General features: G+C 71.5%; 101 protein-coding genes, 1 tRNA gene and 1 pseudogene (1 of these 103 cut by a window edge). 41 read left to right on the top strand and 62 right to left on the bottom strand.

Annotated elements, in window-relative coordinates; translation table 11 throughout:
* Positions 1-210: 210 nt before the first annotated feature.
* The 5 genes from AB0I79_RS03030 to AB0I79_RS03010 all read right to left on the bottom strand — a co-directional run bounded on the left by AB0I79_RS03030 (position 211) and on the right by AB0I79_RS03010 (position 5,279).
* Positions 211-1,029 carry a segregation/condensation protein A gene (locus AB0I79_RS03030; protein WP_357866195.1) on the bottom strand — a complete coding sequence of 273 codons (819 nt, stop codon included), beginning with the start codon at positions 1,027-1,029 and terminating at the stop codon, positions 211-213.
* Positions 1,026-1,967 (bottom strand): ParA family protein, encoded by a 942-nt coding sequence (locus AB0I79_RS03025; RefSeq protein ID WP_225274173.1) that lies wholly within the window; start codon positions 1,965-1,967, stop codon positions 1,026-1,028. The genes AB0I79_RS03030 and AB0I79_RS03025 overlap by 4 nt, the downstream gene beginning before the upstream one ends.
* A 118-nt stretch (positions 1,968-2,085) precedes the next feature.
* Positions 2,086-2,991 (bottom strand): site-specific tyrosine recombinase XerD, encoded by a 906-nt coding sequence (locus tag AB0I79_RS03020; protein ID WP_253746716.1) that lies wholly within the window; start codon positions 2,989-2,991, stop codon positions 2,086-2,088.
* A 15-nt stretch (positions 2,992-3,006) separates the two neighbouring features.
* The gene (locus AB0I79_RS03015) at positions 3,007-3,618 is read right to left on the bottom strand and encodes an NUDIX hydrolase (protein ID WP_357866192.1); all 612 of its coding nucleotides are present in this window, start codon (positions 3,616-3,618) and stop codon (positions 3,007-3,009) included.
* Positions 3,615-5,279 carry a CTP synthase gene (locus tag AB0I79_RS03010; protein ID WP_357866191.1) on the bottom strand — a complete coding sequence of 555 codons (1,665 nt, stop codon included), beginning with the start codon at positions 5,277-5,279 and terminating at the stop codon, positions 3,615-3,617. The genes AB0I79_RS03015 and AB0I79_RS03010 overlap by 4 nt, the downstream gene beginning before the upstream one ends.
* Positions 5,280-5,389: 110 nt before the next feature.
* Between AB0I79_RS03010 and AB0I79_RS03005 the strand changes: the two genes are divergently transcribed.
* Genes AB0I79_RS03005 through AB0I79_RS02995 form a run of 3 tightly spaced genes read left to right on the top strand, consistent with a single transcriptional unit; the run spans position 5,390 to position 8,030 of the window.
* The gene (locus AB0I79_RS03005) at positions 5,390-6,034 is read left to right on the top strand and encodes a DapH/DapD/GlmU-related protein (protein ID WP_357866189.1); all 645 of its coding nucleotides are present in this window, start codon (positions 5,390-5,392) and stop codon (positions 6,032-6,034) included.
* 58 nt (positions 6,035-6,092) lie between these two features.
* Complete coding sequence (locus AB0I79_RS03000) at positions 6,093-7,220, top strand: nitronate monooxygenase family protein (RefSeq protein ID WP_357866187.1); 1,128 nt, start codon at positions 6,093-6,095, stop codon at positions 7,218-7,220.
* Positions 7,221-7,265: 45 nt separating this feature from the next.
* Entirely contained in the window at positions 7,266-8,030 is a 765-nt protein-coding gene (locus AB0I79_RS02995) for a GntR family transcriptional regulator (RefSeq protein ID WP_357866185.1), read from the top strand.
* A 29-nt stretch (positions 8,031-8,059) separates the two neighbouring features.
* On the opposite strand, the gene AB0I79_RS02990 is transcribed toward AB0I79_RS02995, so the two are convergent.
* Entirely contained in the window at positions 8,060-10,420 is a 2,361-nt protein-coding gene (locus AB0I79_RS02990; RefSeq protein ID WP_357866183.1) for an FAD-dependent oxidoreductase, read from the bottom strand.
* A 68-nt stretch (positions 10,421-10,488) separates the two neighbouring features.
* On the opposite strand from AB0I79_RS02990, the gene AB0I79_RS02985 reads away from it, so the two are divergent.
* Positions 10,489-11,397, top strand: coding sequence for a phosphotransferase (locus tag AB0I79_RS02985; protein ID WP_357866182.1), 909 nt, complete (start codon positions 10,489-10,491; stop codon positions 11,395-11,397).
* A 4-nt stretch (positions 11,398-11,401) separates the two neighbouring features.
* A complete protein-coding gene (locus AB0I79_RS02980; RefSeq protein ID WP_357866180.1) occupies positions 11,402-12,010 on the top strand; it encodes a DUF4126 domain-containing protein in 609 nt (202 codons plus the stop codon).
* A 246-nt stretch (positions 12,011-12,256) separates the two neighbouring features.
* Here the strand turns inward: AB0I79_RS02980 and AB0I79_RS02975 are convergent, their stop codons facing one another.
* Together AB0I79_RS02975 and AB0I79_RS02970 are read right to left on the bottom strand one after the other, a co-directional pair.
* Positions 12,257-13,054 (bottom strand): alpha/beta hydrolase, encoded by a 798-nt coding sequence (locus tag AB0I79_RS02975; RefSeq protein ID WP_357866178.1) that lies wholly within the window; start codon positions 13,052-13,054, stop codon positions 12,257-12,259.
* 1 nt (position 13,055) lies between these two features.
* Positions 13,056-13,865 carry a glucose 1-dehydrogenase gene (locus tag AB0I79_RS02970; protein ID WP_357866177.1) on the bottom strand — a complete coding sequence of 270 codons (810 nt, stop codon included), beginning with the start codon at positions 13,863-13,865 and terminating at the stop codon, positions 13,056-13,058.
* 119 nt (positions 13,866-13,984) lie between these two features.
* Here AB0I79_RS02970 and AB0I79_RS02965 point away from each other — a divergent pair, with 119 nt between their 5' ends.
* Both AB0I79_RS02965 and AB0I79_RS02960 read left to right on the top strand, forming a co-directional pair.
* Positions 13,985-14,590 carry a hypothetical protein gene (locus tag AB0I79_RS02965; RefSeq protein ID WP_357866175.1) on the top strand — a complete coding sequence of 202 codons (606 nt, stop codon included), beginning with the start codon at positions 13,985-13,987 and terminating at the stop codon, positions 14,588-14,590.
* Between the two features lie 460 nt (positions 14,591-15,050).
* Complete coding sequence (locus AB0I79_RS02960) at positions 15,051-15,923, top strand: RIO1 family regulatory kinase/ATPase (protein ID WP_357866174.1); 873 nt, start codon at positions 15,051-15,053, stop codon at positions 15,921-15,923.
* A gap of 125 nt (positions 15,924-16,048) precedes the next feature.
* Here AB0I79_RS02960 and AB0I79_RS02955 read toward each other — a convergent pair whose 3' ends face one another.
* Positions 16,049-16,594: a PadR family transcriptional regulator gene (locus AB0I79_RS02955; protein WP_357866172.1), complete on the bottom strand. Its 546-nt coding sequence runs from the start codon at positions 16,592-16,594 to the stop codon at positions 16,049-16,051.
* 59 nt (positions 16,595-16,653) lie between these two features.
* Here AB0I79_RS02955 and AB0I79_RS02950 point away from each other — a divergent pair, with 59 nt between their 5' ends.
* Complete coding sequence (locus tag AB0I79_RS02950; protein WP_357866171.1) at positions 16,654-17,415, top strand: alpha/beta fold hydrolase; 762 nt, start codon at positions 16,654-16,656, stop codon at positions 17,413-17,415.
* A gap of 259 nt (positions 17,416-17,674) precedes the next feature.
* Here AB0I79_RS02950 and AB0I79_RS02945 read toward each other — a convergent pair whose 3' ends face one another.
* The 5 genes from AB0I79_RS02945 to AB0I79_RS02925 are packed head-to-tail and all read right to left on the bottom strand — an operon-like array spanning position 17,675 to position 22,484.
* Complete coding sequence (locus tag AB0I79_RS02945; protein WP_357866169.1) at positions 17,675-18,268, bottom strand: PepSY domain-containing protein; 594 nt, start codon at positions 18,266-18,268, stop codon at positions 17,675-17,677.
* 58 nt (positions 18,269-18,326) lie between these two features.
* Positions 18,327-20,435 carry an excinuclease ABC subunit UvrB gene (gene uvrB, locus AB0I79_RS02940; protein WP_357866167.1) on the bottom strand — a complete coding sequence of 703 codons (2,109 nt, stop codon included), beginning with the start codon at positions 20,433-20,435 and terminating at the stop codon, positions 18,327-18,329.
* A 35-nt stretch (positions 20,436-20,470) separates the two neighbouring features.
* On the bottom strand, positions 20,471-20,704 hold the full coding sequence (locus AB0I79_RS02935; protein WP_185106606.1) for a helix-turn-helix transcriptional regulator: 234 nt from the start codon (positions 20,702-20,704) through the stop codon (positions 20,471-20,473).
* Between the two features lie 14 nt (positions 20,705-20,718).
* The gene (locus tag AB0I79_RS02930) at positions 20,719-21,573 is read right to left on the bottom strand and encodes an ABC transporter permease (RefSeq protein WP_357866165.1); all 855 of its coding nucleotides are present in this window, start codon (positions 21,571-21,573) and stop codon (positions 20,719-20,721) included.
* Positions 21,570-22,484 carry an ABC transporter ATP-binding protein gene (locus tag AB0I79_RS02925; RefSeq protein ID WP_357866163.1) on the bottom strand — a complete coding sequence of 305 codons (915 nt, stop codon included), beginning with the start codon at positions 22,482-22,484 and terminating at the stop codon, positions 21,570-21,572. Before AB0I79_RS02925 ends, AB0I79_RS02930 begins: the two co-directional genes overlap by 4 nt.
* A gap of 140 nt (positions 22,485-22,624) precedes the next feature.
* Here AB0I79_RS02925 and AB0I79_RS02920 point away from each other — a divergent pair, with 140 nt between their 5' ends.
* The 3 genes from AB0I79_RS02920 to AB0I79_RS02910 are packed head-to-tail and all read left to right on the top strand — an operon-like array spanning position 22,625 to position 26,264.
* A complete protein-coding gene (locus tag AB0I79_RS02920) occupies positions 22,625-24,238 on the top strand; it encodes an SPFH domain-containing protein (protein ID WP_357866161.1) in 1,614 nt (537 codons plus the stop codon).
* Position 24,239: 1 nt separating this feature from the next.
* Positions 24,240-25,481, top strand: coding sequence for an SPFH domain-containing protein (locus tag AB0I79_RS02915; RefSeq protein WP_357866159.1), 1,242 nt, complete (start codon positions 24,240-24,242; stop codon positions 25,479-25,481).
* A gap of 9 nt (positions 25,482-25,490) precedes the next feature.
* Positions 25,491-26,264, top strand: a complete 774-nt coding sequence (locus AB0I79_RS02910; protein WP_357866158.1) for a sporulation protein — start codon at positions 25,491-25,493, stop codon at positions 26,262-26,264.
* A 193-nt stretch (positions 26,265-26,457) separates the two neighbouring features.
* On the opposite strand, the gene AB0I79_RS02905 is transcribed toward AB0I79_RS02910, so the two are convergent.
* Positions 26,458-27,243, bottom strand: coding sequence for a class I SAM-dependent methyltransferase (locus AB0I79_RS02905; RefSeq protein WP_357866156.1), 786 nt, complete (start codon positions 27,241-27,243; stop codon positions 26,458-26,460).
* A 169-nt stretch (positions 27,244-27,412) separates the two neighbouring features.
* Here AB0I79_RS02905 and AB0I79_RS02900 point away from each other — a divergent pair, with 169 nt between their 5' ends.
* From AB0I79_RS02900 to AB0I79_RS02885, 4 genes are all read left to right on the top strand, one after another.
* Entirely contained in the window at positions 27,413-28,429 is a 1,017-nt protein-coding gene (locus AB0I79_RS02900) for a hypothetical protein (RefSeq protein ID WP_357866155.1), read from the top strand.
* Positions 28,426-29,043, top strand: a complete 618-nt coding sequence (locus AB0I79_RS02895) for a hypothetical protein (RefSeq protein ID WP_357866154.1) — start codon at positions 28,426-28,428, stop codon at positions 29,041-29,043. Before AB0I79_RS02900 ends, AB0I79_RS02895 begins: the two co-directional genes overlap by 4 nt.
* Positions 29,044-29,053: 10 nt before the next feature.
* Positions 29,054-29,854: an inositol monophosphatase gene (locus AB0I79_RS02890; protein ID WP_357866152.1), complete on the top strand. Its 801-nt coding sequence runs from the start codon at positions 29,054-29,056 to the stop codon at positions 29,852-29,854.
* Positions 29,855-29,962: 108 nt separating this feature from the next.
* Positions 29,963-30,205: a hypothetical protein gene (locus AB0I79_RS02885; protein WP_357866151.1), complete on the top strand. Its 243-nt coding sequence runs from the start codon at positions 29,963-29,965 to the stop codon at positions 30,203-30,205.
* Positions 30,206-30,213: 8 nt separating this feature from the next.
* On the opposite strand, the gene AB0I79_RS02880 is transcribed toward AB0I79_RS02885, so the two are convergent.
* Positions 30,214-31,386, bottom strand: a complete 1,173-nt coding sequence (locus AB0I79_RS02880) for an SLC13 family permease (RefSeq protein WP_357866150.1) — start codon at positions 31,384-31,386, stop codon at positions 30,214-30,216.
* A gap of 57 nt (positions 31,387-31,443) precedes the next feature.
* On the opposite strand from AB0I79_RS02880, the gene AB0I79_RS02875 reads away from it, so the two are divergent.
* Positions 31,444-37,005: a TIR domain-containing protein gene (locus AB0I79_RS02875; RefSeq protein WP_357866148.1), complete on the top strand. Its 5,562-nt coding sequence runs from the start codon at positions 31,444-31,446 to the stop codon at positions 37,003-37,005.
* Here AB0I79_RS02875 and AB0I79_RS02870 read toward each other — a convergent pair.
* Positions 37,002-38,414 (bottom strand): glycoside hydrolase family 43 protein, encoded by a 1,413-nt coding sequence (locus AB0I79_RS02870; protein ID WP_357866147.1) that lies wholly within the window; start codon positions 38,412-38,414, stop codon positions 37,002-37,004. The two genes, AB0I79_RS02875 and AB0I79_RS02870, sit on opposite strands and share 4 nt — an antisense overlap.
* A gap of 77 nt (positions 38,415-38,491) precedes the next feature.
* The gene (gene coaE, locus AB0I79_RS02865; RefSeq protein WP_357866145.1) at positions 38,492-39,094 is read right to left on the bottom strand and encodes a dephospho-CoA kinase; all 603 of its coding nucleotides are present in this window, start codon (positions 39,092-39,094) and stop codon (positions 38,492-38,494) included.
* Between the two features lie 44 nt (positions 39,095-39,138).
* Between coaE and AB0I79_RS02860 the strand changes: the two are divergent.
* Positions 39,139-39,270, top strand: a pseudogene (locus AB0I79_RS02860) (Clp protease N-terminal domain-containing protein); the annotation flags it as partial.
* A 445-nt stretch (positions 39,271-39,715) separates the two neighbouring features.
* Here AB0I79_RS02860 and AB0I79_RS02855 read toward each other — a convergent pair.
* The 6 genes from AB0I79_RS02855 to polA form a co-directional block, all read right to left on the bottom strand.
* Entirely contained in the window at positions 39,716-40,186 is a 471-nt protein-coding gene (locus tag AB0I79_RS02855; RefSeq protein WP_357867053.1) for a GNAT family N-acetyltransferase, read from the bottom strand.
* A 13-nt stretch (positions 40,187-40,199) separates the two neighbouring features.
* Positions 40,200-41,969 carry an alpha/beta hydrolase gene (locus AB0I79_RS02850; RefSeq protein ID WP_357867050.1) on the bottom strand — a complete coding sequence of 590 codons (1,770 nt, stop codon included), beginning with the start codon at positions 41,967-41,969 and terminating at the stop codon, positions 40,200-40,202.
* Positions 41,970-42,086: 117 nt separating this feature from the next.
* The gene (locus AB0I79_RS02845) at positions 42,087-43,220 is read right to left on the bottom strand and encodes an epoxide hydrolase family protein (RefSeq protein ID WP_357866143.1); all 1,134 of its coding nucleotides are present in this window, start codon (positions 43,218-43,220) and stop codon (positions 42,087-42,089) included.
* A gap of 151 nt (positions 43,221-43,371) precedes the next feature.
* Positions 43,372-44,853, bottom strand: a complete 1,482-nt coding sequence (gene rpsA, locus AB0I79_RS02840; RefSeq protein WP_253746805.1) for a 30S ribosomal protein S1 — start codon at positions 44,851-44,853, stop codon at positions 43,372-43,374.
* Between the two features lie 192 nt (positions 44,854-45,045).
* Complete coding sequence (locus AB0I79_RS02835) at positions 45,046-46,167, bottom strand: polysaccharide deacetylase family protein (protein WP_357866141.1); 1,122 nt, start codon at positions 46,165-46,167, stop codon at positions 45,046-45,048.
* Positions 46,168-46,261: 94 nt separating this feature from the next.
* Positions 46,262-48,952, bottom strand: a complete 2,691-nt coding sequence (gene polA / locus AB0I79_RS02830; protein WP_357866139.1) for a DNA polymerase I — start codon at positions 48,950-48,952, stop codon at positions 46,262-46,264.
* 131 nt (positions 48,953-49,083) lie between these two features.
* Here polA and AB0I79_RS02825 point away from each other — a divergent pair, with 131 nt between their 5' ends.
* The 6 genes from AB0I79_RS02825 to AB0I79_RS02800 all read left to right on the top strand — a co-directional run bounded on the left by AB0I79_RS02825 (position 49,084) and on the right by AB0I79_RS02800 (position 54,421).
* Positions 49,084-49,428: a hotdog fold thioesterase gene (locus AB0I79_RS02825; protein ID WP_253759558.1), complete on the top strand. Its 345-nt coding sequence runs from the start codon at positions 49,084-49,086 to the stop codon at positions 49,426-49,428.
* Between the two features lie 586 nt (positions 49,429-50,014).
* Positions 50,015-51,154, top strand: coding sequence for a branched-chain amino acid ABC transporter permease (locus AB0I79_RS02820; RefSeq protein ID WP_357866138.1), 1,140 nt, complete (start codon positions 50,015-50,017; stop codon positions 51,152-51,154).
* Positions 51,155-51,170: 16 nt separating this feature from the next.
* The gene (locus tag AB0I79_RS02815; RefSeq protein WP_357866136.1) at positions 51,171-52,172 is read left to right on the top strand and encodes a branched-chain amino acid ABC transporter permease; all 1,002 of its coding nucleotides are present in this window, start codon (positions 51,171-51,173) and stop codon (positions 52,170-52,172) included.
* The gene (locus tag AB0I79_RS02810; protein WP_357866134.1) at positions 52,159-53,163 is read left to right on the top strand and encodes an ABC transporter ATP-binding protein; all 1,005 of its coding nucleotides are present in this window, start codon (positions 52,159-52,161) and stop codon (positions 53,161-53,163) included. The genes AB0I79_RS02815 and AB0I79_RS02810 overlap by 14 nt, the downstream gene beginning before the upstream one ends.
* Positions 53,160-53,954, top strand: a complete 795-nt coding sequence (locus AB0I79_RS02805; protein WP_357866132.1) for an ABC transporter ATP-binding protein — start codon at positions 53,160-53,162, stop codon at positions 53,952-53,954. Before AB0I79_RS02810 ends, AB0I79_RS02805 begins: the two co-directional genes overlap by 4 nt.
* A gap of 62 nt (positions 53,955-54,016) precedes the next feature.
* The gene (locus tag AB0I79_RS02800) at positions 54,017-54,421 is read left to right on the top strand and encodes a hypothetical protein (protein ID WP_357866131.1); all 405 of its coding nucleotides are present in this window, start codon (positions 54,017-54,019) and stop codon (positions 54,419-54,421) included.
* A gap of 61 nt (positions 54,422-54,482) precedes the next feature.
* On the opposite strand, the gene AB0I79_RS02795 is transcribed toward AB0I79_RS02800, so the two are convergent.
* Positions 54,483-55,778, bottom strand: coding sequence for an ABC transporter substrate-binding protein (locus AB0I79_RS02795; RefSeq protein ID WP_357866130.1), 1,296 nt, complete (start codon positions 55,776-55,778; stop codon positions 54,483-54,485).
* Positions 55,779-55,966: 188 nt separating this feature from the next.
* Between AB0I79_RS02795 and AB0I79_RS02790 the strand changes: the two genes are divergently transcribed.
* Entirely contained in the window at positions 55,967-56,821 is an 855-nt protein-coding gene (locus AB0I79_RS02790; protein WP_357866129.1) for a hypothetical protein, read from the top strand.
* A gap of 56 nt (positions 56,822-56,877) precedes the next feature.
* Here AB0I79_RS02790 and AB0I79_RS02785 read toward each other — a convergent pair whose 3' ends face one another.
* From AB0I79_RS02785 to AB0I79_RS02775, 3 genes are all read right to left on the bottom strand, one after another.
* A complete protein-coding gene (locus AB0I79_RS02785; RefSeq protein WP_357866128.1) occupies positions 56,878-58,182 on the bottom strand; it encodes an ABC transporter substrate-binding protein in 1,305 nt (434 codons plus the stop codon).
* A gap of 230 nt (positions 58,183-58,412) precedes the next feature.
* Positions 58,413-59,702, bottom strand: coding sequence for an ABC transporter substrate-binding protein (locus tag AB0I79_RS02780; RefSeq protein ID WP_357866127.1), 1,290 nt, complete (start codon positions 59,700-59,702; stop codon positions 58,413-58,415).
* Between the two features lie 152 nt (positions 59,703-59,854).
* Positions 59,855-60,439: a response regulator gene (locus AB0I79_RS02775; RefSeq protein WP_357866126.1), complete on the bottom strand. Its 585-nt coding sequence runs from the start codon at positions 60,437-60,439 to the stop codon at positions 59,855-59,857.
* 90 nt (positions 60,440-60,529) lie between these two features.
* On the opposite strand from AB0I79_RS02775, the gene AB0I79_RS02770 reads away from it, so the two are divergent.
* The 3 genes from AB0I79_RS02770 (at position 60,530) to dapD (ending at position 62,547) form a co-directional block, all read left to right on the top strand.
* Positions 60,530-60,603 (top strand) — tRNA-Leu (locus tag AB0I79_RS02770).
* Between the two features lie 384 nt (positions 60,604-60,987).
* Positions 60,988-61,410: a pyridoxamine 5'-phosphate oxidase family protein gene (locus AB0I79_RS02765; protein ID WP_357866124.1), complete on the top strand. Its 423-nt coding sequence runs from the start codon at positions 60,988-60,990 to the stop codon at positions 61,408-61,410.
* Between the two features lie 171 nt (positions 61,411-61,581).
* Positions 61,582-62,547 carry a 2,3,4,5-tetrahydropyridine-2,6-dicarboxylate N-succinyltransferase gene (gene dapD, locus AB0I79_RS02760; RefSeq protein ID WP_357866122.1) on the top strand — a complete coding sequence of 322 codons (966 nt, stop codon included), beginning with the start codon at positions 61,582-61,584 and terminating at the stop codon, positions 62,545-62,547.
* 201 nt (positions 62,548-62,748) lie between these two features.
* On the opposite strand, the gene pyk is transcribed toward dapD, so the two are convergent.
* From pyk to AB0I79_RS02740, 4 genes are all read right to left on the bottom strand, one after another.
* Positions 62,749-64,179, bottom strand: coding sequence for a pyruvate kinase (pyk, locus tag AB0I79_RS02755; RefSeq protein WP_357866121.1), 1,431 nt, complete (start codon positions 64,177-64,179; stop codon positions 62,749-62,751).
* Positions 64,180-64,214: 35 nt separating this feature from the next.
* Positions 64,215-64,565, bottom strand: a complete 351-nt coding sequence (locus tag AB0I79_RS02750) for a DUF2784 domain-containing protein (RefSeq protein WP_357866119.1) — start codon at positions 64,563-64,565, stop codon at positions 64,215-64,217.
* Positions 64,562-66,223: a S8 family serine peptidase gene (locus AB0I79_RS02745; RefSeq protein WP_357866117.1), complete on the bottom strand. Its 1,662-nt coding sequence runs from the start codon at positions 66,221-66,223 to the stop codon at positions 64,562-64,564. The genes AB0I79_RS02750 and AB0I79_RS02745 overlap by 4 nt, the downstream gene beginning before the upstream one ends.
* 212 nt (positions 66,224-66,435) lie before the next feature.
* Positions 66,436-67,497, bottom strand: coding sequence for an aldo/keto reductase (locus AB0I79_RS02740; RefSeq protein ID WP_357866116.1), 1,062 nt, complete (start codon positions 67,495-67,497; stop codon positions 66,436-66,438).
* A 153-nt stretch (positions 67,498-67,650) separates the two neighbouring features.
* Between AB0I79_RS02740 and AB0I79_RS02735 the strand changes: the two genes are divergently transcribed.
* Positions 67,651-68,490 (top strand): helix-turn-helix transcriptional regulator, encoded by an 840-nt coding sequence (locus AB0I79_RS02735; RefSeq protein WP_357866114.1) that lies wholly within the window; start codon positions 67,651-67,653, stop codon positions 68,488-68,490.
* A gap of 196 nt (positions 68,491-68,686) precedes the next feature.
* Here the strand turns inward: AB0I79_RS02735 and AB0I79_RS02730 are convergent, their stop codons facing one another.
* Together AB0I79_RS02730 and gltB are read right to left on the bottom strand one after the other, a co-directional pair.
* Complete coding sequence (locus AB0I79_RS02730; protein WP_357866112.1) at positions 68,687-70,165, bottom strand: glutamate synthase subunit beta; 1,479 nt, start codon at positions 70,163-70,165, stop codon at positions 68,687-68,689.
* A 14-nt stretch (positions 70,166-70,179) separates the two neighbouring features.
* On the bottom strand, positions 70,180-74,685 hold the full coding sequence (gltB, locus tag AB0I79_RS02725) for a glutamate synthase large subunit (RefSeq protein WP_357866111.1): 4,506 nt from the start codon (positions 74,683-74,685) through the stop codon (positions 70,180-70,182).
* A gap of 259 nt (positions 74,686-74,944) precedes the next feature.
* On the opposite strand from gltB, the gene AB0I79_RS02720 reads away from it, so the two are divergent.
* Entirely contained in the window at positions 74,945-76,615 is a 1,671-nt protein-coding gene (locus tag AB0I79_RS02720; RefSeq protein ID WP_357866109.1) for a bis-aminopropyl spermidine synthase family protein, read from the top strand.
* 218 nt (positions 76,616-76,833) lie between these two features.
* On the opposite strand, the gene AB0I79_RS02715 is transcribed toward AB0I79_RS02720, so the two are convergent.
* From AB0I79_RS02715 to AB0I79_RS02690, 6 genes are all read right to left on the bottom strand, one after another.
* The gene (locus tag AB0I79_RS02715) at positions 76,834-77,613 is read right to left on the bottom strand and encodes a hypothetical protein (protein WP_357866107.1); all 780 of its coding nucleotides are present in this window, start codon (positions 77,611-77,613) and stop codon (positions 76,834-76,836) included.
* A complete protein-coding gene (locus AB0I79_RS02710) occupies positions 77,613-78,419 on the bottom strand; it encodes a hypothetical protein (protein WP_357866105.1) in 807 nt (268 codons plus the stop codon). Before AB0I79_RS02710 ends, AB0I79_RS02715 begins: the two co-directional genes overlap by 1 nt.
* A 1,223-nt stretch (positions 78,420-79,642) precedes the next feature.
* A complete protein-coding gene (locus tag AB0I79_RS02705; protein ID WP_357866104.1) occupies positions 79,643-80,347 on the bottom strand; it encodes a VIT1/CCC1 transporter family protein in 705 nt (234 codons plus the stop codon).
* Positions 80,344-81,600 (bottom strand): prolipoprotein diacylglyceryl transferase, encoded by a 1,257-nt coding sequence (gene lgt, locus AB0I79_RS02700; RefSeq protein WP_357866102.1) that lies wholly within the window; start codon positions 81,598-81,600, stop codon positions 80,344-80,346. The genes AB0I79_RS02705 and lgt overlap by 4 nt, the downstream gene beginning before the upstream one ends.
* A gap of 26 nt (positions 81,601-81,626) precedes the next feature.
* Positions 81,627-82,391: a thioredoxin domain-containing protein gene (locus tag AB0I79_RS02695; RefSeq protein ID WP_357866101.1), complete on the bottom strand. Its 765-nt coding sequence runs from the start codon at positions 82,389-82,391 to the stop codon at positions 81,627-81,629.
* Positions 82,391-82,867, bottom strand: coding sequence for a MauE/DoxX family redox-associated membrane protein (locus tag AB0I79_RS02690; protein WP_357866100.1), 477 nt, complete (start codon positions 82,865-82,867; stop codon positions 82,391-82,393). Before AB0I79_RS02690 ends, AB0I79_RS02695 begins: the two co-directional genes overlap by 1 nt.
* 194 nt (positions 82,868-83,061) lie before the next feature.
* Between AB0I79_RS02690 and AB0I79_RS02685 the strand changes: the two genes are divergently transcribed.
* Positions 83,062-83,667, top strand: coding sequence for a TetR/AcrR family transcriptional regulator (locus tag AB0I79_RS02685; protein ID WP_357866099.1), 606 nt, complete (start codon positions 83,062-83,064; stop codon positions 83,665-83,667).
* On the top strand, positions 83,664-84,311 hold the full coding sequence (locus AB0I79_RS02680) for a VC0807 family protein (protein ID WP_357866097.1): 648 nt from the start codon (positions 83,664-83,666) through the stop codon (positions 84,309-84,311). Before AB0I79_RS02685 ends, AB0I79_RS02680 begins: the two co-directional genes overlap by 4 nt.
* Here the strand turns inward: AB0I79_RS02680 and AB0I79_RS02675 are convergent.
* The 10 genes from AB0I79_RS02675 to AB0I79_RS02630 form a co-directional block, all read right to left on the bottom strand.
* Positions 84,298-88,197, bottom strand: coding sequence for an endo-alpha-N-acetylgalactosaminidase family protein (locus AB0I79_RS02675; protein ID WP_357866095.1), 3,900 nt, complete (start codon positions 88,195-88,197; stop codon positions 84,298-84,300). The two genes, AB0I79_RS02680 and AB0I79_RS02675, sit on opposite strands and share 14 nt — an antisense overlap.
* A 93-nt stretch (positions 88,198-88,290) precedes the next feature.
* Positions 88,291-89,085, bottom strand: coding sequence for a tryptophan synthase subunit alpha (gene trpA / locus AB0I79_RS02670; RefSeq protein ID WP_357866094.1), 795 nt, complete (start codon positions 89,083-89,085; stop codon positions 88,291-88,293).
* A gap of 125 nt (positions 89,086-89,210) precedes the next feature.
* The gene (trpB, locus tag AB0I79_RS02665; RefSeq protein ID WP_357867047.1) at positions 89,211-90,416 is read right to left on the bottom strand and encodes a tryptophan synthase subunit beta; all 1,206 of its coding nucleotides are present in this window, start codon (positions 90,414-90,416) and stop codon (positions 89,211-89,213) included.
* A gap of 38 nt (positions 90,417-90,454) precedes the next feature.
* Positions 90,455-91,294, bottom strand: coding sequence for an indole-3-glycerol phosphate synthase TrpC (trpC, locus tag AB0I79_RS02660; protein WP_357866092.1), 840 nt, complete (start codon positions 91,292-91,294; stop codon positions 90,455-90,457).
* A 131-nt stretch (positions 91,295-91,425) separates the two neighbouring features.
* On the bottom strand, positions 91,426-91,857 hold the full coding sequence (locus tag AB0I79_RS02655) for a DUF2752 domain-containing protein (protein WP_357866091.1): 432 nt from the start codon (positions 91,855-91,857) through the stop codon (positions 91,426-91,428).
* 47 nt (positions 91,858-91,904) lie between these two features.
* The gene (locus AB0I79_RS02650; protein WP_357866089.1) at positions 91,905-92,474 is read right to left on the bottom strand and encodes a CD225/dispanin family protein; all 570 of its coding nucleotides are present in this window, start codon (positions 92,472-92,474) and stop codon (positions 91,905-91,907) included.
* A gap of 158 nt (positions 92,475-92,632) precedes the next feature.
* A complete protein-coding gene (locus AB0I79_RS02645; protein ID WP_357866088.1) occupies positions 92,633-93,256 on the bottom strand; it encodes a DUF4190 domain-containing protein in 624 nt (207 codons plus the stop codon).
* A gap of 110 nt (positions 93,257-93,366) precedes the next feature.
* Positions 93,367-93,954, bottom strand: a complete 588-nt coding sequence (locus AB0I79_RS02640; protein ID WP_357866086.1) for a Trp biosynthesis-associated membrane protein — start codon at positions 93,952-93,954, stop codon at positions 93,367-93,369.
* A 7-nt stretch (positions 93,955-93,961) separates the two neighbouring features.
* On the bottom strand, positions 93,962-94,309 hold the full coding sequence (gene hisI / locus AB0I79_RS02635) for a phosphoribosyl-AMP cyclohydrolase (protein WP_357866084.1): 348 nt from the start codon (positions 94,307-94,309) through the stop codon (positions 93,962-93,964).
* A gap of 50 nt (positions 94,310-94,359) precedes the next feature.
* On the bottom strand, positions 94,360-94,695 hold the full coding sequence (locus tag AB0I79_RS02630) for an STAS domain-containing protein (protein ID WP_357866083.1): 336 nt from the start codon (positions 94,693-94,695) through the stop codon (positions 94,360-94,362).
* A 151-nt stretch (positions 94,696-94,846) separates the two neighbouring features.
* On the opposite strand from AB0I79_RS02630, the gene AB0I79_RS02625 reads away from it, so the two are divergent.
* Both AB0I79_RS02625 and AB0I79_RS02620 read left to right on the top strand, forming a co-directional pair.
* Positions 94,847-95,683: an MEDS domain-containing protein gene (locus tag AB0I79_RS02625; RefSeq protein WP_357866082.1), complete on the top strand. Its 837-nt coding sequence runs from the start codon at positions 94,847-94,849 to the stop codon at positions 95,681-95,683.
* Positions 95,676-96,065, top strand: a complete 390-nt coding sequence (locus AB0I79_RS02620) for an ATP-binding protein (protein WP_357866080.1) — start codon at positions 95,676-95,678, stop codon at positions 96,063-96,065. Before AB0I79_RS02625 ends, AB0I79_RS02620 begins: the two co-directional genes overlap by 8 nt.
* A gap of 18 nt (positions 96,066-96,083) precedes the next feature.
* Here the strand turns inward: AB0I79_RS02620 and AB0I79_RS02615 are convergent, their stop codons facing one another.
* Both AB0I79_RS02615 and AB0I79_RS02610 read right to left on the bottom strand, forming a co-directional pair.
* A complete protein-coding gene (locus AB0I79_RS02615; RefSeq protein ID WP_357867044.1) occupies positions 96,084-97,874 on the bottom strand; it encodes an ABC transporter ATP-binding protein in 1,791 nt (596 codons plus the stop codon).
* Between the two features lie 11 nt (positions 97,875-97,885).
* Positions 97,886-99,670, bottom strand: a complete 1,785-nt coding sequence (locus tag AB0I79_RS02610; RefSeq protein ID WP_357867042.1) for an ABC transporter ATP-binding protein — start codon at positions 99,668-99,670, stop codon at positions 97,886-97,888.
* A gap of 116 nt (positions 99,671-99,786) precedes the next feature.
* On the opposite strand from AB0I79_RS02610, the gene AB0I79_RS02605 reads away from it, so the two are divergent.
* From AB0I79_RS02605 to AB0I79_RS02595, 3 genes are all read left to right on the top strand, one after another.
* Complete coding sequence (locus AB0I79_RS02605) at positions 99,787-100,416, top strand: TIGR03085 family metal-binding protein (protein ID WP_357866078.1); 630 nt, start codon at positions 99,787-99,789, stop codon at positions 100,414-100,416.
* Positions 100,417-100,607: 191 nt separating this feature from the next.
* On the top strand, positions 100,608-100,769 hold the full coding sequence (locus AB0I79_RS02600; RefSeq protein ID WP_169789240.1) for a hypothetical protein: 162 nt from the start codon (positions 100,608-100,610) through the stop codon (positions 100,767-100,769).
* 61 nt (positions 100,770-100,830) lie between these two features.
* Positions 100,831-102,192: a glutamine synthetase family protein gene (locus tag AB0I79_RS02595; protein WP_357866076.1), complete on the top strand. Its 1,362-nt coding sequence runs from the start codon at positions 100,831-100,833 to the stop codon at positions 102,190-102,192.
* Positions 102,193-102,231: 39 nt separating this feature from the next.
* On the opposite strand, the gene hisF is transcribed toward AB0I79_RS02595, so the two are convergent.
* The 9 genes from hisF to hisD are packed head-to-tail and all read right to left on the bottom strand — an operon-like array spanning position 102,232 to position 108,230.
* Entirely contained in the window at positions 102,232-102,993 is a 762-nt protein-coding gene (gene hisF / locus AB0I79_RS02590; protein ID WP_357866074.1) for an imidazole glycerol phosphate synthase subunit HisF, read from the bottom strand.
* Positions 102,990-103,400: a Rid family hydrolase gene (locus AB0I79_RS02585; protein ID WP_357866072.1), complete on the bottom strand. Its 411-nt coding sequence runs from the start codon at positions 103,398-103,400 to the stop codon at positions 102,990-102,992. The genes hisF and AB0I79_RS02585 overlap by 4 nt, the downstream gene beginning before the upstream one ends.
* A gap of 21 nt (positions 103,401-103,421) precedes the next feature.
* Positions 103,422-104,144: a bifunctional 1-(5-phosphoribosyl)-5-((5-phosphoribosylamino)methylideneamino)imidazole-4-carboxamide isomerase/phosphoribosylanthranilate isomerase PriA gene (priA, locus tag AB0I79_RS02580; RefSeq protein WP_357866070.1), complete on the bottom strand. Its 723-nt coding sequence runs from the start codon at positions 104,142-104,144 to the stop codon at positions 103,422-103,424.
* Positions 104,145-104,474 (bottom strand): hypothetical protein, encoded by a 330-nt coding sequence (locus AB0I79_RS02575; RefSeq protein WP_357866069.1) that lies wholly within the window; start codon positions 104,472-104,474, stop codon positions 104,145-104,147.
* 7 nt (positions 104,475-104,481) lie between these two features.
* Positions 104,482-105,120 carry an imidazole glycerol phosphate synthase subunit HisH gene (hisH, locus tag AB0I79_RS02570; RefSeq protein ID WP_357866067.1) on the bottom strand — a complete coding sequence of 213 codons (639 nt, stop codon included), beginning with the start codon at positions 105,118-105,120 and terminating at the stop codon, positions 104,482-104,484.
* Entirely contained in the window at positions 105,114-105,269 is a 156-nt protein-coding gene (locus AB0I79_RS02565) for a hypothetical protein (RefSeq protein ID WP_357866066.1), read from the bottom strand. The genes hisH and AB0I79_RS02565 overlap by 7 nt, the downstream gene beginning before the upstream one ends.
* Positions 105,266-105,859, bottom strand: a complete 594-nt coding sequence (hisB, locus tag AB0I79_RS02560) for an imidazoleglycerol-phosphate dehydratase HisB (RefSeq protein ID WP_357866064.1) — start codon at positions 105,857-105,859, stop codon at positions 105,266-105,268. The genes AB0I79_RS02565 and hisB overlap by 4 nt, the downstream gene beginning before the upstream one ends.
* Positions 105,856-106,926, bottom strand: a complete 1,071-nt coding sequence (locus tag AB0I79_RS02555) for a histidinol-phosphate transaminase (RefSeq protein WP_357866062.1) — start codon at positions 106,924-106,926, stop codon at positions 105,856-105,858. Before AB0I79_RS02555 ends, hisB begins: the two co-directional genes overlap by 4 nt.
* Positions 106,923-108,230, bottom strand: a complete 1,308-nt coding sequence (gene hisD, locus AB0I79_RS02550; RefSeq protein WP_357866060.1) for a histidinol dehydrogenase — start codon at positions 108,228-108,230, stop codon at positions 106,923-106,925. The genes AB0I79_RS02555 and hisD overlap by 4 nt, the downstream gene beginning before the upstream one ends.
* A 502-nt stretch (positions 108,231-108,732) precedes the next feature.
* Here hisD and AB0I79_RS02545 point away from each other — a divergent pair.
* The 3 genes from AB0I79_RS02545 (at position 108,733) to AB0I79_RS02535 (ending at position 111,873) form a co-directional block, all read left to right on the top strand.
* A complete protein-coding gene (locus AB0I79_RS02545; protein WP_357866058.1) occupies positions 108,733-108,927 on the top strand; it encodes a hypothetical protein in 195 nt (64 codons plus the stop codon).
* Between the two features lie 48 nt (positions 108,928-108,975).
* The gene (gene ligD / locus AB0I79_RS02540; RefSeq protein WP_357866056.1) at positions 108,976-109,980 is read left to right on the top strand and encodes a non-homologous end-joining DNA ligase; all 1,005 of its coding nucleotides are present in this window, start codon (positions 108,976-108,978) and stop codon (positions 109,978-109,980) included.
* A 90-nt stretch (positions 109,981-110,070) separates the two neighbouring features.
* Positions 110,071-111,873 (top strand): hypothetical protein, encoded by a 1,803-nt coding sequence (locus AB0I79_RS02535; RefSeq protein ID WP_357866054.1) that lies wholly within the window; start codon positions 110,071-110,073, stop codon positions 111,871-111,873.
* Positions 111,874-111,905: 32 nt separating this feature from the next.
* On the opposite strand, the gene AB0I79_RS02530 is transcribed toward AB0I79_RS02535, so the two are convergent.
* Entirely contained in the window at positions 111,906-113,027 is a 1,122-nt protein-coding gene (locus AB0I79_RS02530; RefSeq protein WP_357866053.1) for an MFS transporter, read from the bottom strand.
* Positions 113,028-113,082: 55 nt separating this feature from the next.
* Between AB0I79_RS02530 and AB0I79_RS02525 the strand changes: the two genes are divergently transcribed.
* Both AB0I79_RS02525 and ybaK read left to right on the top strand, forming a co-directional pair.
* Positions 113,083-113,877, top strand: a complete 795-nt coding sequence (locus AB0I79_RS02525; RefSeq protein WP_357866051.1) for a helix-turn-helix transcriptional regulator — start codon at positions 113,083-113,085, stop codon at positions 113,875-113,877.
* 186 nt (positions 113,878-114,063) lie between these two features.
* Positions 114,064-114,161: the 5' portion of a Cys-tRNA(Pro) deacylase gene (gene ybaK / locus AB0I79_RS02520; RefSeq protein WP_357866050.1), read on the top strand. Its footprint extends 397 nt past the window's final position; the window shows 98 of its 495 coding nt (coding positions 1-98); it begins with the start codon at positions 114,064-114,066; its stop codon lies off the right edge, out of view.

Here is a 114,161-nt window from a genome sequence, read left to right as displayed (position 1 = left end):
GGCCACTGCGGCGCGGCGTCCGCTGGCACCGGGCTCTCCTGCGCAGCGTCCCGGTGGCCCGTCTCCGCCTCCGCCGGGGCCGGCGGTGCGGCGGCCTCGGCTTCCACCTCGGGCGCGCCCGGCTGGGCGAGGGAGCCCGGGAGGGTCATCCAGGCGGGCAGGGGCGGCTCCGAGTCCGGGGAGCGGCGGGGGTTGGGCAGCGGGTTGTCGTCAGTCATGGGATGGTTTCTCCGCGGATTCCTCGTAGTCGTCGCCCACCGCGACGTCCCCCTCGTCGGAGCCCGTCCACGTCACGTGCAGGTCGCCCAGCGGCTCGATCTGCTCGAACGTCACCGCCGACTCCCGGAAGAGCTCCAGCACGGCCAGGAACCGCGCGATGACCTCGATGGTGCCGTCGCAGTCGGCCACCAGCGCGCGGAAGGTGGCGCGCCGGAGCCGGCGCAGGTGCATGACGAGGATCGCCGCCTGTTCCTTGACGCTGGCCAGCGGCTGGTAGACGTGCCCCAGGTTGACGGTGGGCGGCAGCTTGGGGGTGAAGGCCTTGGCGGCGATGCGGGCGAGCTGCTCGGGCCCGATGCCGAGGATCAGCTCGGGCAGCAGGTTGGCGAACTGCTCCTCCATCGTCACGGTGCGGGGGAAGCGCAGCGCCTCCTCCGCCATCCGCCCGGCGAAGACCTTGGCCACCTCTTTGTACGCCTTGTACTGCAGCAGCCGCGCGAACAGCAGGTCCCTGGCCTCCAGCAGCGCCAGGTCCTCCTCGTCCTCCACCTCGCCGGTGGGCAGCAGGCGGGCCGCCTTGAGGTCGAGCAGGGTGGCCGCGACCAGCAGGAAGTGGCTGGTCTGGTCGAGGTCCCACTCGGGGCCGCGGGAGCGGATGTAGGCGATGAACTCGTCGGTGACCTTGGAGAGCGAGACCTCGGTGATGTCGAGCTTGTGCTTGGCGATGAGGCCGAGGAGCAGGTCGAACGGACCCTCGAAGACGTCCAGGTGGACCTGGAAGCCCTGGGGCGGCGGCTGCTCGGTGGTCACCTGGCCATTGTGGCAGGCGCCGGCCAGCGCGAGAGCACCTCGCGGGCCAGCTCACGGTAAGCGTTCGCGCCGAGGGACGACGGGTCGAAGGTGGTGATCGGCTCACCGGCCACCGTCGCGTCGGGGAAGCGCACCGTGCGGTTGATCACCGTGTGGAAGACCTTGTCGCCGAACGCCTCCACGACCCGGGCCAGCACCTCGCGCCCGTGCAGGGTGCGGGCGTCGTACATGGTGGCCAGCAGGCCCTCGATCTCGAGCTCCTCGTTGAGCCGCTCCTGGACCTTGGAGATGGTGTCCATGAGCAGGGCGACGCCGCGCAGGGCGAAGAACTCGCACTCCAGCGGCACCATCACGCCGTGGGCGCAGGTGAGGGCGTTGATCGTGAGCAGGCCGAGTGACGGCTGGCAGTCGATGAGGCACACGTCGTAGTGCGGCAGCAGCGGCTTGATGACGCGGCCGAGCACCTGCTCGCGGGCGACCTCGGTGACGAGCTGCACTTCCGCGGCGGACAGGTCGATGTTGCTGGGCAGCAGGTCGAGGCCCTCGACGCCGGTCTGCAGCAGCACCTCCTCCGCGGTGACGCCGCGCTCCATGAGCAGGTTGTAGACGGTCAGGTCGAGCTGGAGCGGGTTGATGCCCAGGCCGACGGACAGGGCGCCCTGCGGGTCGAAGTCGACCAGCAGCACCTTGAGGCCGTACTCGACGAGCGCGGCGCCCAGGTTGATGGTGGTGGTGGTCTTGCCGACGCCACCCTTCTGGTTGACCATCGCGACCACGCGCGCGGGGCCGTGCACCGCCGGCGGCACCGGCTCCGGGAACACCGGCCGGGGCCGCTGCGTCGGCCCGAGATTGACGCCGTTGGAAGGCGCGTTGGTCTTCGTGTCGCCCCAGGGGTTGTCGGGGGTCCCCGGGGTCGAACCCTTGGTCGTCACAGTCACCAGCTCGAACCTCCCTGACGATCCCGAACCGGACCGTCCGGACGGACACTATGGCGTCACCACTTAACGCGGCAAGGCGGCACGCCGTGGGCCGGCGCACGTCCCAAAAGACTATAGATCACTGCCGGGCACGCGGATGCGCTGCGGCGTAGACCTCGCGGAGTTTGTCGACCGTGACCAGGGTGTAGACCTGGGTGGTCGTCACAGAGGCATGGCCGAGCAACTCCTGTACCACCCTAACGTCCGCGCCGCCGTCTATCAGGTGGGTTGCGAAGGAATGCCGGAGTACGTGGGGGCTTATCCCGTCGAGTCCGGCGCGTTCGGCGGCGGCCTGGAGCACTTCCCAGGCTCCTTGCCTGGTCAGGCGGCCGCCGCGGGCGTTGAGGAAGACCGCGGGGGTGCCGCGCCCGTGGGCGAGCAGCCCGGGGCGGGCCCGTACGAGGTAGGCGTCCAGCGCCGACCGGGCGTATCTCCCCAGGGGCACGACGCGGGTGCGGCCGCCCTTGCCGTGCAGGCGCACCTGGTCGTCCTCCAGGTCGTCCACGGCCAGGCCGACGGCCTCGGAGATGCGGGCGCCGGTGCCGTACAGGACCTCCAGCAGGGCGCGGTTGCGCAGCGTGAGGGGTGCGCCGTCGGGGCCGGAGGCGGCGATGAGGCGCTCGACCTCGTCCACGCCGATGGCCTTGGGCAGCCGGCGGAGCTGGCGCGGCGGGCGTACCTGGTGGGCGGGGTCGTGCGCCGTGACGCCTTCGCGCAGGGCGAACCGGTGCAGCCCTCGCACGGCGGAGACGGCGCGGGCGGCGGAGCTGGCGACCAGGGCGGGGTGCTCCCCGTCGCCCTCGCGCAGCGCGGCGAGGAAGGCCAGCACGTCGGCCTCCCCCACCTCGCCGAGCTCCAGGCGCCCGCGCGCCTGGAGGTGCTCGAAGTATCGGCGCAGGTCACGACGGTAGGACGCGAGCGTGTTGGCGGCCAGGCCGCGCTCCACGGCCAGATGGGCGAGGTAGCTGGAGAGCACCGCCTCCACGAACTGGTCCTTCCGTCACGCCTCCGGTGCGTCGGCCGGGCGCAGCAGGGCATGCCCCTCGACCGAAGCCGCATATGCGGCGAGGATACCGGCCACGGTCGAGGAATTGTGGATCATTCCCATGAGCGCCTTCTCGACCGCGTCGGCCAGAGGGACCCATTCGACCGGCATGTCGATTTCCTCGTGCCGGTGTTCGAAGCCGTTCTCCTCGTCGGGGATCTTGCTCAGGCCGCGCGCGAGGAACACCCGTACGCGCTCGTCGGTCATGCCCGGCGAGGAGCGCAGGTCGACGAGCGTGTACCAGGTGTCGGCCCGGTAGCCGGCTTCCTCGGCGAGCTCGCGGGCGGCGGTGGTGACGAGCGGTTCGCCTGCCACGTCGCGGATCCCGGCGGGCAGCTCCCACATGAGGTGCCGCGTCGGGTGGCGGTACTGCCTGATCATCAGGACGCGGTCGTGCTCGTCGAGAGCGAGCACGGCGACGGCCCCCGGGTGGACGACGTAGTCGCGGTCGGCCACCTCGTCGCGGGGCATCTTGACGCTGTCGGTGACGACGTCGATCACGTGGCCCTTGAACCGGTGACGGGATTCGACGACGTCCCATGCCTCGGGCGTGTCTTCGACCCTCATGGGCCCACCTTGGCACCGACGCGGCTGTCCGCGTAGACGAGGGCGGCGTTGATGAGGCCCTTGAACATCGGGTTGGCCCGGGTGGGCCGGGAGCGGAACTCGGGGTGGGCCTGGGTGCCGATGAAGAAGGGGTGCACGTCGGTCGGCAGCTCGGTGTACTCGACCAGGCGGCCGTCGGGCGACAGGCCGGAGAAGACCAGGCCGACCTGCTCGAGCTGCTCGCGGTAGGCGTTGTTGACCTCGTAGCGGTGGCGGTGACGCTCGTCGGCCTTGGCCTTGCCGCCGTAGAGCTGCCTGGCCAGGGTGCCCTCGCCGAGCTTGGCGGTGTAGCTGCCCAGGCGCATGGTGCCGCCCATGTCGCGCTCGCCGGCGACGACGTCCTCCTGGTCGGCCATGGTGGAGATGACCGGGTGCTTGGTGTCGGGGTCGAACTCGGCGGAGTTGGCGTCCTCGATGCCGGCCATGTGGCGCGCGGCCTCGATGACCATGCCCTGCATGCCGAGGCAGATGCCGAGCAGCGGGATCTTGTTCTCGCGGGCGTGGCGGATGGCGCCGATCTTGCCCTCGATGCCGCGTACGCCGAAGCCGCCGGGGATGAGCACGCCGTCCACGCCGTCGAGCTCGCGCTCGGCGCCCTCGGGCGTCTCGCAGTCGTCGCTCTTGACCCAGCGGATGTTGACCCGGGCGTCGTTGGCGAACCCGCCGGCGCGCAGCGCCTCGGTGACCGACAGGTACGCGTCGGGCAGGTCGATGTACTTGCCGACGAGCGCGATCGTGACCTCCTTGGCCGGCCGGTGCACGCGGCGCAGGAGCTGCTCCCACTCCTTCCAGTCGACGTCGCGGAAGGGCAGGCCGAGGCGGCGCACGACGTACGCGTCGAGGCCCTCGGAGTGCAGCACCTTGGGGATGTCGTAGATGGAGGCGGCGTCCACGGCGGAGACGACGGCGTCCTCGTCGACGTCGCACATCAGGCTGATCTTGCGCTTGATCGCCGTCTGCACGGGCCGGTCGGAGCGCAGCACGATCGCGTCGGGCTGGATGCCGATGCTGCGCAGCGCCGACACGCTGTGCTGGGTGGGCTTGGTCTTCAGCTCGCCGGACGGGCCGATGTACGGCAGCAGCGACACGTGCAGGAAGAACACGTTGTCGCGCCCGACCTCGTGCCTGATCTGCCGCACGGCCTCCAGGAACGGCAGCGACTCGATGTCGCCGACCGTGCCGCCGACCTCGGTGATGACGACGTCCACGTCAGGGCCGGCCATTCCGCGGATCCGGTCCTTGATCTCGTTGGTGATGTGCGGGATGACCTGGACGGTGTCGCCCAGGTACTCGCCCCGCCGCTCCTTGGCGATGACGTTGGAGTAGACCTGGCCGGTGGTCACGTTGGCCGAGCCGTGCAGGTGGGTGTCGAGGAACCGTTCGTAGTGGCCGACGTCGAGGTCGGTCTCGGCACCGTCGTCGGTGACGAACACCTCGCCGTGCTGGAACGGGTTCATGGTGCCGGGGTCGACGTTGAGGTAAGGGTCGAGCTTCTGCATGGTGACCCTGAGACCGCGCCCTTTGAGCAGGCGACCGAGGCTGGATGCCGTGAGCCCCTTGCCGAGACTGGAGGCGACACCGCCGGTGACGAACAGATGCTTGGTTTGCGATGCGCTGCGCAAAGGGGCTCCCGTGGCTCGAGGTGTGGTCGAAGTGTCCACGGGCTCTCAGGATATCAAACAACGCCCCTCACATGCCCGAACGGCATGACCTAGCGGTAACTTTGGTGCCTATGTCAGTAGTTCGGCGGGCCTTGGGCGCGTTGATTCACCGTACCTACGCGGCGATCCGCCACGCCGGCGCGATCTCTGCCGAGAGTCCCGCCGGTTACCGGTTCCGCCGGCTCGGCGACGGGGTCAGCATCGCGTTCCCGCCCGGCGCGATCTTCGGCGAGCAGTGGATCGAGATCGGCGACCACACGCTCATCGGTGAACGGGTGTCGATCTCGTGCGGCATGGTCCCCGATCGGGATCTCGGCCCGGACGCGATCCTGCGGATCGGCGGGAGCTGCTCGATCGGCCGCGGCTCGCACATCGTCGCCCACCAGTCGGTCGAGATCGGCGACGACGTCTTCACCGGCCCGTACGTCTACATCACGGACCAGAACCACGTCTACGACGATCCCGACATCCCGATCGGGCGGCAGTGGCCGCGCAACAGCCCGGTCTCCATCGGCTCGGGCTCCTGGCTGGGCACCGGCGCGATCATCCTGCCGGGCACCACGCTGGGGCGGCACTGCGTGGTGGCGGGCGGCGCGGTGGTGCGCGGCGAGTTCCCCGACCACAGCGTGGTGGCGGGGGTGCCCGCCAGGCGCGTGCGCGGCTACACGCCGGAGCTGGGCTGGCACACGCCGATCACGCTGGACGTCATGCCCTGAGCCGCCACCTGGACGCCACCCCTGGACCGAACAAGGTTCTGACAGTTAGCGTCGTTCCATGCGGACCGCCATCTGTGAGCGTTTGGGCATCGAGTTCCCGCTGTTCGCCTTCAGCCACTGCCGCGACGTGGTGGCCGCCGTCACGAACGCGGGCGGTTTCGGGGTGCTGGGCGCGGTCGCGTACTCGCCCGAGCAGCTCGACACGGAGCTGACCTGGCTGGACGAACGGGTGGGCGGCCGCCCGTACGGCGTGGACGTGCTCGTCCCCGGCAAGATCGACGCCTCCGCGCTCGACCGCCGCACGCACCTGCTGGAGGCCGTCCCCGACCGCCACCGGGACTTCGTCACCCACCTCCTGGCCAAGTACGGCGTCAGCGCCCCCGGCCAGCCCATGACGGCGGTGGCCGACGAGTTCGGCAGGCGGGTGACGGCCGCCGGGGCGACGGGCCTGATCGACGTGGCGCTCAAGCACCGCATCGGGCTGATCGCCAGCGCCCTGGGGCCACCGCCGCCCGAGATGGTCTCCAGGGCCAGGGAGGCGGGGGTGCCGGTGGCCGCGCTGGTGGGCACGGTGGAGCACGCCCGCAGGCAGGTGGCCGCGGGCGCGGACCTCATCGTGGCGCAGGGCACGGAGGCGGGCGGGCACACCGGCGACGTCTCCACGATGGTGCTGGTGCCGCAGGTCGTGGACGCGGTCGCGCCGGTCCCGGTGCTGGCGGCGGGCGGGATCGCCTCAGGGAGGCAGATGGCGGCGGCCATGGCGCTCGGGGCCGAGGGCGTGTGGTGCGGCTCGGTGTGGCTGACGACCGAGGAGGCCGAGACGGCCCCGGCGGTCAAGGCCAAGTTCCTGGCGGCGTCGTCGCTGGACACGGTCCGGTCCCGGTCCCGTACGGGGAAGCCGGCCCGCCAGCTCAGGTCCGCCTGGACCGAGGAGTGGGACTCGGGCCAGGAGAGCCCGGGCGCTCTGGGGATGCCGCTGCAGATGCTGCTCGCCGAGGGCGCGATGGCGCGCATCGGGGCGGCGGCCGAGAAGGGCGAGCCGGGGGCGGTGGAGCTGGTCAACTACTTCGTGGGGCAGGTCGTGGGCCAGCTCGACCAGGTGAGACCGGCCAGGGACGTGGTCTACGACATGATCAGCGAGTTCGGCGAGGCGGTCGAGCGGCTGCGCCGCCTGTCTGCGGAGTGAGACACGGGCGTTTGCCCGTTCTTTGCCAGAAGGTAACCTGCGCCTGTGGTCGGGACTCCGCCTGAGCTGGAACGCGGCACCGGCGTCCCCGCGCACGTGCAGATCGAGCGCTGGCTCCTGGCCTCGATCGCCGCCGGAGAGCTGGCGCCGGGTGATCGGCTGCCCGGTGAGCGGGCGCTGGCCGGGCGGCTCGGCGTGAGCAGGATGACGCTGAGGCAGGCGCTGGCCTCGCTGGAGCGCGACGGCGTGCTGCTGCGCGTGCCGGGCAGGTCGGGCGGCGCGTTCGTCGCCGAGCCGCGCCCCGAGCCGCGCATCGACTGCGACCTGACCGGGCTGGCCGGGTTCACGGAGCAGATGCGCCGCGCCCACCTGCGGGCCGAGGCGCGGATCCTGCGGGCCGCGACGGTGCCCGCGCCCGCCGCCGCGGGCAGGGCGCTGGGCCTCTCGACCGGCTCGCCGGTGCACGAGGTGGCGCGGGTGCGCTCGGCGGGACGGTCGCCGGTGGCGCTGGAGCGCTCGTACTTCCCCGCTCTGCCCGGCCTGCTCGACCAGGACCTCACCGGCTCCCTGTACGCGCTGCTGGCCACCCGGTACGGCCTGGAGCCGCGCACCGCGGTCGAGCACCTCGACCCGGTGATCGCCCAGCCGGCCGAGGCCGCCGAACTGGGCATCGCGCCGGGCACGCCGCTGATGCTGATCGAGCGCACCGCCTACGCGGCGGGCGGCACGCCGGTGGAGTACGCGCTCGACCTGTTCCGCCCCGACCGCGTCCGCATCTCGGTACGCAGCGGCGTCACGGAGACCGCCTGAACCGCCGCCGCGTCACGACACCCCCAGTGTCACGGCACCAGCGGGCCCTTGACCACCACCCCCGGCACCCATCGCCCCTCGATCTCGACCTCGACCGGCGTCCCCGGCTCCGCCTCCAGGTAGGCGTAGGCGATCGACTCCCGCGCGGTGTACCCGTACCCGCCGGAGGTCACCCGGGCCTCGACCCGCCCGTCCACGCGCACCGGCTCGTTGCCGAGGGCGACGGCGCGCGGATCGCTCAGCGTCAGGCAGCGCAGCCGCCGCGCGGGCGCGGGATCGAGGGCGTCCCTGCCGAGGAAGTCCTTGTCGTTCTTGACGCAGAACCCCAGCCCCGCCTCGTACGGCGTCGTCTCGGGCCCGATGTCGGCCCCCCACACCCGGTACCCCTTCTCCAGCCGCAGGCTGTCGATGGCCCGGTACCCCCCGGCCACCAGCCCGTACGGCTCCCCCGCCCGCCACAGCGTCTGCCAGAGCCCGAGCCCGTACTCGCTGGAGCAGTACAGCTCCCACCCGTGCTCCCCCACGAACGTCACCCGCAGCGCCAGCACCGGCACGTCCCCCACGGTGAGCTCGCGCGCGGACATGAAGGGGAAGTCCAGCGGGTCGGGGGTCAGCCCGCCGAGCACGTCGCGGGCCCGCGGCCCCCACAGCGCGAAGCACGCGTACTGGCCGGTCACGTCCGCGATCCTGGCCTTCGACCCGGTGAGCGCCGCCTGCTTGCGCAGCCAGCCCATGTCGTGCGAGCCGAACGCGGTGCCGGTGACGACGAGGAACTCCTCCTCGCCGCGCCGGGTGACGGTGAAGTCGCACTCGATGCCGCCGCGCCGGTTGAGCGCCTGCGTGTACGTGACGGCGCCCACGTGCCGGGCGACCCGGTTGTCGCACACCCATTCCAGCAGTGCGGCGGCGTCGGGCCCGGTGACCTCGATCTTGGCGAACGAGCTCTCGTCGAACAGCCCGGCGGCCGTGCGCGTGGCCCGGTGCTCGGCTCCGATCGCGGACGACCACAGCCGCCCGGCCCACCCGTGGGGCCGCTCCTCCTCCTCGGGAAGGGCGTTGCCCGCGTAGTAGTTGACCCGTTCCCACCCGGACTTCTCACCGAAGACGGCCCCGTGGGCGGCGTGCCAGCCGTAGGCGGGCGAGACCCGCAGCGGCCGGCCCGCCGACCGCTCGTGACCGGGGTAGCGGATGTCGTAGTACGTCTCGTAGTTCTCGACCGCCCGCTTGATCGTGTACGACGGCGAGCGGTAGTGGCGGCCGAAGCGGCGCACGTCCATGTGCCACAGGTCCATGCCGGGCTCGCCCTCGACGATCCACTCGGCCATCACCTTGCCGATGCCGCCCGCGCCCGCGATGCCGTGCGCGCAGAAGCCGGCCGCGACGAAGAACCCGGCGACCTCGGTCTCGCCCAGGCAGAACTCGTTGTCGGGGGTGAACGCCTCGGGCCCGTTGATCAGCTTGCGGATGCCGACGTCGGCCATGGCGGGCACGCGGATCCGGGAGTTGTCCGAGATCTCCTCGAACCTCGCCCAGTCCTCCGGCAGGAGGCGGCCGTTGAAGTCGCCCGGCACCGCGTCGTAGGCGTTCCGGCCGGCCGTCCAGGGCGCGCACTGGCGCTCGTACCCGCCCATGACCAGGCCCTGGACCTCCTGGCGGTAGTAGATGAGCAGGTCGGGGTCGCGCAGCGTGGGCAGCCCGGTGTGGTCGTGGAAGGCGTCGCTGACGACGTACTGGTGCGACATGGGCACGATCGGGACCCGCACCCCGGCCATGCGGCCGATCTCGGCGGCGAACATGCCGCCGCAGTTGACCACGATCTCGCAGGCGATGTCGCCCTGGTCGGTGCGCACGCCCGTGACGCGGCCCCGATCGACGGTGATCCCGAGCACGCGGGTGCGGGTGCGCACGGTGACGCCGCCCTCGCGGGCCCGGGTGGCCAGGGCGTAGCAGAGCTGGGAGGGGTCGATCTGCCCGTCGGTCGGCAGGTAAGCCGCCCCGACCACGCCCTCCGGGTCCATGAGCGGGAACAGCTCCACGGCCTCGGCCACGGAGATCTCCTCCAGCGGCAGCCCGAACGTGCGCGCCCAGCCGATCTGGCGGCGGATCTCCGCCATCCGCTCGGGCGTGGAGGCGAGCTTGATGCCGCCGCACTCGGTCCAGCCGGCGTCGAGGGTGCGGTAGAGCTCGACGGAGTACTGGTTCATCCGGGTCAGCGTGGGGTCGGCGCGCAGTTGCCCGACGAGCCCGGCGGAGTGGAAGGTGGAGCCGCTGGTGAGCTCGTCCCGCTCCAGCAGGACGACGTCGCGTTCGCCGAGTTGGGTGAGGTGGTAGGCGACGGACGCGCCGCCCACCCCGCCACCGATGATCACGATGCGGGCCGAGTCGCTCATGGTCGCGAGGCTAACCGGCACGCCCTTAAAGGTCTAGACCGTTCGGGACAGCGGGGCTAGCATCGAGCATGGCCGCGCCCGAGGTCCTCGATCGCATCCCCCTGCTGTCCGGCGTGCCGCGCTCCGTGGAGGAGCTGCCCGGCGGGCTCACCAACCACAACTACAAGGTCACGACGCCGTCCGGCGCGTACGTGGTGCGCGTGTGGGCCAGCGACGGCGCGCTGCTGGCCATCGACAGGGATGCCGAGCACGCCAATTCGATCGCGGCGGCGCGTGCGGGGGTCGGCGCGCCGGTGCACGACTACCTGCCGGAACTCGGGGTGCTGGTGGTGGGGTTCCTGCCGGGCTGCCGCACGTTCACGGAGGCCGACCTGCACGATCCGGCGAACCTGCCGCGCGTGGCCGAGGCGTGCCGGCGGCTGCACGCCGGGCCGCGGTTCGTGCGCGACTTCGACATGTTCGAGGTGCAGCGGCGCTACCTGGAGATCGTCCGCGAGCGCGGCTTCCGGCTGCCGCCCCGCTATCTCGACTTCATGCCCGCCGTCGCCCAGATCCGGAAATGTCTCGCTGTCAGGGACGAGGGAACGGTTCCGTGCAACAACGACCTGCTGCCCGGCAACATCCTGGACGACGGCGAGCGCCTCTGGCTGATCGACTACGAGTACGCGGGCAACAACGACCCCTGCTTCGAGCTCGGCAACATCTGGAGCGAGTCCGCCCTGCCGCTCGGGCACCTGGAGCAGCTCGTCACCGCCTACTACGGCCGCCGCCTGCGCAACAAGATCGCCCGGGCGCGCCTGCTGGGCCTCATGTCCAAGTACGGCTGGACGTTGTGGGCCTCCATCCAGGACGGCGCCAACGAGACCATCGACTTCGACTTCTGGTCGTGGGGCATGGAGAAGTACGAGCGGGCGGTGGCCGAGTTCACCGATCCCGGCCTGACGGGCCTCATGGACGAGGCGGCGCGGGCAGACTAGGGGAATGCTGGCCGCTTTGACCGGTCTGGGGCTGTCCACGGCCGCCGGGCTGAACGCGTACATCCCGCTCCTGGTCGTGGGGGTGCTCGCGAACGTCACCGACGCCGTGCGGCTGCCCGACGGCTACTCCTGGCTGTCGAACTGGGGCGTGCTCGCCATCCTCGCGGTGCTGCTGGTGGCCGAGATGGTGCTCGACAAGGTGCCCGCCGTCGACAGCGTCAACGACGCCATCCAGACCGTGGTGCGCCCGGCCTCGGGCGGCGTGGTCTTCTCCGCCACGAGCGCCGCCGCCGAGCTGGAGAACTCGACCTGGATGACCGAGCGCCCCTGGGTGGGGTGGCTGCTGGGCATCGTGCTGGCGCTGGCCGTGCACGCGATCAAGGCCGCCGCCCGTCCGGTGATCAACGCGGGCACGGCGGGCGTCGGCGCGCCGGTCGTCAGCACGGTCGAGGACGCCGGGTCGTTCGGGATGAGCCTGGTCGCGGTGTTCCTGCCCGCGCTGGTGATCGTCGCGTTGCTGGCGTTCGCGGTGGGCGCGTGGTGGCTGCTGCGGCGGGTACGCCGCTTCCGCGCCCGCAGGAGGGCGGCCCGGGGTCATCACCCGCCAGGCTGACCCGGGATCCGCCCGCGGGCTGACGCGCCGGCGCGGCGGGGCCGCCTACGGTTGGGGCGAGGTAGCGAACAAGGGATGGAAACGTGTGGGCGGCAATCCGTGGCCCCCAACCCTGGCACGCTCACACGCGTGGGCGCCCGGCGGCACCTCTCGTGCCGCCGGGCCCTTCACCGCTTCTCACCGGCGCCGTGCCCAGCCCGTCACGGCGGCGTGACCGGGCCCCTCACAGGCGCCATGACCAGCCCCTCACAGGCGGCGTAACCAGCCCTCCAGCGCGTTGACGAAGTCGTCGGGCCGCTCCTCGTGCAGCCGGTGGCTCGTGCCCTCCCACGACAGCACCACCGACGCCGGGTCCTTGAGCAGCCCGGCCTCCCAGCTCGCCCGCCCGGCGTCGGCCCAGATCGACAGCACCGGGCACCGCCTGCGGGCCAGGTAGCCGTCGCTGGCCGGGCGCACCCCGATGGCGTCCGGGCCGGTGAACATGGCCTCGAACGCCTGGACGAGCACGTGCGGCGGCATGCCGTACAGCCTGCGCTTGTGCCAGCGCCTGATGACGGGCGGGGTGGCGGCGTTCGTGCACCACTCGTCGATGCGCTCGGCCGCCTCGTGGGGGCGCTCGCCCCGCAGGCCCGCGATCATCCTGGGGAAGCCGCGGGCGAGCTCGGCCGACATGCCGTAGCCCGGGTCGAGGGTGACCAGCGCCCGCACCCGCTCCGGGTGCTCGACGGCCAGGATGGAGACCACCTGCCCGCCCATCGAGTGCCCGACGGCGACCACCTGGGGGATGCCGAGGCGGTCGAGCAGGACGTTCAGGTCCTCGGCCATCGCGCGCGGCGTGTTGCCGCTCTCCGGGACCGAGGAGTAGCCGTGGCCGCGCAGGTCCACGGCGAGCACGCGGTGCGCGGGGGTGAGCGCGTCGATGTGCCACGACCACTGGTGCGAGTCGGCCCCCCAGCCGTGGACCAGCAGCAGCGGCGCCGGGCCGCCCGCGCCGTCGTCGGTGTAGAAGAGCCGGACACCCTCCCCGACCTCCGCGTACGGCACGCTATGCCTCCGGTGCCTTCGGCGCCTTCCACGGGGGCAGCAGCGAGCCCTCCCCCGCGGTCCAGCCGCCGTCGATGGCCAGCTCGGCGCCGGTGACGTACGAGGCGGCGTCGGACAGCAGGAACGCGATCGCCTCCGCCACCTCCTCCGGCTCGCCCCAGCGCCCGGCGGCGGCCAGCCCGAACGTGCCCTCCCCCGACACGGCCCCCAGCCCCTGCGTCATCGGGGTGACGATCATCCCGGGATGCACGGAGTTGACCCGGATCCGGTCCCGCCCGAACTCCAGCGCCGCGATCTTCGTCAGCCCGCGCACCCCCCACTTGGAGGCGCCGTACCCGCCGGTCATGGGCAGCGCGAACAGCCCCGCGACCGACGACAGGTTCACGATGGCGCCGCCGCCCTGCTCGCGCATGGGCCCGACCACGGCCTTCAGCCCCAGGAAGGTGCCGACCAGGTTCACCTGCAGGACGTTCTGGAACTCCTCCAGGGGCTGATGCTCGATCGGCAGCATGGTGGCGATGCCGGCGTTGTTCACCAGGCCGTCGACCCGCCCGTACGCCTCCAGGGTCTCGGTGACGACGGCCGCCCAGGCGTCCTGGCTGGTCACATCGTGCGCGATGAAGCGGGCGTCGAGCTCCTTGGCGGTCGCCGTGCCCTCCTCCACCAGCACGTCGGTGACCACGACCCGGGCCCCTGCCGCGACGCAGCGCCGGGCGGTGGCCGCCCCCATGCCACGGGCGCCGCCTGTGATGATCACAACCTTGCCGTCAAGCACCCTGAATGCCCTCTCTAGGGGTGGTTGGGGAGACATGTGCACTGAAACACACCGGTCAGGTCTGATCAAGAGCTTGCTTGCTCACCGTGGTGCCCGCGGGGCGCGCCTGAACCGCCGAGTCCGACTATCCTTCAAGACACCAACACCAACAGGAGGTGGCGAAGATCGGCGAGTTCCTTGTCATCGTGCTGGTGATCCTGGCGTTCCTCCTGCTGCTGGGCGGCGTCGGCATCTACCTCCTGGTCAAGCTGGGCAGGAAGGCGGCGGTCAAGGCCAAGCAGGCCACGGTCCGCCTCAGCACGCACGTCAACGCGATGGGCACGGGCGACGCCGCCGAGGTCGAGCGGCTCCGGCTCGACCTGCGCCGCGAGGTCTCCCTCACCCGGCAGGCCGTCGAGCACGCGCAGAGCCTGGGCTGGGGCCTGGGCGACCTGCCCCGCCTCCTGGCCGACCTGACGGCGCAGGCCGATGTGCACGACGGGCAGCTCGGCATGTACGCCCAGCAGCGCCGCGTGTCGCCGTACGTGGACCACGCCACCCTCGACCGGCTCAGGGAGCACCAGGCCAAGCTGACGGCGATGTGCGCCCGCATCCGCGCCGACCTCCTCGGCGACCAGGTGCAGCACACCGCCACCGGCATCGCGGACCTCACCTCCCGCACCGACCTGGAGATCGAGGCCCGCCGCCGCGCCCCCGACCCGCTGGACGAGATCGACGAGCTCTACCGGCGCTCGATGGAGGAGCGCAGGGACCGGCCCTGACGGTTACCGTAGGTAGCATCATGGATGCGACGCGCGACATGGGCGAAGAAGGTACTCCGACGCGGGCATCAAGCATTTCTGGCGGGTGGAACAGGAAGACGGCATGCCCGTCGTGTACACGCTCGAGCTCGAACCCGCGGTCAGGGCGTACGTCCCCACAGGCATCCCACCGCAAGCGGCTGCGGACGAACATCGGCTTCGACGTGGACGTCGATCTCGACCTGGACAGAGCCCTGCGCTGAACGCACGCGGGCGGTAAACGGGTTGCGCCCCTTCCCGCCGCATCGCCATACTCGACGATCGTATCGATCGCCGCCTGATCACCGCTGCACGAAGGGAGGATGAGACTGTGACGACGACTGTTCGCGTGCCGTTTTCCGCGTCCTCATTCCTTCCCACCGGGCGTCAGCCGACCTGATCGCGACCGGCCGGTGGGCCGCAGACCTGGAGTCATCCCACCGTGCCGAAGCACTCGCAACACCGCCGCCGTGGCAAGCACGCCCTCGACGCCGACGACCTCGAATGGCTGGAGTCCGCCCCCGAGACGTACGACGGCCCGCCGGAAGGCGACCGCTGGTCCACCTGGGACCAGAGCACGCCGACGGAGAAGGGCCCGCGGCCCTACCCTGACTGGCTCGTCACCGAGCTGGCCGCCGTCGACACCGAGCACGGCATCCTCAAGACGGGCAAGGAAGCCGACGTCCACCTGATCTCCCGCGGCGTGCCGGGCACCGACCGGGTCTGCCTGCTGGCGGCCAAGCGGTACCGATCCGCCGAGCATCGCCTCTTCCACCGCGACGCCGGCTACCTGGAGGGCCGCAGGACCCGCGACGACCGCATGAACCGCGCCATGGCCGGCCGCACGGCCTTCGGCAAGCAGGCCATCGCCGCGCAGTGGGCGGTGGCCGAGTTCTCGGCGCTGTGCCGGCTGTGGGAGCTGGGGGTGCCGGTGCCGTACCCGGTGCAGATCGTCGGGACGGAGATCCTGCAGGAGTTCGTCGGGACGCACGACGGGTACGCGGCGCCGCGGCTGGCGCAGGTGACCGAGGGGCTCGGCGAGCTGTGGGAGCAGCTCGTGGCGGCCATGGTCACGCTGGCCCGCGAAGGGCTCGCCCACGGGGACCTGTCGCCGTACAACCTGCTGGTCCACGAGGGCAGGCTGGTGGTCATCGACCTGCCGCAGATCGTGGACGTGATCGCGCATCCGGTGGGCCCGTCGTTCCTCGACCGCGACGCGCGCAACGTCGCCACCTGGTTCGCCGCCAAGGGCGTCGCCGCCGACCCGAACGCCCTGGCCACCCTGCTCCGCAAGGAGGCCGGGCTCCTCCCCTGACACGGGACCGCCTCGCCCACCCTGACGTGGCCCTTCACAACGGACGCGGGACCGCCGCCCGACAGGGCGAGGCGCCGTGTCGTCAGGCGCCGTGTCGCCAGGCGTCAGGCGTCAGGCGTCAGGCGTCAGGCGTCAGGCGGAGCTTGCGTGCTCTCGAGGGTTTCGATGGTGGCGTGCAGCCAGGCGAGCTCCGCCTGGCTGGTGGCGTGGGCGATGGTCAGCAGGCCCTGGCGGAAGGGGTCGGCGAACTCCTCGGCCGCCATCGGACGGTCCCCGTCGTAGAAGAAGCTCGTCGGCTCCTCCAGGAACGCCAGCCGCCTGCGCAGCACCGCCGCCTGCTCCTTGGGCTCGCCCAGGTGCCGGAGGAAGGCGAGCAGGGTGAACCACCGGTTCTCGTCGCTGATGTCGAGCTCACCCGGATCCCGCAGCCGGCGCTCCAGCTCCGTGCGACCCTCGGGCGTCAGGTACAGCATGCGCCGTGGCGCGGCGGCCACGCCCGGCTCGTCCTTCCTGACCAGCCAGCCGGCTGCGGCCATCCGCTTGATGGCTGGGTAGAGCGTGCCGTCGGCCACCGGGCGCACGTGCCCCATCAGCGCCGCCACCCTGCGGCGCAGGTCGTAACCGTGTAACGGCCGATCCCTGAGGAACCCGAGTATCGCCAGCTCCAACATGGCTATCAGCATACCTCGGCGCCGATATATATTGGCCCCGATACATGAGGAGATCCGTCATGCACGATGCCATCGTTCATCCCAGCGGCGCTCGCATGCGCTGGGTGGAGTTGCCCGGCGAGGAGCCGGCGCGTGTCTACGTCCACGGTCTCGGCGCCACCTCGGCCCCCTACTACGCGGAGGTGGCGGCGCACCCCCTCCTGCCCCGGCACCGGTCGCTCCTGATCGACCTGCTCGGGTTCGGCGTCAGCGACCGGCCGCGGGATTTCTCGTACACGCTGGAGGCCCACGCCGACGCCCTGGCGGAGGGGTTGCGCAAGGCCGGGGTGGCGGGGGCCTCGGTGGTCGCGCACAGCATGGGCGGGGCGGTGGCCACGATCCTGGCCGCGCGTCATCCCGAGCTGGTCGCCCGCCTGGTCCTGGTGGACGCCAACCTCGACCCCTATCCCCCCGCACCGGTCCCGCCGGGCGGCAGCGGCATCGCGGCCTTCGGCGAGGAGGAGTTCGTGGCGGGAGGGTGGAAGGAGGTGCGCGATCGGGTGGGACCGCACTGGTGGTCCACGATGCGCCTGGCCGACCTGCGCGGCCTGCACCGTACGGCGGTCAGCCTGGCCGAGATGCCCCCGCCCACCGTTCGGGAGCTGCTGGTGGAGCTGGCGATCCCCCGCGCCTTCCTGCACCCGGAGGGCGGCGAGCCGGCCGGGGCCGCGGAGCTGCGCGAGGCGGGCGTGCGGGTGCTGGAGGTTCCGGAGTCGGGGCACAACATCATGCTCGACAACCCCGAGGCCTTCGCCCGCACGCTCGCGACCCTGCTCCCCTGACCACCATCCGGACCGGCGGCCTCCGCCCCGGCGCACGAAGCCCACGGCCCGCCCCGCCGCGCGGAACGCGACCCGCCGGATGGGGTCCGCCCCGCCGTACGGAACGCATCCCGCCGGATGGGGTCCGCCCCGCCGCACGGAACGCCACCCACCGATGGGGCCCCCTCCGCACGGAGCGCAACCCGCCGATGGGGTTGAGGTCCCCTGGAAGGAGGAGCGGGACTGAGGGTGGTTCACCCGCACGGCGCCGCGGCGCGGGTCACGTGGTGGCGCTGTTGGTCCTGGTGACCGCGCCCGTGGCGGCGTCCACCGCCACCTCGTGCTTCGTCCCGTCCGGCGCGATCACGTCCGCCTCCCACACGGTCTTGCCCTGCTCCGTGTCCAGGTTCAGCTCCGTGACCCGCCCTTCCGGCACCGCCGCCGCGATCTTGTCGGCCGCCTGCGCGTAGTCGAGCTTGGCCGCCGACACCCGCGCGCGGTGCTTGGCCTTGTCGGCGTTGTCCTCCTGCTCGGTGGTGGGGCCGCTGACGACCTTGCCGGACTCCACGTCCAGCTGGTGCTCGGTCCCGTCCTCGCCGACGACCTGCACCTCCCACAGACGGCCGTTCTCCTCGGTCTCGATCGAGATGAGGGTGGAGCCCGGCACCGCGTCCAGCGCCGCCTGAGCGGCCTGCTTGAGGTCGCCCGCCCCGGGGGAGCCCGTGGGGCTCCCCTGAGGCGCGGTGGTGGCCGTGGGGGTGCCGATGGTCGGCGAGGACTGGACGGCCAGCCGCTCCGCCTCGCGCAGTACGGTGCCGCAGCCTCCCGCCAGCACCGACGCGCCGACCAGGGCCCCAATGATCGTCTTGTTCATACCATGGACGCTGCCCACCAACAGGTGAAGCATTCGCCCAGGTCAGAAGGCATACGACCTATTGAACCCCCGCCTCGCGCATGTCGCGCAGCTCGCGCTTGAGCTCCTTGATCTCGTCGCGCAGCCGGGCCGCCACCTCGAACTGGAGGTCGGCCGCCGACTGGTGCATCTGCTCGGTCAGCGACTCGATCAGCGACTCCATCTGGGCGCGCGGCATCTCACCGGCGATGGTCTTGGCGTGCTGGCCGGCCTGCCGGGCGGCGAACCCGGGCACGGGGGCCTTGCCGCGCGACTGCTGCCGGCCGCCGCCCATGAGCTGCTGGGTGTCGGCGTCCTCGCGCGACAGCGAGTCGAGGATGTCGGCGATCTTCTTGCGCAGCGGCTGCGGGTCGATGCCGTTGGCCTCGTTGTAGGCGATCTGCTTGGCCCGGCGCCGGTTGGTCTCGTCGATGGCCCGCTCCATCGACGGGGTGACCTTGTCGGCGTACATGTGCACCTGGCCCGAGACGTTACGGGCGGCGCGGCCGATGGTCTGGATCAGCGACGTCTCCGAGCGCAGGAAGCCCTCCTTGTCGGCGTCGAGGATGGACACCAGCGACACCTCGGGCAGGTCGAGGCCCTCGCGCAGCAGGTTGATGCCGACGAGCACGTCGAACTCGCCGGTGCGCAGCTCGCGCAGCAGCTCGATGCGGCGCAGCGTGTCGACCTCGCTGTGCAGGTAGCGGACCCGGATGCCGAGCTCCAGGAGGTAGTCGGTGAGGTCTTCGGACATCTTCTTGGTCAGCGTGGTGACCAGGACGCGCTCGTCGCGCTCGGCCCGCTCGCGGATCTCGTGGACCAGGTCGTCGATCTGGCCCTTGGTGGGCTTGACCACGATCTCGGGGTCGACCAGGCCGGTCGGGCGGATGACCTGCTCGACCACGTCGCCCTTGACCCGCCCCAGCTCGTACGGCCCCGGCGTGGCCGACAGGTAGACCGTCTGGCCGATCCGCTCCAGGAACTCCTCCCACTTCAGCGGCCGGTTGTCGAGCGCCGACGGCAGCCGGAAGCCGTGCTCGACCAGCGTGCGCTTGCGCGAGGCGTCGCCCTCGTACATGGCGCCGATCTGCGGCACGGTCTGGTGGGACTCGTCGAGGACCAGCAGGAAGTCTTCGGGGAAGTAGTCGAGCAGCGTGTTGGGCGCGCTGCCGGCCTCGCGGCCGTCCATGTGGCGCGAGTAGTTCTCGATGCCGGAGCAGGTGCCGACCTGGCGCATCATCTCGATGTCGTACGTCGTGCGCATGCGCAGCCGCTGCGCCTCCAGCAGCTTGCCCTGCCGCTCCAGCTCCGCCAGCCGCTCGGTCAGCTCCGCCTCGATGCCGGCCACGGCGGCGGCCATGCGCTGCTCGCCTGCGACGTAGTGGGAGGCGGGGAAGATGTAGAGCTCCTCGTCCTCGGTGATGACCTCGCCGGTGAGCGGGTGCATGGTCGAGAGCTTCTCGATCTCGTCGCCGAACATCTCGATGCGGACGGCGAGCTCCTCGTACTTCGGGATGATCTCGATCGTGTCGCCGCGCACCCGGAAGGTGCCCCTGGTGAAGGCCAGGTCGTTGCGGGTGTACTGCATGTCGACGAGGCGGCGCAGGAGTTGGTCGCGGTCGGTCTCCATGCCGACGCGCAGCCGGGCCATGCGGTCGACGTACTCCTGCGGCGTGCCCAGGCCGTAGATGCACGACACCGAGGCGACCACGATCGTGTCACGGCGGGTGAGCAGCGAGTTGGTGGCCGAGTGGCGCAGCCGCTCGACCTCGTCGTTGATCGAGGAGTCCTTCTCGATGTAGGTGTCGCTCTGCGGGACGTACGCCTCGGGCTGGTAGTAGTCGTAGTAGGAGACGAAGTACTCGACCGCGTTGTTGGGCAGCATCTCGCGCAGCTCGTTGGCGAACTGCGCGGCGAGCGTCTTGTTGGGCTGCATGACCAGGGCCGGCCGCTGCAGGCGCTCGATCAGCCAGGCGATCGTGGCCGTCTTGCCCGTGCCCGTGGCGCCCAGCAGGACGTTGTCCTTCTCCCCGGCCTTGACGCGGCGCTCCAGCTCGGCGATGGCCGTCGGCTGGTCGCCCGATGGAGTCATCTCGGTGACGACCTCGAAGGGCGCCACCTTCCGCTGCAAATCAGTGACCGGTCGCATGCTGCCACTGTAGGCGGCCCCACCGACAGAAAGGGTCAGGCCGTGCGCTCGCCTATCCGGGGGAAGGGCGTGGTGGAGAAGACCACCTCGACGGGCACCTCGAAGTACTCGGCGATGCGCAGCGCCAGGTAAAGGCTGGGGCTGTATTCGCCCCGTTCGAGATAGCCGATGGTCTGGTAGTGCACCCCCAGCGCGTCCGAGAGCTGCCTGCGGGTCACGTTCCGCTCTGCGCGCAGCAGCGCGATGCGGTTGTAGACGGTCTCACTCATCAGGCCGTAGTTTCTCAGGTCACGCGCTGCATCGCCCGGTGACGGCGCTCTTCCATCGCCGAGCCGGACTCGCGCCTGGCCATCCTGCGCAGGATCGGCGGTGCCAGCAGCAGCCCCGCCACGGCCCAGGCGAGCAGCACGAGCGTGGTCTCCACGGGCCGCCACGAGCCGCCGATCTCCGCGGCGGCGGCCGCGTCGGGCAGCAGCGCCGAGCGCATCCCCAGGCCGAGCCAGTAGAGCGGGAAGGCGTGGGCCAGGGTCTGGAGCCAGCCGGCCAGCGCCGCGATGGGATAGAAGATGCCCGAGATCGCGGTGAGCGCGCCGACGGTGAGCATCGACAGCCCGGCCGCGCTCTGCGGGCTCTTGGCCAGGGAGCCGATGACCGCTCCGATCGGCAGCGACGACAGCAGCCCCAGCAAGCCGATCCAGGCGAGGGTGAGCCAGTTGCCCAGGCCGATCCCGAGCAGCCCCGGCACGAAGAACAGCCCGGCGACGAGCATCACCACCACGGCGCCGACCGTGGTGATGGACAGCATCACGATCCGGCCGACGAGGTAGCCGACCATGCCCTGGGGCACGGCCTTGGCTCTGAGCAGCGTGCCGTCCTCCCGCTCGGCCGACAGCGCGCCCACCGCGCCCATGAGGGCGTTGAAGGGGATCAACAGGCCGGCCACGCCGGGCAGCGTGGCGGCCGCGAGCGAGATGTCCGTGCCGGGGACCGTCGCGTCGCGCTGGAAGTACATCGTGACGACCAGGGCCGCGGTGCTCACCACGGTGAAACCCATGTCCTGCGCGCTGGTGAGCTGCTGCTTGAACTCGATCCACCCGCGGGACACCCCGAGCCGGGCGGCGTGCAGCGTGGGGCTCACCCTTCCTCCTTCCTGACGATCGCCATGTAGGTGTCCTCCAGCGTGGCCCGGCGCACCTCCAGGTCGCCGATCTGGCCGCCGTACTGCTCGAACAGCTCGCGGACGAAGCCCGTGGCGTCCTGGGTGGCGTGCACGAAGTGCTCGCCGTCGCGGCTCCAGCGCACCTGGGCGTCGCGGGAGAGCTCGCGGGCCAGCCTGTCGGGGCTGCCGTCGGCGACGATCCGGCCGCCGGACAGGATGAGGATGCGGTCGGCGAGCTTCTCCGCCTCGTCGAGGTCGTGCGTGGTGAGCAGGATCGTGGTGTCGTCCAGGTCCGACAGGCGGTGCACGAGATCGTGGAAGTCGCGCCTGGCCTGCGGGTCGAACCCGGCGGTCGGCTCGTCGAGGAAGAGCACCTCGGGCCGGCCGACGATGCCGATGGCGACGTCGAGCCTGCGCCGCTGGCCGCCCGACAGCTGCCTGATCCGCTGCCCGGCCTGCTGGGTGAGCCCGACCGCCCCCATCAGCTCGGCGGTGTCGAACGGCGGCCGGTCCGGCCGCGCGTACGGCTCGTAGTAGCGGCTGAGGTGGTGCAGGAGCTGGTGCACCCGCCAGCGGCCGTGGTCGCGCCACGACTGGAGCACGACGCCGAGCCTGGCGCGCCAGCGCTCGTCGCCGCGGGCGGGCTCGGCCCCCAGCACCCGCACGTGACCCGCGGAAGGTTTCCTGAAGCCCTCCAGGATCTCGATCGTGGTGGTCTTGCCGGCGCCGTTGGGCCCGAGCAAGGCGATCACCTCGCCCGGGCTGACGGTGAAGGTGACGTCCCGCAGGACCTCCTTCTCGCCGTACGCCATCCGCAGCCCCGCGACCTCGATGGCGGCGGCGCTCCTGCCGAGGTCGAGGCCGCCTGCGAGCTCTTTCACCGCTCCCATCAATCCTCCACGTAGTAGCTCTACTACATCTATAGCACACCTACTACAGACTGCAATACACATATGACACCGCATTGCAAGCGAACAGTAAGTCACACCCGATACGGTCGGAATCGCCTGTAGCGGAAAAGGAAGGTTCGATGTCACGACCCAGAGAGGCACTGATCCAGGCAGGGCAGGGCGTAGCCCGCGCGGTGGCCCAAGGGGGTGACGTGAGGCAGGCCATGGGGCAGGCCGTCGGCCAGGTCGTCGACCAAGCGGGGCAGCTGGCCGGCCAGGCCCCGGGCTTCAGGCTGAACCCGCACGACTTCGCCGCCGCCCGCGACGGCGGCGCCTCCGTCGGCACCCTCATCGAGGCGAGGTCGGCGTCGCTCAACGAGGCCGGCGAGATCGTCAACCGCAGCTTCGCCGAGAACGGCATGCACGTCATCTCACCCGTGGTGATCCCCAAGGGCAGCACCGCCAAGGTGATCGTGCCGCTGGGCATCCTGGTGGCGCTCGGCCTCATCGGCGCCCTCGGCAACATCGTGCCGAACGCCGACGTGGTCTTCGGCCCCCATTACTGGGTCGTGCTGGTGCTGGCCGCCGTGTTCCTGTGGTGGCGGCGCAGCGTGGTGATGGTGCCCGAGGGCTGCAAGGCGCTCATCACCCAGTTCGGCAAGCTGGTGCACATCGCGGACCCGGGCCGGGTGACGCTGTTCAACCCGTGGAAGCGGGTCAGCTACATCGTCAACACCACCCGCGAGTACCCGTTCAACGCGCCGATCAGCGAGGCCCCCACCCAGCAGGGCGTCAAGGCCAGCGTGGACCTGTTCCTGCAGTTCAGGATCGAGAACCCGGCGGAGTTCATCTTCGTGCTCGGCTCGGTCAGCGGCTTCCAGTCCAAGCTCCAGAACGCCATCAGCGAGGTCACCCGCTCGCTGATCTACGCCCAGCGGGCCGAGGAGATCTACGACCTGGTCGGCGAGAGCACGCTCGGCATGCTGGAGAGCCTCAACCAGCAGTTCCTGCCCGCCGTGCGGCTCACCGACGTGAACATCACCCACGCCGAGCCGTCCAGCCAGGAATACCGCATGGACCTGGCCGCGCCCGAGATGGTCCGCGTCGCCAAGGAGGCCTACACCTACGAGTACGAGCTCCAGCTCCGCAAGGAGCAGAACGAGGGCGACCTGATCAAGGAGCTGGCGGGGCTGCAGGAGACGCTGAGCGCCATCCAGGCCGAGATCGCCGGCTACCAGGCCCGCATGGACACCGCGCTCGAACGCGCCACCCACCAGGCCACCGCGCAGGCGAGGCAGCGCCTGGTCGAGGCCGAGTCCACGGCCAACGCCAACGCCGCCCTCCTGGAGGCGCAGGCGCTGGACATCAGGGCGCTGTCCGCCGCCGAGGCGCCCGAGATCCTCGACTACCGCTTCCAGCAGGACCTGCTGGCCAAGCTGGAGTCCGTGGCCACCAGGCTGCCGCAGGTGGTGCAGGTGGGCGAGCAGACCGACATCGACTTCCTGGCCCTGGCCCAGCAGCTCGTGGGCGGCAAGGACGCGGTGCTGTTCTCCGCCGAGGACATGGCCGCCATCCGCGGCAGGCTCGACGAGATCGCCACCCGCGTGCGCGACCGCGAGGACGAGATCGCCTCGCTGCTCACGAAGGCCGCCGCCGACGTGGCCGAGCCGCCCCCGATCCCGGTCGTGACGCCGGAGCCCCCATCGGACCTGGCACGCACCGTCGAGCGCCCGCTGCCCGGGAAGGAGATCTGAGATGAGCCGCGAGTTCTCGAAGATCAAGGAATCGCTGGCCTCCTGGGGAGAGATCCGCCAGCTCCTGCGCGGTGGCGAGCAGGGCCAGCTCGTGCCCGTCGTCATCCCCAAGGACCGGCGCGGCTTCGCCTGGATGACGCTGGTGTTCCTGGCGATCTACTTCGCCGGCATGGCCGCGCTGACCGGCTTCAAGCTCGTCGGGGCGTTCGCCGCGCTGCTGTTCCTGCTGCTGGCGCTGCTGACGATGTGGCGCAAGGCCATCATCGAGATCGAGGAGGGCACCACCGGCGTGCGCAGCCGCTGGGGCGCCATCACCGGCACGCTGCCGCCGGGCCGCCACTACCTCTGGCTGCCGTGGGACCGGGTGGACGCGGTCGTCGACACCTCCACCGAGATCCCGTACTCGGCGCCGATCGTGGCCTGCCCCACCGCCGAGAACGTGCCCCTGAAGTCCATCGAGTTCTTCCTGAAGTTCAGGATCGTGGACCCCGTCGCGTTCGTCCGCACGATCGGCGCGGGCAACTTCGACCTGGTGCTGTCCAGCGCGGTGCAGGACGCGATCAGGCAGCGCAGCCGCAGGGTCAACACCGAGCGGGCCTACGACCTGCGCGGCTCCGACGTCGGCGACATGCAGGACGCGCTCAACCGCCAGCTCGGCCGCTACGGCGTGCGCATCACCGGCGCCAACATCCCCGACGTGCAGCTCCCCGACCAGTACCAGCAGCACCTGGCCACCCGCGAGAAGGTGGCCAAGGAGCTGTCGGCCTACGAGCGCGAGTGGGAGCTGACCCGCAAGCGCCGCATCGACACGCTCCTGATGGAGATCGAGCGCTCCAAGAAGACCCGTGACGCCCGCGTGGTCGAGGTCAAGGCCGCCCACAACACGGCGCGCAAGGACGTGGCGCGCATGCTGGAGGAGCAGGAGACCGAGGCGCAGCGGGTGACGTGGGAGATCGAGGCGCGCGGCAGGGCCGAGCTGACCGCCGCCGAGAACGAGGCCAAGGCGCTGCGCCGGCTGGCCGATTCGTACCGGGACAACCGGGCCGTGCTGCAGTACGAGCTGGCCCGCAGGCGCCTCGACGTGGGCGCCAAACTGGCGGAGAACGCACCCCAGCCGCTGGTCGTACGCACCCAGCAGGGGCAGGCGGACTCCGCGCTCTCCACCCTTCTCCTGGCCCAGTTGCTCCCCCGCATCTCGGGTACGGGAACAGGCCACATGAACGGCCACACACCTTCCGCTTAGGAGAACCCCATGGTGTTCCGCAAGTTGATGGCCGCGTTCGGCGCGGGCGTCGAGGTTGACACGGTGTTGACCAACACGGGAGTGCGCCCCGGCGAGCCGCTGCGCGGCGTCGTCCACTTCCGTGGCGGCAACTCCGACTACAAGGTCGAGGGCATCTACATCGACCTGACCGCCGTGGTCGAGGTCGAGCAGGGCGACAACGAGTACAAGACGTCCTACAGCTTCCTGCGCCAGCAGGTGGCCGGGACCTTCCAGCTCGCGGCGGGCGCGCAGCACCAGCAGTCGTTCGAGATCCCGATCCCGTGGGAGACGCCGATCAGCGCGATCGCCGGGCATCCGCTGCACGGCATGAAGCTGGGCGTCCAGACGGAGCTGGCGCTGGCGGGGGCGCTCGACAAGGGCGATCTCGACCCGTTGTTCGTCAGCCCGCTGCCGGCCCAGGAGCACGTGATCGGGGCGCTCGACCGGCTGGGCTTCCAGTTCAAGAAGGCCGACCTGGAGCGGGGCACGCTGTACGGCTCGACCATGCCGTTCTTCCAGGAGATCGAGTACTACGCGGGCGGCCAGTGGCGGCGCTACTTCAACGAGCTGGAGCTGACGTTCATCGCCGGGCCGCGGCAGATGGACGTCATCCTGGAGGCCGACAAGCGGGGCGGCTTCCTGACCTCCAGCCACGACGCGTACAACCGCTTCACGGTCCGCTACGACCAGTCGCCGCAGGAGGCGGACGCGGCCCTGCAGCGCGGCCTGGAGCAGATGGCCCGGCACCGCGGCTGGTTCTGATCCGGCGGATGGCGGGCGGCTCGGCGCCCGCCATCACCTGCCGGCCCGGCCCGCCAAGGTTCCGGCCGTGTCATGGAGATCACGGTTATGGTGGGCCGCCGCGCTGGCGCTGAGCGTGGCGGGCGGGGCCTACCCCACACCCACCGGCGCCGCCCGCCAGCGGAGGTCGAGGGCTGGGACGAGGTGATCGACCTCAAGCGGACGAAACGGCCAGCAGGTGGCCGCTGACGCCCAGCAGCGACGGCTCGCACTCCAGGCGGCGGGCGGCATCGAGCAGCAGCTCGCGCCGGTCGTCGTCGTCCAGCCAGTCGTCGACGTCGCCGTACAGCCAGAAGGCGCCCTCCAGGCCGTAACGGCGCGGCTCGGGCAGCCCCGCCTCGGTGAACTCCGTGAGGATCTCGTCGATGTCGTGGCCGTACCCGCGGAAGCCGCCCTCCTTGGACGAGATGAGCAGGCCCGTCTCCAGGGCCTCGTACTCGGCCGCCTGCCGCCCCTCCCGCAGGAGGTAACCGTGGTAGACGCTGTCGTGCAGGGCCGCGTACCGGGAGATCACGGCGGCGGCGACCAGCCCGCCGGGGCGGGCGGCGCGGCGGGCCTCCGACAGCGCCCGCAGCCGGTCGGCGCGCTCGGGCAGGTGGTAGAGCGGGCCGAGCAGCAGCACCGCGTCGGCCTGCCCGTCGGGCACCGGCAGCGCTCGGGCGTCACCCTGGCGGGCGATCACCCCTGGCAGCTTCGCGGCCTCCTCGACGTGCAGCGGCACCGGATCGACGAGCTCGACGTCGTAACCCTCGGCGGCCAGCCACTCGGCGTGCACGCCGGTGCCGCCGCCCACGTCGAGCACCCGCGCGGGCGCCGGCGGCAGAACGCGGCGCAGCACGTCGCGGGTGCGCCAGTACTCCAGGCGGCCCCGGCCCTGCCGCAGGCGCGTCAGCTCGCCCCCGCGCGCGTAGTACCCCATGACGGCGGGATCCATGATCATGCCATCCGATCCTAGAGTCGCCGGCGATCCGGACGCGAAGCAATATTGCGGGGCATCTTCCGCTAGCAGATCGTGTGCTGACAGTCGCATGACGCCGTCGTTACCATGACCTCGGGAACTGATTGATCGTCGGACGGCGGGGCGAGCGATGGCACGGTTCATGGCGGCGTTGAGGAGAACCGTCCCATGGGCGGCGCGTAACGCGGACGGCGCCATCGCCCTGAGCCTGGCGATCGTGGTCGGTGTGCTCGGCATCATGCCCGACAAGATCTTCGGGCCGCAGGGCGACGAGATCCAGCGTCAGCTCGTGACCGCCGCGACCCTGGTGATCCTGGCGCTGGTGGCCACCGCGCTGCTGCGCGACCGCGCCCGCCAGGCCCCCGTCGAGAAGACGATCACCTCGGGGGCGCTGGCCGAGCTGCCCGTGCGCCTGGCCCGCCTGGAGGAGATCGAGACCCTGGTCCACAGCACCCGCAAGGCACTCGACTCCCTGCAGCTCGTCAGGGTGCTGGGCAGCAGGCAGGAGATCGCCCACTCCCTCGCCGAGGCCCGCAGGGACACCACCCGGTGGAGCTTCAAGGGCGGCACGGGCACCTACCTGCGGGCGGTCACCCTGCCCGAGTGCGTCGCCGCCGCGCGCAGGGACAAGCGGCACCTCAGGGTCAGCGTCGAGATCATCGACCCGGCCAACGTGGAGGTGTGCGAGACCTACGCCCACTACCGCCGCTCGCTGTCGGACGCCCCCGACGGCACCGGCGAGACGTGGACGACCGACCGGGCCAGGAAGGAGTCGTACGCGACCATCCTGGCCGCCTTCTGGCACCGCCAGCGCTACGGGCTGCTCGACATCGAGGTGGGCCTGTCCTCGACGATGACCACGATCCGCTGGGACCTGTCCTCGACCCGGCTGATCATGACGGTCGAGGACCCGAACATGGCGATGACCGCGCTGGCCGAGACGTTCTACTACGAGAACTGCGACACCGAGCTGCGGCTGAGCCTGGAGCAGGCGCGGCGGGTGCCGCTGGAGATGTACAAGAAGGTGCCGCTCGGCGACGAACCGACCATCGAGGAGGTGCAGGAGCTGTTCGAGCGGATCGGGGTGCCCCTGCCCAAGTCCTACAACGGCCGCGACGTCGTCGACATCGCCCGCAAGGCCCTGCGCGCCGTGGACCCGTACTCATGAGCCTGAGCAGCGTGCACGAGGTCCTGCTGGCGGGGGAGGCCAGGTCGTGGGCGCTGGCGGAGCTGTCGCGGCCGGGCCTGACGGCCGTCCGCCACCCGCTCGGTTTCGTCTGCCTGCCGCTGGAGCGCGAGGGCGGCGAAGGGGTATGCCTGCATCTGTGGACCGACTCGCTCGCGCACGCCGAGAGCACCACCTCGCAGATCCACTGCCACAGCTGGGACCTGGTCAGCCACGTGCTCTACGGCCAGGTGCGCAACGTGCACGCCGTGGTCGACGACGCCGGTGAGGAGGCCACGCACCGCGTGTACGAGGTGGTCAGCGGCGCCGACGGCGACCGCATCTCGCCCACCTCCCGCACCGTGCGGCACACCACGGGCCTGGTGGAGGTCTTCGGCCCCGGCGACACCTACGCGCTGGCCGCCGACCGCTTCCACAGCAGCGTGGTGCCCGAGGGCGGCGAGGCGGCCACGATCGCGCTCGGCCGCGGCCGGCCCGGCAGCCACGACCTGTCGCTCGGCCCGCTGGCCGGCGGCCCCCACCACGTGTCCAGGCAGCCGCTGGACGCCGAGGAGAGGGCCCTGGCCATCCGCACGATCACCGCGCACCTGACCTGAGAGGGCCCCGATGGACCTGGATCACGCTCGTACGGTCGCCGTCGAAGCCGCCGAGGCCGCGGGAGCGCTGCTCCTGGAGGGCACGCGGGGCGCGCTCGGCACCCGGGCCAAGGGCGAGGCCGGCGACGTGGTCACCGATCTGGACCTGGCCTCGGAGAAGCTGCTGCTGGAGCGGATCCTGACGGCGTACCCGTCGCACACGGTGATCGCCGAGGAGTCGGGGCTGGTCGGGGCGGCGGGCGGCGAGTGGACGTGGCTGGTCGACCCGCTCGACGGCACCAACAACGTGGCCATCGGGCTGCCGACGTACGTGGTGGGCGTGGCGCTGTGCAGAGACGGGCTGCCGCTGCTGGGCGTGGTGCACGACCCGGTCTCCCGCCAGACGTGGTCGGCCCTGCGCGGGAAGGGGGCGGTCGCCTCCTCGGGCGTGCGCCTGGCGCCCCCGTACGCGCCGAGCCCGCACGGGCCGCTGCTGGCCTGGACCCAGGGGTACGGCATCGCCAGGGACGACCCCACCGTGCGGCGGCTGAAGACGGCGCTCGACCTCAACGCCCGCCGGGTGCTGCAGCTCTGGGCACCCCTGCTGGCCTGGGCGATGCTGGCGCGCGGCGACATCGACGGCATCGTGGGCTACCGGGCGGGGATGGTGGACCTGCCGGCGGGGGCGCTGCTGGCGCAGGAGGCGGGCATCGAGATCCGGGCGCTGGACGGTGGCCGCTACGAGGAGTGCGTGGACGCTCCCGGCGGCGAGCGCAGCTTCGTGGCCGCCCACCCGCGGGCCCTGCCGGGGCTGCTCTCGCTCCTCCAGTGAGGAAAAGTCCGCAGATGATGTGTGTCGTTCGTCGATGAGTTCCGCCGCCGTTCGACGTCTACTCAGAGGGTGCCGGGGAACGGCACCACCCGCGGAGAGGAACCCGACATGTTCACCACCACCGACCTGGCCCAGGTGCTCTTCGTCACCACCCTCCAGCCGTCCGACGAGCTGTCCCCGGTCCGGATCCGCGAGGCCGTGGACGAGCGGCTGTGCGCGTGCGGCGGCGACCCGTCCTGGTGCGCGGCGTTCGTGGCGCAGGAGGCCGGCGACCACCCCGAGGCGTACGTGCGCCGGATGCGCTGGGCCCTGGACGCGGTCGCCGGCGCCTACGCCCTGGCCGCCGCCTGACCGTCGCCTCAGCCGAAGGCGACCAGCGCCCAGACGGTCGCGGGCAGCCCCACGACGGCCAGGCCGGCCCCGGTGAGCAGGAAGCGGCGCATCGGGACCCGGACGTCGTGGCGGCGGCACGACTCGAACCACAGCAGCGTGGCCAGCGACGCCCACGGGGTGACGACGGGGCCGACGTTGGTGCCGGCCAGCAGGGCCAGCAGGCGGTCCTGGTCGGCGGCCGGGATGACGGTCTCGACGGCCTGGTAGGCGGGCAGGTTGTTGATCAGGTTGGACAGCCCGGCGCCCACGGCGGCGGTGCGGTAGGGGTCGCCCTCCGTACCGATCATCCAGGTCATCAGCGCGGACAGGCCGTGGATGCTGAGCGTGGGCACGACCAGGAACAGGCCGGTCACGAAGATGACGAGCTGCCAGGGGATCAGGCTCCACGTCAGGCGCTCGCGGGCGCGCAGCACGAACGCGGCCACCACGATCGCGGCCGCCGCCGTGGCGGCGATCGCGACGTGCGCCTCCACCAGCAGCAGGGCGATGAACAGCAGGCACGCCGCCGACGCGGCCCCGAACAGCACGCGGTCGGCCACCGGCTCCAGCACCGGCGGGGTGTATCGCAGGTCGCGCCGCTCACCGCGCCGCCAGTAGAACGCCCACAGGAACGCCATCGTCACCGCGATCGCGACGGCCTGCGGCGCCCACATGCGGGCGGCGAACTCGGTGGCGTCCAGGCCGATCTTCCGCATGCCGAGCAGGTTCGTGAGGTTGGAGACCGGCAGCAGCAGGCTGGCGGTGTTGGCCAGCCAGATCGTGGTCATGGCCAGGGGGAGGGCGGCGATGCGGGCCCGGGGGGCCAGGGCGAGCATGACGGGGGTGAGCAGGACCGCCGTCGTGTCCAAGTTCAGAAATATCGTGACAAATGACCCAAAAGCGACACAAAGAAAGAACAGGGCGGCGTAGTTGCCGCGCCCGAGCACCGCCATCCTGGCCGCGATGACGTCGAAGACCTGCGCCTCCTTGGTGAGCTCGGCCAGCACGATGATCGCCACCAGGAAGATCAGCAGCGGGCCGATCCCGCTCAGGCTGGTGACCGCGTCGGCCCAGGGCAGCAGCCCGGTCGCCACGAAGATCAGACCGAGGACCAGCAGCCCGACCCTGATCCAGTCGAGCACGCCAAGACGCCGCCACACCCGACGATGATCGCACACGGACTGCCGAACCCCGACCCGGCAGGGGATACTGAACGAATGGCACGCGACGGCAGGCCGACCGACATCTTCGTGAGCTACTCCCCCGCCGACACGGCATGGGCGACCTGGATCGCCTGGGAGCTCGAGGCCGCGGGCTACCGCACCATGATCCAGGCATGGGACTTCGTGCCCGGCACCAACTTCATCGACTTCATGGACCGCGGGGTCAGCGAGGCGAAACTCGTCGTGGCCGTGCTCTCGCGCAACTACCTGGGCTCCCGCTACGGCCGGATGGAGTGGCAGGCGGCACTGCGCGCCGACCCCGACAACCCCTCCAACAAGCTCGTCACGATCAGGCTGGAGGACGTCCCCCTGGAGGGGCTGCTGTCCACGATCACCTGGGTCGACCTGCTGGGCGTCACCGATCCGGGCCAGGCCAGGGCGCTGCTGCTCGGCCGGGTCAGGGAGGCGCTGGCGGGCCGGGCCAAGCCCGAGGCCGCACCCGCCTTCCCCGACGGCTCCGTCGTGCCCACGCCCCCGCCGCTTCCCAGCCTGCCGCCGCCCGCCGAGCGGGCCAGGGCCCGGCGCACCCCGGTCACGCCGCCCACGTTCCCCCCGGCGGCCGGCGAGAGCCGGGGCCGCGACTCGATCAGCGTGCTGCACATCGGCGGCCCCCGCTTCGGGCGGGCGCTGCCCGACCCCGGCGACCCCTTCACGCCCGAGGACATGCAGGCGCGCATCTGGGCCGACCTGACCGCCCTGTACGACCGGGGCATGCCCCGCCCCGACCTCATGGTCGTCAGCGGCGACCTGACCGAGTCCGGCAGCCTGGGGCAGTACGCGCAGGCGACCCGGTTCGTGACCGACCTGCGGCTGCTGCTCGGCCTGGAGCCGCACCGGCTGGTGCTGCTGCCCGGGCCGCGCGACGTCACCAAGGCCGCCGCCAGCGCGTACTTCATGACCTGCGAGGCCGACGACGTGAGCCCGCAGCCGCCCTACTGGCCCAAGTGGCGCCACTTCGCCACCCTGTTCGCCGAGCTGTACCAGGGGCTGGACGACCGTGTGTTCGACGGCGGGCAGCCGTGGACCCTCTTCGAGGTGCCTGATCTTCGGGTGGTCGTGGCGGGGCTGAACTCGACGATGGCGATGAGCCATCTGGAGCGCGACGCGTACGCGATGCTCGGGGAGGCGCAGGCGGCCTGGTTCGCGGAGCGGCTGCGGCCGTACGAGGAGCGCGGGTGGCTGCGCCTGGGCGCGATGGGGCACTCGCCGGCGGAGCTGACGGACGCGCCGGCGTTCGAGCGGCTGCTGGGGCACCGGCTCAACCTGCTCTTCCACGGCGGCACCGGGCAGCCGGCCGAGGGCCGCATCGCCGCGCCGCGCTCGGGGCGGCACCACCTCGTGGAGATCGGCCCCGACGGGCTGCGCACGTGGGTGCCCGACAAGGAGCGTCCCGAGCCGGTACGCGTCCGCTGGCGGGCCGCGCAGGCGACGTTCACCGGCGAGAGCCCGCCCGAGCAGCCGCCCGCCGCCAAGCCGGAGGAGCGCGTGCCGAGCCCCGTGGAGCTGCTGCTCGACCGGGTCACCGAGGTCTGCGAGGCCAGGCACGAGCGCGCGAAGATCCGCAGGTTCGCCACGCATCTGGTGGTCACCCAGGCCGAGGACGGCTTCGTCCGCCAGACCATGATCGGCGCACACGTGGGCGCGCTGGACGAGGAGGCGGTGGCCGGGTTCGTCCGGCTGGCGCACGCCGGCGGGCTGGCCGCCGAGCTGGTCTACCAGGGGCAGCCGGCGCCGCGCGCGCTGCGCGAGGACCTGATGCGGATGGGCGTACGGCTGCGCAGCTTCACCGAGTTCCAGGGGCTGCTCGACCTGAGCGGCTACGTCGCCGAGCAGACCGCCAGGCTGACCTCCGACCGGCGCTACCCGCCCGCCCTGTACGTCCCGCAGCGCTACCGCGAGCTCGACCGCCCCGGCAGCCAGATCCGGCACGGCCTGACCGACGAGCTGATGCGGCTGCTGGCCGCCGACCACGGCCGGTTCCTGCTGCTGCTGGGCGACTTCGGCCACGGCAAGACGTTCGCGCTGCGCGAGCTGGCCCGGCGCATCCCCGCCGAGCTGCCGCACCTGACGCCGATCCTCATCGAGCTGCGCGCCCTGGACAAGGCGCACTCCGTGGACGCGCTGGTGGCGGCGCACCTGGCAAGCCACGGCGAGGAGGTCATCGACCTCAAGGCGTTCCGCTACCTGCTGCGGCAGGGGCGGATCGTGCTGCTGTTCGACGGGTTCGACGAGCTGGTGACCCGGCTGACCTACGACCGGGCGGCCGACCACCTGGCCACGCTGCTGGCGGCGGCCGAGGACAAGGCGAAGATCGTGGTGGCCAGCCGCACCCAGCACTTCAAGTCGCACAGCCAGGTGCTCACCTCGCTCGGCGAGATGGTCGGGGTGCTGCCGCAGCGGCGGGTGCTCGGAGTCGAGGACTTCACTCCCGACCAGATCCGCTCCTATCTGGCCAACCGGTTCGGCGGCGGCGAGGAGGCCGGCGCCCGCATGTCGCTGATGGGGGAGATCGAGGACCTGCTGGCGCTGGCCCAGAACCCGCGCATGCTCAGCTTCATCGCCGACCTCGACGCCGACCGCCTGCGTACGGTCGCCGAGGCCCGCCACACCATCAGCCCCGCCCTGCTGTACGAGGAGATCCTCACCTCGTGGCTGGTCTTCGAGGAGCGGCGGGCCCGGGTCCCCGGCTCCCCCGCGGGCTTGAGCGTCGAGGACCTGTGGCAGGTGGTGACGGCGCTGGCGGTGCGGCTGTGGGAGTCCGGCGAGGCGCTGCTGGCCCTCGACGAGCTGACCGAGATCGGCGAGACGCTGACCGGCCTGGCCGACGGCCAGCTCACCGCCGCGCACGCCGCCTTCCGCATGGGCTCGGGCAGCCTGCTGGTGCGCACCGACGAGGGGATGTTCGGATTCATCCACGCCTCGGTCATGGAGTGGCTGGTCGCCCGGCGCATCGCCACGACGCTGGACCACCCGGCGCTGCTGGCGCGCCGGCCGCTGTCGGCGCTGACCGTGGAGTTCCTGTGCGACCTGGCCGACGTGCGCGCGTTGCGGGCGTGGGTGAACGACCCGCCGCCCGACGACGTGGCCAGGGCGAACGCGGTCAAGATCTCCGCCGGGCTGCGCACGCCCGCCAACGCCGACCTGCGCGGGGCCAACCTGAAGGGCGAGGACCTGTCGGCCAGGGACCTGCGCGAGGTCGACCTCACCGGCGCCGACCTGTCGGAGGCCACGCTCGCCGGTACGAACCTGTCCAGGGCCACGCTGCGCGACGCCAGGCTGATCGGCGCGCGGCTCGACGGCGCCCAGCTCACCGGGGCCGACCTGCGCGGCGCCGACCTGTCGGGGGCGCGGCTGGCGCAGGTGGACCTGAGCGACGCCGAGGTCGAGGGCGCCCGCTGGCACCGGGCCGCGCTGATCAACGTGACCGGCACGCTGCCGCGCCTGCCCGGCGCCGCCGTGGTGCCGGGACAGCCGGTCGAGGTGCAGTTCGCGCCGGCCGGCATCGGCGTCCCGTACGGCTACCACTTCCAGACCAGCCGCCTGCCCGAGCCGATCGCCTACAGCCCCGACGGGGTCACGATCGCGGTCGGCAACGAGGACGGCGGCGTGCTGATGTGCGTCGGCGGCGCGCCGGTGCGCACGCTCCAGGGCCACCGGGGCCGCGTGTACGCGGTGCAGTTCGCCGGCGACCTGCTGGCCACGGGCGCCGCCGACGGTGACGTGCTGCTGTGGGACGCGCTGAGCGGCGAGCTGCTGCGCAGGCTGGAGTGCCACCCCGGCGGCGTCTGGCCGCTGCGGCTGAGCCCCTCCGGCGACCTGGTGGCGGCGGGCGGCGGCGACGGCGTCGTCCGCGTGTGGGAGACGGCCACCGGGCGGCTCGCGCACGAGCTGGCGGGGCACCGGGCACCCGTCTACACCGCATCGTTCGGCGGCTCCGCGCTGGTGACCGGCGACTCGGCGGGCGTGGTGCGCGTCTGGGACCTCGGCTCCGGGCAGGTGAAGGAGACGCTCGGGGAGCACCGCGGCAGCGTCTACCGCGCCGTGCACAGCCCCGACGGGCGCCTGCTGGCCACCGGCGACGAGGCCGGCACGGTCAGGCTGTGGGACACCCGCACCTGGCGGCTCGCCCACGGGCTGGCCGGGCACCTGGGCAGCGTCTACTGCGTGGCGTTCTCACCCGACGGCTCGCTGCTGGCCACCGGCGACACGGCGGGCGGCGTACGCGTGTGGGAGACCTCGGGCGAGGCCCGCGGCGTGCACACCACGCATGCCGCGGCCGTCTACCAGGTCGCGTTCGGCCCCGACGGGCAGAGCCTGGCCAGCGGCGACGCCAACGGCGTGGTGCGGGTGCAGCGGCTCGGCGCGAGCCAGCGGGTGGAGCTGACGGGGCACCGCAGCTCGGTCTGGCCGTTCGCGTTCAGCCCCGACGGGCAGCAGCTCGCCACCAGCAGCAACGACGGCACCGTGCGCCTGTGGGACCCGGAGACCGGCCAGTGCCAGCGGGTGCTGCGCGGCCACGGGCGGCGGATCTCCTCCGTGCGCTTCAGCGCCGACGGCACGATGCTGGCGACCAGCGGCAACGACGGCGTCGTACGGCTGTGGGAGCCGCGCACCGGGCGGCGGCTGCGCGAATTCACCGGCACGGCCGACCGGCTGATCTCGGCCTCGTTCTCCCCCGCCGGGCCGGTGCTGGCCACCTCCAGCAACGACGGCGGCGTGCACTTCTGGAACGCCGCCACCGGCGACTACGAGCGCGAGCTGAACGCCGAGACCGACCACGTGTGGGCCGAGGCGTTCAGCCCCGACGGGAACCTGCTGGCCACCGCCAACGACGACGACAGCGTGCGGATCTGGTACCGCCCGACGGGGCGGCTGGCGGGCGAGCTGCTGGGCCACCGGGGGCGGGTGCGCTCGATCGCGTTCAGCCCCGACGGCGCGTACATGGCCACCGGCTGCGACGACCACGCGGTGCGCGTGTGGGAGGCGGGCTCCGGCCTCCGGCTGGCCAAGCTGGAGGGGCACAGCGACCGGGTCTACTCCGTCGCGTTCTCCCCCGACGGCCGGTTCCTGGCCAGCGCCGGCAACGACGGCAGGGCCCTGGTGTGGGAGCGCCGTCACGGCCGCCTCGTGCACACGCTCGACGCGCACGAGGGGCGGCTGTGGAGCCTGGCCTTCGACGCCTCCGGCGAGCGCCTGGCGACCGGCGGCGACGACACGCTGGTGCGCGTGTGGGAGGCCGCCACCGGGCGCCTGCTGCACACGCTGGCCGGGCACGCCCGCAGGATCTGGTCGGTGGCCTTCAGCCCCGCCGAGGACCTCCTGGCCAGCGCCGGCGACGACGGCCTGGTGATCCTCTGGGCGGGCGGCGAACGGCGGGCGACCCTGCTCGGGCTGCCCGAGGGGTGGGCGGCGCTGGCGCCCGACGGGCGCTACAAGGTGCAGGGCGAGCCCGGCGGGCAGTTCTGGCACGTGGTGGGCATGTCGCGGTTCGAGCTGGGCGAGCTGGATCCGTACCTGCCGGGGGTGCGGCAGGTACCGCTCGACTCGCCCTTCTAGAACACCTCGATCCGGTCCATGCTGATCACCGTGCTGCCCGAGGCGGGGTTGCGCTCGCCCGTCACCCGCACCCGCAGCGTGTGCTGCCCGCGCGGCAGGACGGGGCTCAGGTAGTTGAGCTGCTCGCCCACCCGGATGCCGCTGTAGTAGTCGACGCGCTGCTCGGGGCCGCCGTCGATGGAGACGGCGGCGATGCCGTTGCCGCGGTCGCGCACGCTGAGCAGGGCCACACGGCTGCCGGTGAAGGTGACCGTCGCGGTCGCCCCGGCCTGGCCGCTCCAGTGGTCGTTGCTCCAGAAGCACTGGTTGCCGCAGCCGGAGCCGGACTGCCACGTGCCCGCGTACGTGACCTGCGGGTCGAAGTCGTTGATCACCGAGGTGGCGGCGCCCGGGTCGCCGGACGGGAGTTGCTGGGTGGCGCCGGCGGCCAGGGGGCGGCCGAAGTTCGGGGTGCCGTCGGCGTTCCAGGTGAACCTCTGCACCCGGGTGGTGCGGAAGTCGTAGGTGTAGGTGCTGGTGTTCTTGCCGTGGTAGGCGATCCAGTCCTCCGTGCCGTCGGGCGAGCGGAAGAACGAGTGGTGCCCGGGGCCCCACACGCCGGTCGCGTCGTTGCGGGAGAACACCGGGCCCGGGTGCTGCCTCCAGTTCGCCGCCACCATCGGGTCGGCGCCGTTCGCGATGCTCTTCATCCAGAGCTGGTAGTCCGGCTTGCCGGTGTCGCAGGTGGAGTAGGTGAGGAACGTCCTGCCGTTCCGGTAGAGCGGGGTCGGGCCCTCGCGCACCTCGGTGCAGCCGCCGTCCGCCGGGATCGCGACCCGGCCGCCGGTGACCGTCCACGGGTTGCTCATCCTGGCGATGTAGAGCTGGGCGGGGCCGCCCAGGCCGCGGCCCGGGCCGCTCCAGACGAAATAGGACTGCCCGTTGTGGGTGATCGGCTCGCCGTCGATGGCGTACTCGCCGAAGTCGGCGATCTTGGCCTTGAACGTGTACGGGCCCATCGGGTCGTCGCCCGCCGACTCCAGGACGTACATGCGGTGGTTGGCGTCCACGCCGTCGGAGGCCGTGTAGTAGAGGTACCAGCGGGAGCCGACATGACGGAACGCGGGCGCCCACATCTGCTGGTTGCGGCCGGGGTCGCTGTCGCGCCAGACCACCTGCTCGGTGGCGGCCAGCAGGGTGGCGAGGCTGGGCGAGCGCCAGATGCCGATCCGGTCGCCCCGCGTGGTGGCCACGTAGTAGCTGCCGTTGTGGTGGATCAGGCTGGGGTCGGCGGACGGGTTCACCGGGTTGCGGAACGACTGCGTCGCCGCGCCCGCCTCTCCGGCCGGGCCGAGCACGGCCATGGAGACGGTCATGGCGACGGTCAGAGCGGTCAGAGCGGCCAGGGCGGCACGCCAGGGACGCGGCATCGGCGGTCCTTCCGGTGATCCTGCCGGGCGATCTTTCCGATCGTCATGGATACCGGTCAGGCCGTCAACCCGCCGGTTCAGCCGCGGGCGGCGCGCCCGAGCAGCTCCTGCCAGACCTCAGCCACCCGCGCGTCCAGCTCCTCCAGCGAGCCGTCGTTCGGGATCACGAAGTCGGCCGCCGCCAGCCGCTCCTCGCGGGTCGCCTGGGCGGCGATGCGCGCCTTGGCGTCGGCCTCCGGCATGCCGCGGTGCTCGGCCAGCCGCCTGATGCGCAGGTCGTCGGGGGCGTCGACGACGATGACGACGTCGTACATGGGGGCCAGGTTGTTCTCCACCAGCAGCGGCACGTCGTAGACCAGGATCGTGTCGTCGGCGGCGGCCCGCTGCAGCTCCGCCACCCGCTCCCCCACGAGCGGGTGCACGATCGCGTTCAGCGCCGCCAGCCTCTCGGAGTCGGCGAACACCACCGAGCCCAGCTTCTCCCTGTTGAGCGAGCCGTCCGGCCGGAGCACCTCCTCGCCGAACGTGGCCACCACCCGCGCCAGGCCGGGTGTCCCCGGCTCCACCACCTCACGCGCTATCCTGTCGGCGTCGATCACCATGGCGCCCGCGGCCGACAGCCGCCTGGCCACCTCGCTCTTGCCGGAGCCGATGCCGCCGGTCAGTCCGATCTTCAGCACCCCAGAAGCCTATCCAAGGCGCCTCGGCGGAGCATGATGAGAGCATGGTGAGCTGGATCGTACGGGCCGCCCACGAGCAGGCGGCGGCCGCCGGAGACGACTGGGTGGGGCCGGGGCACGTGGTGCTCGCCCTGCTGAGCGGCGACTCGCTCGCCGCGCGGGTGCTGAACGAGGCCGGGCTCGACCACGGGCACGCCCTGGAGCTCCTGCCCCGTCACGGGCGGCCCGGGCACCACCGGGGCGGCGGCTTCGCCAATCCGGCCTTCCACAAGCTGTCCGGCATCGCGACCGGCCTGGCCCTGGCCGAGGGCGAGCGCGTGCCGTCGCCGGAGCACTGGCTGATCGCGCTGGCCCACGACGCCGAGGTGGAGCGGGGGGCGACGCCGCTGCACCTGTTCGGGGTCTCGCCGCAGGAGGTGCTGGCGGCGCTGCGGCGCCACGGGGTGCGGGTGCCGCCGCTGGACGCGCCCGAGCACGTGCCATGGCGGGGCCGGCACCAGATCGTGGTGCCCGCGTCCGAGCTGCAGGCCGTGCTCGACCGGCTCAACGCCGGGCATCCGGCCGGCTCGGAGTGGCGGTGGGGATGGAACTGGGTGGACGACGACCTGGGCCGCGCCGTGATCATCGCGGAGGAGGGGATCGATCTGGCGTCCTACGCAGGTAGACCACCGTCAGATGATCGTCCATCCGCTCGCGGCTCGTCTCCCGGTAGCCCAGACGGCGGTAGAGCCGCAGGTTCCCCTCCGACAGGTGGCCCGTGAACAGGTCGAACGCCTCGGCCTCCGGCAGCTCCTCGTGCAGGGCGCGCAGCAGGGCCGTGCCCACGCCCTGACCCTGCCGGTCGGGGGCGACGACGAGGCGGCCTACCAGGCAGGTGGCGCCGGAGAGCCGGCCGCGCACGGCGCCGACGATCCGGGTGCCGTCGAGCGCCTTGAGCACGAGCGCGCCCTCGATGACCTTGCGCACCTGCTCCAGCGACTCGACGAGGGGCGGGATGTACGGGTCGCCGTAGAGCTGGGCCTCGCTGAGGTAGGCCGCGCGCTGCAGGGTGAGGATCTCGCCCGCGTCCGCGGGCTCCGCTCGTTCGATCACCACCTGCGGCAGCCTATCTCACGGCCGTCAGCTCTCCCGGGCAGCGCGTACGGGCCCGGGGCGGGGTGCCGTTGACGAGGAAGTCGTGCACGCGGGTGCGCAGGCAGGCGGCGCGCAGCTTGGCGGCGCCCTGCAGCAGGTACGCGCCGTGCCCGTCACCGTGCCGGAGCACCGCGGCCCCGGGGATCCGGCCGGCCGCCCGCGCGGCGCCGGAGGCGGGGCTCTCGATGTCCAGCCGCCCGATCCCGACCAGCACGGACGGGGGCTTGCGTGCCCCTACCCTCGCCGCGGAATCGCCGCCGGTCACGGAATCGCCGCCGGTCACGGAGTCGCCGCCGGTCACGGAATCGCCGCTGGTCACGGAGTCGCCGCCGGTCGCGGAGGGCGGCCAGCTCGGGCGGCCGGCGATGCCCAGGCAGCGGCCGACCTCGTACCTGCCGGTCAGCCAGCCGACCCGCGGCGCGATCGCCCGCAGGCGCGACTCCATCGCCAGGAACCGCCGGTAGCCGGGCACGGCGGGCATGAAGTCGTGGCAGTGCAGCGACCGCGTCACCATCGCCGGCGCCACGGGCTGCCCGGGGGCCGCCATCGCCGCCAGCGCGCTCGCGTCGCCGGCCTCGGCCGCCGACAGGGCGCGGGCCAGCTCGGGCCAGCGCTGCGGGACGAGGCCGGCGAGCACCGCGACCACGATCTCGCGGGCGTCCACCGCACGGCCCGGACCCGCCGGCGGTTGCCCGGCGTCCAGGACACGGCCAGGACCCGCGGACGGCCGGCCGGCGTCCGCCGCACGGCCGGCGCCGGTGGGCAGGGGTGCCCGTTCGAGCAGGCCGTCGAGCACCTCCACGGCGTCGTCTCCCCCGAGGGGGCAGCCCATCCGCCCCGCGCACCAGTCGCGGAAGGCGGTGAGCTGCCGCTCGGCCGCCCGCGCGTGCGCGATCAGCCGCCGCCCCACGCTGGGCTGGCCGTGGTCGGGCACTCCCTCCAGGTACATCCGCTCCACGCGCCGGGGGAACAACTCCAGGTACGCCTGCCCGTACACGGCCCCGTAGGCGTTGCCGAAGTAGCGCAGCCGCGGCTGCCCGAGCGCGGCGCGTACGGCGTCGAGGTCGTGAGCCACCTGCCAGGACGTGAGGCCCGCGTAGGCGGGCCCGGCGGCGATCCGGCAGCTCCGGTCGTAGGCGGCGTTGTCGCGGGCGTAGGCGCGCCATGCGGCCGCTCCAGGGGTGAGCTGGAGCCGGCGGGGGTCGGGCTGGGGCACGGAGCAGCGTACGGTGGCGGCGCTCCCCCGGTCTCCGATCCCGCGCGACTCGACGAACACCACGTCGAACCAGCGCGCCAGCTCGCTCACGGCGTCGGGCCGCGCCCGCACGCCCTGGATGGTGGACTCGGCGCCGGTGCTGACGACCAGCGGGCCGAGACTGCCGCGGGGGTCGCGGGCGGGCATCCTGGCCAGATCGATCTCCGTACGCGGCCCGCGCGGCCTGGCCCAGTCGACGGGCACGGACAGCTTCGCGCACTCCAGCCCGTCCCCGCACCCCCACCACACCGGCCCGGCGGGTGACGCGACTCCGGAGGCGGCAGCGGTGGCCGGGGGGGCCGGCGCTGAGGTGGCCGGCGCTGAGGTGGCCGGGACGAAGGCGGCCGGGACGAAGGCGGCCGGGACGAAGGCGCCCCCCGCCGGGGTGGCCGGGAGGGAGGTGGCACGCGCCGCCGGAGCGGCCGGGACGGAGGCGGAGACCGCCGTCGCCAGCACGGCCGCCGCCCGGATCATCCGCTGAACCATGCTCACTGCGTCACCCCTGGGAGAGTCGCGACCACCAGCGCCGCCGCTCAGTTTCCCAGCGCATGATCCCGCAGGTCAGGGCCTTGCAAAGACTCTTGGGTAAAATCTCCGGCCACCTCAGCGAACCATCCGGAAAAACTCCCGTATGCCCGCCACCAGCGTGTCGGGCGCCGCCATGCCGACCATGTGGCTGGGGCTCTGCGCCTGCCCCCAGTACACGATGTCGTTGCCGTGCTCGGCGACCCGCCGCATCACCTCGGGCCCGCCGTGCGTGACCCCGGTGGGCACGGCGCGCTGGGAGATCGGCAGCCCGGCGGCGCCCTCGTAGTACGTCCAGGAGGAGGAGCCGCCCGTCGCCGTGAACCAGTACAGGCTGGCGTTGGTGAGCACCAGGTCCCGCCCGACGGGCTCCTCCCCCGGCCCCCACCCGTCGAACTCCTTGAACCTCTCCACCAGGTACGCGAGCTGCGCCACCGGCGAGTCGGCGAACCCGTACGCGAGCGTCTGCGGCCTGGCCGCCAGGTACGGCCCGTACCCGCTGCCCCCGGTCATCCAGGCGGCCATCTCTTCCAGCTCGGCCAGTTCCTTCTCGCCGAGCCCGTCGAGCTCGCCCGGCTCGCCCGTGGGGATGCCGAGCCCGGCGGTGATGAGCGAGCCCACCACGTGCTCGCTGTCCAGCGCGGCCAGTTGCGGCGTGACGAGCGCCCCGGCGTCGTTGCCGTGCGCGCCGTACCGCTCGTACCCGAGCCCGCGCATGAGCTGCGCCCACGTCCGCGCCACCCGCTCGACGCTCCACGGCCGCTCGTCGGCGGGCTCGGGGAACGGCGAGAACGCGAACCCGGGCAGCGACGGGGCCACGACGTGGAAGGCGGGAGCCGGGTCGAGCCCGTGCCCGCGCGGGTCGGTGAGCGGGCCGATCACCTCCAGGTACTCGGCCACGGAGCTGGGCCAGCTGTGCGTCATGATCAGCGGCAGGGCGTCCGGCTCGGGCGAGCGCACGTGCAGGAAGTGGATCGGCTGCCCGTCGATGACGGTGGTGAACTGCGGGAAGGTGTTGAGCCGGGCCTCCTGGGCCCGCCAGTCGAACCCGTCGGCCCAGTACTCGGCCAGCTCGCGCAGGTACCGCACGGGCACGCCCCTGCTCCACCCGCCGGGCAGCTGCGCGGCCCACCTGGTCCGCCGCAGGCGTGCGCGCAGGTCGTCCAGGTCGGCCTGCGGGATGTCGACACGGAAAGGCTTGATCTCGTCCATGCCCCCGAACGTAGACCTCAATGCGGCAAGGATCGTTCCGCATTGTCCGGAGGAACGCTGCCGGGCATGCGAAAGGCCCCGCACGGCGAACCGTGCGGGGCCTTCCTGACTACCTGTGCCTCAGGCGGCCGAAGTCCTCAAGGAGAGGGCCTCAGCTCTGGCCGCCCGCGAGCTTCTCGCGCAGAGCCGCGAGCGCCTCGTCAGAGGCGAGCGCGCCGCTGGCGGGAGCCGACGAGGAGCTGCCGGCCTGGGCCGGCGTCTCGCCCTGGTAGGTCGAGGGAGCGGCCTCGCCGGCCTCCGCCTCGGCCTTGCGGGCCTCCTCGATCTGCTTCCGGTGGGCCTCGAAGCGCTGCTGGGCCTCGGCGTACTGCCGCTCCCACTCCTCACGCTGCTTGTCGAAGCCCTCGAGCCACTCACCCGTCTCGGGGTCGAAGCCCTCGGGGTAGATGTAGTTGCCCTGGTCGTCGTAGGTGGCCGCCATGCCGTAGAGGGTCGGGTCGAACTCGACCTCGGTGCCGACACCCTCGTTGGCCTGCTTCAGCGAGAGGCTGATGCGGCGACGGTCGAGGTCGATGTCGATGATCTTCACGAAGATCTCGTCGCCGACCTGGACGACCTGCTCCGGGATCTCCACGTGGCGCTCGGCCAGCTCGGAGATGTGGACCAGGCCCTCGATGCCCTCCTCGACCCGGACGAACGCGCCGAACGGCACCAGCTTGGTGACGCGGCCCGGCACGACCTGGCCGATCTGGTGGGTGCGGGCGAACTGCTGCCACGGGTCTTCCTGAGTGGCCTTGAGCGACAGGGAGACGCGCTCGCGCTCCATGTCGACGTCGAGGACCTCGACCGTGACCTCCTGGCCGACCTCGACCACCTCGGACGGGTGGTCGATGTGCTTCCAGGACAGCTCGGACACGTGGACCAGACCGTCGACGCCGCCGAGGTCCACGAACGCACCGAAGTTGACGATCGAGGAGACGACGCCCTTGCGGACCTGGCCCTTCTGGAGGGTGTTGAGGAACGTCTGGCGAACCTCGGACTGCGTCTGCTCGAGCCAGGCGCGGCGCGACAGGACCACGTTGTTGCGGTTCTTGTCGAGCTCGATGATCTTCGCCTCGAGCTCACGGCCGACGTACGGCTGCAGATCGCGGACACGGCGCATCTCGACCAGGGACGCGGGGAGGAAGCCCCGCAGGCCGATGTCGAGGATGAGACCACCCTTGACGACCTCGATGACGGTGCCGGTAACGATGCCGTCCTCGTCCTTGATCTTCTCGATCGTGCCCCAGGCGCGCTCGTACTGAGCCCGCTTCTTGGACAGGATCAGGCGCCCTTCCTTGTCCTCCTTCTGGAGAACCAGGGCTTCGACGTGCTCCCCGACCTCCACGACGTCAGCGGGATCGACATCGTGCTTGATCGAAAGCTCGCGCGAGGGAATGACACCCTCGGTCTTGTAGCCGATATCGAGAAGAACCTCGTCTCGATCGACCTTGACGACGGTGCCCTCGACGATGTCGCCGTCGTTGAAGTACTTGATGGTCTCGTCGATCGCCGCGAGGAAGGCTTCCTCGGACCCGATGTCGTTGACCGCTACCTGCGGGGTGCTCGAGGTGGCCTCAGTGCTGGACGTCATGTGTGGAATTGCTCCGAACGCGGACAGGATGTCGATGTGGCGGATGCGCGGCAGGCCCTCTTCCGCATCAAGCCGAGGAATTACGACATCGACGTGACCGAGCGCGAGCCCGCTCCGTCTGAGGCGCGCGCGAGCCCACAGCGCAGCGATCAGCATATGAGACCTTCGCCACTGGGTCAATCCGGGGAGACATCAGTAGGCAATGACCTGGAGCCCTCGCTTGGCGTCGATATTACCTCGGAGTGCCTCCGGTATGGAGATCCGCTCCGGGTCGCCGTCGCTCACATAGCGCTCGCCAGGGTGCTTGTCCAGCCATTCCAGCCAGTACTGCGAGCACCACTTGCGGCACTCGCCCTTCTTGCCGTTGCTCTGGATCCGCTGGATCGCCCCGCGGTCGAACTTTTTCGCGTAGGGCGAAAGCGACGGCTCGGCTCCGGCGAGGAACACGCCCGCGAAATCATACCTCGTGCCGTCCCATGATCCGCTACGCGCGGCCCTCTTGGTCCGGGGCATCGACCCGTACGGCAGGGCCATCGTCTGCGACGGCGGCGCGCCGAGCTTCTTGAGCAGGCGTTCGATCCTGACGATCTGCTCGCCGACCTTCTTGCGCTTGAGCATCCTCAGGTTGGGGTGGCCCCAGGTGTGGTTGGCCACCTCGTAGCCGTGATCGACCAGCCACCGCACGGCGGCCTGCTGCGAGGCCGTGTCGCGCAGCCCGAACGGCTCCCTGTTGACCCAGAACGTGGCCACGGGCCGGAAGCCGGGATGGCGGCCGGCCACCTCCTGGATCACCGCCACGGCGGTGCCGGGCAGCGGGCGGCCGTTCGCGTCGAGCCCGAAGTGGCTGGGGTGCCCGTCGTCGAACGTGAGCACGACGGGGTGCTTCCCGGCCGGCACCCGGATGTCCCCGGTGGCGAACTCCCTGGCGGTGATCGGCACGTAGCCCCGCTCGGCCAGCTTCTCCAGCTCCTTCCTGAGCTGGTCGGGCGTGCGGTCGAGCGAGGCGTGCCGCTTGGCCAGGATGCGGTGGTACATCAGGACCGGCACCAGCCCCGCCTCGTTGGCGCGCACCTGCCGGGCGAACTCGGGGGTGGCCACCACCCCGGGCGGCTGCCCGACCGGGCTGGCGGACGGAGCCGGGGACGCTGCCGGGGACGCTGCCGGGACGGGGCTCCGCCCGGCTTCGGCGACGGCCTTCGGCTTGGCCTGGGGCCGCGGCTCGCCGGGCAGGAGGCTCAGGCCGACGACGGCCACCGTGATCACGGCGATGTTCGCGATGCCGATGATCCGCGGAAGGGACCCTGGTATCCGCACGAAACCCCCGGCCGCTCGGTGAAGACGGTTTCCCCAGGTTAGTGGAGAATCCGGGGCACAAGCGGCGCTTCCGCGCCGCCTCGGCGGACCTCGGTCAGTGCCCCGCGTCCTCCCAGGTGCGGCCCACGCCCACGGAGACCTCCAGCGGCACCCGCAGGTGGTAGGCGGCGTTCATCTGGTCGCACACGAGCTGGGTGAGCCGCTCCAGCTCGCCCGGGGCCACCTCGAACACCAGCTCGTCGTGAACCTGCAGCAACATCCGCGAGGCCAGCCCCTCCTCGCGCAGCGCCTGGTGCACGTGGAGCATGGCGACCTTGATGATGTCGGCCGCCGAGCCCTGGATGGGGGCGTTGAGCGCCATCCGCTCGGCCATCTCGCGGCGCTGGCGGTTGTCGCTGGTGAGGTCGGGCAGGTAGCGGCGGCGGCCCATGATCGTCTCGGTGTAGCCGTCGGTGCGGGCCTGGGAGACGATGGCGTTCAGGAAGTCGCGCACGCCGCCGAACTCCTGGAAGTACTCCTCCTTCAGCGCCCGCGCCTCGGACACCGGGATGTTGAGCTGCCCGGACAGCCCGAAGTCGGACAGGCCGTAGGCCAGGCCGTAGTTCATCGCCTTGATACGGGCCCGCAGCTCGCCGTCGATCTGCTCGGGCGGCAGGTCGAAGACCCTGGCCGCGGTGGCCTGGTGGAAGTCGTGCCCCGACTCGAACGCCTCGATCAGCGACTCGTCGCCCGACAGGTGGGCCATGATGCGCAGCTCGATCTGGCTGTAGTCGGCGGTCAGCAGCGTCTCGTAGCCCTCGCCGACGGTGAAGCCCTGCCGGATGCGGCGGCCCTCGGCGGTGCGGATCGGGATGTTCTGCAGGTTGGGCTTCTCCGACGACAGCCGGCCGGTGGCGGCGATGATCTGGTTGAACGTGGTGTGGATGCGCCCGTCGTCGGAGATCTCCTTGATCAGGCCCTCCACCGTGGTGCGCAGCTTCTGCTGGTCGCGGTGGCGCAGCATGATCGTGGGCAGCTCGTGCTCGGTCTGGGTGGCGAGCCAGGCGAGCTGGTCGGCGTCGGTGCTGTAGCCGGTCTTGATCTTCTTGGTCTTGGGCAGGTTGAGCTTGGTGAACAGGATCTCCTGGAGCTGCTTGGGCGAGCCCAGGTTGAACTGCTCGCCAACCGAGCGGTGCGCCTCCTCGACGGCGTGCTTGACCGCGGCCCCGAACTCGGCCTCCAGGCCGGCGAAGTACTCGCTGTCGACGGCGATGCCCGCCCGCTCCAGCTCGGCCAGCACCGACAGCAGCGGCAGCTCCACGTCGGCCAGGAGCTGGGTGCCGCCGCGCCCGGCCAGGAAGGTCTCCAGGGCCTCGGCCAGCTCGCGCACTGCGTGGGCGCGCAGGGCGAGGTCCTTGGCCGGGGCGTCCTCGTCGTCGCCGAACAGCGCGGCCTGGCCGTTGGGCTCCTCCTCGGCCCGCAGGTCGCGGTGGAGGTAGCGCCTGGCCAGGTCTTCCAGGGCGAACGTGCGCTGGCCCGGCATGGCGAGGTAGGCGGCCAGCGCGGTGTCGCAGCTCAGGCCGCGCAGCTCCATGCCCTGCGCCCAGAGGGCCAGGATGGGCCCCTTGGCGTCGTGGACGGCCTTGGGCTTGGTGTCGTCGCCCAGCCAGGCCCTCAGGGCCGCCTCGTCGGCCTCGGTGAGCTTGACGGGGTCGATGTGGGCGGCGGTGCCGTCGGGCGAGGCGACGGCGATGGCGTCGATGCGGCCGGTGCCGCTGCCGTACGCGCCCTTGAAGGCGAGGCCGGCGCGGCCCTCGGGCAGCGCGGCCAGCCAGCCGGCGACCCGGTCGGGGCCGAGCAGCACGGTCTCGACCTCGAAGCCCTGCTCGGGCTCCTGCTCGCCGGTGCCGAGCACCTTGAACACCCGCTCGCGCAGCTCGCCGCGGATCTGCAGGGTGTCGAACAGCTTGTTGATCTCCTCGCGCTCCCAGGTGCCCTGCTGGAGGTCGCCGAGCTCCACCTCGAGCGGCACGTCGCGCAGCAGCTCGGTGAGCCGGCGGTTCATCAGGACCTGAGCGACGTGCTCGCGCAGCTTGTCGCCGACCTTGCCCTTGACCTCGTCGACCCGGTCGACGAGGGCGGTCAGGGAGCCGAACTCGCGCACCCACTTGGCGGCGGTCTTCTCCCCCACGCTGGGGATGCTCAGGAGGTTGTCGCTGGGGTCGCCGCGCAGGGCGGCGAAGTCCGGGTACTGGGCGGGGGTGAGGCCGTACTTCTCCTCCACCGCCTCCGGCGTGAACCGGGTCATGTCGCTGATGCCGCGCCGCGTCATCAGGACGGTGACGTGCTCGTTGACCAGCTGCAGCGCGTCGCGGTCGCCGGTGACGATCAGGACGTTCATGCCCTGCTCGGCGGCGCGGGTGGCCAGGGTGGCGATGAGGTCGTCGGCCTCGAAGCCCGCCTTGGACAGGCGCGGGATGCGCAGCGTGTCGAGCAGCTCGAAGATGAGCTGCATCTGACCGCGGAAGTCCTCCGGGGTCTCGCTCCTGTTGGCCTTGTACTCGGCGTACTCCTCGTGCCGGAACGTCGGCTCCGACCGGTCGAAGGCCACCGCGACGTGCGTGGGCTGCTCGTCGCGCAGGATGTTGGTCAGCATCGAGGTGAACCCGTAGACCGCCTCGGTGTGCTGACCGTCGGTGGTCATCAGGTTGGCGTCCTTGAGCGCGTAGAACGCGCGATAAGCCAGGGAATGCCCGTCAAGCAGCAGCAGGCACGGGCGGCTGGGGGTCACTTCACTCTTCGGCACGTACGCAGCCTAGTCTGCGTCTCCGACAGAAAACCCGAGCTCGGAAGAGTGGAGGCGGCACTTTGACGCAGACCAATCCCTTGGATGTCTCGATATTCGGCGACCTGCACGAGGGCACGCTCGCCGACAAGATGGGCATCCAGTTCCTGGAGGTCACGGCCGAGCGGGTCGTGGGCCGCATGCCGGTCGAGGGGAACACGCAGCCGTACGGGCTGCTGCACGGCGGGGCCTCGGCGGTGCTCGCCGAGACGCTGGGCTCGGTGGGGGCGGCCGTCCACGCCGGTCCCGAGCGCATCGCCGTGGGCATCGAGCTGAACGCCACCCATCACCGCTCGGCCACCTCCGGGTACGTCACGGGGGTCGCGACGCGGTTGCACGGCGGTCGCACCTTGGCGACGTACGACATCGAGATCACCGATGAGCAGGGCCGTCGCGTCTGCACCTCACGCCTCACCTGCATGCTGCGCGACCGGTAACACTCAGGTCACGGTGTTTCCTTTCGCCGACCCTTTGCGCATGGCCCCCGCGGGTCGCTACCGTGGTCGCAACAGAGCCCGCGGGGAGGCCCAGTAGAAAACGTGTTCGGCCCCACGTTCGCGAGGGTGCTCTCGCGGACGCCACGGGGATCCCTACATGGCCCCAAAGGCCGCCCCGCGGGCTCGACACGTCATACGCTGATCGTTATCGATTCGTTCCCCGCAGCGCCAGGCGTCTCGCCTCATTTAGGCCCTGACCAGGCTCGTTGATTCCTCACATCAGTGACACACACATGTCACTAATTGGTGACGAACGATACTGAACCGGGCGCTGCCGGAATAAGCTCCCGCCATTGCATCCCAGTTGTGCCTGCGATGCGCGCGTGTCGAGATGGAGGGGCACAACCCCGCCTTGACCTACTTTGAGGGAGCACCATTGCGCAGAGCCGTGATCGCGTTCACGGCCTTCCTGGGTGGACTCATCTTCCTGCTGGCCGGGCCCGCCCACGCGGGTCCCGCCGATTGCCAGGGACTGAGGGGAACACTCAAACTCCAAGGCCAGCCAGTGAACGGCGCCAAAATCGCTGTGACCACAGAGGGCGGACAACCCGTCAAGGAGGTCACGACAAACGCCGAAGGCACCTGGGACGTACAGGTCGACAAGCCAGGCAAGTACAAGGTCACGCTGGATGCCGCCAGCCTTCCGCAGAACGCCGAGGTGCGGGGTGGCAACAACGTCCGCACGCCGACGGTCTACGAGGGCAACTGCTCCACGGTCCTGTACGCGCTGCAGCCGAAGGGGGCCGCGAACCAGCAGCAGCAGGGCGGCGGTGAGACCAGCACCTTCTGGACGCAGGCGGCGCAGCTCACGTTCGAGGGCCTGAACCTCGGCCTGATCATCGCCCTGGCCGCGCTGGGCCTGTCGCTCATCTACGGCACCACCGGCCTGACCAACTTCGCCCACGGCGAGCTGGTCACGCTCGGCGCCATCCTCGCCTACGCCTTCAACATAGGCTTCGGGCTGCATCTCATCCCGGCGGCGCTGATCGCCGTCATCGTCGCCGGCGTCCTCGGCTACCTCCAGGACCGGCTGTTCTGGGGGCAGTTGCGCAGGCGCGGCACCGGCACGATCGCCATGATGATCATCTCGATCGGCGTGGCGCTCTTCCTCCGGTACGTGTTCCTGATCTTCTTCGGCGGCCAGACCGAGGCCTACGCCCAGTACACCGCCCAGCCCGGCATCGAGGTGGGCCCGATCACGGCCGCCCCCAAGAACTTCGTGGCCATGGGCATCGAGCTGGCGGTCCTGATCATCGTCGGCATCGCGCTGCTGCGCACCCGCACGGGCAAGGCGGCCCGCGCCGTGGCCGACAACCCGGCACTGGCGGCCTCGTCCGGCATCAACGTCGACCGGGTCATCAGGATCATCTGGACGTTCGGCGGCGCCATCGCCGCGCTGGCCGGCATCATGCTCGGGCTCTCCCAGAACCTGAAGTACACGATGGGCCAGGACGTCCTGCTGCTCATCTTCGCCGGCGTGACGCTCGGCGGGCTCGGCACCGCCTTCGGCGCCCTGGTGGGCTCGCTCGTGGTCGGCCTGTTCATCCAGGTCTCGACCCTGTGGGTGCCGCCGGAGCTGAAGAGCGTGGGCGCGCTCGCCGTACTCATCATCGTGCTCCTCGTCCGGCCGCAGGGCATTCTCGGCCGCCGCGAGCGGATCGGCTGATCGGGGGAGGATCAGAATGGACTGGATCACGATTTTCAGCACCACCATCAAGGCCGCTGTGGGGGTCGAGACGGTGCTGTACGCCATCGGCGCCATCGGCCTGAACGTGCACTTCGGCTACACCGGCCTGCTCAACTTCGGCCAGGCCGCGTTCATGGGCGTGGCGGGCTACGGGCTGGCCGTCACGGTCACCGTCATGGGCCTGCCGTTCTGGGTTGGCATCTTCGTCGGCCTGGTCGCCGCCGTCATCCTGGCGATCCTGCTGGGCATACCGACGCTGAAACTGCGCGCCGACTACCTGGCCATCGTCACCATCGCCGCGGCCGAGATCGTCCGCCTCATCTTCCGCTCGGTGCAGTTCAAGGGCGTCTTCGGCGGCTCCGACGGCCAGCGCGGCTTCTCCGACGGCTTCTACGCGCTCAACCCGTACCCCGAAGGGGAGTACGGCTTCAACCTCGGGCCCGTGCCGCTGCTCTTCGGCCACCGCACGATGTGGGTGCTGACGGTGGGCTGGGTGCTCATCGCCCTGTTCAGCTTCGTCGTGTACCTGCTGATGAAGAGCCCGTGGGGCCGCGTGCTCAAGGCCATCCGCGAGGACGAGGACGCGGTGCGCAGCCTGGGCAAGAGCGTGTTCTCGTACAAGATGCAGGCGCTCGTGCTGGGCGGCGTCATCGGCTGCTTCGGCGGTTTCATCTACGGTCTCGGCTACGCCTCGGTGCAGCCCGACGTGTTCGGCACCGAAACCACGTTCTACATGTACACGATGCTCATCCTCGGCGGTGCCGCACGCGTGCTCGGCCCCGTGATCGGCTCGATGATCTTCTGGGTGCTCCTGGTCCTGTTCTACAACGTGATGACCGAGGCGGTCGCCGCCGGGTACATCACGTTCCTGGACACCAACCAGGTCGGCGCCATGCGCTGGATCCTGGTCGGCCTCGGTCTGATCCTGTTGCTCATCTTCCGGCCGCAGGGCATTTTGGGTGACAAGAGGGAGATAGCGATCGATGCGCGACGCTAAGACGACTGTGACCGCCGGGGCCACCGACCGCAAGGCGGCGGCGCTGGCCGCGTTCAAGGACCTGGCCCGCGACCCCGGGGTGCCCAAGCCCGACCCGATCCTCGTGGTGGACAACGTGGTGCGCCGCTTCGGCGGCCTGACCGCCGTCGAGGTGAACCACGTCGAGGTCCAGCGCGGCTCCATCACCGCGCTGATCGGCCCCAACGGGGCGGGCAAGACCACGTTCTTCAACCAGCTCACCGGCTTCGACACGGCCGACTCCGGCACGTGGACGTTCAACGGCCGGGCCATGAACGGCGTGCCCGCGCACAAGGTGGCGCGTGCCGGCATGGTGCGCACGTTCCAGCTCACCAAGGCGCTCTCGCGGCTGACCGTGCTGGAGAACATGCGCCTGGGCGCCCAGCAGCAGAAGGGCGAGAACTTCTGGCGGGCCCTCGTGCCCCGCTTCTGGCGCGCCCAGGAGGAGGAGATCACCGAGCGGGCCGAGGAACTGCTGGCGCGCTTCAAGCTCGACGCCAAGCGCGACGACTTCGCCGGGTCGCTGTCCGGCGGCCAGCGCAAGCTGCTGGAGATGGCCCGCGCGCTCATGGTCCGGCCGGAGCTGGTCATGCTCGACGAGCCGATGGCCGGCGTGAACCCGGCGCTGACGCAGTCGCTGCTCGGCCACGTCAAGGACCTGCGCGAGCAGGGCATGACCGTGCTGTTCGTGGAGCACGACATGGACATGGTCCGCGACATCAGCGACTGGGTGATCGTCATGGCGCAGGGCGCGGTCATCGCCGAGGGCCCGCCCTCGACGATCATGTCCGACGAGCGCGTGATCGACGCCTACCTGGGCGCCCACCACGACGCCCCGCTGTCGGAGAGCGAGCTGGAGGCCCAGCTCCACGAGGCCGAGGCGGCGCTGGAGGCGGAGATCCACGAGACCGACGGCACCACCGGGGCGACGACCGCCCCCGAGCCCGAAACCGCAGAGGAGAGGCAGAAGTGAGCGCCGACGAAGCGCCCGTCCAGTCGAAGGCCGCCGTCACCGACCGCAGCGCCCACCTGGAGGGCGCCGAGGACGCGGTGCTGCGCTGCGACGAGCTGATCGCGGGTTACCTCCCGGGCGTCAACATCCTCAACGGCTCCGACCTGTACGTGAAGGACGGCGAGCTGATCGGCATCATCGGCCCCAACGGCGCCGGGAAGTCGACCCTGCTCAAGGCCATGTTCGGCCTGGTCACCATCCGCAGCGGCACGGTGCTGCTGAAGGGTGAGAACATCACGAACATGAAGGCGCACTCCCTGGTCGCCCGCGGCGTCGGCTACGTGCCGCAGACCAACAACGTCTTCCCCAGCCTCACCATCGAGGAGAACCTCGAGATGGGCGCCTTCCAGGTGCCGGGGAAGTTCAAGGAGCGCTTCGAGTTCGTGGCCGAGCTGTTCCCCGCGCTCAAGGAGCGGCGCAAGCAGCGCGCCGGCTCCCTGTCGGGCGGTGAGCGGCAGATGGTGGCGATGGCCAGGGCTCTCATGACCGAGCCCTCCGTGCTGCTGCTGGACGAGCCGTCGGCGGGCCTGTCGCCCAAGCTGCAGGACCTGGTCTTCATCCAGGCCCAGCAGATCAACAAGGCCGGCGTGACCGTGATCATGGTGGAGCAGAACGCGCGGCGCTGCCTGCAGATCTGCCACCGCGGTTACGTCCTCGACCAGGGCCGCAACGCCTACACCGGCACCGGCAAGCAGCTCGCCAACGACCCCAAGGTCATCGAGCTGTACCTCGGGACGCTGGCCAAGGCGTAACCGGGCACGAAAACGGAGAAGGGGCTCCCCGTGGGCCCCTTCTCCGTTTTTTAATGAGCGGTGTGAGACGTTCAGCGGCAGTCGCGCTCCTCCTGCCCGCCCTGCTCGCCGGCTGCCAGGAGGGCGCCTCCTCCGCGCGGAAGTACAGCACCGGCGGCGACCCCGCCGACAGCCCCTGCGACCGCGTGGTCTCCGCCATCGGGTACGCCGGCCTCATGCTGGAGCCGAAGGGCCAGGAGGAGCGGCAGATCTTCGAGGACGCCGTGATCGGCCGCCTCGCCGAGGCCCACGGCATCACGATGGAGTTCGGCGACCGGCTGCCCGGCTCGCTGCGGGCCGCCGCCGAGACCGTGAAGAGCACCACCGCGGCCCTGTCGAAGAGCGACGTGCCCAGGCAGCGGCAGGTGGCGCTGCTGAAGCAGTACCGCGCCGCCGCCGACCGCATCGTGGCGGGATGCGGAGGATAGCGGGAAGGGCCCGGCCGAGGCGGCCGGGCCCTTCTCCGTCATGCCTGGATCGTGTACGTGATCAGCCGGCGATGTTGCCGCTGCGGTACTCCAGCGCCTTCACCGGGTACTTGTTGTTCTCCTCGAACTGGTAGATGCCGATGGTGGCGACGGCCGGGTCACCGGCCTCGTTGAACTCGACCGGGCCGCTGACACCCTCGTAGTTGATGTCCGTGCCGGCCTTGAGCAGGTCGACGCACTCCTTGAAGCTCTTGCAGGCCGTGCCGCCCTTGCTGACCTCCATCAGCTTCGCGGCGATGTCGACGCCCGCGTCGCTCTTGGCGGCCTCGGCGGCCAGCGCGACCAGGTTCGCCGCGTCGTAGGACTCGGGGGCGTAGGTGAAGTCCTCGAGCTTCGGGTTGACGCCCATCAGCTTCTGCCGGAACTCCTCCGGAGCGGCGGCGCCGGGGTAGGTGCCCTTGACGCCGGTCAGCGTGCCCTTGGGCATCTTGGTGTAGTTGGTGTTCGACATGTTGCCGTCCACCATGTACCACTTGTACTTGCTGGCCGGCATGCCCTGCTTGACCAGCTCCTGGACGACCTTGGCGGTCTCCTCGAAGCCGATCAGGACGATGCCCTTGGGGTTCTTCGCCTTGATCTTGGCGACGTCGGCGGAGAAGTCGGCGGCCTTGGGGTCGTAGTCGACGCGCTCGACCACTTCGGCGCCGCCCTCGGTCACGGTCTTCTGGACCTGGTCGGCCAGGCCGGTGCCGTAGGAGTCCTGCATGGCCATGATGCCCACGGTGTCGTTGCCGTCGGCGATGATCAGGTCACCCAGCACGCGCCCCTGCAGCTTGTCCGGCGGCGCGGTGCGGAAGTACAGGCCCTTGTCCTCGATCGTGGTGAACTTGTCGGAGGTGTTGGCCGGGGAGAAGTGCACCACGCCGGCGCCCGTGATCTTGTCGATCACCGACTCCGACACCGACGAGGACGCCGCGCCGATGATGGCGTCGGCCTTCTGCGCCAGCAGCTTGTCCACCGACTGCGAGGCGATGTTGGTGGTGGTGTCGCCCGAGTCCGTGTCGAACTTGGCCACGGGCTTGCCGAGCACGCCGCCGGCCTCGTTGATCTCCTTGAGGGCGAGGTCGACGCCCGCGAACTCGGGCGGGCCGAGGAAAGCCAGCGAACCGGTCTGGGGCAGCAGCGTGCCGAGGGTCAGCGTGCCATCACCCTTCGCCGCGGGCGCGGATGAGGCAGGCGCGGCACTCTGGGAAGCCTGAGTGGCGGTGTCACCGCCGCCACCACCGCAGGCTGTCAGGGCGAGGCTGGTGGCAGCCACGACAGCCAGCGCCCGCCCCACGGGAGCAATGCGGATCATGAAGTGTCTCCTCCGATTCCAGGCCGGGATCCTCAGCACCGCCGAGCGTTCCCGATCGAATGCAGGAAACGTACAAAATTGCTGCACACTCCAACCAGATCCCCTGGAGAACTGTCGGCACTTGGATGCGGAGTCGTAATCACTCCTCAACTTACGAGAGCTGCGCACGGACGCTTAATGTGCGACAGGTGAAGCGCAAAACGCCTCTTCTCGTGACGATCGCGCTGGCCTCCGGTTGCGGCTCCCCGGGGCCGCCCTCTCCGCCGCCCGCCGGACCGCCGCCCGGGGTATCGGTCTCGCTGGCCCAATATCGCTCGGACGAACCGGTGCACGCGCTTCAAGTGGCCGTCCGAAATACCAGTGAAACGCCCGTTTATTTCGCTGATGTCCAGCTCGTCACGCCGTCCTTCAAGACGCTGCCGCCGCAGCAGGCCGACGCCGTCATCAGGAAGACCGAGCGCACGGACCTGCCCATCACCTACGGCGCCGCCAACTGCCTGCCCCAGGGCCTGCCCGAGGTGCAGCCCGCGACCGTCGTGGCGCACGTGCGAACCGGCTCCGAGCAGCCGCGCAAGGTGGTCTTCGCCGTGCCGCACCCCGACCCGCTCCTGGCCAGGCTGCTGCGCGACGAGTGCTCGGAGTTCCTCGTCAAGCAACGCGCGAGCATCGAGTTCGGCCCCACCTGGACGGAGTCCGGGCCGAAGTCCGATCGGGTCATGCGCGGGAGCCTGGTGGTCACGCGGCGCGGGCAGGGCGCCGTGACCCTCGCCGACGTCGGCGGCACCACCCACTACATCGTCAGCCCCGGCAGCAAGCCCCTGGGCACGCTGGCCGCCGGCGAACAGCGGCTGGAGGTGCCGCTCGAGCTCACCCCGGCCCGCTGCGACGGGCACGCCTTCGCCGAGGCCAAGAAGGCGTTCCTGTTCCCGGTGCGGGCGTCGGTGGACGGCGGCGAGGAACGCGTGGTGATCGTCATCCCGCCCAAGCCCCTCCAGGACCGCTTCCTCACCTACGCCCGGCGCGCCTGCGACCTCGGCTCCTGACCCGCCGGGCCACTCCCTCCCCACCCGGGGCGGGGAGGGAGCGGGCGGACGGGGGCCTAGCCCTCGATCTTGCCAGTACGGTACTCCAGCGCCTTGCCGGCGTACTTGTTGTCGTCGCCGTACTGGTAGACGCCGATGGTCGCCACCGACGGGTCACCGGCGGCGTCGAACTCGACGGGCCCGCTGACGCCGTCGTAGTCGATGTCCTTGCCGGCCTTCAGCAGGTCGACGCACTCCTTGAAGCTCTTGCACTTCTCGCCGCCGCCGCTCACCTCGGCCAGCTTGCCCGCGATGGACGTGCCGCTGTCGTCCTTGGCGGCCTCGGCGGCCAGCGCGATGAGGTTCGCCGCGTCGTAGGACTCCGCGGAGTAGGTGAAGTCGTCGAGCTTCGGGTCGAGCTTCTTCAGCTTCTCCCTGAACTCCTCCGGCGCCTCGGCGCCCGGGATGGTGCCCTTGACGCCCTTGAGCGTGCCCTTGGGCATCTTCAGGTAGTTGGTGTTCGACATGTTGCCGTCCACCATGTACCACTTCACCTTGTCGGCGGTCAGCCCCTGCTTGACCAGCTCGGCGACGACCTTGGCGCCCTCCTCGAACCCGATCAGCACGACCGCCTTCGGGTTCGCGGCCTTGATCTTGGCCACGTCGGCGGAGAACTCGGCCGCCTTCGGGTCGTAGTCCACCCGCTCCACGACGCTGGCGCCGGCGGCCTCGGCCGTCTTGGTGATCTGGTCGGCCAGGCCGGAGCCGTAGGAGTCCTGCATGGCCAGGATGCCCACGGTGTCGTTGCCGTCGGCCGCGATCAGGTCTCCCAGCACGCGGCCCTGCAGCTTGTCCGGCGGCGCCGTGCGGAAGTACAGGCCGTTGTCCTTGATCGTGGTGAACTTGTCGGAGGTGTTGGCCGGCGAGAACTGCACCACCCCCGCGCCCGTGATCTTGTCGATGATCGACTCCGACACCGACGACGACGCGGCGCCGATGATGGCGTCGGCCTTCTGCCCCAGCAGCTTGTCCACCGACTGCGAGGCGATGTTCGTGGTGGTGTCGCCGGAGTCGGTGTGCACCTTGGTGACCGGCTTGCCGAGCACGCCGCCGGCCTCGTTGATCTCCTTGACGGCCTGGTCCACCCCGGCGAACTCGGGCGGGCCGAGGAACGCCAGCGAACCGGTCTGCGGCAGGACCGTGCCGATGGTCAGCGTGCCGTCACCCTTCGCCGCCGGCGCCGAGGAGGCCTCCGTCGACGTCGCGGCGGACGGCGCGGTGGCGGCGGACTGCTCGCCCGTGTCGCCGCCGCAGGCCGTCAGAGCCAGGCTCGCCGCGGCCGCCACGGCCAGCAGGCGCCCCATCGGAGCAATGCGGTTCATAGAAGAAACTCCCCCTATCTCGGCGAAGAGACGATCACCTTCGCCGGGTTTTCCGAGCTCAGCATGCCTGTCCGGCGCGGGGATGGGGAGTTCTTACCCGACTTTTATACTGGATCGTAATGTCCTAAATACCCAGAGTTATGGTCTGTTTCAGGAGAGTTACGGACAGGTCCCTAAAGCAGAGCGCCCTGGCCCGGAATATCCGGACCAGGGCGAGAAAACCGCGCGGTTCAGCCCTCGATCTTCCCCCGGCGATATTCGATCGCCTTGGCGGCGTCGAACGTGTTGTCGGCCCTGTACCGGTAGACACCGATCGTCGCAACCGATGGGTCACCCACGTCGTTGAAGTCCACCGGCCCGCTGACGCCTTCGTAGTCGATGTCCGTGCCCGCCTTCAGCAGGTCGGCGCACTTCTTGAAGCCCGTGCACTTCGTGCCGCCCTTGCTCACCTCCACCAGCTTGCCCGCGATCGCCGGGCCCGTGTCCGCCTTGGCCGCCTCCGCGGCCAGCGCGATGAGCGTCACGGCGTCGTACGACTCCGCCGCGTAGGTGTACTCGGTCAGCTCCGGGTTCACCTTCAGCAGCCGCTTCTGGAACGCCTCGGGTGCCTCGGCCCCCGGCAGCGTGCCCTTCACCCCGTCCATGGTGCCCTTCGGGGTCTGGGCGAAGTTGGTGTTCGACATGTTGCCGTCCACCATGTACCACTTGTGCTTGTCGCTGGTCAGCCCCTGCTTGACCAGCTCCTGCACGACCTTCGACGTCTCCTCGAACCCGATCAGCACGATGCCCTTGGGGTTCGCGGCCTTGATCTTGGACACGTCGGCGGAGAAGTCGGCCGCCTTCGGGTCGTAGTCCACCCGCTCCACGATCGTCGCGCCGCCCTCCTGGGCCGTCCGCGTCACCTGGTCGGCCAGGCCGGAACCGTAGGAGTCCTGCATGGCCAGGATCCCGATGGTGTCGTTGCCATCGGCGACCACCAGATCACCCAGGACCCGCCCCTGCAGCTTGTCCGGCGGCGCGGTGCGGAAGTACAGGCCGTCGTCCTCGATCGTGGTGAACTTGTCGGAGGTGTTGGCCGGGGAGAACTGCACCACGCCCGCCCGCGTGATCTTGTCGATGATCGACTCCGACACCGACGACGACGCGGCGCCGACGATCGCGTCCACCTTCTGTGCCAGCAGCTTGTCCACCGACTGCGAGGCGATGTTCGTGGTCGTGTCCCCCGAGTCCGTGTCGGACTTGGCGACCGGCTTGCCGAGCACGCCGCCGGCCTCGTTGATCTCCTTGAGCGCCAGATCGACGCCCCCGAACATGGGCGGGCCCAGATAGGCCAGCGACCCCGTCTGCGGCAGAACGGTGCCGATGCTCAGCGTGCCGTCGCCCTGCGCCGCCGCCGAGGGCGGCTGCGCGGGAGCGGAGCCGGAGGTGACGGTGCCGGCGGTCGTGTCGCCGGGCGAGCACGCCGCCAGCGCCAGAACCGCCGCGGTGACGGCGAGCGGCGCGCGAAGAATGCGGATCATGGAGTGCGTCTCCGATCGAGATGAGCGGATCTTCCGTCCGACCATCAGTTACGCGCCGGGACGCCCCCCACGTAAGCGGCCGAAGCCGGTTGGATGCCCACTCGTGACCGCACCACAACCCGCCGGGCTAAATCACCTGATATAGGGCTTTTTCAGGATCGCTCCGCCGCGTCGTCGATAACGATCTGAGCAACCTCGCGCATGCTCAACCGCCGGTCCATCGACGCCTTCTGGATCCATCGGAACGCCTGCGGCTCCGTCCAGCCGTGCTGCGCCATGAGCTGCCCCTTGGCCCGCTCGACCAGCTTCCTGGTCTCCAGCCGCTCCGACAGGCTGGAGACCTCGGCCGCCAGCGCCACCATCTCCTCGTGCCTGCTGACCGCCATCTCGATCGCCGGCACCAGGTCGGCCTTGGTGAACGGCTTGACCAGGTAGGCCATCGCCCCCGCGTCCCTGGCCCGCTCGACCAGGTCGCGCTGGGAGAACGCGGTCAGGATGAGGCAGGGGGCGATCCGCTCGGACACGATGCGCTCGGCCGCCGAGATGCCGTCGAGCACCGGCATCTTCACGTCGAGGATGACCAGATCGGGCCTCAGCTCGGCGGCCAGCCGGATCGCCTGCTCGCCGTCACCGGCCTCCCCCACGACGACGTAGCCGTCCTCCTGGAGCATCTCCTTGAGGTCGAGGCGGATCAGGGCCTCGTCTTCCGCGATCACTACTCGCCGCTGCGTACTCACGAGCAGAAGAGTACAGACGTCCGGTAGATTAGATCCACGCCGGTGCGGCTCGGAGCGCTACGCTACGAGATCACAGCCCGGACATTCGCCGCCCCGGTAGACCAATCGGCAGAGTCGATGGCCTCAAAATCCATTCAGTGTGGGTTCGAATCCCACCCGGGGCACCGAGGTGACACCGACACGACCGCCCGGCTTCCGAGCCCGGCGGTTTTGTCGTACCCGGATGCGACACTCTCCGCATGCACGATAGCGCACTCCGTGGCCGATGGCCGAAAATGCTGACCGTAATTCCGGGTCGCCGTCATCAGGTCACGGGCCCGCCGTCGTCGAAGAAGCCGCCCGTCGGCCCGCCGGATCCCAGGGCGAGATGACGGCCGCTCCCTCCGAGGCCGCGCGGGTGATGGCGAACGGCAGGCCCTCGGTGACGCAGACGTCCGGAACGGCGGCGGAGGTGGCGGGCCGCGTACCCGATGCGGTGGCGACTTTTCGGGATCGCTCCCACCGGGAATAGCCGTCTCAAGATCGAGGAACACGGGGGGTGGGGCGGGATGCCGTTGAACGTGGCGGAGCGGGAGGCGTTCCTGGCGGAGTCGCACATCGCCAGCCTGGCGGTGGAGGCGGGCGACGGCCGGGCGCCGCTGGTCGTGCCGGTCTGGTACGACTACGACCCCGGCGGCGAGATCCGGTTCCTGACGGACGGCGACTCGCGCAAGGCCAGGCTGATCGCCAAGGCGGGCCGGTTCTCGATACTGGCGCAGCGGGTCAGCCCGACCTACCGCTACGTGTCGGTGGAGGGCCCGGTGGTGCGCTCGGGCCCGACGACCCTGGACGACCTCACCCGCATCTCCTCCCGCTACCTGCCACCGGACGCGGTGTCCGGCTACGTCCAGGGCTCGGACCTGCACGTGCTGGTGACCTTCAGGATGCGCCCGGAACACTGGCTCTCGGCCGACCTGGGCGCCCTGAGCTGACACCGGCGCCCCATGAGCACCGGGGCCGAGGCCGGCAGCCTTCCAAGGCCGGCAGCCTTCCAAGGCCGGCAGCCTTCCAAGGCCGGCAGCCTTCCAAGGCCAAGGCCGGCAGCGGCGGGAGCCTGGGGTGCCTGCGGGCCCGCGCACCTGGGAAACGGTATTTTTGGGGCCGTGACTGCTATCGATCCCACCTCGACCGGCGCGTTCGGCGTCGGCCTGGCCACCATCGCCGCCGACGGCACCGTACTCGACACCTGGTTCCCCGCCCCCGAGCTGGGCGAGGCGCCCCACTCGGGCACCCAGCGGCTCTCCGCCGACGAGGCCGGGGAGCTGGCCGAGCTGGCCGGCCCCGACGCGGCGCGGGGCGTGGAGGTGGTGGCCGTGCGCACCGGCATCGCCAAGCTCTCCGAGGCGCCCGTGGACGCGCACGACGTCTACCTGCGTCTCCACCTGCTCTCGTCCCGCCTGGTCCAGCCGCACGGCGTCAACCTGGACGGCATCTTCGGCCTGCTGGCCAACGTGGTGTGGACGAACTACGGCCCGTGCCCGGTGCCGGACTTCGAGCGCACGCGGCTGCGCCTGCGCGCCAGGGGCGCGGTGACGGTGTACGGGGTGGACAAGTTCCCCCGGATGGTCGACTACGTGCTGCCTTCCGGTGTCCGGATCGCCGACGCCGACCGGGTCCGGCTGGGCGCCCACCTGGCCGGCGGCACCACGGTCATGCACGAGGGCTTCGTGAACTTCAACGCCGGCACGCTCGGCAGCTCCATGATCGAGGGCCGGGTCTCGGCCGGCGTGGTCGTCGCCGACGGCTCCGACGTGGGCGGCGGCGCCTCCATCATGGGAACCCTGTCGGGCGGCGGCAAGCAGGTCATCTCGGTCGGCGAGCGCTGCCTGCTGGGCGCCAACTCGGGCCTGGGCATCTCGCTGGGCGACGACTGCGTGGTGGAGGCGGGCCTGTACGTCACGGCGGGCACGCGGGTCACGCTGCCGGACGGCACGGTCGTCAAGGCGGCCGAGCTGTCGGGCTCCAACGGCGTCCTGCTCCGGCGCAACTCCCAGTCGGGCGCGGTGGAGGCCCTTCCCCGCAAGGGCGGCGGCATCGAGCTCAACGCCGCCCTCCACGCCAACGACTGACCGCCCTGGCGAAACGCCGATGGGGCAGCGCCCGAACGCTGCCCCATCGCTGTTTCCGGCCGCGCTGCGCAGGGCCTCGTCGAGCCACCGCGCCTCAGCGGGCAAGCCTGGAGCCCCAGTGAAGGGTCGCAGGCCGTTACGTGGAAGGCCACCCGCCGGCGTACGGCGGGTGGCAGGCCACGGCGTTGCCGTGACCCACGGTCAGTGTGCGTGGGACACCGCGGAGCCGATCGTGTGGACGCGCAGGGCGTTGGTGGAGCCGGGGGTGCCGGGAGGCGAGCCGGCCACGATGACGACCTTGTCGCCCTTCTCCAGCCGCCCCAGCGACAGCAGCGAGGCCTCCACCTGCCGCACCATGTCATCCGTGTGGTGCACGAACGGCACGTGGAACGTCTCCACCCCCCACGTCAGCGAGAGCTGCCCGCGCACGTGCGGCGCGGAGGTGAAGGCGAGCAGCGGGATCGGCGAGCGGTAGCGGGCCAGCCGGCGCGCCGTCTCCCCCGACATCGTGAACGCCACCAGCGCCTTGGCCCCCACGATCGCCCCCACCTCGGCCGCGGCGCGGGCGATGGCACCGCCGGTGGTCTCCGGCATGCGCTCCAGCGTGTGGGTGGCGTGCAGGGAGGCCTTCTCCGCGGCGCAGGCGATGCGGTCCATCGTGGAGACGGCCTCGATCGGGTAGTTGCCGACCGAGGTCTCGCCCGACAGCATGACCGCGTCGGCGCCGTCCATGACCGCGTAGGCCACGTCGGAGGCCTCGGCGCGGGTGGGGCGCGGGGCGTTCATCATCGAGTCGAGCATCTGGGTGGCGACGATGACCGGGCGGGCCTTCTCGCGGCAGAGCTCGATGATCCGCCGCTGCACGATCGGGACCTGCTCCAGCGGCAGCTCGACGCCGAGGTCGCCGCGGGCGACCATGATGCCGTCGAAGGCCTCGACGATGTCGGGGAGGCGGTCGACGGCCTGCGGCTTCTCGATCTTGGCGAGCAGCGGGAGGCGGACGGCCTCCTGCTCCATGATGTTGCGCACCACGTCGGCGTCGGACGGGCGGCGGACGAAGGACAGGGCGATCATGTCGAAGCCGGTGCGCAGCGCCCAGCGCAGGTCGGCCTCGTCCTTGTCGGTGAGGGCCGGGGCGCTGACGTTGACGCCCGGGAGGTTGAGGCCCTTGTTGTCGGAGATCATGCCGCCGATGACGACGCGGGTGATGATGCGCTCGCCGTCGACGCGGGTGGCCTCGAGCACGAGGCGACCGTCGTCGACGAGGATCGTGTCACCGGGGCGGACGTCCTTGGGCAGCCCCTTGTAGGTGGTGGAGACCTGCTCGCGGTCGCCCGGCACGTCTTCGGTGGTGATGGTGAAGACGTCACCGAAGCCCAGCCTGACGGGGCCTTCCTCGAACGTGCCGACACGGATCTTGGGGCCCTGCAGGTCGGCGAGCACGCCTACACCGCGGCCGAGGTCGGCCGCCACCTCCTTGACCCGGTCGTAAACCTCTCTGTGCAGGTCATGATTGCCATGGCTGAGGTTGAACCGTGCCACGTCCATGCCCGCGGCGATCAGCTCGCGGAGGCGTTCTTTGGAGGATGTGGCGGGGCCTAGGGTGCAGACGATTTTCGCGCGACGAGTCACGAGTCCTACCTTAATTGGTACAGACCACTTGGCAGTCACTGACGACGGAGAACGTACCCGACGTAGGAGAACAGAACGAGAACGGCGACTCCAAGTCGCGCCAAGTTCGTGTACTCCTCCGGGTAGATCACGCCCTCGATGTAGTGGTCGATGAAGCCGCTGGTGGGTAACCCCTCCTGACCCGCGCTGTGGCGCGCCCAGTCCTCGGCGAGGGTGAGAGGGCACTCGACGCCGGTCACGACCGAGAGCACGCCCCAGGCGGCGACGGCGAGGTGCGCCCAGATCGTACGCCGCCAGCGCCACGCGAGGAACCCGCCCACGGCCATGTAGACGAGAAAGGCGAAGTGCACCACCATCGCGGCGTCCGCGAGGAGGCGATACATCATGGTTCGACGGTAGCCGCCTTCCAGGCGTCCACGATGCCGTGACCGTAGAATCCGTTGTCGGCCTGGGTGCCCTCGCACTCTTGCGTCTCGGTCTGCCCGAAGACCTTGTACACGTACTTGCGGGGCGTGGGGCAGGCCTTCTGCGCGGCGGTCTTGTACAGGAGCTGCTCGACCGTGGCCGGGGCCAGGTCGAGCCCGCCCTTGCCGGGCTTGCCGAAGCGGCTGACGAGGATCGCCGCGACGCCGGCGGCGTGCGGCGAGGCCATGGAGGTGCCTTCGAGGTACTGGTAGTAGGAGCAGGTGCCGCCGGTGCAGTCCTTGACGACGTCGGCGCCCTTGGGCTCGCCCTTGGCGTCGATGCGGCCGGCGGCGCGCAGCACGCGCTCGGGCGCGGCCGCCAGGATCGACCGGGTGGCCTGGGTGCCCTGCCCGTCGAGCACGTCGCCGCCGGGCGCCGACAGGTCCGTCTGCTCGTTGCCGTAGTCGCTGTAGACGGCCTTGCGGCCGGACGGGCCGAGGGCGGAGACGGAGATGACGCCGTTGGACTCGGCGGGCACGTTGATGCAGGAGTTGTCGACCTGCCGCTCCTTCTCGTCGCCCTTCGGGTAGCCGGGGCTCTGCTTGTCGACCTGGGGGCGGCCGAGGTCGGTGGAGCCGTTGCCGAGGGCGGAGACCAGCGTGACGCCGCGCTGGCGGGCGTAGTCGAGGGCGCGCTGCATGCCGGTGATGATGCCCTGCTGTTCGAGCTGCTGCTTCCTGGTGTCGGACTTGTTGCTCGCGCAGTTGAACAGCCAGGGGTCGACGAAGTAGCTCATGTTCACGACGTCCACGCCGATGTCGCCGGCGTAGGTGAGGGCGTCGAGGCTGGGCTTGAGGAAGAAGAAGCCGGAGTCCTGGCCGGCCCTGAGGTTCACGATCTGCACGCCAGGGGCGACGCCGGCGATGCCCAGGCCGTTCAGCGGGGAGGCGATGGTGCTGGCGACGTGGGTGCCGTGGCCGTCGTCGTCCACGTCCACGGCGTCCTTGCAGCCGGACGCCTCGCACGGGCCGTCGAGCGTCTCGCCGTACTCGTCCTTGGGCTTGTCGGTGACGAAGTTGCGGCTGAGCTCGCGGTTGAAGTTGGGGGCGATGTCGGGGTGCTTGCCGTCCACGCCGGTGTCGATGACGCCGACGAGCACCTGCCGGGTGCCGGGCGCCTTGGCGTGGGCGCGGTCGGCGCCGATCATGCGCATGTCCCACTGGCGGCCGGCGAGCGGCTCGCCCTTGGTCTTGGTGAACGCCTTCTCGTCGGGGAACGCGGCCCTGCGGGCGGCTGCCTCCGTGGCGGGGCGGGCGGCGGCCTCCGTGGCGGGGCGGGAGGTGGCGTAGCCGATGCGGCGGTCCGGGGAGACGCCGGCGATGGCCGGGTCCGCGCCCACGACCTCCTCGAACCCGGAGCCCGAGCCGGCGGCCATGAGGTAGCCGAGCCTGGTGTCGGCGGAGACCGTGGTGCCGCCGGCGCGTTCGACGGCGGCCTCGGCCTGGCGTTGCTTGCCGAAGTCGTAGAAGACGAGGAATTCGGCCTGCGGGGTGGCGGCCTCGCGGGACGAGGCCGGCGTGCAGGCGCCGAGCGCGACCACGGCGGCCAGCGCCGTCAAGCCCGAGGCGACCCGCCGCATTCTTCCCCCATCCGCCGACTTGCCGCAGAACCTGAATCTTCCCGACAGTAATCCCCTGATGCAACTTAGTGGTGAAATTTCGGTCGAATACGACGAAGCGGACCTCCATCGGAGGTCCGCTCCGTCCCTGGCCAGGGCCGCCGCGCCGGGCCCGCGCCGCTCCTGGCCCGCGTCCCGGTCAGGCCCTCGCAGTGGTGCGCCGGCCGCGCCGTTCAGCGGGCCGGATCGAGCGTGACGCCGCCCGAGATGACCCCGCGCGACATCGGCCGCCGCAGGAACTCGTGCGGGAAGCCCAGGTCCACCTCACTGGCCTCGGCGAGCGTGGCGATCTGCGCGCCGGTGAAGCGCACGTCGAGCGCGCCCAGGTTGTCCTCGAGCTGGGCGAGCGTCCGGGCGCCGACGATGGGCGCCGTCACGCCGGGCTCCAGCAGCGTCCAGGCCAGCGCCACCTGCGACGGCGTCGCGCCCAGCTCGTCCGCCACCCGCTTGACCACCTCGGCGATGCCGAGCGAGCGCTCGGTGAGGGAGCCGTTGGCCGCCGCCACGTTCTTGCGGGTGCCCGACGGGTCGGCGGAGATCTCGTGGGACAGGTCGGCCCGGGTGTACTTGCCGGTGAGCACGCCGCTGCCCAGCGGCGACCAGGGGATGACCCCGAGGCCCAGCTCGCGGCCCATGGGGATCAGGTCGCGCTCCCCCGTCCGCTCGATCAGGCTGTACTCGATCTGCAGGGCGATCAGCGGCGACCAGCCGCGCAGGTCGGCGATGGCCTGCATGCGCGACACCTGCCAGGCGGGCGTGTCGGAGATGCCGACGTAGAGCACCTTGCCCATCCTGACGAGGTCGTCCATGGCGCGCAGGATCTCCTCCACAGGGGTGGTGAAGTCCCAGGCGTGCAGGTAGAGCAGGTCGAGGTGGTCGGTGCCGAGGCGGCGCAGGCTGGCCTCGACGGTCTGGACCATGCTCTTGCGGTGGTTGCCGCCCGAGTTCGGGTCACCCTGGCGCCTGGCCATGCTGTACTTCGTGGCCAGCACGAGCTGCTCGCGCCGCCCGGCCGCGAACTCGCCGACCAGGGTCTCGGCGGTGCCGTTGGTGTACTGGCTGGCGGTGTCGATGAAGTTGCCGCCGCGCTCCACGTAGGCGTCGAAGATGCGGCGGGACTCCTCCTTGTCCGAGCCCCAGCCCCAGTCGGTCCCGAACGTCATCGTGCCCAGCGACAGCGGCGAGACCCGCAGCCCGGAACGGCCCAGCAAGCGGTAGGTGTCAAGAGTCGTCATGCGTCCAAGCGTGCTCGGGGCGCGAGCCATGGGTAAGGGAAGGCTCTTCCTGGGATCGGCCGTCCCAGGCAGCGCCCGCGACGGACGCGCGGCGGGTACGCGGCTCCGGGCAGTGCGCGGCCGGGACGGGCCCGCGGCCGTAAGATCGAGGCGATGAGCACCGTCGACCAGACCCGCGAGCTCGCGGCCTTCCTGCGGACGCGCCGCGAGCGGCTGCGCCCCGGCGACGTCGAGCTGCCGGCGCGCCGCGCCCACCGCCGCACGCCGGGGCTGCGCAGGGAAGAGGTCGCGGAGCTGGCCGGCGTCAGCGTCGACTACGTGATCCGGCTGGAGCAGGGGCGCGGGTTGCGGCCCTCACCCGAGGTGCTGGAGGCGCTGGCCGCGGCGCTGCGGCTGAGCGAGGACGAGCGGCTCTACCTGTTCGACCTGGCCCGGCAGCGGCCGACCAGCAGGCCCGAGCGCGAGGGCCCGGCCGGCGACGAGGCCGGGCCGCTGTCCCGGCTGGTCCTGGACCTGTCGCCGCTGCCGGCCATGGTGGTCAACCACCGCTTCGACATCATCGCGTGGAACCCGGAGATGGCCGGCCTGATGCTCGACTTCGGCAGCCTGCCGCCGAGGCAGCGCAACAGCCTGTGGTTGTGCATGCTGCACCCGGGCCTGGACCACTTCTTCCGCGACAGGGAGCGCGCGGTGCGCGAGGGCATCGCCGACCTGCGGGCCTCCTGGGCGGCCCATCCCGACGACAAGCGCCTGGCGGACCTGGTCGAGGAGCTGACCTCGGGCAACGAGGAGTTCGCCCGGTTGTGGGCGATGCGCGACGTGCGGGTCAACGCCAGGGGGCAGAAGCGGCTGCGGCACGCCACGGAAGGGCCGCTGACGGTCGAGTACGAGGTGCTGGCCCCGCTGCAGGCGCCCGGGCAGCGGCTGATCATCTACCGGGCCGCCGACCCGGACTCGCAGCGCGTGCTCGACGCCGTCGCGCGGGCCTGCTGACCCCCTCGGCCGGGCCGTGACCACGCGGACGGCCCAGGACGCGCACGTGACGGCGCCCGGCCCCGTGCGGGTTCAGCGGGCGTTTCCCTGGAGGCCCTCGGCCACGTGCGGCGGGTGGGGTGACGTCGGCTTGCCGTAAAGGACGGTGGCCGTGAAACGACAACGGCCCGGCTGTGGAAGCCGGGCCGTGCAGCCGTCAGACGAGCGGACGAGCAGTGGGCAGGATCGGGTACGGGAGCGCCGTGTCGCCGGTCAGGAAGCGGTCGACGCCGGAGGCGGCGGCGCGCCCCTCCGCGATCGCCCACACGATGAGCGACTGACCGCGCCCCATGTCGCCCGCCACGAAGACGCCGTCCACCTTGGACATGTACGTCTTGTCGCGCGCCACGTTCCCCCTGGCGTCGTAGAAGCCGTCGCCGCCGGCCTCGGCCAGGTCCTGCAGCAGCGCGCCCTTCTCCGGCCCGACGAAGCCCATGGACAGCGTGACCAGCTCGGCCGGGATCTCCCGCTCGGTGCCCGGGATCGGCTTGAAGCCGTTCTGCGGCCCCTCGACCTCGACCAGCCGCAGCGCCCGCACGTTGCCGTCGGCGTCGCCGACGAACTCGGTGGTGGAGACGGCGTACACGCGCTGCCCGCCGCCGTCCTCCAGCTCCTCGTGGGCGCTCTCCATCTTGAACAGGATGGGGAACGTCGGCCACGGCTGGCTGCCGGGGCGGCTGCGCGGCGGCTGCGGCATGATCTCGAGCTGGGTGACGGACGCGGCGCCCTGCCGGATCGCGGTGCCGATGCAGTCGGCACCGGTGTCGCCGCCGCCGATGACGACGACGTGCTTGCCCTCGGCCGAGATGGGCGAGACCGCGAAGTCGCCCTCCTGGACCTTGTTGGACAGCGGCAGGTACTCCATCGCCTGGTAGATGCCCTTGAGCTCGCGCCCGGCCACCGGCAGGTCGCGCCACTGGGTGGCGCCGCCGGACAGCACCACGGCGTCGAACTGCTCGCGCAGCTCGGCGGCCGTGATGTCGACGCCGACGTTCACGCCGGTGCGGAACTCGGTGCCTTCGGCCCGCATCTGCTCCAGGCGGCGCTCGATGTGCCGCTTCTCCATCTTGAACTCGGGGATGCCGTAGCGCAGCAGCCCGCCGGCGCGGTCGGCCCGCTCGAACACGACCACGTCGTGGCCGGCCCGGGTGAGCTGCTGGGCGGCGGCGAGCCCGGCGGGGCCCGAGCCGACGACCGCGACCTTCTTGCCGGTCTTGACGGCCGGCGGCTGCGGGGTCACCCAGCCCTCGGCGAACGCCCGGTCGATGATCTCGACCTCGACCCGCTTGATCGCCACGGGGTCGGAGTTGATGCCGAGCACGCACGCCGCCTCACACGGAGCCGGGCAGAGCCTGCCGGTGAACTCCGGGAAGTTGTTGGTGGCGTGCAGCCGCTCGATCGCCTCGCGCCAGTCGGTGCGGTAGACCAGGTCGTTCCACTCGGGGATGAGGTTCCCGAGCGGGCAGCCGTTGTGGCAGAACGGGATGCCGCAGTCCATGCAGCGGGCCGCCTGCTTGGTCAGCTTCTCCTGCGAGAAGTCCTGGTAGACCTCGCGCCAGTCGCTGATGCGGACGTCCACGGGGCGGCGCGCCGGCAGCTCCCGGTCGTGCGTGAGAAAACCCTTCGGGTCAGCCATTCGGTACGCCTCCCTTATCCCTTAACCGCGGCCGCCATGACGGCCTCGTCGATGTCCCTGCCTTCGATGCGGGCGGCCTCGGCGGCCTCCAGCACCCTCTTGTAGTCGGTCGGCATGATCTTGCCGAACCTGGCGAGCGCCTCGTCCCAGTCGGCCAGCAGCGCCTTGGCGACCGGCGAGCCGGTCTCCGCGAAGTGCTTCTCGACCGTCTCCTTGAGGAACTCGGTGTCCTGCTCGGTGAGCGCCTCGATGGCGACCATCTCGCGGTTGACCCGCTCGGGCTTGAGGTCCAGCAGGTACGCGATGCCGCCCGACATGCCGGCCGCGAAGTTGCGCCCGGTCTGGCCGAGCACCACGACCTTGCCGCCGGTCATGTACTCGCAGCCGTGGTCGCCCACGCCCTCCACGACCGCCGTGGCGCCGGAGTTGCGCACGCAGAACCGCTCGCCCACGACGCCGCGGACGAACACCTCGCCGGACGTGGCGCCGTACAGGGCGACGTTGCCGGCGATGATGTGGCCGTCGAGCGGGGCCTCGTCGTGCGGCCGGAGGGTGATCCGCCCGCCGGACAGGCCCTTGCCGAGGTAGTCGTTGGCGTCGCCGGCCAGCCGGAGCGTGACCCCGCGCGGCACGAACGCGCCGAACGAGTTGCCCGCCGAGCCGGTGAACGAGATGTCGATCGTGTTGTCGGGCAGGCCCTTGCCACCGTGCCGCTTGGTGACCTGGTAGCCGAGCATGGTGCCGACCGTGCGGTTCACGTTGCGGATGGGCAGCTCCAGCGTGACCGGGGTGCCGTCGTCGATGGCGCCCTCGGCGAGCTGGATGAGCGTGTTGTCCAGCGCGTGCTGCAGCCCGTGGTCCTGCTCGACCGTGCGGCGCAGCGGGGTGCCCGCGGGCAGCTCCGGCTGGTGCAGGATCGGCGACAGGTCCAGGCCGCTGGCCTTCCAGTGGTCCTCGGCCGCCGTCATGTCGAGCATCTCGGCGTGCCCGATCGCCTCGTCGAGCGAGCGGAAGCCCAGCTCGGCGAGGTACTCGCGGATCTCCTCGGCGATGAACTCGAAGAAGTTCACCACGAACTCGGGCTTGCCGGTGAAGCGCTTGCGCAGCTCGGGGTTCTGCGTGGCCACGCCCACCGGGCAGGTGTCGAGGTGGCAGACGCGCATCATGACGCAGCCGGAGACGACCAGCGGAGCGGTGGCGAAGCCGTACTCCTCGGCGCCCAGCAGCGCGGCGATGACGACGTCGCGGCCGGTCTTGAGCTGGCCGTCCACCTGGACGACGATGCGGTCGCGCAGGTCGTTCAGCAGCAGCGTCTGCTGGGTCTCGGCCAGGCCGAGCTCCCACGGGGCGCCCGCGTGCTTGAGCGACGTCAGCGGCGAGGCGCCGGTGCCGCCGTCATGCCCGGAGATGAGCACCACGTCGGCGTGCGCCTTCGACACGCCGGCGGCGACCGTGCCGACGCCGACCTCGGCGACCAGCTTCACGTGGACCCTGGCCTCCGGGTTGGAGTTCTTCAGGTCGTGGATGAGCTGGGCCAGGTCCTCGATCGAGTAGATGTCGTGGTGCGGCGGCGGCGAGATGAGGCCGACGCCGGGCGTGGAGTGCCTGGTCTTGGCGATCCACGGGTAGACCTTGTGGCCGGGGAGCTGGCCGCCCTCGCCGGGCTTGGCGCCTTGGGCCATCTTGATCTGCAGGTCGTCGGCGTTGACCAGGTACTCGGAGGTGACGCCGAACCGGCCGGAGGCCACCTGCTTGATCGCCGACCTGCGGGCCGGGTCGTACAGGCGCTCGGGGTCCTCGCCGCCCTCGCCGGTGTTGGACTTGCCGCCGAGCTGGTTCATCGCGATGGCGAGCGTCTCGTGCGCCTCCATCGAGATGGAGCCGTACGACATCGCGCCCGTGGAGAACCGCTTGACGATCTCCGAGACGGGCTCGACCTCCTCGATGGGGATCGGGTTGCCCTTGCGCAGCTTGAACAGGCCACGCAGGGTCATCAGCCGCTCCGCCTGGGAGTCCACGAGGTTCGTGTACTCCTTGAAGATCTCGTAGCGGCGGGTCCTGGTGGCGTGCTGCAGCTTGAAGACGGTCTCGGGGTTGAACAGGTGCGGCTCGCCCTCGCGCCGCCACTGGTACTCGCCGCCGACCTGGAGCCTGCGGTGGGCGTTCTCCACGCGCGGGTAGGCGTGGCGGTGGCGCTGCGCGACCTCCTCGGCCAGCACGTCGAAGCCAACGCCGCCGAGGCGGGAGGTGGTGCCGGTGAAGCAGGAGTCGATGACCTCCTGGCTCAGGCCGAGCGCCTCGAAGATCTGCGCGCCGGTGTAGGAGGCGACCGTGGACACGCCCATCTTGGACATGACCTTGATGACGCCCTTGCCGTACGCCTTGATCAGGTTGCGGACGGCCTTGTGCTTGTCCATCTGCAGCGCACCGGCGTCGACCAGGTCCTCGATCGTCTCGATCGCGAGGTACGGGTTGATCGCCGCGGCGCCGTAGCCGATCAGCAGCGCCATGTGGTGGCACTCGCGCGCCTCGCCGGTCTCGATGACCAGGCCGATCTTGGTGCGCGTCTTCTCCTGGATCAGGTGGTGGTGCACCGCGCCCGTCAGCAGCAGCGACGGGATCGGCGCGAGCGCGTCGGAGGAGCCGCGGTCGGACAGCACGATGATGCGCGCGCCGTCGGCGATCGCCTGGGACGCCTCGGCCCTGATCTCCTCCAGCCGCCGCAGCAGCGCCTGGCCGCCGCCGGCGACCTCGTACAGGCCGCTGATGACGTACGGGTGGAAGCCCGGCAGGTCGTGCTCGTCGTTGATGTGGATGATCTTGGCGAGCTCGTCGTTGTCGATCACCGGGTACGGCAGCACGAGCTGGCGGCAGGAGCTCGGCCCCGGGTCCAGCAGGTTGCCCTCGGGCCCGAGGGTGCTGGCCAGGGAGGTGACCAGCTCCTCGCGGATGGCGTCCAGCGGCGGGTTCGTGACCTGCGCGAACAGCTGCGTGAAGTAGTCGAACAGCAGGCGCGGCTTCTCGCTCAGCACGGCGACGGGCGTGTCGGTGCCCATGGAGCCGATCGGCTCGATGCCGGTCTTGGCCATCGGCGACAGGATGATGCGCAGCTCTTCCTCGGTGTAGCCGAAGGTCTGCTGCCGCTTGACGAGCGCCTCGTGGGTGGGGATCTCGCGCTGCCGCGCGGGCAGCTCCTCGAAGCGGACGAGACCGGCGTGCAGCCAGTCGGAGTACGGGAGCTCGGCGGCGAGCTCGGCCTTGATCTCGTCGTCCTCGATGATCTTGCCGCGGGCGGTGTCGATGAGGAACATGCGGCCCGGCTGCAGGCGGCCCTTGCGGACCACGTCCTCGGGCTTGATGTCCAGCACGCCGGCCTCGGAGGCCAGCACGACCAGGCCGTCGGCGGTCACCCAGAAGCGCCCGGGGCGCAGGCCGTTGCGGTCGAGCACGGCGCCGGCCAGGGTGCCGTCGGTGAACGTGATCGAGGCGGGGCCGTCCCAGGCCTCCATCATCGTGGAGTGGAACTCGTAGAAGGCCCGGCGCGCCGGGTCCATCTCGGTGTGGTTCTCCCACGCCTCGGGGATCATCATCAGGACGGCGTGCGGCAGGCTCCGGCCGCCGATGTGCAGCAGCTCCAGGGCCTCGTCGAAGCTGGCGGTGTCGCTGCCATCCGGGTCACAGATAGGGAAAAGTCGCGAAATATCGCCCGGAATGTGGGCGGAGGCCAGCATCGCCTCGCGGGCCCGCATCCAGTTGCGGTTGCCCTTGACCGTGTTGATCTCGCCGTTGTGGGCGATGTACCGGTACGGGTGGGCCAGCGGCCAGCTCGGGAACGTGTTGGTGGAGAAGCGCGAGTGCACCAGCGCGATCGCGGTCTCGTAACGCTCGTCGCTCAGGTCGGGGAAGAACGGCTCGACCTGGTCGGGCGTGAGCATGCCCTTGTAGACGACCGTCCGGGACGACAGCGAGGGGAAGTACACGTCGGCCTCGTGCTCGGCCCGCTTGCGCAGGCAGAACGCGAGCCGGTCCAGCTCCAGCCCCGTGCGCCCCTCGGGGTCGGACACGAAGAGCTGGGCGAAGTGCGGCATGACCGCCCGGGCGCTCGGCCCCGGCAGGTCCCGGTCGACCGGCGTCTCGCGCCAGCCGAGCACGGTCAGGCCCTCCTCGGCGGCGATCTCCTCGATCAGGCGCACGGCCGTGGCCCTGGCCTCGCCGTCGAACGGCAGGAAGGCGATGCCGGTGGCGTACGCACCGGCCTCGGGCAGCGTGAACGGCACGACCGCCCGGTAGAACCCATCGGGGATCTGCGTCAGGATCCCGGCTCCGTCGCCGGTGTCCGGCTCGCTACCCTTGGCCCCCCGATGATCAAGATTGCACAGCGCCGTCAGCGCCTTGACCACGATGCCGTGATCACGGCGCCCGGCGACGTCGGAAACCATGGCGACACCGCAGGCATCGTGCTCGTTGGCGGGGTGGTACAGGCCCTGGGGCTCGGGGAACCCGAGGTGGGCAGCAGGCATTGAATCCCTCCCGTCGTCTTCGTCTGTCTAGAACTGCTTCACAGGCGAGGGACGACGTTGGCCCTGCTGCATATCGTGGGTAGAGGTTACCTCACCCTGCCGGAATGGTGCCCGCCGCGTCCGCATTACGAACTTTCGCGCCCATCTCGACATCCGAACTCCCTATCCCAAACCCTGAGCCTGGCCGCCGAAATTCCCGGCCGATGCGGCGATTTCCGCCAGGGGGAGCGAGTGCCCGCGAGCCGATAGGGTTTGGGTCATGGAGCGTGACGGGGTCGAGCGCCTGCTCACCGAGGCCGGGGCCGACAGCAGGCGGCTGAGGCACGCCCTCGCCCTCGTGTGCGACGGCCAGTGGTGGACCCTGGCGGATCTGGTCAGGGATACGGCCACGTCCCGGCGCACGGTCGAGGCCCTGCTGCGCGAGCTGGTGCTAGAGCGCGACGGCGACCGCTTCCGCGTCCCGCTCGCCGACACGCCCGCCTACCAGGATCTCATCGCCGTCGCCCCGCCCCCCGAGGACCCGGTGGCCCACCTGCTGCCGCACTACGCCCCCGCCCTCGACCGGCTCACCACCCTCATCGCCAAGGCCCCGCGCGCCCGCCACGTGCTCGACCACGTCTCGGCCACGCCGGAGACGGTGCTGCGCCGGGCGCTGCTGCTGGGGGCCCGCTTCTGGCTGCCGGGTGCGCGCCTGCTCTGCGTGGGCGACCACGACCTGACCTCGCTGGCGGTCAAGCTCGTGCATCCCCAAACGGACGTGACCGTGGTCGACGTCGACGAGCGCATCCTGGCCTACATCGACGAGCAGCGGCTGGGCGTCCGCACCCGCTGGGCCGACCTGCGCCTCGGCCTTCCCCCGTCGGCCAGGGACCACGACCTGGCCCTCACCGACCCGCCGTACACGCCGGAGGGCACGGGCCTGTTCGTGGCGCGCGCCGTCGAAGGGCTGAAGGACGGGGGGCGGGTGCTGCTGGCGTACGGGGCCAGCGAGCGCACGCCGCTGCTGGCCTTCAAGGTGCAGCAGGAACTGTCGGAGCTCAACCTCACGTACGAAGCGATCTACCCCGACTTCAACCGATATTTCGGGGCAGAAGCCATCGGCTCCGCCGCCGACCTGTACATCCTCCGCCCCACCACCAAGACCCGCCCGGCCGTCCAGTCCCGCCTGAGCCGCCAGGCCACCGCCATCTACACCCAGGGCCCGCAGGCCGTGGAGAGCGCCGCGAGGCCCCAGCCGGGGGATTCCCGGGGTGAGGCCGCCACGGCACCGCCTGAGACCGCGAAGGCCCAGGTCAAGGGTGCGGAGGCGGTGTCAGCGTCCTCGGCGGCTCAGGCGCGCGTCACGGACGCGGACGCGGCCCTCTCCGCGCTGGCCGGGTTCGAGGCCGAGCTTCTGGTGGGCGACTGGCCCAAGTCCCTGACCCAGCCTCGGGTCAAGCTCTCGACCTGGCTCGCCAAACCGTACGCCGCCGCGCCCGCCCGGGTGGCCGTGGCCGTCCCGGCCGGCCTGGAGTCCGCACTCCCCCGCCTCCTGCTGGCCTGCCGCGCGGCTCAGGTCCGTGTCGTGGGCCCGGGGCTCGCGCCGCGCCTGCCCGCGGCGCTGGCGCCCGTGTACGCGCTCGACGCGGCCGGCGAGGGCGTACTGGACGTCGTACGCCTGCCGCAGCCCGAGGGCGACGCCGACACGGTGCTGCGCCGGATCATGGACAACGGGCACGCCAAACTGGCCAACACGTGGCGCGAGGCCCTCATCGCGCTGGCCAGGGCGCAGGGCACGACGCTGACCAAGAACGAGGCCCGCGCCCTGATCCGGGAGGCGGCCGACTGGTCCGACGACCTGACCCCGCTGGAGGCCCCCCTCCACCGCCTGTCCGCCCTCCGGGACGCGGTCGCCACCACGGTCAATGCCTTGACCGGCACCACCTCCTGAGGCAAGCACTTCACACCAGCCACCGGCGTCACCTCACCCGCCCGTGGATCACCATGGCCCCATGAGGCCCAAGAGCATCATGTGCACCGATGCGGCTCCGTGGCTCTATGAGGCACAAGAGCACCACTGAGTCGGGCCACCCAACGCTCCGGTGCGAGGAGTCCACGGCCGGATCACGCCGCACGTACCGCCGGGCCGGGGCGGGCTCAGACGGCGGCTCAGATGGCGGCGATGATGCGGCCCTGGACCACGCGGCCGAGGCCGTCGAGGGCGACGAGAGCCGTGACCAGCTCCTGTGCGGGGGCCGTGACCACGTCCTGGGCGGGGGCCGTGCCGCCGACCCAGCTCACCGTCACGTAGTGCCCCATCGCGCGAGCCTGCGCCCGGCTGCCGGCGGCCTCGAACGCGATGTCCTGCCGTACGAACCCGTCCTTGCGCAGCGCCGCCACCAGCGCGTCGGCGGCGCGCCCGTCGCCGAGGTTGAAGATGACGAACTGGCCCGCCATGGCCCCGCCCTGGTACGTGGCCTGGAGCGCCTGCGTGCACCCGGGGGCCGTGGCACCCCAGAGGGCCTCGTCGCAGTCGGTGAACTCGCGGGTGGCGACCAGGCTCATCTTGCCCAGGGTCTTGCCGTCCTGGGTGAAGACCTCCTGGAGGGTCAGCGGGGCGGCGTCGTTCTGGCGGGTGTCGATGGCGGTGTAGAAGGCGGAGGTGGGCTCGGCGTGGAAGGTGGCGGGGCGGGGCTGCTCGCGCCCCAGCCACAACCATCCGCCGACGCCGACGGCCGCTGCGACGACGATGACGGCGGCGATGACGAGGAGCCGGGACTTCGAGCGGTGGCTGCGCTCCTCTTCCCACGGGTCGCCTGGCGGCGGCTCCGGTACCGAGGCGGGGCCGCGAGGAGGCGTGTCCCGCTCCGAGGCCGGGCCGCCGGAAGGTCTGCTCTGTGCCGAAGCGGGGTCGTCGGAGGGGGTTGCCCCGGTGCTGGTCCGTGCCATCAGGAGGCCGATCCCGTGATCGCGACGACGCGGCGGTAGACGGCCTTCTCCGCCCCGCGCAGGGCCAGGGTGAGGGAGACGAAGTCGTCCTTGGTGGTGGGGTCCGCGCCGTCCACCTTGCCGATCCACACCAGCCCGACGTAGTGGCCCAGCGCGTAGCCGCCCGCCTCGGAGTAGCCGCCTGCGGGGAAGGACGCCTTGGCGGAGGTCAGCGGAAGTGCCCAGCCGCCGCGGTAAAGGGTCTTCAACGATTCGACCAGGGCGGCGGCCGACGTGCCGTCCTTGAGGTTGAGTAGCGTGTACTGGCCGACGTACCGGCCGTCGGAGCTGGCGTACAGGCCGCGGGCGGCCTGGGTGCATCCTGCGTCCGAGACCCGTTCGAGGAGGGTGGCGCCCCACAGCGCGGCCGAGCAGTCGGCGTCGAGCTGTTTGGCGACGAGCTTGAGCTTGAGCTTCTTGGTGACGGCGAGCTCGCCCTCGCTGAACACCTCCTTCTCGGTCAGCGCCTTCCCGTCCTTGGCCCGTTCACCGAGGGGTTCGAACAGCTTCGGCGAGCCCCACCCGTGGAAGACCTGGGGCACGGCCGTGTCGGGGCCGAGCACGGTGGCGCTGGCCTGCTGTTCGGGCGAGTACGTGCCCAGGCTGGTGATGGCCACCACCAGGCCCGTCCCGCCTGCCAGCACGGCTACGACCGTGGCGATGATGACCATCAGCCGCTGCTGCTCCGGGCGGAAACCCCAGTCGGTGAGCAGCGGGAACTGCCAGTCCGAGCGAGGAGTACGGCGCCGCTTCCGGGACGTCACCACGGTCGGCTCGGCTCCGTCACCCCTCCCGGCCCCATCGCCCTCTCCGGCCTCATGACCCCGCCCAGTCTCCTGGCCTCGTCCGGTCTCCTGCTGGCCGCGTCCGGTCTCCTGCTGGCCGCGTCCGGTCTTATCACGGCCTCGCCGGGTCGCACGGCTCCGTTCGGTCTCATGGCCTTGTGCGGCCTCATCGCCCCACATGGCCGCGTCAGCACCTGTGGGCCCGTCGGCCTCAGCACCCCCGTCGGTGGTCCGGCGACGATCGTTCCCCGAGCGTCCGCCGGTCGGGGCCTTCCTCGCCGGCCGCACGTGGGGCAGGTCTCTCGGCGGCCAGGTGCCGTCAGCCTGGGACCAGGTGCCGTCGGCCTCCCCCGCCGGGGAGACGCCGCCGCCGTTCGTGCCCGTGGCCGGCCAACCGCTGCTGTCCGCGTCAGTGGCCTGCCGGTCGCCGCTGACCGGCTCCGCGGATCGCGAGCCGCGTGAGCGGGCCGCCCTCCGGCCGCTGCGGGTCCCCGCCGACCGCCTGCCACCCTCCGCGTCGGCTCCGGACCGTCCGCTGTCGGTTGCGTGCCAGCCACCGCCGTCCGTACCACCCGCGGCATGGCCGCCGCCGGGAGCACCCGCCACGGGCCAACCGCCACCATCCGTACCACCCGCGGCGTGACCGCCGCCGGGAGCACCCGCCACGGGCCAACCGCCACCATCCGTACCACCCGCGGCATGGCCGCCGCTGGGAGCACCGGCTAGGGGCCAACCGGTGGCATCGGTGCCGCTCGCTCCCCTGTTACCGGGGGCCACGGGCCACCCGCCGGCGTCAGTGCCGGACGAACGCCGGCCGTGGCCGTCCGTCTCCGGCGCTGCCCGGCCGCCGCCTGTGGCCTGCCGACCGGCTTCCCCGCCTGTGCCCTGCCAGCCGCCGCCGGCCCAACTTCCGCCGGCCCAGCCGCTGCTGTCCGTGCCACCAGCGGCCCAGCCGCCACCATTCGCGCCGGCAGCGGCAGAACCGCGACCAGCCGCCCAGCCGCCACCGTCCGTGCCGGGGGCTCGCCGGTCGCCGCCGTCAGCGGCAGGCCAGCCGTCGGCGGCCGGGGGCTGGAAGCCGTAGCCGTCAGCGCCCGGGGCGTGGGCGTCGGGGGCCGGGGTGGCGCGGGTGCCTCGGGTGCGGCCCGAGCGGTCGCCGTTCGACCGCCCGCCGCCGGAGCCGGACGGGCCTCTGCGACGAGCCATCACAGCCCCGCCGCGCCGATCAGGTTGCCGAGGGCGAACGTGACGCCCGCCGCCACGCCGCCCACCACGAGCTGGCGTAGCCCTGAGTACCACCAGCTCCGCGCCGTCACGGCGGAGACCAGCGCCCCCGCCGCGAACAGCGCCACGCACGAGAGCACCGCCGAGACCTCCAGCCCCTGGACCCCGAACAGGTACGGCATCAGCGGCAGCACCGCCCCCACCGCGAACGACAGGAACGACGAGACCGCGGCCACCATCGGCGACGGCAACTCCCCTGGGACGACGCCCAGCTCGTTGCGCGAGTGGACCTCCAGGGCCCGCTCGGGGTGCGCGGAGATCTGCCTGGCCACCTCGGCGGCCAGGTCGGGAGTCACGCCCTTGTCGACGAAGGTCTGGGCCAGCTCCGCCCGCTCCTCGTCGGGGTGGCGGGCCAGCTCGCGCCGCTCGACGGCGATCTCGGCCTGGGCCAGCTCGCGCTGGCTGGCCACCGAGACGTACTCCCCGCCCGCCATGGACAGCGCCCCGGCGGCCAGCCCGGCGACGCCGCCGAGCGCGATCACTCTGGTGTTGGCGGTGCCACCCGCGACTCCCGCGATGAGCGCGAAGTTCGACACCAGGCCGTCCATCGCGCCGAACACCGAGGGCCGCAACCAGCCTCCGGTGACGTCGCGATGTTGGTGGTGGATCTCCGCGCGACCGTTCATCGCGAGTTCTTCTCCTTCGTCACGGGCTCGGCGTCGGGAAGCTTCGCCCGGTCCTCGTCGTCATCGTCGGTGTCGCCGGCGGCCGCCGGAGGCGTGTCGCCCGCGGTTCCCGCCTTCGCCGGAGTCTCCTCGGCGGTCGCCTCCACCTTCGGAGCCTCGTCAGCGGACACGCCGGCCTCCGGGGCCTCCGGGGCCTCGTCGGCCCGGGCCTCGGCGTCAGGCGCGGAAGCCTGGCTCTTCGGCTCCTCGGCCTCCCCCTTCTCCGGCGTGCCGGCCGTGGAGGACTCACCCGCCGAGGACTCACCCGTGGAGGACTCACCTGTGGAGGACTCGTCCGCAGAGGACTCGCCCGTGCCGGGATCCGCCTGGCCGGAGGCGTGGGCCGGGTCGGCGGACTCCGCGCCGGGCTCGTAGTGCGCCGACGGCGGGACGACGATCTCCTCGCCCGTCTTGTTCCTGGTCGCCCAGAAGTACACCACCGCGCCGATGAACAGCACGATCGAGGTCCACTGATTGATCCGCAGCCCGAGGAACTCCACCGCGTGGTCCACGCCGCCCACCGGGTCGATGCGCAGCCCCTCGATCCAGAAGCGGCCGAGCGTGTAACCGGCGACGTACAGGGCGAACAGCCGCCCGTGGTGCAGCGCGAGGCGGCGGCCCAGGTAGATGAGCACGAAGCCGAGCGCGACGTCCCACAGCGACTCGTACAGGAACGTCGGGTGGTAGAGGACGCCGGGCTCGCCGCCGTGGTCGACGTCGATCTCCAGGCCCCACGGCAGCGTGGTCGGCGAGCCGTACAGCTCCTGGTTGAACCAGTTTCCCCAGCGGCCGATGGCCTGCGCGAAGGCGATGCCGGGGGCGATCGTGTCGGCCAGGGCCGTCATGGACAGGCCGCGCCTGCGCGCGGCCCACCAGACTCCGACGCCGCCGAGCGCGATCGCGCCCCAGATGCCGAGGCCGCCCTCCCAGATGAACAGGGCCTGGATCGGCTCCTTGATCGCGCGGCTGCCGAAGTAGGTCTGCCAGTCGGTGATGACGTGGTAGAGGCGGCCGCCGATCAGGCCGAAGATGACCGCGGGGACCGCGATGTCGATGATCGTCCCCGCCTGGCCGCCGCGGGCGCGCCAGCGGCGCTCGCTCAGCCAGACGGCGACGATGACGCCGAGCACGATGCATAGCGCATAAGCCCGGATCGGGATGATTCCGAGATACCAGACCCCTTGGGAAGGGCTGGGAATCGAGGCAAGGGGCATGTCAGGTGAGGGTAGCGGAAGCGAGCCTACTTAGCCGCCCCCGTAATCTCATCGCGCAGTTGCGCCGGGCTGAACAGTACCTGATTGTCTATTTCTGTGCCGTTCAATTTCACTGTCGGCGTGTGATCGAGCTTCTGCTCCGTGCTGATCTTCTTGCTGTACGCGAGGTGCGCGTCGGCGTTCTTGTTGGACGTGACGCACTGGTCGAAGTCGGGCGAGGTGACCCCGGCCTCCTTGCCCCACTGCTTGAGCTGGTCGACCTTGAAGCCCTCCTCGCTCTCCGAGGGCTGGTTCTTGAAGAGCAGGTCGTGGAAGGCCAGCCACTGCTTGCCGTCGGCGACGCACCGGGCGGCGTTGGACGCGCGCACGGAGTTGGACTTCATCGGGTCCTGGGAGAAGATCGTGATCGGGTGGAAGACGACCTTGGCCTTGCCCTCGGCGGCGAGGTTCTTGAAGGTCTGGCCGCTGACGCGCTCCAGCTCCTTGCAGGCCGGGCACTGGAAGTCCTCGTAGATGTCGACCACCGGCGCGGTGACGCCGGCCTTCGCCATCACGGCGGTGCCGTCGGCCTGCACGGTGATCGGGGCGAGGGCGCCGGTGGCCTCCTCCGAGCGCGAGATGCTGGCGGCGTACCACCAGCCGAGCCCGACCGCGGCCACCGCGACGACGCCCGCGGTCACGTACGTCACCGTCTTGCGGCGCTTCTCGCGTGCCCGTTGCGCGGCCTGCTGCGCCTTGATCTTGTCGCGCGCCGACTGCGACTTCGTCTTCGTACGCTCGCCCTTGCTCATCAGTCGTCCCCCTCGTCGTCATCATGAGTGTCGCCCCCGAGACCGAGGGCCCCGTCGAGCGCGAAGCGGCCCGGCGGGAAACGCGCGGCCCACGCGCCGAGCAGCACGAGGCCGAAATCGCGCAGGATGTCGAGCAGGTAGGTCGGCTCCTGCCCGGCTCCGAGCTGGCCGCCGCCGCCGAAGCAGCCGCAGTCGATCCGCAGGCCCTTCGCCCACGCCCAGCCGATGCCGAACACGAAGGCGAACATGAGCAGCGCGGCGATCACCGCGGCCACCCTGGTCAGCAGACCGACGACCAGCAGCACGCCGACGACGATCTCCAGGATCGGCAGGGCGTAGCCCACCGCGACGGCGATCGACTCCGGCAGCAACTGGTAGGCCTTGACCGCCACGACGGAGTCGGCCGGATTGCCGATCTTGAGCGCACCCGCCGCGATCAGCACCCCGCCCAGAATCAAACGGGCGACGGTCGTCACCCAGGGTATCGCCCATCTCGCCCAAGGTGACGGTAGTGACGCGGCCACAAGCGTTCTCCTCTGTCTCTGCGCCGGGATGCGCACAGTACCCGGCTTCCATCGCATCACGTCGCGGATAAGCGTCAGCTAAGCGAGTTTTCTGCCGCCGAGCTGGGAGAGTTGCCGTATTTACTCATCTAAGTTAAAAATTACTCATGCAAGTAAAACGGGACGAGTCAGTCACGAGCTCCGCCAGACGGGCGCAGATCGTGGCCGCGACCATCGCCACCATCGCCGAGCTCGGCTACCACCAGGCGTCCTTCGCCCGGATCGCCGAGCGGGCCGGGCTCAGCAGCACGCGGCTGATCTCGTACCACTTCGACGGCAAGGACGAGCTGATCGGCCAGGCCATCGCCACGATCTACGGGGATCTGAGCAGGTTCATGCACGAGCGCGTCAGCGCCCAGCGGACGGCCTCCGGCGCGCTGGAGGCGTACATCCGCTCGCTGGTGGAGTACCTCGGCGGCCACCGCGCCGAGATGCGCGCGGCCACGGAGATCTTCCTCAACTTCCGCCCGGAGGGCGGCACGGCGGCGCAGGACGCGGCCACGGACCTGTCGCAGCTCGCCCACCTGGAGCGCCTGCTGGCGTGGGGGCAGGAGAGCGGTGAGTTCGGGCCGTTCAGCACGCGGGTGATGGCGATGACGGTCCAGCGGTCGCTGGACGGGCTGCCGTTCCTGCTGGAGGCCGATCCCGAGGCCGACCTGGCCGAGTACGCCGACGAGCTGGCCGCGCTGTTCGCCAGGGCGACCCGCGCATGAGCACCCGGTCGAAAGGGCTCCTCACGCTGGCCGTGGACGTCGGCCTGACCGTGGTGCTCTACTACGTGCTGCGCGCGAGCGGCGTCGAGGCCCACACCGCGTTCGTGATCAGCTCGTTCGTGCCCGGCATCAGCGTCGTCTCCGACCTGGTACGCCGCCGCAGGCCCGACCGGCTGGGCCTCTACATGACGGTCATGATGCTGGCCAGCGCCGCCGTGTCCGTCCTCGTCCAGGACCCCCGGCTCCTGCTGGCCAAGGACGGCTGGTTCACGGCAGCCGGGGGCCTGTGGTTCCTGGTCAGCGCGCGCGGGGAGCGCCCGCTGGCGTTCGTGTTCACCCGGTTCGTCCTGGAGGGCCGGATCGGGCCCAACCGCGAGTCGTGGGACGTGTTGTGGGAGCGGCTGCCCGCCTTCCGCCGCATCTGGCGGGTGGCGAGCCTCCTGTGGGGCGTCGGCCTGCTGCTGGACGCGGTGGTGCGGGTCGTCATCGCCTACGCCCTGCCGGTGGACGCGGTGCCGGGGGTCAACACCGCGCAGTACCTCGCCTTCCTGCTGCTCATGCAGGTCGTCATGAACGTCTACCTGGTGCCCACCGGCATCTACAACCGCTGGTCCCCGCTGTACGCCGAGCTCAGGAACACCTGAACCGGGCCTCGCCCCAGTCGGCGTGGTCGTTGCCGACGCCGTCTGCCGCGTCGCCGGCCACGAGGTCCACGTACCGGGCGCCGGCCAGGCCGGCACTCAGCTCGTACGCCGGGTCGGCGGCCCGCAGCACCGGGCTGCGCGCCTTGTCCACCCCGTCGGCCACCACGGCGAACTCCACCGACCCCCGCGTGGCCTGCACGTCGTCAACACCGACGAAGGCCGTGAAAGCCGTACACCGGCCACCCAGGTAGAAACGCACTTTGGCGGGCGCATGCGTGCCCAGCCCCTTGTCGAACGCCCGCCCGCCGATGACGATCGGCCCGCCATCGGCCGGGCCGGTGTCGCCGTTGGACCGGTCGCGCTCCACCGGGCCCCAGCCGTTGTCCGCGCTGACCCACTCCAGGTCACTGGCGTACGCGTCGGCCGCGGGCGGCGGCGGAAGGGTGCGCACGGACGCGGAGGCGGTCAGCGTCCGTGCCTGGCCGCCGACCGCGTACGAGGCGGTGGCCGCCAGCTCGTACGTGCCGTACGGCGCGCCGGCGGGCAGCGTGACGCGCCAGGTCGTGGCCAGCTTCCCGCCGGGCTCCACCGAGCCGGCGCCGTCGCCCTCCGCCGTCCACCCCTCGGGCGCCTCCAGCCGCACGGCCACGTCCTGGACCGCCACCTGTTCGAGGTTCGTGAACGTGGTGGTGACCTCGTTGACGGCCCCCTGCTCGAACGCCGGCGGCGCGGGCGTCACCTCCAGCGTCCCGCACGCTTGCGCGTCCGGCGCGGGCCCGAGGTCGGTGACGGCGAAGTCGTCGAGGATGAAGTCGGCCCCCGCCAGCTCCGGCTGCAGCGAGCGCAGCCCCACCCACACGTCGCCGCACCCGGCCACGACCCGCTCGCTGAACCGGGCGGTGGTGCGTCGCTCGGGGATCGGCGTGCGGCGCGTCTCCACGCCGGCGCCGCCCTTGTCGTAGCCGGTGACCCACTGGTAGGTGCCGGCCAGCGCGTTCTGGTAGGCGAAGGACACCTCGTAGGCGCGCCCCGGCTCGAACCACGCGGTCTGCGGCACCGTACGGTAGATCAGGCCCTGCCGCTCCTCGTGCGCCTTCAGCGACCAGTCGCCGTTCAGCACGTCGTCCACCGTCTTGCCGTTCCAGCCGGCCTGCGTGTACGGCTCGTGCCGCTCCGACAGGTGGGTGCGCGCGTCGAACGACCCGCCCGCGTCCCCCTTCACGAACGGCCCCCATCCGGGCTCCACCGACTCGAACGTCTCCACCGCGCCGGCCGGCTCCCGCTCGAAGACGCGCACGTCGTCCACCCGCACCTGCCCCTCGGCCCCGGCGGCCGTGATCCGCAGCACGGTGGACGGGGCGGACGCGGTGAACGTCACCTTCACCCGCTGGAAGTAGGTGTCGTGCTTCTCGTCGGAGGCGATGTAGTTCCTGGCCGTGGAACGCAGCACGGTCACCGTCTCCCCGCCCGCCTCCAGCGTGGTGGCGCGCGTCCGGCCCGGCTCCACCTCGACGAACGCGGACGCGGTGTAGGTCCGGCCCGGCCGCAGCCCTCTCAGCGGCTGCTCAAGGCGCGCCTGCGCGCCCCCGCCGAGCAGCGCCACCCGGTGCCCCAGCGCGTTGCGCTCCACGCTCACAGGCCCGCTGACGGTCCAGCCGCCGAGCCGGTCGCCGTTGAAGCCCGGATCGCGCAGGCCGCTCCCCTGCCCCCACCGGGGATCGGCCTGCCTGGGCGCCTTGCCCGGGTAGAGCACGTACGGCACGCCCGCCTTCGCCCGCAGCGTGATCTTCCCGCCCGACGGGGTGACGGTGCCGGCGGGGACGCGGCCCTGGTCGGTGAGCTCGTACACGCTCATCGCCCGGTCGGCCTCCCACGTGCTCTCGCCGCCCGCCGGGTTGTAGTGGTAGAGCCGGCCGTGCCAGGGCAGCAGGTACGTGCCGCCGTCGAGCACCTTGCGCCCGCCGGCGAACAATTCCCGCCTGCCGTCCCGGTACGTGCCGCGCACGCCGCCGGTGAACACGATCTCGTCGGCGTTCCAGTCCATGATCTGCTGCTGCTGGAGGAACTTGACCGGCAGGTTGTGCTCCCAGATGTTGCGGAGGAAGGCGGTGAAGTCGTTCTCCGCCGTCCAGCCCTCGAACTCGACGATGCGGGCGTTGCCCAGGATCGGGTGGGCGTTCCAGACGTCCTTCTCGTGGTTGCGCGCGAACCGGATGATCTGCGAGTTCAGCCCCTTGTTGGTGACGCCGCCGTAGTTGAGGTCGGTGGCCCAGTGCGCCCACAGCGACGCGCGTTCCAGCTTGTCCGACCACTCCGTGGTCACCTGCCAGCCCTGCGCGCGAAGCTCGGCCAGCGTGCGGTCGGCGACCCAGCCGAAGGGCCGGAACACGTCCACGTACAGCACCGCCAGGTTCCTGTCCGTCTCCTCCCGTAGCCGGGACAGGCGCGCGGCCAGCGTGCCTCTGGTCAGGTCGCCGCGCTGGTCGATCAGGTACGCCTGGTCGAGCCAGTTCCAGCCCTTGGCGTCCTTGTTCACCAGCCGCTCGTCGAAGCTCTTCGCCTCGGGGTAGGCCTCGGTGGCGTTGACGTGCACGCCGAACGTGGCGTTCCACGCCTTGCCCACCCTGGCCAGCGTGTTCAGGTCTGTCAGGCCGCCCGCGCGGCGGTTGTGGTTGCCGCCGTAGTCCGGGTGCGCGGAGTCGTGGCCCTCGGACTGGTAGCCCTTGAGCAGGGCGAGCTGCCCGAGCCCGTCGGTGGCCAGCGAGATGCGTTTGACGTCGTCCAGCGTGCGCAGGAACGGGTGCGTGGCCTGGCTGGAGAAGTTGAACGGGATGTGCGTGACCACCCGGTCCCTGGTCTCCTCCGCGCCGAGCGCCTTGATCGCGATGCTCCTGAACGCGATCGCGCCGTCCTGCCAGTCGAGCGTGCCGTCGCCGTTGGCGTCGGGGGTGAGCACGACCTTGGCCCACGGGCGGGCCTCGGTGAACGGCGAGCCGCTCGCGCGGTGGGTCCACTGGCCGCTCCAGACGCCCACCCGCACCGTGCCGTCCGGGTCCTTCCTGGCCTGGTGCCAGAGCCGGGCCGCGTCCCGGTCGGTCGCGCCGGACGGGCGGTCGTAGGTGGAGTTCGTCTCGACGGCGGCGGCCAGCCGGTCGGTGTGCACGATCGCGTACGTCGCCCCGACCGGCGTCTCCTCGGCCGCCGTGTCCGCGGTGACCCGGGCGAAGACGTCGGCGGTGCGGGTGGAGTTCGGGTCCAGGCGGGTGAACGCGGTGGCCGCGCCCGGCTGCGTGCTCGACACGGACACCAGGTCGTGGCCGGGCAGGTCGATGGTGCCGACCCGGAACGCCTCGGTGTCGATCACCTCGTCGATCGCGAACGTCGTCACCCTGCCCTTGACCCCGATGCTGGCCCGCAGGGCGACCCCGTCGCCGAGGTCCAGCCGGTAGCGGGCGGTCGCGCCGTCGTTGCCGGTCAGCCGCACCTCGGCGAGCCTGGGCTGCCCGTTCAGCACGACGGCGGGCACCCCCGTGCCGCCGCCGAGCGTGGCGCCGCTCGCCCGGTCGGTGTAGCGCAGGACGCGTGGGAAGGCCGGGTCCAGCTCCACGCGCAGGGCCGCCGACGCGATCGCGATCGGCTCGGCCACCTGGGCAGGTGCGGGCGGCAGCCCCTGCACGGTGGGGCTCGGCTGCGGCGTGCCGGCGGGCGGGGCCTCCGGCGACGGCAGCTCGTAGGTGGGGACGGGTGGCTGCGCGGCCGGGGTCTCCTCCGGCGGCGGAGAGGCCGGCGCGGCGAGCGCGGGCACGCCCGGCGGGGAGATCGGGGCGGCCATGGCCGTGGCCGCGAGGCTGAGGGCTGCTGCGAGTAACACGGGACCTGGACGCATGACCTGTCCTTCCGGGACCGTCTGACATAGACGGTAAAGCGCGGCACCCCGTTGGGGAACCGCGCCCGGTCAGATCACCGTGTCAGGCCGCGCTCAGCGGCGCACGCCCTTGGCCATGTCCCTGGCCAGCACCCCGATGGACTCGCGCCCTGCCGCCTCGTCGGGCGCGTCGAGGATGCGGCGGATGAACGCCGACCCCACGATCACGCCGTCGGCGTAGGACGCCACCTCGGCCGCCTGCGCGCCCGTGCCGACCCCCAGGCCCACGCACACCGGCAGGTCCGTGTGCGCCTTGGTCCGCTTGACCAGGCCCTCGGCGGCGACGTTGACGGTCTCTCTGGCGCCGGTGACGCCCATGAGCGAGGCGGCGTACACGAAACCGGTGCAGCAGTCGACGACGGCCTTGATGCGCGGCTCGGTCGAGCTGGGCGCGACCAGGAACACCGTGTCGATGCCCGCCGCCGCGGACGCCTCCCGCCACGGCTCGGACTCCTCGGGCGTCAGGTCGGGCGTGATGGTGCCCACGCCGCCCGCGTTGGCCAGGTCGCGCGCGAAGCGGTCGGCGCCGTACTTGTCGATCGGGTTCCAGTACGTCATGACGAGCGTGGCGGCGCCCGTGGCGGCCACGCCCTCGACCGTGCGCATCACGTCGGCGATGCGCGTGCCGTTGATCAGCGACCTGTGCACCGCGTCCTGGATCGTCGGGCCGTCCATGAGCGGGTCGGAGTAGGGCAGGCCGATCTCGATGACGTCGCAGCCGGCTTCCACCAGGGCCGCGGCGGCGGCGACGTCGCCACCCTTGGTGGGGAAGCCCGCGGGCAGGTAGCCGACGAGCGCGGCCCGGTTGTCCGCCTTCGCCTTGGCGAAAACCGTCTGAAGAGTCGTCATGTCTGTCCGTTTCGAAGGTCGAGTCTTCCCATGATGCCCTGCCGCGGGCCCGCCCCAGAATCCCCGCGCCGGTGAGTCGCCGGCCCGGCGCAGGCCGTCGGCGATCGGAGGGACGCCGGGAGATCCTAGAGGTTGAAGTACTTCATCGCCGTGCCCATGTCCTTGTCGCCGCGGCCGGAGAGGTTGACCAGGATGGTCGCCTCGGGGCCGAGCTCGCGGCCCAGCTCCAGCGCGCCCGCCAGGGCGTGGGAGGACTCGATGGCGGGGATGATGCCCTCGGTCCTGGCCAGCAGGGAGAACGCGGCCATCGCCTGGTCGTCGGTGACGCCGTGGTAGGTGGCGCGACCGGAGTCCTTCAGCCAGGCGTGCTCGGGGCCGACGCCCGGGTAGTCGAGCCCGGCGGAGATCGAGTGGGACTCGATCGTCTGGCCCTCGTCGTCCTGCAGGACGTAGGTGCGCGAGCCGTGCAGCACGCCGACCGAGCCGGCGGTGAGCGTGAGCGCGTGCTCGCCGCTCTCCAGGCCGTGGCCGGCGGCCTCGTAGCCGTGCAGCTTCACGTCCTGGTCGCCGATGAAGGCGTGGAAGATGCCGATCGCGTTGCTGCCGCCGCCGACCGCCGCGCACACCGCGTCGGGCAGCTTGCCGGTCAGCTCCAGCATCTGGCGGCGCGCCTCGACGCCGATGATGCGCGCGAAGTCGCGCACGATCTCGGGGAACGGGTGCGGGCCCGCCACGGTGCCGAACAGGTAGTGGGTGGTGTCGACGTTGGTCACCCAGTCGCGGAAGGCCTCGTTGATGGCGTCCTTCAGCGTCTGCGAGCCGTTGGTGACCGGCACCACGGTGGCGCCGAGCAGCTTCATCCTGGCGACGTTGAGCGCCTGGCGCTCGCAGTCGACCGCGCCCATGTAGATGACGCACTCCAGGCCGAGCAGGGCCGCGGCGGTGGCGGTGGCCACGCCGTGCTGGCCCGCGCCGGTCTCGGCGATCACCCGCTTCTTGCCCAGCCGCTTGGTCAGCAGCGCCTGGCCCAGCACGTTGTTGATCTTGTGGGCGCCGGTGTGGGTGAGGTCCTCGCGCTTGAGGATGATCCGCGCGCCGCCGGCCTGCTCGCTGAAGCGCGGCACCTCGGTCAGCGTGGTGGGGCGGCCCGCGTACGTGCGCAGCAGATGGTCGAACTCGCGCAGGAACTGCGCGTCGTTCTTGGCCTTCTCATAGGTGGCGGCCACCTCGTCGAGCGCCGGGATGAGCGCCTCGGGCACGTAACGGCCGCCGAAGATGCCGAACTTGCCGTGCACGTCGGGGTCGTTGCCGTACGCGCCGTTGCCCGCCAGGTCGGCGGCCGTCAGGATGGTGCCTTCGTTTGCCACTGCTATCCCTCTGCTGAGTGGTCGGGGCGCGTCGACGGATGAGCGCCGGCGGTCACCAACGCCTCCACTGCCTTGCGCGGGTCCTTGCCGGTGACCAGGCTCTCGCCCACCAGGACGGCGTCCGCGCCGCCCCGCGCGTAGGCGAGCAGGTCGTGCGGGCCGCGCACGCCCGACTCGGCAATCTTGATCACATTATCGGGGATCTTCGGCGCGATCTTCGCGAAGACATCGCGGTCGACCTCGAGTGTCTTGAGATTGCGCGCGTTGACCCCGATGACCCGGGCGCCGGCGGCGACCGCCCGCTCCAGCTCCTCCTCGGTGTGCACCTCGACCAGCGGGGTGAGCCCGATCGACTCGGCCCGCTCGATGAGCGACACCAGGGCCTCCTGCTCCAGGCAGACGACCATGAGCAGGGCCAGGTCGGCGCCGTAGGCACGGGCCTCCCAGAGCTGGTAGGAGGTGAGGATGAAGTCCTTGCGCAGGATCGGGATGTCCACCCGGGCGCGGACCGCGGCCAGGTCGTCGAGGCTGCCGCCGAACTTGCGCCGCTCGGTCAGCACGCTGATGACGTGGGCGCCACCCGCTTCGTAGTCGGCCGCCAGCGCCGCGGGATCGGCGATCGCGGCGAGCGCGCCCTTCGACGGGCTGGAGCGCTTGACTTCGGCGATCACCGAGATCCGGTCGCCTCCCAGCGCGGCCATCGCGTCTCGCGGCGCATGGGCCCGCTCGGCCCGCTGCTTGAGCTCGTCGATCGACACGGCCTGCTGTCGTGCGGCGAGGTCGGCGCGCACCCCGTCGAGGATGTCGTCGAGGACACTCGGCCCTTCCGTCCGCTCACTCACGCGCTTGAGGTCCCTCCGGTCGGCTTCTGGGGGTGGCGGAGAGTTCGCGTCGCGTCCGCTCTCTGCCTTGTCCTGCGATGGTATCGGCCCCTACGGGGTCACCTCACCACCGGTCCCCATGTGTACGCCGCCTATGGGGCTAGGAACGCCCCGAAAGGCAGATTACGGACGACCCAGTAGACCATGACGAGGGCGAGGAACGCCCACAGCCACGCCGGATGGGCCAGCGTGGTGCGCCTGGGCCTGCCCTGCCACGCCCGCACCACCCATCGGCCCCACCAGAACACCAGGAACGGAACCATGGCGACGGCGAGGGGGTTGAGGCCGAGGGCGGCGACCGGGTCGAGGTGGGCCAGCGCGTGGATGGTGCGCAGCGTGCCGCAACCCGGGCAGTACAGGCCGGTGGCCCACAGGAACGGGCAGGTCGGGTAGTGACCCGGCTCGTTCGGGTCGATCACGCCGACGAACGCGAACACCGCTCCGGCGGCGGCCGCAACACCGAGTGGCGCGAGCAGGCCCTTGACGCGCCGTTTCCCGTGCCGCTCGGTTGTTGCGAGGCTCATGTTCCCAGTATCCGCCTTCCGGTGCGTGCCGCTGATCGTGGTGCGGCCTAGTACGAGTACGTCGTGGAGACGCTGGCGGCCAGGATCACGAAGAACAGGACGTACGCGATGATGATCAGGCCGATGCCGATCGCGCCGAAGATCAGGCTGCGCTTCCACCAGGTCTTGGCCTCGTCGGCCGCCTGCTGCGCACCCGCGAAGTCGCCGACCTGCCACTTCTGGTTCACCTGCGACGACTTGACGATCGCCACGATGCCCAGCGGGAGGCAGCAGAACAGGGTGGTGAGGATGGCGGGGACGAGCTGGTTGTCCGGCGGGTTGCCCCCGGGACCGCCGTAACCGCCACCGTAGCCACCGCCCGACGGGGGCTGCTGGCCGTAACCGCCACCGCTCGGGGGCTGCTGACCGTAGCCACCACCGTAGCCACCGCCGCCGCTCGGCGGCTGCTGGCCGTAGCCACCACCGGACGGGGGCTGCTGGCCGTAACCGCCACCGCTCGGGGGCTGCTGACCGTAGCCACCACCGTAGCCACCGCCGCCGCTCGGCGGCTGCTGACCGTAGCCACCGCCAGGCGGCTGGGCGCCGTAACCGCCGTCGCCCTGGTTACCGTAACTCATGCTCATGACCCCTCATGTCGTCATCTTTGAGTTGCGCGCGGCAGCCTAGCGAGAATGCATCTCCTACGTGGACGAACGTCCATTTTGCGGACAATTCGTAATCGGACCGCAAGCGGCTCGTCACGGTCCGGCTGGACTCCCGACAGGTTACCGGCCGGTCAGTAGTCGTAGGAGGACGAGGCCGCGGCGGACAGACCCAGCGCCCACAGGAAGAAGCCGCCGAAGAAGAGCCAGCACAGCAACCAGATCACGACCGTGATGTACGACGTGACGAGGCCGCCCACCGCCATGCCCGAGCCGTCCTCGCCCGTCTTCTTGATCCGGTTGAGCGCGATGTGCCCGAGGATCACGCCCGGGATGCTCGTGAGGCCGCAGAAGACCAGGCCGATGATGCCGAGCACGAGCGAGGCCACCGCCATGCCGTTGGTGGAGCGCGGCGGGTGCGGCGGGGGGTAGTAGCCGGGGGGCGGCTGCTGCTGGCCGTAGCCGTAGCCGCCGCTCGGGGGGAGCTGGCCGTAGCCGAGGTTCTGCTGGCTGTTCGGCTGGTCGCCGTACCCGCCGCCGTAGCCCGGCTGCTGCTGGCCGTAACCGCCGCCGTAGCTGGGAGGCTGCTGGCCGTATCCGCCTCCCCCGCTCGGCGGCTGCTGGCCGTAGCCTCCCCCACTCTGCGGCTGCTGGCCGTAGCCGCCGCCGTAGCCGGGGGGCTGCTGGCCGTATCCGCCTCCCCCGCTCGGCGGCTGCTGCCCGTAGCCGCCGTTGGCGCCCTGATCCCCGTAGGTCATGAGCTGGCTCCTCAAATGTTCCGTGGCGAGTTGCAACGGCAGCTTATTGAGGAAACGTTTGCCAAGCAGACAATGGTTCAGAACAGTGGAGGATTCGACAGCGCCTGGTTTCAGCGGGAATCCGTCGGGTCGTCTCCCCTGTCGAGCGCGTCCCAGAGCGCCCTGTCGTCCTTGACCTGCGCCTTCTCCTCGGGGCCCGGGCCCGCGCCGCGGTCGTAGCGGGCGGACATGCCCGCCCACCTGTTGCCGCGGACGGCCGCCACGATCCCGCCCGCCACCATCAGCAGCGCACCGGCCGCCGCCACGCCCGGCCACAGCGGCGCGCTCTCCCAGGGGATGTCGGCGGCGCCGTGCAACACGTTCTGCTCGCGCAGCCAGCCGGTCACGTTGTCGCCGCTCAGCGCCGCCCACGTCGCCGCCGCCGCGCCGGCGCCGCAGAGCGCCAGCAGCGCGCCGACGAGCCGGCGCCCCAGGCCCTTGGTGGCCAGCACCGCCACCACCCCGGCCAGCCCGGCCAGCGCCACGGGCGTCAGCGCGGGGCCGAGGTCGCTCCCGGTGGGCGCCGCCGCATCGGCCCCCTGCGACACCCGCGCCCAAGCCTGCCCGGCGGCCACCAGCACGAGCAGGCAGCCGAGCGCGGTCGCCACCACCCAGCCCCACAACTCCCGGCGGCCGGCCTCCGGCCTCTCCTTCGCCACGACGCCCTCAGCCGAGCGCGATCTCGAGCCGGTCGGCGTCGAAGCAGGTGCGGTCGCCCGTGTGGCACGCGCCGCCCTCCTGGTCCACCTTCACCAGGATCGTGTCGCCGTCGCAGTCGAGCGCCACGGCCTTGACGTGCTGGACGTGGCCGGAGGTGGCCCCCTTGACCCAGAACTCCTGGCGGCTGCGCGACCAGTAGGTGGCCCTGCCGGTGGTGAGGGTCCGGTGCAGCGCCTCGTCGTTCATCCACGCGAGCATGAGGACCTCGCCGGTGTCGTACTGCTGGGCGATCGCCGGGACCAGCCCGTCAGGGTTGCGCTTCAGCCGGGCGGCGATCTTGGGGTCAAGGGACATGCACCCATTCAACCAGCCCCGCCCCTCGCCCCCCGCAGGCGCGGGTGGCGTCAGGCGAGGGCCTGGGACAGCGTGTCGTAGATGGGGAACAGCGCAGCCAGGTTCGTCCGCCGCAGGCGCCGCAGCACCTGCCCGTCCGGCGCCACCAGGGCCATGGTCCCGTTGCGGTCCCGCAGGGAGGCCAGCATCCGCACCAGCACCCCCAGCCCCGTGGTGTCGATGAAGGTCAGCGCGCTCAGATCCACCACCAGCCGGGGCTCGGCCGTGGCCACCGCCTCGTCCAGGCATTTGCGCACCTGGGAGACGTTGTCCACGTCCATCTCGCCGGCCAGGCTGACCACCACGAGCTCCCCGTGTCGGCGTCGCGACATCTCCAGCACATCCACGCCCATGCTCCTCACGACCCCTCCCGCGGGCGGCCCCGCCGAAAAGGTACACCGGTCTGCATCGCGTCACAGTGGGTTTTGCCGAGAATGCGCTACGTGATGGCAGGGATCAGGGTACTTTCGTCCCGACACGTGCTAGGGGAGGACCATCGTGGTGGACGTCGCGGGCTCCGTCCTCGATCCCGACCTCGGTGATCATGTCTGCCTGCCGTTCGACGGCGAGCGGGAGCGGATGACGGCCACCGGGCTGTTCACGATGAACGGCCTGCGCCGCCGTACCAAGGTCGTGATCATCACGCATGCCGACAGCCCGGAGCGGACGCGCGGGTGGCTGGCGCCGCTCGTGCCCGGGTTCGCCGACGCCGAGTCCGCTGGGCAGATCGAGGTCCTCGACTGCGCCGACACCCACTTCACCGGCGGCCGCCTCGACCCCGAGCGGGTGTACGCCGGGCTGGCCGACGCCTACGACCGGGCGCGCAAGCACGGCCAGCACGGCGTGTACGCGCTGGTCGACGCCTCCTGGGGGGCGTGCGACGCGCCGGAGCAGGCGGCGTTCGAGGCGGCGACCAACGAGCTGTTCGGGGAGCGGTGGCTGGCGGCCGTGTGCCAGTACGACCGCAGGCTCTTCCCCCGCGACGCCATCGACCGGGCCGCCTCCGTGCATCCGATCGCGCCCGAGCAGGCGCTGCTGCGCTTCGCCAACACCTTCGAGCCGGCGGGCCTGCGGGTGTGGGGGGACATCGACCTCACCAACCGGCCGGCGTTCGCCTCGCTGCTGGCGCGGCTGGAGAAGGAGCCGGGCGAGATCGTGATCGACGCGTCCGGGCTGGACTTCATCGACGCGGGCTCGGCGCAGTTGCTGACCGTCACGGCGATGGCCAGGCCGCGCGGCTCCACCGCGGTCGTGTGCCGCGACTCCATCGCCCGGGTGCTGCGGCTGATCGGCGCGGACGAGTTCGTCGCCGTACGCCGGGTGGGCGATGTGTAGGCAGGTGCTCTGCGCGGCCTTCGCCCGTGGACGCATCACGTTCCTGCGCAGGGCCGTCGCCGAGCACGCCAGGTACGAGGGGCTCACCGGCAGGCGCCTGGAGGACTTCGTGCTGGCGGTCAACGAGATCACCACGAACGCGGTCGTGCACGGCGGCGGGCACGGGCGGCTGCGGTTGTGGTCGCACGGCGAGCGGCTGTGGTGCGAGGTCAGCGATGAGGGGCCGGGGCTGCCCGCCGGGTGGATGGGTGACATGCGGCCGCCCGAGGGGTTCGACTTCCGCGGGCGGGGGCTGTGGCTGACCAGCATGTTGTGCGATCACATCACGATCGTGTCCGGGCCTGCGGGCACGACCGTGACGTTCGCCGCCGTCCGCGGATAGCCGCCCCTTCGTGCCGGGTCAGGAGCGGGCGGCCGAGATCCACGAGGAGTGCAGGTCGGCGTACACGCCGGCCTCCTTGACCAGCTCCGCGTGCGGCCCCCGCTGCACCAGCCGCCCGGCGTCGAAGACCAGGACCTCGTCGGCGTTCTCGGCCGTGGACAGGCGGTGCGCGATCGAGACGGCCGTACGGCCGCGCGTGACGCCTTCGAGCGCGCGTGCCAGCCGCACCTCCGTGGCGGGGTCCACCGCCGAGGTGGCCTCGTCCAGCAGGAGCAGGTCGGGGTCGGCGAGGTAGGCGCGGGCCAGGGCGACGAGCTGGCGCTCGCCGGCCGAGAGGGACTCGCCGCGCTGGCCGACCGGGGTGTCGAGGCCGGCGGGCAGCCCCTCCAGCCAGTCGGTCAGGCCCAGCTCGGTCATCGCCAGCTCGATCTCCTCGTCGGTGGCCGCGGGCTTGCCGTAGCGGATGTTGTCCGCCAGGGTCCCGTCGAACAGGAAGCCGTCCTGCGGAACCATGACGATCCGCTCGCGCAGCGAGGAGAAGCGCACGTCGCGCAGGTCGTAGCCGTCCACGGTGACCCGCCCAGAGCCGGGGTCCATCAGCCTGGTCAGGAGCTTGGCGAACGTGGTCTTGCCTGAGCCGGTCTCCCCCACGACGGCGACACGGGAGCGCGGCGGGATGTCCACGGTGACCTCGCGCAGCACGGGCACGCCGCCGGGGTAGGAGAAGTGCACGTCCTCGAAGGCGACCTGGATGGGGCCGCGGGGCAGCGTCACGCCCGCCTCGCCGGGGTCGGCGACGTCGGGCGGGGTGTCGAGGACGCCGAGGATGCGGCGCCAGCCGGCGACCGCGTTCTGCGCCTCGTTCAGCACCTCGGTGGCGGTCTGCAGCGGCGAGACGAACAGCGTGACGAGGAAGAGGAACGCCACCAGCCGCCCCTGCGAGATGTCGCCCGACAGGCCGAGCCGCACGCCGAGCAGCACGATGCCGGCGATGGCGACGGCGGCCACGATCTCGGTCAGCGGGAAGACGAAGCCGACGATGGTCTGCGCCCTGGTCTGGGCCTTCCTGTTGGCGTTGACCGCCTCGTCGATGCGCTCGGCGGTGCGCCGCTCGGAGGCGTAGGCCCGGATGACGGTGGCGCCGACGACGGACTCGCTGACGGCGGCGAGCATGTCGCCGGTGCGCTCGCGGACGACCGTGTACGCGCGCGACAGCAACCGCTGGAAGCGCGGCAGGGCGATCATCAGCGGGATGAAGCAGACCCAGACCAGCAGGGTGAGCTGCCAGGAGTAGACGAACATCAGGACGGTGGCCACGAGGAGCTGGCCGAGCGCCACGATGATCATCAGCCCGCCCCATTGCATGAAGTTGCTGATCTGGTCGATGTCGTTGGTGACCCGGGAGACCAGGGCGCCGCGGCGCTCGGTGTTCTGGGTGAGCACCGACAGGTCGTGGACGTGGCGGAAGCCGCGTACGCGCAGGGTGGCGAGCGAGGCCTCGGTGGCCTTGTAGAGGCGGACGTTCATGACGTACCCGGCCAGGGCCGTCAGGACGACCGCCGCCGCGCAGATCACGACGGCAGTGGTGATGTACGAGATGTCGGGCCTGCCGCCCTTGATGCCGGTGTCGATCGTCTGCTGGACCGCGATGGGCACGATGATCTTGCCGACGGTGGCGATGACGGCCAGCGCCAGCGTGCCCACCAGGCCCTTGCGGAACTCGGGGGTCAGCGAGAGTCCCTGGCGGACCGTGGCCAGCGCCGAACGCTCCGAGTCGCGCCGGATGTTCTGCGCCATGTTCTGCGCCATGCTCTGCGCCGTCATGCCTGTACCCCTTCGACCGCTTCTTCGACTTCGATGGCCGCGCGCTCGGCCTCCTCGCGCTCGTACGCGGTCACCAGGTTGCGGTAACCGGCGCAGCGCTCGATCAGCTCCTCGTGCGGCCCGCGGTCCACCACGCGGCCCTTGTCCAGGTAGACGACCTCGTCGGCCAGGGCGATCGTGGCCATGCGGTAGGCGACGACCACGACGGTCGAGGCCTCGGCGGCGTCGCGCAGGCCGTACAGGATCTTGGCCTCGACCTGCGGGTCCACGCTGGAGGTCGCGTCGTCGAGGATGAGCAGGCGGGGGCGGCGCACGACCGCGCGGGCCAGGGCGAGGCGCTGGCGCTGGCCTCCCGACAGGGAGGCGCCGCGCTCGCCGACGCGGGTGCCGAGGCCGTCGGCCAGCCGGCTGACGAAGCCGTCCGCCTGGGCCAGGCGCAGGGCGGCCCACACGTCCTCGTCGGAGGTCTCGGCGCCGAGCGCGACGTTGCCGCGCACGGTGTCGTCGAACAGGAACGTCTGCTGCGGCACCAGCGCGACCGACCCGGCCACGCCGCCGTAGGGCAGCTCACGCAGGTCCACGTCGTCGAGCAGCACCCGGCCCGAGCCGGGGTCGACCAGGCGGGCCAGGAGCTGGACGAGCGTGGACTTGCCCGAGCCGGTGGGCCCGACGAGGGCGACGGTGCGGCCGGCGGGCACCTCGAAGGTGACGTCGTGCAACACCTCGGCCTCGCCGTAGGCGTAGGAGACGTCCTCGACGGCCAGCTTCGCCGGGGCCGTGGAGGTCGAGGCGGTGGAGCCGTACTCCATGGAGCCGGTCGCCTCCAGCACGGCCTGCACCCGCTGCCAGCCGACGACGCTGCGCGGCAGCTCGGCCAGCACCCAGCCCAGCGCCCTGATGGGGAAGGCGAGCAGCGTGAACAGGTACGCCACCTGCACCAGCCCGCCGGCGTCGATCGCGCCGGTGGACAGCCGGGTCGCGCCCACGGCCAGCACCGCGAGCACGCCGAGCGTGGGCAGCGCCTCCAGCATCGGGTCGAACAGCCCGCGCACCCGCCCGACGGCGATGTTGGCGTCACGCAGCTCGTGGGCGCGCCGCCGGAAGCGCTCGGTCTCCAGGTCCTCCCGGCCGAGCGTCTTGACGACGAGCGCGCCGTCGAAGCTCTCGTGCGCGATCTCGCTCACCTCGGCGCGCAGTTGCTGCGCGCGGGTGGCCAGCGGGCTGAGCCTGCGCTGGTAGACCAGGTTGAGCACGGCGATGGCCGGGAAGATGAGGAAGCCCACCAGGGCGAGCACGAGGTCGGTGAAGACCATCGCGACGGCCGCGGTGACCAGCATGACGATCACGCCCACGGCCATCGGCAGCGGCGCGAGCGGGGCCCAGGCGGCCTCGGCGTCGGCGCTGGCGTTCGACAGGAGCTGGCCGGTCGGGTGCTGGTGGTGCCACGACAGCGGCAGGCGCAGGTACTGCTTGGTGACGTCGCGGCGCGAGCGGGCCTGCATGCGGTACTGCATGACGCCGGCAAGGATGCGGCGCCCGGCCACGCCGAGCGCCTTGAGCAGCGCCGTGCCGAGGATCAGTAACGTGCCGGTCCACAGCGCGCCCGCCGTGACGCCGCCCTCGGCGAACGAGGGCAGCACCACGTTCTGCGTCGCCCAGCCGAGCGCCCAGGCTGAGGCGACGGTCATGCCCCCGTATACGGCGCTGGCCAGGACGGCCAGCGCGAACACCGTCTTCTCCGTGCGAATGGCCACCCCAAGGACACGGAGCCCTTGACGCATCACGGCCGAGGTGACCTTGCTCGCCACTCGGTAGGTTTCCTCTCAGATCTGATGTTTCTCCGTATGTCAGTATCACTCCCGACCAGGTGGTTATTCCCAGCGGTAGGGTTGGGCACGTGACTCACGCTCGTGGCGAACGCTCCGCGCTCTGCGACCTGCTCGACCGGCTCGGCCCCGACGCGCCGACCCTCTGCGCGGGCTGGACCACCTATGACCTGGCGGCCCACCTCGCGGTGCGCGAGCGCAGGCCCGACGCCATGGGCGGCATAGCGATCAAGGCCCTGGCCGGTTACACCGCCTCGGTCCAGAACGGCTTCAAGGCCCGCCACCCCTTCCCCGAGCTGGTCGGCGTCATCCGCAAGCCCGGCGGCGTGTACGGCCTGCTGCCCGCGCTCGACGAGGCCGTCAACACGCTGGAGCTGTTCGTGCACCACGAGGACGTGCGCCGCGCCCAGCCGGCGTGGCAGCCGCGCGAGCTGCCCGCCGACCTGGAGGCGCTCATCTGGAAGCGCGTGTCCACCGGCGCCCGGCTGATGCTGCGCAAGTCGCCGGTGGGCGTGGTGCTGCACCGCCTCGGCGGCGGCGTGGCGCTCGGCGGGCCGCGCGGCGGCTCGCGGGTGGAGGTCACCGGAAAGGCGGCGGAGCTGCTGATGTTCTGCTTCGGGCGGCAGGCTCACGCCCGCGTGGAGCTCACCGGAGACCCCGCCTCCGTCGCCCGGCTGCGGGAGGCCGCTCTGGGGGTCTGATCCCTCTCCGAGGTTGCGGTGCTACCGCGGGAAATCCCGATGCGGAAGGCGCTCGCGGGTAATCTCCTGCCCGTACCATGGCATGAGTAAGAAGCCCCCCGGTTAGGATCATGTACATCTTCACAGAAGATGCCTAGGGATCGCCCAGATCCGGGTATATACGGCTGGGAATGGACTGCAGGAGGCCCCCCATGCAGGTCAAGAAGGTGATCACCTACGTGGCTGTCGCGTTCGTGGTCTTCTACCTGTTCACCCGGCCGGCCCAAGCCGCCGCCGCGGTCAACGGTGTGTTCGACGGAATCATTCAGGGAGCTAATCAGTTGGCCGTGTTCTTCTCAAGTGTTCTGACCTGACCGTAGGTTCTGTCTGCGTCAGGTGCTTCCCCGCGCTGCCAGATCGTGTTACGCAGGCAGAATGAGAGATCGCCCCAGCGGCACCAAACCCCATCAGCTCGACCCACAGGCGCGGCGCATCCTCGAGCGAACGGAGCTCGAGGGTATCGAGCTGATCCGTTTCCTGTACGCCGACCACGGTGGCGTGATCCGTGGCAAGGCGGCGTCCCGGTCGCGGTTGGCCGAACGGCTCAGCACGGGCATCGGGCACACGGTGGCCATGATGGCGATGAACATGCTCGACCAGCTCCAGGAGGTCGAGCACCTGGGACCGGTGGGCGAGGTACGCATCGTCCCCGACCCGGCCACGTACGTCCCGTTGCCCCACGCCCCCGGCGCGGCGGCCATGCTGTCGGACCTGTGTCTGCCGGATGGCAGCCCGTGGGGGGCGTGCGCACGGACGTTCCTGAAGGAGGCCATCGCCGAGCTCAGGACGGAGGGGTACGCGCTGGTGGCGGCGTTCGAGCCCGAGTTCACGCTCGGGCGGCGGCTGCCCGACCCGGCGGGCGGCCCCGACCGGCTGGTGCCGCTCGACGACTCGCTCTGCTATGCCGCCACGGGCTTCGACACGGCCCACGACTACACGATCAAGCTGCTGCGCGCGCTGGAGACGCAGGGGCTGCGCGTCGAGCACTACCACCCGGAGCTCGGCCCCGGGCAGCAGGAGCTGTCGATCCGCCACGCGCCCGCGCTGCGTGCCGCCGACAACCACGTGCTCTACCGCGAGACCGTGCGCGGCATGGCCATGCGCATGCAGATGTGGGCCTCGCTGGCCCCGAAACCGCTGGCCGACCAGGCGGGCAACGGCTGCCACCTGCACCTGTCGCTGTGGAACGACACGCAGAACGTCTTCGCCGAGCAGAGCGAGGTACGCGACGGCTTCATCGGCGGCCTGCTCGCGCACCTGCCCGCCCTGACGGCGTTGACCTGCGGCAGCGTCAACAGCTTCCGCCGCCTGGCGCCCCGCATGTGGGCCGGCGCCTACGCCGTGTACGGTCCCGACAACCGCGAGGCCGCGATCCGGGTGTGCTCCCCGCTGGGCGAGAGCGGCGAGCCGAACCTGGAGCTGAAGCCCTCCGACTCCTCCGCCAACCCCTACCTGTCGCTCGGCGCCGTCATCCACGCCGGGCTCGACGGCATCCGGCGCAAGCTCGACCCCGGCGAGGCGGTGGACGTCGACCCGGACACGCGCCCGGGCCGCTATCCCCGCCTGCCGACGTCGCTGGACGAGGCGCTCGACGCGCTGGAAGGCGACGAGGTGCTCATGGAGGCGCTCGGCCCGTTGCGGCGCAGCGCGTACCTGGCCGTCAAGCGGTCCGAGGCCGCCGCGTTCGCGGGCAAGGACGTCTCCTACGAGCTCTTCCACCACCTGCGGGTGTTCTGAAGCTCTCTGCCCCGGGCGGTGCGGCCCGGGGCGAGCCGGTCAGCGGACGGGGTGCCCCGCCATCCTGAGCGTGTCCTTGACCTCGGAGATCTTCAGCGTGCCGAAGTGGAACACGCTGGCCGCGAGCACGGCGTCCGCACCCGCCGCCACCGCCGGGGGGAAGTCCTCCAGCCGGCCCGCGCCACCGCTGGCGATCACCGGCACCCGCACGGCCGCCCGGACCGCGCGCAGCATCTCCAGGTCGTAGCCGTCGAGCGTGCCGTCGCCGTCCATCGAGTTGAGCAGGATCTCGCCCACGCCGAGCTCCTCGCCCCGGGCGGCCCACTCCACCGCGTCGATCCCGGTGCCGCGCCGCCCGCCGTGCGTGGTCACCTCGAAGCCGCTCTCGGTGCCGGGGGCCCGGCGCGCGTCGACCGACAGCACGACGCACTGCGCGCCGAAACGCCTGGAGGCCTCCGTGAGCAGCTCGGGCCTGGCGATGGCGGCCGTGTTGAGCGACACCTTGTCGGCGCCGGCCCGCAGCAGCCGGTCCACGTCCTCGACCGAGCGCACTCCCCCGCCGACGGTGAGCGGGATGAACACCTGCTCGGCCGTCCTGCGCACCACGTCGAGCATCGTCTCGCGCTCGCCCGAGGACGCCGTGATGTCGAGGAAGGTCAGCTCGTCGGCGCCCTCCTCGTCATAGCGCCTGGCCAGCTCGACGGGATCGCCCGCGTCGCGCAGGTTCTCGAAGTTGACGCCCTTGACCACGCGCCCGGCGTCCACGTCGAGACAGGGGATGACTCTTACCGCTACGGTCATGTTCGCAGTGCCTCGATTTCGATCTCGACCAGCATTCTAGGGTCGACCAGCCCGGCCACCCGCACCCCGGTGCAGGCGGGGCGTACCTTGCAGAAGACCTCGTGGATGGCCTGCCCGACGGGGTCGAAGTGGCGCTGCTCCACCACGTAGTAGCGGACCATGACGACGTCCTCCCTCGTCAGGCCGCCCATCAGGACGGCTTCGAGAGCGATGTCGAGCGCGGTCAGGGCCTGCTTGTACGGGTCTCCGACGTGCCGTACCTCTCCGTCGACCGTGGCCGTGCAACCGGACACGATCACCCGCTCGCCCGCCACCACGGCCCGGGCGTAGCCGTACTTCTCCTCCCAGATGCCGCCAGAAAACACCCTGTAACCGGTGCTCTCCATGCCGATGCTGCTGACGCTCATCTCGCCCCCTCCCGGCAAGAGTTACACGCGTACCGCGGAAAGCGCGTCTTCCAGCGTGAACGCGTGAGCGTACAGGGCCCTGCCCACGATGGCGCCCTCCACTCCGTCCGGGACGAGAGAAGCCAGTGCGACCAGGTCATCGAGGCTGGAAACGCCCCCGCTGGCGATGACGGGCTTGTCGGTGCGCGCGCAGATCTGGCGGTAGAGGTCGAGGTTGGGGCCCTGCATCATGCCGTCCCTGGTCACGTCGGTGACCACGTAGCGGGGGCAGCCGTCGGACTCCAGCCGCTCGAGCACCTCCCACAGGTCGCCGGCGTCCTCGGTCCAGCCGCGGGCGGCCAGCGTGGTGCCGCGCACGTCGAGCCCGACCGCGATCCTGTCGCCGTACTCGGCGATGATCTTCCGGCACCACTCGGGGTTCACCAGCGCGGCGGTGCCGATGTTGACCCGGCGGCAGCCGGTGGCCAGCGCGGCGGCCAGGGACTCGTCGTCGCGGATGCCGCCGGACAGCTCGACGTTCACGTCCAGCTTGCCGATCACCTCGGCGATCAGCTCGCGGTTGCTGCCGCGGCCGAAGGCGGCGTCGAGGTCGACCATGTGGATCCACTCGGCGCCCGCCTCCTGCCAGGCCAGCGCGGCGGCCTGCGGCGCGCCGTGGACGGTCTCCGTCCCGGCCTCGCCCTGCGTCAGGCGTACGGCCTGGCCGTCCACGATGTCCACGGCGGGCAGCAATACGAGCGACATTCAGATCCTCCGGTCGAAGGCGAGGGTCACGACAACGGGTGCGAGCAGCAGGGAGAGGATGAGGACGCCGAAGCTGAGCGGGAACGAGCCCCAGATCAGCCAGACGATCACCTGAACGAGCAGGAAGCCGAGCGCCACCACCGCGTTCTGGGCGCGGTGGCGGCGGGCCAGCAGGCCGCCCTGGCGGTAGAACCGCACGGGGCGCGGGACCAGGCGGGCCAGCTGGGCGCGGCGGCGCGCCCGGCGGGCCTGCCGCTCCTCGTTGGCCCGGATCGCGCGCGCCCTCTCGGCCTCCCGCTCGGCCCTGCGGCGCGCGCGTTCCTTGCTCATGACGGGCTCATAGCGTGCCGAGCCAGTTTCGCAGGAGGTGGGCTCCGGCGTCGCCGGACTTCTCGGGGTGGAACTGGGTGGCCATGAGCGGGCCGTTCTCCACGGCGGCCACGAACGGCACGCCGTGCTCGGCCCAGGTGACGGCGGGCTCGGCGAAGCCGTCGCCGGTGCGCAGCTCCCACTCGCGCACGCCGTAGGAGTGCACGAAGTAGAAGCGGGTGGCCGCGTCGAGCCCGGCGAACAGCACGCTGCCCTCGGGCGACTTGACGGTGTTCCACCCCATGTGGGGCAGCACCGGCGCCTCCAGCCGCTCGACCGTGCCCGGCCACTCTCCGCAGCCCTCGGTCTCGACGCCGTGCTCGACGCCCCTGGCGAACAGGATCTGCATGCCGACGCAGATGCCCAGCACCGGGCGGCCTCCGGACAGGCGGCGGCCGACGATCTGCTCGCCGCGCACGGCCTTGAGCCCCTTCATGCACGCCTCGAACGCGCCCACGCCCGGCACGACGAGCCCGTCGCACTCCAGCGCCGCCTCGAAGTCGGGCGTGACGGTCACCTCGGCGCCCGCCCTGGCCAGGGCACGCTCCGCTGAGCGCAGGTTGCCCGAGCCGTAGTCGAGCACCACGACGTTCTTCTTGCTCACCACCACAGCACCCCCGCCGTGATCGCCATCGCCGCGCCGAACGCGCAGACGGCCGCACCGATCTTGAGCCCTTGCTTGCCCAACGAGAACACGCCACCGATCAGGAACAGCCCGAGGAAGACCATCACGATGGCCAGGACGTTGTCGGTCATAGCACGCCCTTGGTGCTGGGTACCCCCGTGGCCCGGGGGTCGGGCTCGGAGGCCTCGCGCAGCGCCCTGGCCAGCGCCTTGAACTGGGCCTCGACGATGTGGTGGGCGTTGCGGCCGTACGGGACGTGCACGTGCAGGCAGATCGCGGCCTGCGCGACGAACGATTCCAGGATGTGGCGGGTCATCGTCGTGTCGTACTCGGGGCCGATCATCGGCGCCATGCCCTCGGGCTCGTGGTGCACGAGGTAGGGGCGGCCGGACAGGTCGACGGTGACCTGGGCGAGCGACTCGTCCAGGGGGCACGACGCGCTACCGAACCGCCTGATGCCCGACTTGTCGCCCAGCGCCTCGCGGAACGCCGCGCCCAGCGCGAGCGCGGTGTCCTCGATCGTGTGGTGCGAGTCGATGTGCAGGTCGCCCTCGGTCTTGACGGTCAGGTCGAACAGCCCGTGCTTGCCGAGCTGGGCCAGCATGTGGTCGTAGAACCCGACCCCGGTGGCCACCTCGACCTGGCCGGTGCCGTCGAGGTTCACCTCGACCAGGACCGAGGTCTCCTTGGTGACACGCTCGATGCGACCTACGCGGCTCAAAGCACTCCTTCCAGGGCGGCGCGGAAGGCCGCCATCTCCTCGCTGGTGCCGATCGAGACACGCAGCCACTCGGGCGGGCCCACCTCGCGGATGAGCACGCCGCGCTCCAGCATCCCCTCCCACACCGTGCGGCGCTCGGGGAAACGCCCGAACAGCACGAAGTTGGCGTCGGAGTCGGCCACCGCCAGGCCCTTGGACCGCAGCCACGTCACCGTGGCGTCACGCTCGCGCCGCAGCGCGTCGACGCCGCCGAGCAGCTCCTCCCGGTGCCGCAGCGCCACGCGCGCCGCCGTCTGGGTGAGCGTCGACAGGTGGTACGGCAACCGCACCAGCAGCAGCGCCTGCACCACGGCGGGGTGCGCGGCCAGGTAACCCACGCGGGTGCCCGCCATGGCGAACGCCTTGGACATCGTACGGGTGACGATCATCCTCGGGTGCGCGGGCAGCAGGGTCAGCGCCGACGGCGTGCCCTCGCGGGCGAACTCGGCGTAGGCCTCGTCCACCACGACGACCCCCGGCGCCGCCGAGGCGATGGCCTCGATCGTGTCGAGGGGCTGCGCGGTGCCGGTCGGGTTGTTCGGGGAGGTGATGAAGACGATGTCGGGACGGTGCTCCTCGACCGCGGCCACGGCCTTGCCGGGGTCGAGCGAGAAGTCCTCCTCGCGGCTGGCCTTGACCCACTCCGTGCTGGTGCCGCTGGTGATGATCGGGTGCATGGAGTAGGACGGCTCGAACCCCATGGCGGTGCGGCCGTGGCCGCCGAACGCCTGCAGGATCTGCTGGAGCACCTCGTTGGAGCCGTTGGCGGCCCACACCTGCTCAGTCGTCAGCCCGTGACCGAGGTAGGCGGCCAGCTCGGCGCGCAGCTCGACGGCGTCCCTGTCGGGGTAGCGGTTGAGCTCGCCCGCCTGCTCACCGATCGCCCTGGCCAGGTCGGCGACCAGCGCGGGCGAGGGCGGGTAGGGATTCTCGTTGGTGTTGAGCCGGACCGGGACGTCGATCTGGGGCGCGCCGTAGGGCGTCTTGCCCCTCAGGTCGTCGCGGATGGGCAGGTCGTCGAGGTTCACTCGGGCACTCGCCAGTCGAATCGGGCGCGGATCGCCGCGCCGTGTGCGGGCAGGTCTTCGGCGTCGGCGAGGACCGACACGTGGGCCGCCGCGCCGGCGAGCGCCTCGCGGCTGTAGTCGACGACGTGGATGCCGCGCAGGAACGACTGCACCGACAGGCCGCTGGAGTGGCAGGCGCAGCCGCCCGTGGGCAGCACGTGGTTGGAGCCGGCGAGGTAGTCGCCGAGCGAGACCGGCGCGTAGGTGCCCACGAAGATCGCCCCCGCGTTGCGCACCCGGGCCGCGACGGCCGCGGCGCCGGCGGTGTGGATCTCCAGGTGCTCGGCGGCGTAGGCGTCGACCACCTTGAGGCCGTCGTCGATCGAGCTCACCAGCACGATGCCCGACTGCTTGCCGCTCAGCGCCTCGGTGATGCGCTCGGAGTGCTTGGTGGCCGAGACCTGGCCCGGCAGCTCCTTCTCGACGGCGTCGGCCAGCTCGGGGCTGGTCGTGACGAGCACGGCGGCGGCGATGGTGTCGTGCTCGGCCTGGCTGATCAGGTCGGCGGCGACGTGGACCGGGTCGGCCGTCTCGTCGGCCAGGATGGCGATCTCGGTCGGGCCCGCCTCGGAGTCGATGCCGATGACGCCCTTGAGCAGCCGCTTGGCCGCCGCCACGTAGATGTTGCCCGGCCCGGTGACCATGGTGACCGGCGCGCACTCCTCGGTGCCGTACGCGAACATGGCCACGGCCTGCGCCCCGCCCACGGAGTAGACCTCGTCGACGCCGAGCAGCGCGCACGCGGCCAGGATCGTGGGGTGCGGCAGCCCGCCGAACTCCTTCTGCGCCGGGCTGGCCACGGCCAGCGAGCCGACGCCCGCCTCCTGCGCGGGCACGACGTTCATCACCACGCTGGAGGGATAGACCGCGCGGCCGCCGGGGACGTAGAGGCCCACCCGATCGACCGGCACCCACCGCTCGGTCACCGTGCCGCCGGGCACGACCTCGGTGGTGACGTCGGCGCGCCGCTGGTCGCGGTGGACCAGCCTGGCCCGCCTGATCGACTCCTCCAGCGCCGCCCTGACCCTGGGGTCGAGCCCGGCGAGCGCCCCTTCCAGGGCCTCGGCGGGCACGCGGGTGGAGGCGATCTCGACACCGTCGAACCTGGCGGTCAGCTCCCGTACGGCTGCCGCCCCGCGATGGCGCACGTCGTCGCAGATGGGCCGCACCTTCTCCAGGGCGGCCTCGACGTCGAGCTCGGCGCGGGGCAGCACGTCGCGCAGGTCCTCGGGCAGAGAACCGCGCATGTCAATACGGGAAATCACCCTGACAGTCTACGGAGTCCGGCCCCTGAATCTGGTTCTGTCCACGATCCGGACATGTCGGCGCAGAGAGTGGGCGTCAAGGGTGAGGGCCGCGGGGCGGGCGCTCGCCGACGCGCGCCCCGCGGCCACCATCACCCCGGACCGGGCCTGCCGGGGCGGGAGCCGTGGCCGTCACGGGGGCACGGCCACGGCAGGGAAACGCTCAAGGTGTCACCTCTGCCCGGGACGGGTGGCTTCTAACGCTTCAGACCAAGAAAAACTTAGGGGAATCAAAAAATAACGTTACGACGCCCTTGCGAGGGGGGCGTGTCGTAGAGGGGCCGTCTCATGCCCACAGCGGCACCGGCACGGATGCACCATCTGGGCGGGGGACGCGTTCCTGAAATCGCCCGACGCCGCCGCGTGCGTGCTGCGGCGCACGTGGCCCCCGGGCCGGGTCCGGCCTTCCCGCGAGGGCGCCTCATTACCTGTCCATTATGTCCGGGCATTTACCCTTACCGGCATGGGACAGTGGCGCGGGCCCGGCGGCATCCTCGTAGAGGCGATCATCCTGGACGATCGCCCGCTGCTGCGTGTCTCCCACCAGGTCAACGGCCGCACCTACCTGCGTGGCTACTGCGCCACGGTCGCCGATCTCGGGCAGCACGGCGTAGACCTGGCCGAACTGGTGGAAGACAGGCCACTTGACCATCTGTAGACCCCTGTCCACCACTGTCGATCAAGCGGACGGGGTACGGCATGCACCATGGTTCGGCTGCCGGCCTACGCCCCGATGCTGGCCCAGCTCGGGACGCTGACCTCCGTCCAGGGTGACGACTGGGCCGTGGAGATGAAGTGGGACGGCGTTCGCGCCCTCGCCTACGTCGAGGACGGCGCCGTCCGCCTGATGTCGCGCAACGGCAAGGACATCACCTCCGCCTACCCCGAGCTGCAGCTCATGGCCGGCGCTACCGGCGGGCACGCGGCCGTCCTCGACGGGGAGGTCGTGGCCTTCGACGAGGCGGGACGGCCCAGCTTCGAGGCGCTGCAGCCCCGGATGCACCAGCGCAACCCGGCGGCCGTGGCGGAGCTGACCAGGGCGGTGCCGGTGACGTACATGGCCTTCGACCTCCTGCACCTCGACGAGGCGAGCACGGTCTCGCGGCCGTACACCGACCGGCGCGAGCTGCTGGAGGGCACGCTGCGGCCCGGCTACCGGTGGCAGGTGCCCGTCTGGTTCGCCGACCACGCCTCGCGGGCCTTCGACTCCTCGCGGCAGCTCGGGCTCGAAGGGGTCGTGTGCAAGCGGATGGGCTCGCCGTACCGGCCGGGCCGGCGCAGCGGCGAGTGGACCAAGGTCAAGAACGTCAGCGCGGTCGAGGTCGTCATCGGCGGGTGGAAGCCGGGCGGCGGGCGGCGCTCCGGGATGATCGGGTCGCTGCTGCTCGGCGCGTACGACCTGCGCGGACGGCTTCGGTACGTGGGCCACGTCGGCACCGGCTTCACCGAGGCCATGCTGCGCGACCTGCGGGAGCGGCTGGCCCCACTGGAGCGGGCCGAGCCGCCGTTCGACGAGGTGGTGCCGCGCGAGCATGCCCGCGACGCGCACTGGGTGGAGCCCCGGGTGGTCGGTGAGGTGCAGTACGCCGAGGTCACCGGGGACGGGCGGCTGCGGCATCCGTCGTGGCGGGGGCTGCGGCCCGACCGCGAGCCGCACGAGGCCACCACGGCCGACCTGCTGCCCGGGCAGGGCGACGCCGCCGCGGGCTGATTTACCCGACACACACCACCCCGACAACACATCGTCACCTTTTGGCGACTTAAAGTGACCGTGAGGTCATCGAGTTGCTCGGGGGACAATGTGCACAGAACTCTGGTCACCACGCTGACCACGCTGGCCGGCGTCACGCTCGCCCTGCCCGCGGTGGCCGACCAGCCGCCGGCCGCACCCGCCGTGCAGCCGCCGTCCGCGCCCGCCGTGCAGACGCCGTCCGATGCCCGGACCGTGCGGCCCGCCCAGCACGGCCGCTCCTGGGGGGCGGCGGCGTCGCCGGTGATGCGTCCCGGCCGCGCGGTGCGGTACTGGACCGCGGACAAGCAGGCCAAGGCCAAGGCGGCCGACCTGCCGGCGAGCGTGCCGACCACGGGGGCGGTCGCGGTCGCCGAGACGGGGGCACCCACGGCGACGGGCACCGGCGCGGGGACGAGCGCGGGGACGGGGACGGGCGCGGGGACGGGGACGGTCGCGGTCGCTGGCACAGGCGCGGGGGCGGTGGCCAGGGCGGGCACGGGCGCGGGGGCGGTGGCCAGGGCGGGCACGGGCGCGGGGGCGGTGGCCGGAGCGGGCACGGGGGCGGTGGCCGGGGCGGGCACGGGGGCGGTGGCCGGGGCGGGCACGGGGGCGGTGGCCGGGGCGGGCGAGGAGTCCGGCGACGGCGGCGGGGCGGCCGAGCGGCGCCTCAGCGTGCCCTCGGGAAAACGCATCACCCCCGGCGGCGACGCCAACGGGTACGCCCGCATCCGGCGCCCGTACACGGCCGCGCCGGCCAGCCGGATCAGCGGCCGCCTGTTCTTCGTCAACGCGGCGGGCAGCGGCGACTCCTGCAGCGCCTCGGTGGTCCGCTCGGCCTCCCGGCTGCTCGTCGTCACGGCGGCCCACTGCGTGTACGGCGTGCCGGCGGGCTCGACGACCGGCCGCTGGCACACCAGCTTCGCGTTCGTGCCCGCCTACGACGGGCGGGGGGCCACCGTGCGGCAGCGCGAGCCGTACGGGCGGTGGGGCGGCCGGCGGGCGTGGAAGCCCGACGGTTACACCGGGACGCCCGGCGGCGACTGGAACTCGATCTACGACATCGCCCTCATCGAGGTCGGCCGGCACGACCGCACCCTGCAGGACGCCGTGGGCGCCTTCACCCCGCTGCTCAACCAGGGCGGCAGGCACACGATCGCCACGACCGGCTACCCCGGCCTGCTCGGCAGGAAGCCGTACGACGGCAGGGACCAGCTCTGGTGCCTGGCCAGGACCAGGCAGGCGCTCGGGATCGCCCGCGCGGACACCATGCTCGCCGCCCGCACCGCGGGCGCGGCGTCGAAGGCGGGGCGGCTGGAGACGTTCAACTGCCACCTGTTCAAGGGGCACAGCGGCGGGCCGTGGGTGGTCAAGGGCACCGGCGACCTGGTCGGCGTGCTGTCGGCGGGCAAGGAGGACGGCGAGTCCGAGGGCAACTCGGTCGCCAACGCGATCAACCTCGAGGGTTACGGCGCGATCGTCAAGCGGGCCGACCCGCGCGGGGTGTACGACGCGCTGTCCGTCAGCCTGTCGGGCCCCGGGCGGCCGGTCAGGCGCGGCGGCACCGCCACGGTGACGGCCACCGTCACCATGCGCGGGCTGATGGCCGCCGCCCAGGTGCCCGTCACGCTCACCCTGCCGCCCGGCGCGGCCCTGGCCTCGATCAGCGGCGCCACGTGCAAGAGCGGCGGGCGCGAGGCCACCTGCACGATCGGCACCATCCATCCGGGCAGGCCGGTACGGCTGCACGCCCGCGTCCGCGTGGCCGGCTACGCGCCGCGCCGGCTGCCCCTCGAGGCGCGCGTCACCTCCACCCGCCTGGACCCGACGCAGCGCGACAACACCAGCGTCCTGCGACTCCCGACCGCCGGTTAGGCCCGCTCGGACCCGTTCGGGCGAGGGCCTGGTCAGGCCGGGGCCGGGGTGGGCTCTTTGATCGTGCGGGCCATGAGCAGCGCCAGCACGGGGAACACGATCAGGCAGGCCAGCGCCGTACGCAGCGAGGCCGCCTCGGCCACCGCGCCCACCAGCGGGCTGGCCAGGCCACCCACGCTGACCGCCAGCCCCAGGGTGACGCCGCTGGCCGTGCCCACCCGCGTCGGCAGGAAGTCCTGGCCCAGCGTCACGTGCAGGGAGAACGGGGCGTACAGGGCGATGGAGGAGGCGGCGACGAACGCGTACGCGGCGGGGCCCGGCACGAGCACCACGCCGGCGACCGCGGGCACGGCCAGCGCGTACGACAGCCGCATCGTCCGCACCCGGCCCAGGCGCGAGGCCGCCCTGCCGCCCACCACGGTGCCCACCGCCCCGCCCGCGAACAGCACGAACAAGGCCACCGCCCCGGCCGCGCCGCCGCCCATGTACAGGGCCACGAAGGCGCTCAGCCCGACGTACACGACCGAGCGGAAGACGATCACCAGCGTGAGCCTGATGAACGACGGCCAGTCGTCCCGCCCGGAGACGGGCCCGGCGGCCCGCGCCGACCGGGCGCCCCCGGCCAGCGCCCTGATCGCCGGCAGTGTCACGATCGCGCCCAGCACGGCGGGCAGCACGAGGAGCGGCGAGGCGCCCAGGCCCCATCCCGCCAGCAGCGGCGTCACCAGCACGGGCGCCGACGCGAAGCCCAGCGTCCCGCCCGTGGAGAACCAGCTCATCCGCACGTGACTGCCCTCGCTGGCGATCCTGGCCAGGCGCGCGGACTCCGGATGGTAAGCGGCCACCCCGAGCCCGGACAGGGCCGCGGCCAGCCAGGTCAGCACGTACGAATCGGAGACGCCGCAGATGGCCACCCCCGTTCCGGCCAGGACCATGCTCGCCGGGATCAGCCACGGCATGCGCCACCTGTCCGTCAGCACGCCGAAGATCGGCTGCACGATCGACGACAGCAGCGTCGCGGCCAGCACGATGCCGGAGACGGCGACGTACCCGTAACCGCGTCCTGAGACCAGGAACGGCACGAGGGCGGGCACCGCGCCCTGGTAGAAGTCCACGGTGGCGTGACCGGCGGCGAGCATGGGGATCCTGTTCACGCCTTCGATCCTGTCCCCGGGGACGGTTGGCTCGCTTCCGATAAAATGCCAATCCATGACGGGAATCCGCCATCTGTCCGAAGCGCCCACCGGACGGCGTCCCCTCGCGCCGGGCGCGGGCATCGACGCGCACCGTCACGACACCCACCAGATCGCCTACGCCTGCCGCGGCGTCATCTCCGTCACCACCGACGCCGGCACCTGGGTGGCCCCCGCGAACCGGGCCCTGTGGGTGCCCGCGGGCACCGTGCACGAGCACCGCGCGCACGGGGACACGGACCTGCGCCTGGTCGGCCTCGCCGACAACCCGCTCGGACTGGACCGGCCGGCGGTGCTGGCGGTCGGCCCGCTGCTCCGCGAGCTGATCATCGCCTACACCGGCGACCATCCCGACGGCCACAGAAACGGCAGCGAGCGGGAGGGCGGCCGGAGGGACGGCGGGGAGCGGGAGCGGCTGCTGGCGGTGCTGCTCGACCAGCTCAGGCACGCCCCCGAGCAGCCGCTCCACCTGCCCACCGCCAGGGACGCCCGCCTGGCCGCGGTCTGCGCCGCCCTGCACCGCGACCCCGCCGACAACAGCACCCTGGCCCGGCTCGCCGCCCAGGCCGGGACCAGCGACCGCACCCTGGCCCGCCTCTTCCGGGCCGAGCTGGGCATGACCTTCCCTCAGTGGCGCACCCAGCTCCGCCTGCACCATGCCCTCCTCCTGCTCGCCGACGGCACCCCTGTGACCGCGGTGGCGCACCGGTGCGGGTGGGCGTCGGCGAGCGCGTTCATCGACGTGTTCAGGAGGGCTTTCGGCTACACGCCCGGCCGCCTGCGACCGGCGGCCGGACCGCGCCAGGTCTAGCGGACGCCAGGCGAGCCAGCCGCTGTAGAACCTGCCGGACACCCGACGGACACTCGGGATGCCCCCCTGGAACTGGCCGTCACCCACGAGGACGCCGGTGAACGCGCACGATCGTGCGCCGGCGGTCCCGCTCGTCCTCGGCCCGCAGGAGGATGCCCTGCCGGCTCCGCGCTATGGTCATCAACCATGTCGCGCAAAACCAAGACAGGGGGCACTCCTGCCACCATGGCGCTGGCGAAGGCCAAGGCGGAGTTCACGCTGCACCCGTACGAGCATGATACCGC

The sequence above is a fragment of the Nonomuraea sp. NPDC050202 genome, from assembly GCF_040656115.1.
Taxonomy (GTDB): domain Bacteria; phylum Actinomycetota; class Actinomycetes; order Streptosporangiales; family Streptosporangiaceae; genus Nonomuraea.
Note: the sequence above shows the minus strand (reverse complement) of the source record. Positions and strands in the feature narration are given on the sequence as shown.

Bases quoted from the DNA above. Each gene is read 5' to 3' on its own strand.
- AB0I79_RS03000 (WP_357866187.1), top strand. From the start codon at position 6,093: ATGCGGACCGCCATCTGTGAGCGTTTGGGCATCGAGTTCCCGCTGTTC.
- AB0I79_RS02595 (WP_357866076.1), top strand. From the start codon at position 100,831: ATGAGAGATCGCCCCAGCGGCACCAAACCCCATCAGCTCGACCCACAG.
- AB0I79_RS02785 (WP_357866128.1), bottom strand. From the start codon at position 58,182: ATGAACCGCATTGCTCCGATGGGGCGCCTGCTGGCCGTGGCGGCCGCG.
- AB0I79_RS02685 (WP_357866099.1), top strand. From the start codon at position 83,062: ATGCAAGTAAAACGGGACGAGTCAGTCACGAGCTCCGCCAGACGGGCG.
- trpA (WP_357866094.1), bottom strand. From the start codon at position 89,085: ATGACGACTCTTCAGACGGTTTTCGCCAAGGCGAAGGCGGACAACCGG.
- AB0I79_RS02885 (WP_357866151.1), top strand. From the start codon at position 29,963: ATGTTCACCACCACCGACCTGGCCCAGGTGCTCTTCGTCACCACCCTC.
- uvrB (WP_357866167.1), bottom strand. From the start codon at position 20,435: ATGCGACCGGTCACTGATTTGCAGCGGAAGGTGGCGCCCTTCGAGGTC.
- AB0I79_RS02765 (WP_357866124.1), top strand. From the start codon at position 60,988: ATGCCGTTGAACGTGGCGGAGCGGGAGGCGTTCCTGGCGGAGTCGCAC.
- AB0I79_RS02750 (WP_357866119.1), bottom strand. From the start codon at position 64,565: ATGATGTATCGCCTCCTCGCGGACGCCGCGATGGTGGTGCACTTCGCC.
- AB0I79_RS02850 (WP_357867050.1), bottom strand. From the start codon at position 41,969: ATGGTTCAGCGGATGATCCGGGCGGCGGCCGTGCTGGCGACGGCGGTC.
- AB0I79_RS02825 (WP_253759558.1), top strand. From the start codon at position 49,084: ATGGGCATCCAGTTCCTGGAGGTCACGGCCGAGCGGGTCGTGGGCCGC.
- AB0I79_RS02600 (WP_169789240.1), top strand. From the start codon at position 100,608: ATGCAGGTCAAGAAGGTGATCACCTACGTGGCTGTCGCGTTCGTGGTC.
- priA (WP_357866070.1), bottom strand. From the start codon at position 104,144: ATGTCGCTCGTATTGCTGCCCGCCGTGGACATCGTGGACGGCCAGGCC.
- ligD (WP_357866056.1), top strand. From the start codon at position 108,976: ATGGTTCGGCTGCCGGCCTACGCCCCGATGCTGGCCCAGCTCGGGACG.
- AB0I79_RS02730 (WP_357866112.1), bottom strand. From the start codon at position 70,165: ATGGCTGACCCGAAGGGTTTTCTCACGCACGACCGGGAGCTGCCGGCG.
- AB0I79_RS03005 (WP_357866189.1), top strand. From the start codon at position 5,390: ATGTCAGTAGTTCGGCGGGCCTTGGGCGCGTTGATTCACCGTACCTAC.
- AB0I79_RS02525 (WP_357866051.1), top strand. From the start codon at position 113,083: ATGACGGGAATCCGCCATCTGTCCGAAGCGCCCACCGGACGGCGTCCC.
- AB0I79_RS02720 (WP_357866109.1), top strand. From the start codon at position 74,945: ATGGAGCGTGACGGGGTCGAGCGCCTGCTCACCGAGGCCGGGGCCGAC.
- hisI (WP_357866084.1), bottom strand. From the start codon at position 94,309: ATGTCCCTTGACCCCAAGATCGCCGCCCGGCTGAAGCGCAACCCTGAC.
- AB0I79_RS02950 (WP_357866171.1), top strand. From the start codon at position 16,654: ATGCACGATGCCATCGTTCATCCCAGCGGCGCTCGCATGCGCTGGGTG.
- AB0I79_RS02680 (WP_357866097.1), top strand. From the start codon at position 83,664: ATGAGCACCCGGTCGAAAGGGCTCCTCACGCTGGCCGTGGACGTCGGC.
- AB0I79_RS02735 (WP_357866114.1), top strand. From the start codon at position 67,651: ATGAGCACCGTCGACCAGACCCGCGAGCTCGCGGCCTTCCTGCGGACG.
- AB0I79_RS02795 (WP_357866130.1), bottom strand. From the start codon at position 55,778: ATGATCCGCATTGCTCCCGTGGGGCGGGCGCTGGCTGTCGTGGCTGCC.
- AB0I79_RS02695 (WP_357866101.1), bottom strand. From the start codon at position 82,391: ATGAGCAAGGGCGAGCGTACGAAGACGAAGTCGCAGTCGGCGCGCGAC.
- AB0I79_RS02925 (WP_357866163.1), bottom strand. From the start codon at position 22,484: ATGGGAGCGGTGAAAGAGCTCGCAGGCGGCCTCGACCTCGGCAGGAGC.
- AB0I79_RS02870 (WP_357866147.1), bottom strand. From the start codon at position 38,414: ATGCCGCGTCCCTGGCGTGCCGCCCTGGCCGCTCTGACCGCTCTGACC.
- AB0I79_RS02620 (WP_357866080.1), top strand. From the start codon at position 95,676: ATGTGTAGGCAGGTGCTCTGCGCGGCCTTCGCCCGTGGACGCATCACG.
- AB0I79_RS02920 (WP_357866161.1), top strand. From the start codon at position 22,625: ATGTCACGACCCAGAGAGGCACTGATCCAGGCAGGGCAGGGCGTAGCC.
- AB0I79_RS02715 (WP_357866107.1), bottom strand. From the start codon at position 77,613: ATGGCACGGACCAGCACCGGGGCAACCCCCTCCGACGACCCCGCTTCG.
- AB0I79_RS02565 (WP_357866066.1), bottom strand. From the start codon at position 105,269: ATGACCGACAACGTCCTGGCCATCGTGATGGTCTTCCTCGGGCTGTTC.
- AB0I79_RS02780 (WP_357866127.1), bottom strand. From the start codon at position 59,702: ATGATCCGCATTCTTCGCGCGCCGCTCGCCGTCACCGCGGCGGTTCTG.
- AB0I79_RS02875 (WP_357866148.1), top strand. From the start codon at position 31,444: ATGGCACGCGACGGCAGGCCGACCGACATCTTCGTGAGCTACTCCCCC.
- gltB (WP_357866111.1), bottom strand. From the start codon at position 74,685: ATGCCTGCTGCCCACCTCGGGTTCCCCGAGCCCCAGGGCCTGTACCAC.
- AB0I79_RS02915 (WP_357866159.1), top strand. From the start codon at position 24,240: ATGAGCCGCGAGTTCTCGAAGATCAAGGAATCGCTGGCCTCCTGGGGA.
- AB0I79_RS02990 (WP_357866183.1), bottom strand. From the start codon at position 10,420: ATGAGCGACTCGGCCCGCATCGTGATCATCGGTGGCGGGGTGGGCGGC.
- AB0I79_RS02845 (WP_357866143.1), bottom strand. From the start codon at position 43,220: ATGGACGAGATCAAGCCTTTCCGTGTCGACATCCCGCAGGCCGACCTG.
- AB0I79_RS02655 (WP_357866091.1), bottom strand. From the start codon at position 91,857: ATGAGCCTCGCAACAACCGAGCGGCACGGGAAACGGCGCGTCAAGGGC.
- AB0I79_RS02905 (WP_357866156.1), bottom strand. From the start codon at position 27,243: ATGATCATGGATCCCGCCGTCATGGGGTACTACGCGCGCGGGGGCGAG.
- AB0I79_RS02575 (WP_357866069.1), bottom strand. From the start codon at position 104,474: ATGAGCAAGGAACGCGCGCGCCGCAGGGCCGAGCGGGAGGCCGAGAGG.
- AB0I79_RS02610 (WP_357867042.1), bottom strand. From the start codon at position 99,670: ATGCGTCAAGGGCTCCGTGTCCTTGGGGTGGCCATTCGCACGGAGAAG.
- AB0I79_RS02980 (WP_357866180.1), top strand. From the start codon at position 11,402: ATGCTGGCCGCTTTGACCGGTCTGGGGCTGTCCACGGCCGCCGGGCTG.
- AB0I79_RS02615 (WP_357867044.1), bottom strand. From the start codon at position 97,874: ATGGCGCAGAACATGGCGCAGAACATCCGGCGCGACTCGGAGCGTTCG.
- AB0I79_RS02585 (WP_357866072.1), bottom strand. From the start codon at position 103,400: ATGAGCGTCAGCAGCATCGGCATGGAGAGCACCGGTTACAGGGTGTTT.
- AB0I79_RS02650 (WP_357866089.1), bottom strand. From the start codon at position 92,474: ATGAGTTACGGTAACCAGGGCGACGGCGGTTACGGCGCCCAGCCGCCT.
- AB0I79_RS02645 (WP_357866088.1), bottom strand. From the start codon at position 93,256: ATGACCTACGGGGATCAGGGCGCCAACGGCGGCTACGGGCAGCAGCCG.
- AB0I79_RS02985 (WP_357866182.1), top strand. From the start codon at position 10,489: ATGGCCGCGCCCGAGGTCCTCGATCGCATCCCCCTGCTGTCCGGCGTG.
- AB0I79_RS02955 (WP_357866172.1), bottom strand. From the start codon at position 16,594: ATGTTGGAGCTGGCGATACTCGGGTTCCTCAGGGATCGGCCGTTACAC.
- AB0I79_RS02895 (WP_357866154.1), top strand. From the start codon at position 28,426: ATGAGCCTGAGCAGCGTGCACGAGGTCCTGCTGGCGGGGGAGGCCAGG.
- AB0I79_RS02890 (WP_357866152.1), top strand. From the start codon at position 29,054: ATGGACCTGGATCACGCTCGTACGGTCGCCGTCGAAGCCGCCGAGGCC.
- AB0I79_RS02675 (WP_357866095.1), bottom strand. From the start codon at position 88,197: ATGCGTCCAGGTCCCGTGTTACTCGCAGCAGCCCTCAGCCTCGCGGCC.
- AB0I79_RS02935 (WP_185106606.1), bottom strand. From the start codon at position 20,704: ATGAGTGAGACCGTCTACAACCGCATCGCGCTGCTGCGCGCAGAGCGG.
- hisF (WP_357866074.1), bottom strand. From the start codon at position 102,993: ATGACCGTAGCGGTAAGAGTCATCCCCTGTCTCGACGTGGACGCCGGG.
- lgt (WP_357866102.1), bottom strand. From the start codon at position 81,600: ATGCCCCTTGCCTCGATTCCCAGCCCTTCCCAAGGGGTCTGGTATCTC.
- AB0I79_RS02970 (WP_357866177.1), bottom strand. From the start codon at position 13,865: ATGTCTCCCCAACCACCCCTAGAGAGGGCATTCAGGGTGCTTGACGGC.
- AB0I79_RS02705 (WP_357866104.1), bottom strand. From the start codon at position 80,347: ATGAACGGTCGCGCGGAGATCCACCACCAACATCGCGACGTCACCGGA.
- AB0I79_RS02810 (WP_357866134.1), top strand. From the start codon at position 52,159: ATGCGCGACGCTAAGACGACTGTGACCGCCGGGGCCACCGACCGCAAG.
- AB0I79_RS02545 (WP_357866058.1), top strand. From the start codon at position 108,733: ATGGGACAGTGGCGCGGGCCCGGCGGCATCCTCGTAGAGGCGATCATC.
- AB0I79_RS02910 (WP_357866158.1), top strand. From the start codon at position 25,491: ATGGTGTTCCGCAAGTTGATGGCCGCGTTCGGCGCGGGCGTCGAGGTT.
- AB0I79_RS02815 (WP_357866136.1), top strand. From the start codon at position 51,171: ATGGACTGGATCACGATTTTCAGCACCACCATCAAGGCCGCTGTGGGG.
- AB0I79_RS02945 (WP_357866169.1), bottom strand. From the start codon at position 18,268: ATGAACAAGACGATCATTGGGGCCCTGGTCGGCGCGTCGGTGCTGGCG.
- rpsA (WP_253746805.1), bottom strand. From the start codon at position 44,853: ATGACGTCCAGCACTGAGGCCACCTCGAGCACCCCGCAGGTAGCGGTC.
- AB0I79_RS02740 (WP_357866116.1), bottom strand. From the start codon at position 67,497: ATGACGACTCTTGACACCTACCGCTTGCTGGGCCGTTCCGGGCTGCGG.
- AB0I79_RS03015 (WP_357866192.1), bottom strand. From the start codon at position 3,618: ATGAGGGTCGAAGACACGCCCGAGGCATGGGACGTCGTCGAATCCCGT.
- AB0I79_RS02745 (WP_357866117.1), bottom strand. From the start codon at position 66,223: ATGCGGCGGGTCGCCTCGGGCTTGACGGCGCTGGCCGCCGTGGTCGCG.